This window comes from Streptomyces sp. CA-146814 (assembly GCF_050942385.1).
GTDB lineage: Bacteria > Actinomycetota > Actinomycetes > Streptomycetales > Streptomycetaceae > Streptomyces.
Genome location: NZ_CP192068.1, coordinates 3267501 through 3381415, shown reverse-complemented (window position 1 = coordinate 3381415; position 113915 = coordinate 3267501). Strand labels below are relative to the sequence as shown.

103 protein-coding genes and 1 pseudogene (2 of these 104 cut by a window edge) are annotated in these 113915 nt (G+C 72.3%); 67 read left to right on the top strand and 37 right to left on the bottom strand.

What is annotated here, in order from left to right; all coding sequences use genetic code 11:
• The 17 genes from ACQP09_RS14915 to ACQP09_RS14835 form a co-directional block, all read left to right on the top strand.
• Positions 1-1223 carry the 3' portion of an HSP90 family protein gene (locus ACQP09_RS14915; RefSeq protein WP_433399512.1) on the top strand. The gene continues 625 nt to the left of window position 1, outside the view, so only the last 1223 of its 1848 coding nucleotides appear in the window; its start codon lies off the left edge, out of view; the stop codon is at positions 1221-1223.
• A 2-nt stretch (positions 1224-1225) separates the two neighbouring features.
• Positions 1226-4192 (top strand): hypothetical protein, encoded by a 2967-nt coding sequence (locus ACQP09_RS14910; protein ID WP_433399510.1) that lies wholly within the window; start codon positions 1226-1228, stop codon positions 4190-4192.
• 306 nt (positions 4193-4498) lie between these two features.
• Positions 4499-7231: a BTAD domain-containing putative transcriptional regulator gene (locus ACQP09_RS14905; protein WP_433399508.1), complete on the top strand. Its 2733-nt coding sequence runs from the start codon at positions 4499-4501 to the stop codon at positions 7229-7231.
• Between the two features lie 415 nt (positions 7232-7646).
• Positions 7647-8729, top strand: coding sequence for a LuxR C-terminal-related transcriptional regulator (locus ACQP09_RS14900; RefSeq protein ID WP_433399505.1), 1083 nt, complete (start codon positions 7647-7649; stop codon positions 8727-8729).
• Complete coding sequence (locus ACQP09_RS14895; RefSeq protein WP_433399502.1) at positions 8726-9352, top strand: pyridoxamine 5'-phosphate oxidase family protein; 627 nt, start codon at positions 8726-8728, stop codon at positions 9350-9352. Before ACQP09_RS14900 ends, ACQP09_RS14895 begins: the two co-directional genes overlap by 4 nt.
• A 213-nt stretch (positions 9353-9565) precedes the next feature.
• On the top strand, positions 9566-10438 hold the full coding sequence (locus tag ACQP09_RS14890) for a diiron oxygenase (RefSeq protein WP_432151453.1): 873 nt from the start codon (positions 9566-9568) through the stop codon (positions 10436-10438).
• Positions 10435-11340 carry a hypothetical protein gene (locus tag ACQP09_RS14885; protein ID WP_433399499.1) on the top strand — a complete coding sequence of 302 codons (906 nt, stop codon included), beginning with the start codon at positions 10435-10437 and terminating at the stop codon, positions 11338-11340. Before ACQP09_RS14890 ends, ACQP09_RS14885 begins: the two co-directional genes overlap by 4 nt.
• Positions 11337-11762, top strand: a complete 426-nt coding sequence (locus tag ACQP09_RS14880; protein ID WP_433399496.1) for a holo-ACP synthase — start codon at positions 11337-11339, stop codon at positions 11760-11762. The genes ACQP09_RS14885 and ACQP09_RS14880 overlap by 4 nt, the downstream gene beginning before the upstream one ends.
• Positions 11763-11778: 16 nt before the next feature.
• Positions 11779-12021 carry a phosphopantetheine-binding protein gene (locus ACQP09_RS14875; protein WP_432151456.1) on the top strand — a complete coding sequence of 81 codons (243 nt, stop codon included), beginning with the start codon at positions 11779-11781 and terminating at the stop codon, positions 12019-12021.
• Between the two features lie 39 nt (positions 12022-12060).
• Positions 12061-12885 (top strand): SAM-dependent methyltransferase, encoded by an 825-nt coding sequence (locus tag ACQP09_RS14870; protein WP_433399491.1) that lies wholly within the window; start codon positions 12061-12063, stop codon positions 12883-12885.
• Complete coding sequence (locus ACQP09_RS14865; RefSeq protein WP_433399487.1) at positions 12885-13877, top strand: 3-oxoacyl-[acyl-carrier-protein] synthase III C-terminal domain-containing protein; 993 nt, start codon at positions 12885-12887, stop codon at positions 13875-13877. Before ACQP09_RS14870 ends, ACQP09_RS14865 begins: the two co-directional genes overlap by 1 nt.
• On the top strand, positions 13877-14143 hold the full coding sequence (locus ACQP09_RS14860; RefSeq protein ID WP_433399484.1) for an acyl carrier protein: 267 nt from the start codon (positions 13877-13879) through the stop codon (positions 14141-14143). The genes ACQP09_RS14865 and ACQP09_RS14860 overlap by 1 nt, the downstream gene beginning before the upstream one ends.
• Positions 14140-14949, top strand: a complete 810-nt coding sequence (locus ACQP09_RS14855) for a hypothetical protein (protein ID WP_433399482.1) — start codon at positions 14140-14142, stop codon at positions 14947-14949. The genes ACQP09_RS14860 and ACQP09_RS14855 overlap by 4 nt, the downstream gene beginning before the upstream one ends.
• Before the next feature lie 80 nt (positions 14950-15029).
• Positions 15030-16418 (top strand): condensation domain-containing protein, encoded by a 1389-nt coding sequence (locus ACQP09_RS14850; protein ID WP_433399479.1) that lies wholly within the window; start codon positions 15030-15032, stop codon positions 16416-16418.
• Positions 16415-17461 carry a polysaccharide deacetylase family protein gene (locus tag ACQP09_RS14845; RefSeq protein ID WP_433399476.1) on the top strand — a complete coding sequence of 349 codons (1047 nt, stop codon included), beginning with the start codon at positions 16415-16417 and terminating at the stop codon, positions 17459-17461. Before ACQP09_RS14850 ends, ACQP09_RS14845 begins: the two co-directional genes overlap by 4 nt.
• 49 nt (positions 17462-17510) lie before the next feature.
• Positions 17511-18839 carry an MFS transporter gene (locus ACQP09_RS14840; protein ID WP_433399473.1) on the top strand — a complete coding sequence of 443 codons (1329 nt, stop codon included), beginning with the start codon at positions 17511-17513 and terminating at the stop codon, positions 18837-18839.
• A 47-nt stretch (positions 18840-18886) separates the two neighbouring features.
• On the top strand, positions 18887-19486 hold the full coding sequence (locus ACQP09_RS14835; protein ID WP_433399470.1) for a 4'-phosphopantetheinyl transferase family protein: 600 nt from the start codon (positions 18887-18889) through the stop codon (positions 19484-19486).
• 103 nt (positions 19487-19589) lie between these two features.
• Here the strand turns inward: ACQP09_RS14835 and ACQP09_RS14830 are convergent, their stop codons facing one another.
• The 4 genes from ACQP09_RS14830 to ACQP09_RS14815 form a co-directional block, all read right to left on the bottom strand.
• Positions 19590-19994: a GntR family transcriptional regulator gene (locus ACQP09_RS14830; RefSeq protein WP_433406601.1), complete on the bottom strand. Its 405-nt coding sequence runs from the start codon at positions 19992-19994 to the stop codon at positions 19590-19592.
• Positions 19995-20040: 46 nt separating this feature from the next.
• Positions 20041-21015, bottom strand: coding sequence for an ABC transporter permease (locus ACQP09_RS14825; RefSeq protein WP_433399468.1), 975 nt, complete (start codon positions 21013-21015; stop codon positions 20041-20043).
• Positions 21012-21956, bottom strand: coding sequence for an ABC transporter ATP-binding protein (locus tag ACQP09_RS14820; RefSeq protein ID WP_433399465.1), 945 nt, complete (start codon positions 21954-21956; stop codon positions 21012-21014). Before ACQP09_RS14820 ends, ACQP09_RS14825 begins: the two co-directional genes overlap by 4 nt.
• A 110-nt stretch (positions 21957-22066) precedes the next feature.
• Positions 22067-22750, bottom strand: a complete 684-nt coding sequence (locus ACQP09_RS14815) for a phosphotransferase (RefSeq protein ID WP_433399462.1) — start codon at positions 22748-22750, stop codon at positions 22067-22069.
• 206 nt (positions 22751-22956) lie between these two features.
• Here ACQP09_RS14815 and ACQP09_RS14810 point away from each other — a divergent pair, with 206 nt between their 5' ends.
• Together ACQP09_RS14810 and ACQP09_RS14805 are read left to right on the top strand one after the other, a co-directional pair.
• Positions 22957-24336: a carbohydrate-binding protein gene (locus tag ACQP09_RS14810; RefSeq protein WP_433399459.1), complete on the top strand. Its 1380-nt coding sequence runs from the start codon at positions 22957-22959 to the stop codon at positions 24334-24336.
• Between the two features lie 123 nt (positions 24337-24459).
• Complete coding sequence (locus ACQP09_RS14805) at positions 24460-25338, top strand: carbohydrate-binding protein (RefSeq protein WP_433406599.1); 879 nt, start codon at positions 24460-24462, stop codon at positions 25336-25338.
• Between the two features lie 149 nt (positions 25339-25487).
• Here ACQP09_RS14805 and ACQP09_RS14800 read toward each other — a convergent pair whose 3' ends face one another.
• The gene (locus ACQP09_RS14800; RefSeq protein ID WP_433399456.1) at positions 25488-27155 is read right to left on the bottom strand and encodes a bifunctional 3'-5' exonuclease/DNA polymerase; all 1668 of its coding nucleotides are present in this window, start codon (positions 27153-27155) and stop codon (positions 25488-25490) included.
• 114 nt (positions 27156-27269) lie between these two features.
• Between ACQP09_RS14800 and ACQP09_RS14795 the strand changes: the two genes are divergently transcribed.
• Together ACQP09_RS14795 and ACQP09_RS14790 are read left to right on the top strand one after the other, a co-directional pair.
• Positions 27270-28487 (top strand): DUF2786 domain-containing protein, encoded by a 1218-nt coding sequence (locus tag ACQP09_RS14795; protein ID WP_433399453.1) that lies wholly within the window; start codon positions 27270-27272, stop codon positions 28485-28487.
• Positions 28488-28523: 36 nt separating this feature from the next.
• Positions 28524-30650 carry an FUSC family protein gene (locus ACQP09_RS14790; protein ID WP_433399450.1) on the top strand — a complete coding sequence of 709 codons (2127 nt, stop codon included), beginning with the start codon at positions 28524-28526 and terminating at the stop codon, positions 30648-30650.
• A gap of 12 nt (positions 30651-30662) precedes the next feature.
• Here the strand turns inward: ACQP09_RS14790 and ACQP09_RS14785 are convergent, their stop codons facing one another.
• Positions 30663-31217, bottom strand: coding sequence for a hypothetical protein (locus ACQP09_RS14785; protein ID WP_433399447.1), 555 nt, complete (start codon positions 31215-31217; stop codon positions 30663-30665).
• Positions 31218-31492: 275 nt separating this feature from the next.
• Here ACQP09_RS14785 and ACQP09_RS14780 point away from each other — a divergent pair, with 275 nt between their 5' ends.
• Positions 31493-31729, top strand: coding sequence for a DUF397 domain-containing protein (locus ACQP09_RS14780; protein ID WP_018514287.1), 237 nt, complete (start codon positions 31493-31495; stop codon positions 31727-31729).
• 136 nt (positions 31730-31865) lie between these two features.
• On the opposite strand, the gene ACQP09_RS14775 is transcribed toward ACQP09_RS14780, so the two are convergent.
• Positions 31866-32369 carry an ATP-binding protein gene (locus ACQP09_RS14775; protein ID WP_433399444.1) on the bottom strand — a complete coding sequence of 168 codons (504 nt, stop codon included), beginning with the start codon at positions 32367-32369 and terminating at the stop codon, positions 31866-31868.
• Between the two features lie 350 nt (positions 32370-32719).
• Here ACQP09_RS14775 and ACQP09_RS14770 point away from each other — a divergent pair, with 350 nt between their 5' ends.
• Together ACQP09_RS14770 and ACQP09_RS14765 are read left to right on the top strand one after the other, a co-directional pair.
• The gene (locus ACQP09_RS14770) at positions 32720-33601 is read left to right on the top strand and encodes a helix-turn-helix domain-containing protein (protein WP_432151474.1); all 882 of its coding nucleotides are present in this window, start codon (positions 32720-32722) and stop codon (positions 33599-33601) included.
• 58 nt (positions 33602-33659) lie between these two features.
• Positions 33660-35117, top strand: coding sequence for an aldehyde dehydrogenase family protein (locus tag ACQP09_RS14765; RefSeq protein ID WP_433399440.1), 1458 nt, complete (start codon positions 33660-33662; stop codon positions 35115-35117).
• Positions 35118-35142: 25 nt separating this feature from the next.
• Here the strand turns inward: ACQP09_RS14765 and ACQP09_RS14760 are convergent, their stop codons facing one another.
• Positions 35143-36180 carry a GlxA family transcriptional regulator gene (locus tag ACQP09_RS14760; RefSeq protein WP_433399437.1) on the bottom strand — a complete coding sequence of 346 codons (1038 nt, stop codon included), beginning with the start codon at positions 36178-36180 and terminating at the stop codon, positions 35143-35145.
• 44 nt (positions 36181-36224) lie between these two features.
• Here ACQP09_RS14760 and ACQP09_RS14755 point away from each other — a divergent pair, with 44 nt between their 5' ends.
• The 6 genes from ACQP09_RS14755 (at position 36225) to ACQP09_RS14730 (ending at position 41727) form a co-directional block, all read left to right on the top strand.
• Positions 36225-37514 (top strand): MFS transporter, encoded by a 1290-nt coding sequence (locus tag ACQP09_RS14755; protein ID WP_433399434.1) that lies wholly within the window; start codon positions 36225-36227, stop codon positions 37512-37514.
• A 42-nt stretch (positions 37515-37556) separates the two neighbouring features.
• The gene (locus tag ACQP09_RS14750) at positions 37557-38198 is read left to right on the top strand and encodes a PadR family transcriptional regulator (RefSeq protein ID WP_433399431.1); all 642 of its coding nucleotides are present in this window, start codon (positions 37557-37559) and stop codon (positions 38196-38198) included.
• 89 nt (positions 38199-38287) lie between these two features.
• On the top strand, positions 38288-39289 hold the full coding sequence (locus ACQP09_RS14745) for an ATP-binding cassette domain-containing protein (RefSeq protein ID WP_433399428.1): 1002 nt from the start codon (positions 38288-38290) through the stop codon (positions 39287-39289).
• The gene (locus ACQP09_RS14740; RefSeq protein WP_433399426.1) at positions 39286-40119 is read left to right on the top strand and encodes an ABC transporter permease; all 834 of its coding nucleotides are present in this window, start codon (positions 39286-39288) and stop codon (positions 40117-40119) included. The genes ACQP09_RS14745 and ACQP09_RS14740 overlap by 4 nt, the downstream gene beginning before the upstream one ends.
• 143 nt (positions 40120-40262) lie before the next feature.
• Positions 40263-40517, top strand: coding sequence for a hypothetical protein (locus tag ACQP09_RS14735; protein WP_433399423.1), 255 nt, complete (start codon positions 40263-40265; stop codon positions 40515-40517).
• Positions 40504-41727, top strand: a complete 1224-nt coding sequence (locus tag ACQP09_RS14730; protein ID WP_433399420.1) for a glycosyltransferase — start codon at positions 40504-40506, stop codon at positions 41725-41727. Before ACQP09_RS14735 ends, ACQP09_RS14730 begins: the two co-directional genes overlap by 14 nt.
• A 7-nt stretch (positions 41728-41734) precedes the next feature.
• Here the strand turns inward: ACQP09_RS14730 and ACQP09_RS14725 are convergent, their stop codons facing one another.
• From ACQP09_RS14725 to ACQP09_RS14710, 4 genes are all read right to left on the bottom strand, one after another.
• Complete coding sequence (locus ACQP09_RS14725) at positions 41735-43162, bottom strand: glutamate decarboxylase (protein ID WP_433399417.1); 1428 nt, start codon at positions 43160-43162, stop codon at positions 41735-41737.
• Between the two features lie 72 nt (positions 43163-43234).
• Positions 43235-43858 carry an NAD(P)H:quinone oxidoreductase gene (gene wrbA, locus ACQP09_RS14720; protein ID WP_433399414.1) on the bottom strand — a complete coding sequence of 208 codons (624 nt, stop codon included), beginning with the start codon at positions 43856-43858 and terminating at the stop codon, positions 43235-43237.
• Positions 43859-43982: 124 nt separating this feature from the next.
• A complete protein-coding gene (locus ACQP09_RS14715; RefSeq protein WP_433399411.1) occupies positions 43983-45269 on the bottom strand; it encodes an ion channel protein in 1287 nt (428 codons plus the stop codon).
• A 187-nt stretch (positions 45270-45456) separates the two neighbouring features.
• Positions 45457-45822, bottom strand: coding sequence for a YbjQ family protein (locus ACQP09_RS14710; RefSeq protein WP_018514299.1), 366 nt, complete (start codon positions 45820-45822; stop codon positions 45457-45459).
• Positions 45823-45972: 150 nt separating this feature from the next.
• On the opposite strand from ACQP09_RS14710, the gene ACQP09_RS14705 reads away from it, so the two are divergent.
• Positions 45973-46686 carry a DedA family protein gene (locus tag ACQP09_RS14705; RefSeq protein ID WP_433399408.1) on the top strand — a complete coding sequence of 238 codons (714 nt, stop codon included), beginning with the start codon at positions 45973-45975 and terminating at the stop codon, positions 46684-46686.
• Positions 46687-46786: 100 nt separating this feature from the next.
• On the opposite strand, the gene ACQP09_RS14700 is transcribed toward ACQP09_RS14705, so the two are convergent.
• Positions 46787-48490: a threonine/serine ThrE exporter family protein gene (locus tag ACQP09_RS14700; protein ID WP_433399405.1), complete on the bottom strand. Its 1704-nt coding sequence runs from the start codon at positions 48488-48490 to the stop codon at positions 46787-46789.
• A 176-nt stretch (positions 48491-48666) separates the two neighbouring features.
• Entirely contained in the window at positions 48667-49161 is a 495-nt protein-coding gene (locus ACQP09_RS14695; protein WP_018514302.1) for an inorganic diphosphatase, read from the bottom strand.
• A gap of 86 nt (positions 49162-49247) precedes the next feature.
• On the opposite strand from ACQP09_RS14695, the gene dacB reads away from it, so the two are divergent.
• The 6 genes from dacB (at position 49248) to folE (ending at position 56897) form a co-directional block, all read left to right on the top strand.
• On the top strand, positions 49248-50738 hold the full coding sequence (gene dacB, locus ACQP09_RS14690; RefSeq protein WP_433399402.1) for a D-alanyl-D-alanine carboxypeptidase/D-alanyl-D-alanine endopeptidase: 1491 nt from the start codon (positions 49248-49250) through the stop codon (positions 50736-50738).
• A gap of 81 nt (positions 50739-50819) precedes the next feature.
• On the top strand, positions 50820-51956 hold the full coding sequence (locus tag ACQP09_RS14685; protein ID WP_433399399.1) for a zinc-dependent metalloprotease: 1137 nt from the start codon (positions 50820-50822) through the stop codon (positions 51954-51956).
• A 187-nt stretch (positions 51957-52143) separates the two neighbouring features.
• On the top strand, positions 52144-53244 hold the full coding sequence (gene tilS, locus ACQP09_RS14680; RefSeq protein ID WP_433399397.1) for a tRNA lysidine(34) synthetase TilS: 1101 nt from the start codon (positions 52144-52146) through the stop codon (positions 53242-53244).
• A 98-nt stretch (positions 53245-53342) separates the two neighbouring features.
• A complete protein-coding gene (hpt, locus tag ACQP09_RS14675) occupies positions 53343-53882 on the top strand; it encodes a hypoxanthine phosphoribosyltransferase (RefSeq protein ID WP_380952218.1) in 540 nt (179 codons plus the stop codon).
• Positions 53883-54068: 186 nt separating this feature from the next.
• Positions 54069-56129, top strand: coding sequence for an ATP-dependent zinc metalloprotease FtsH (gene ftsH, locus ACQP09_RS14670; RefSeq protein WP_433399394.1), 2061 nt, complete (start codon positions 54069-54071; stop codon positions 56127-56129).
• A 162-nt stretch (positions 56130-56291) separates the two neighbouring features.
• A complete protein-coding gene (gene folE, locus ACQP09_RS14665; protein ID WP_433406597.1) occupies positions 56292-56897 on the top strand; it encodes a GTP cyclohydrolase I FolE in 606 nt (201 codons plus the stop codon).
• A gap of 43 nt (positions 56898-56940) precedes the next feature.
• On the opposite strand, the gene ACQP09_RS14660 is transcribed toward folE, so the two are convergent.
• From ACQP09_RS14660 to ACQP09_RS14635, 6 genes are all read right to left on the bottom strand, one after another.
• Positions 56941-57429, bottom strand: coding sequence for a DUF3180 domain-containing protein (locus ACQP09_RS14660; RefSeq protein WP_433399391.1), 489 nt, complete (start codon positions 57427-57429; stop codon positions 56941-56943).
• 67 nt (positions 57430-57496) lie between these two features.
• The gene (gene folK, locus ACQP09_RS14655) at positions 57497-58108 is read right to left on the bottom strand and encodes a 2-amino-4-hydroxy-6-hydroxymethyldihydropteridine diphosphokinase (RefSeq protein ID WP_356754409.1); all 612 of its coding nucleotides are present in this window, start codon (positions 58106-58108) and stop codon (positions 57497-57499) included.
• Complete coding sequence (gene folB, locus ACQP09_RS14650) at positions 58105-58464, bottom strand: dihydroneopterin aldolase (RefSeq protein WP_432152138.1); 360 nt, start codon at positions 58462-58464, stop codon at positions 58105-58107. The genes folK and folB overlap by 4 nt, the downstream gene beginning before the upstream one ends.
• Before the next feature lie 213 nt (positions 58465-58677).
• Entirely contained in the window at positions 58678-59151 is a 474-nt protein-coding gene (locus ACQP09_RS14645; protein WP_433399387.1) for a nuclear transport factor 2 family protein, read from the bottom strand.
• Positions 59148-59945: a dihydropteroate synthase gene (gene folP, locus ACQP09_RS14640; RefSeq protein WP_432152143.1), complete on the bottom strand. Its 798-nt coding sequence runs from the start codon at positions 59943-59945 to the stop codon at positions 59148-59150. The genes ACQP09_RS14645 and folP overlap by 4 nt, the downstream gene beginning before the upstream one ends.
• A 93-nt stretch (positions 59946-60038) precedes the next feature.
• Positions 60039-61862 (bottom strand): phosphatidylglycerol lysyltransferase domain-containing protein, encoded by a 1824-nt coding sequence (locus ACQP09_RS14635; protein ID WP_433399384.1) that lies wholly within the window; start codon positions 61860-61862, stop codon positions 60039-60041.
• Positions 61863-62047: 185 nt separating this feature from the next.
• Here ACQP09_RS14635 and ACQP09_RS14630 point away from each other — a divergent pair, with 185 nt between their 5' ends.
• Positions 62048-63169, top strand: a complete 1122-nt coding sequence (locus ACQP09_RS14630; protein ID WP_433399381.1) for an alpha/beta hydrolase — start codon at positions 62048-62050, stop codon at positions 63167-63169.
• A gap of 71 nt (positions 63170-63240) precedes the next feature.
• On the opposite strand, the gene ACQP09_RS14625 is transcribed toward ACQP09_RS14630, so the two are convergent.
• Positions 63241-64413, bottom strand: a complete 1173-nt coding sequence (locus tag ACQP09_RS14625) for an ABC transporter ATP-binding protein (RefSeq protein WP_433399378.1) — start codon at positions 64411-64413, stop codon at positions 63241-63243.
• A gap of 139 nt (positions 64414-64552) precedes the next feature.
• On the opposite strand from ACQP09_RS14625, the gene ACQP09_RS14620 reads away from it, so the two are divergent.
• The 4 genes from ACQP09_RS14620 (at position 64553) to ACQP09_RS14605 (ending at position 68305) form a co-directional block, all read left to right on the top strand.
• The gene (locus tag ACQP09_RS14620; protein WP_433399375.1) at positions 64553-65410 is read left to right on the top strand and encodes an ABC transporter permease; all 858 of its coding nucleotides are present in this window, start codon (positions 64553-64555) and stop codon (positions 65408-65410) included.
• Positions 65411-65413: 3 nt separating this feature from the next.
• The gene (locus ACQP09_RS14615; protein ID WP_432152132.1) at positions 65414-66088 is read left to right on the top strand and encodes an ABC transporter permease; all 675 of its coding nucleotides are present in this window, start codon (positions 65414-65416) and stop codon (positions 66086-66088) included.
• A gap of 67 nt (positions 66089-66155) precedes the next feature.
• Entirely contained in the window at positions 66156-67127 is a 972-nt protein-coding gene (locus ACQP09_RS14610; protein ID WP_404062414.1) for an ABC transporter substrate-binding protein, read from the top strand.
• 155 nt (positions 67128-67282) lie between these two features.
• Complete coding sequence (locus ACQP09_RS14605; RefSeq protein WP_433399370.1) at positions 67283-68305, top strand: hypothetical protein; 1023 nt, start codon at positions 67283-67285, stop codon at positions 68303-68305.
• 57 nt (positions 68306-68362) lie between these two features.
• Here ACQP09_RS14605 and ACQP09_RS14600 read toward each other — a convergent pair whose 3' ends face one another.
• Both ACQP09_RS14600 and ACQP09_RS14595 read right to left on the bottom strand, forming a co-directional pair.
• Positions 68363-69505, bottom strand: coding sequence for an NADH-quinone oxidoreductase subunit D (locus ACQP09_RS14600; protein WP_433399367.1), 1143 nt, complete (start codon positions 69503-69505; stop codon positions 68363-68365).
• A 72-nt stretch (positions 69506-69577) separates the two neighbouring features.
• Positions 69578-70564 (bottom strand): SAM-dependent methyltransferase, encoded by a 987-nt coding sequence (locus tag ACQP09_RS14595; protein WP_433399364.1) that lies wholly within the window; start codon positions 70562-70564, stop codon positions 69578-69580.
• A 96-nt stretch (positions 70565-70660) separates the two neighbouring features.
• Between ACQP09_RS14595 and ACQP09_RS14590 the strand changes: the two genes are divergently transcribed.
• Both ACQP09_RS14590 and ACQP09_RS14585 read left to right on the top strand, forming a co-directional pair.
• A complete protein-coding gene (locus tag ACQP09_RS14590; protein ID WP_433399361.1) occupies positions 70661-71863 on the top strand; it encodes a sensor histidine kinase in 1203 nt (400 codons plus the stop codon).
• A 41-nt stretch (positions 71864-71904) separates the two neighbouring features.
• Positions 71905-72579, top strand: coding sequence for a response regulator transcription factor (locus ACQP09_RS14585; protein WP_161033006.1), 675 nt, complete (start codon positions 71905-71907; stop codon positions 72577-72579).
• Between the two features lie 14 nt (positions 72580-72593).
• Here the strand turns inward: ACQP09_RS14585 and ACQP09_RS14580 are convergent, their stop codons facing one another.
• On the bottom strand, positions 72594-73706 hold the full coding sequence (locus ACQP09_RS14580) for a DUF5937 family protein (RefSeq protein ID WP_433406595.1): 1113 nt from the start codon (positions 73704-73706) through the stop codon (positions 72594-72596).
• Positions 73707-73811: 105 nt separating this feature from the next.
• On the opposite strand from ACQP09_RS14580, the gene ACQP09_RS14575 reads away from it, so the two are divergent.
• The gene (locus ACQP09_RS14575) at positions 73812-73997 is read left to right on the top strand and encodes a hypothetical protein (RefSeq protein WP_433399357.1); all 186 of its coding nucleotides are present in this window, start codon (positions 73812-73814) and stop codon (positions 73995-73997) included.
• 114 nt (positions 73998-74111) lie between these two features.
• Here the strand turns inward: ACQP09_RS14575 and ACQP09_RS14570 are convergent, their stop codons facing one another.
• Positions 74112-75350, bottom strand: coding sequence for a threonine aldolase family protein (locus tag ACQP09_RS14570; RefSeq protein ID WP_433399354.1), 1239 nt, complete (start codon positions 75348-75350; stop codon positions 74112-74114).
• 169 nt (positions 75351-75519) lie between these two features.
• Between ACQP09_RS14570 and ACQP09_RS14565 the strand changes: the two genes are divergently transcribed.
• From ACQP09_RS14565 to ACQP09_RS14520, 10 genes are all read left to right on the top strand, one after another.
• Positions 75520-76461 (top strand): Rossmann-like and DUF2520 domain-containing protein, encoded by a 942-nt coding sequence (locus tag ACQP09_RS14565; protein ID WP_432152124.1) that lies wholly within the window; start codon positions 75520-75522, stop codon positions 76459-76461.
• The gene (gene panC, locus ACQP09_RS14560) at positions 76458-77582 is read left to right on the top strand and encodes a pantoate--beta-alanine ligase (protein WP_433399350.1); all 1125 of its coding nucleotides are present in this window, start codon (positions 76458-76460) and stop codon (positions 77580-77582) included. Before ACQP09_RS14565 ends, panC begins: the two co-directional genes overlap by 4 nt.
• Positions 77579-79273 carry an L-aspartate oxidase gene (locus ACQP09_RS14555; RefSeq protein WP_433399347.1) on the top strand — a complete coding sequence of 565 codons (1695 nt, stop codon included), beginning with the start codon at positions 77579-77581 and terminating at the stop codon, positions 79271-79273. Before panC ends, ACQP09_RS14555 begins: the two co-directional genes overlap by 4 nt.
• 124 nt (positions 79274-79397) lie before the next feature.
• Entirely contained in the window at positions 79398-80462 is a 1065-nt protein-coding gene (gene nadC / locus ACQP09_RS14550) for a carboxylating nicotinate-nucleotide diphosphorylase (protein ID WP_433399344.1), read from the top strand.
• Positions 80462-81259: a type III pantothenate kinase gene (locus ACQP09_RS14545; RefSeq protein WP_432152120.1), complete on the top strand. Its 798-nt coding sequence runs from the start codon at positions 80462-80464 to the stop codon at positions 81257-81259. Before nadC ends, ACQP09_RS14545 begins: the two co-directional genes overlap by 1 nt.
• Positions 81260-81421: 162 nt before the next feature.
• Positions 81422-82018, top strand: coding sequence for a hypothetical protein (locus tag ACQP09_RS14540; protein WP_433406594.1), 597 nt, complete (start codon positions 81422-81424; stop codon positions 82016-82018).
• Between the two features lie 84 nt (positions 82019-82102).
• Entirely contained in the window at positions 82103-82282 is a 180-nt protein-coding gene (locus tag ACQP09_RS14535) for a hypothetical protein (RefSeq protein ID WP_015609335.1), read from the top strand.
• 111 nt (positions 82283-82393) lie between these two features.
• Positions 82394-82864, top strand: coding sequence for a BlaI/MecI/CopY family transcriptional regulator (locus ACQP09_RS14530; protein WP_433399340.1), 471 nt, complete (start codon positions 82394-82396; stop codon positions 82862-82864).
• 9 nt (positions 82865-82873) lie between these two features.
• Positions 82874-83455 carry an amino-acid N-acetyltransferase gene (locus ACQP09_RS14525; protein WP_433399337.1) on the top strand — a complete coding sequence of 194 codons (582 nt, stop codon included), beginning with the start codon at positions 82874-82876 and terminating at the stop codon, positions 83453-83455.
• A 183-nt stretch (positions 83456-83638) separates the two neighbouring features.
• Positions 83639-83974: a histone-like nucleoid-structuring protein Lsr2 gene (locus ACQP09_RS14520; RefSeq protein WP_356754364.1), complete on the top strand. Its 336-nt coding sequence runs from the start codon at positions 83639-83641 to the stop codon at positions 83972-83974.
• On the opposite strand, the gene ACQP09_RS14515 is transcribed toward ACQP09_RS14520, so the two are convergent.
• Positions 83953-84582, bottom strand: a complete 630-nt coding sequence (locus tag ACQP09_RS14515) for an SCO3374 family protein (RefSeq protein WP_433399333.1) — start codon at positions 84580-84582, stop codon at positions 83953-83955. The two genes, ACQP09_RS14520 and ACQP09_RS14515, sit on opposite strands and share 22 nt — an antisense overlap.
• A 451-nt stretch (positions 84583-85033) precedes the next feature.
• Here ACQP09_RS14515 and ACQP09_RS14510 point away from each other — a divergent pair, with 451 nt between their 5' ends.
• Positions 85034-87562, top strand: a complete 2529-nt coding sequence (locus tag ACQP09_RS14510; RefSeq protein ID WP_006125502.1) for an ATP-dependent Clp protease ATP-binding subunit — start codon at positions 85034-85036, stop codon at positions 87560-87562.
• A gap of 83 nt (positions 87563-87645) precedes the next feature.
• Here the strand turns inward: ACQP09_RS14510 and ACQP09_RS14505 are convergent, their stop codons facing one another.
• Complete coding sequence (locus ACQP09_RS14505) at positions 87646-90894, bottom strand: NACHT domain-containing protein (RefSeq protein ID WP_433399329.1); 3249 nt, start codon at positions 90892-90894, stop codon at positions 87646-87648.
• Positions 90891-91253 (bottom strand): trypco2 family protein, encoded by a 363-nt coding sequence (locus tag ACQP09_RS14500; protein WP_433399326.1) that lies wholly within the window; start codon positions 91251-91253, stop codon positions 90891-90893. Before ACQP09_RS14500 ends, ACQP09_RS14505 begins: the two co-directional genes overlap by 4 nt.
• A 458-nt stretch (positions 91254-91711) precedes the next feature.
• On the opposite strand from ACQP09_RS14500, the gene ACQP09_RS14495 reads away from it, so the two are divergent.
• Positions 91712-92425 carry a M23 family metallopeptidase gene (locus ACQP09_RS14495; RefSeq protein ID WP_433399323.1) on the top strand — a complete coding sequence of 238 codons (714 nt, stop codon included), beginning with the start codon at positions 91712-91714 and terminating at the stop codon, positions 92423-92425.
• Between the two features lie 203 nt (positions 92426-92628).
• Here ACQP09_RS14495 and cseC read toward each other — a convergent pair whose 3' ends face one another.
• The 5 genes and pseudogenes from cseC to ACQP09_RS14470 all read right to left on the bottom strand — a co-directional run bounded on the left by cseC (position 92629) and on the right by ACQP09_RS14470 (position 97541).
• The gene (cseC, locus tag ACQP09_RS14490) at positions 92629-93966 is read right to left on the bottom strand and encodes a two-component system sensor histidine kinase CseC (protein WP_433399320.1); all 1338 of its coding nucleotides are present in this window, start codon (positions 93964-93966) and stop codon (positions 92629-92631) included.
• A gap of 58 nt (positions 93967-94024) precedes the next feature.
• Positions 94025-94744: a two-component system response regulator CseB gene (gene cseB, locus ACQP09_RS14485; RefSeq protein WP_433399317.1), complete on the bottom strand. Its 720-nt coding sequence runs from the start codon at positions 94742-94744 to the stop codon at positions 94025-94027.
• Between the two features lie 18 nt (positions 94745-94762).
• Positions 94763-95416: a hypothetical protein gene (locus tag ACQP09_RS14480; RefSeq protein ID WP_433399314.1), complete on the bottom strand. Its 654-nt coding sequence runs from the start codon at positions 95414-95416 to the stop codon at positions 94763-94765.
• Positions 95417-95936: 520 nt separating this feature from the next.
• Positions 95937-96477, bottom strand: a pseudogene (locus ACQP09_RS14475) (SigE family RNA polymerase sigma factor); the annotation flags it as partial.
• Positions 96478-96626: 149 nt separating this feature from the next.
• Complete coding sequence (locus ACQP09_RS14470) at positions 96627-97541, bottom strand: A/G-specific adenine glycosylase (RefSeq protein ID WP_433399311.1); 915 nt, start codon at positions 97539-97541, stop codon at positions 96627-96629.
• A 324-nt stretch (positions 97542-97865) separates the two neighbouring features.
• Between ACQP09_RS14470 and ACQP09_RS14465 the strand changes: the two genes are divergently transcribed.
• Positions 97866-98642, top strand: a complete 777-nt coding sequence (locus tag ACQP09_RS14465) for a hypothetical protein (protein ID WP_433399308.1) — start codon at positions 97866-97868, stop codon at positions 98640-98642.
• Between the two features lie 230 nt (positions 98643-98872).
• On the opposite strand, the gene disA is transcribed toward ACQP09_RS14465, so the two are convergent.
• Both disA and radA read right to left on the bottom strand, forming a co-directional pair.
• Complete coding sequence (gene disA / locus ACQP09_RS14460; RefSeq protein ID WP_003968311.1) at positions 98873-99997, bottom strand: DNA integrity scanning diadenylate cyclase DisA; 1125 nt, start codon at positions 99995-99997, stop codon at positions 98873-98875.
• A gap of 81 nt (positions 99998-100078) precedes the next feature.
• The gene (radA, locus tag ACQP09_RS14455; protein ID WP_432152109.1) at positions 100079-101500 is read right to left on the bottom strand and encodes a DNA repair protein RadA; all 1422 of its coding nucleotides are present in this window, start codon (positions 101498-101500) and stop codon (positions 100079-100081) included.
• Between the two features lie 211 nt (positions 101501-101711).
• On the opposite strand from radA, the gene ACQP09_RS14450 reads away from it, so the two are divergent.
• Positions 101712-103541 carry a BACON domain-containing protein gene (locus ACQP09_RS14450; protein WP_433399304.1) on the top strand — a complete coding sequence of 610 codons (1830 nt, stop codon included), beginning with the start codon at positions 101712-101714 and terminating at the stop codon, positions 103539-103541.
• Positions 103542-103554: 13 nt separating this feature from the next.
• Here the strand turns inward: ACQP09_RS14450 and ACQP09_RS14445 are convergent, their stop codons facing one another.
• A complete protein-coding gene (locus ACQP09_RS14445; RefSeq protein WP_433399301.1) occupies positions 103555-104406 on the bottom strand; it encodes a hypothetical protein in 852 nt (283 codons plus the stop codon).
• 39 nt (positions 104407-104445) lie between these two features.
• Between ACQP09_RS14445 and ACQP09_RS14440 the strand changes: the two genes are divergently transcribed.
• The 4 genes from ACQP09_RS14440 (at position 104446) to ilvD (ending at position 109121) form a co-directional block, all read left to right on the top strand.
• Complete coding sequence (locus ACQP09_RS14440; RefSeq protein ID WP_433399298.1) at positions 104446-105396, top strand: Ppx/GppA family phosphatase; 951 nt, start codon at positions 104446-104448, stop codon at positions 105394-105396.
• A 188-nt stretch (positions 105397-105584) separates the two neighbouring features.
• Positions 105585-106418, top strand: a complete 834-nt coding sequence (locus ACQP09_RS14435) for a sugar phosphate isomerase/epimerase family protein (protein ID WP_355083576.1) — start codon at positions 105585-105587, stop codon at positions 106416-106418.
• Positions 106419-106503: 85 nt separating this feature from the next.
• Positions 106504-107121: a TetR family transcriptional regulator gene (locus ACQP09_RS14430; protein WP_433399295.1), complete on the top strand. Its 618-nt coding sequence runs from the start codon at positions 106504-106506 to the stop codon at positions 107119-107121.
• 149 nt (positions 107122-107270) lie between these two features.
• Positions 107271-109121, top strand: a complete 1851-nt coding sequence (gene ilvD / locus ACQP09_RS14425) for a dihydroxy-acid dehydratase (RefSeq protein ID WP_433399293.1) — start codon at positions 107271-107273, stop codon at positions 109119-109121.
• A gap of 210 nt (positions 109122-109331) precedes the next feature.
• Here ilvD and ACQP09_RS14420 read toward each other — a convergent pair whose 3' ends face one another.
• Positions 109332-111497, bottom strand: coding sequence for a protein kinase domain-containing protein (locus ACQP09_RS14420; protein ID WP_433399289.1), 2166 nt, complete (start codon positions 111495-111497; stop codon positions 109332-109334).
• A gap of 133 nt (positions 111498-111630) precedes the next feature.
• On the opposite strand from ACQP09_RS14420, the gene ACQP09_RS14415 reads away from it, so the two are divergent.
• The 4 genes from ACQP09_RS14415 to ACQP09_RS14400 form a co-directional block, all read left to right on the top strand.
• Positions 111631-111966 carry an SH3 domain-containing protein gene (locus ACQP09_RS14415; RefSeq protein ID WP_433399286.1) on the top strand — a complete coding sequence of 112 codons (336 nt, stop codon included), beginning with the start codon at positions 111631-111633 and terminating at the stop codon, positions 111964-111966.
• 58 nt (positions 111967-112024) lie between these two features.
• Positions 112025-112567 carry a hypothetical protein gene (locus ACQP09_RS14410; RefSeq protein ID WP_433399281.1) on the top strand — a complete coding sequence of 181 codons (543 nt, stop codon included), beginning with the start codon at positions 112025-112027 and terminating at the stop codon, positions 112565-112567.
• 61 nt (positions 112568-112628) lie between these two features.
• Complete coding sequence (locus ACQP09_RS14405; protein WP_433399278.1) at positions 112629-113426, top strand: ABC transporter ATP-binding protein; 798 nt, start codon at positions 112629-112631, stop codon at positions 113424-113426.
• Positions 113423-113915, top strand: the 5' portion of a protein-coding gene (locus tag ACQP09_RS14400) for an ABC transporter permease (RefSeq protein ID WP_433399275.1). Its footprint extends 269 nt past the window's final position; the window shows 493 of its 762 coding nt (coding positions 1-493); the start codon lies at positions 113423-113425; its stop codon lies beyond the right edge, outside the window. The genes ACQP09_RS14405 and ACQP09_RS14400 overlap by 4 nt, the downstream gene beginning before the upstream one ends.

Below are 113915 nucleotides of genomic sequence, written 5' to 3'. Positions count from 1 at the left end.
GCGACGGTACGGCGGGGGCGCCGGCGGTCTCCGTCAATCCCGAACCCGCGCCCTGGGCGTGTACGTTCCCCACCCCGGGCTCCCGGTCGCGCGCGCTCACGGCGTACGGGGAAGAGGTCTTCGGGTTCGCGCCGCTGGACACCATCGAGCTGGACCTGCCGGCCGTCGGGCTGAAGGGCATCGCGTGCGTGCTGCCCGAGGCGGTGCCGGCCGGACGGCGGCACGGGCACCGGGTGCACGTCAAGGGCATGCTGCTCTCCGAGCAGGCCGACGAGATCCTGCCGGAGTGGGCGTTCTTCGTCCGCTGTGTCATCGACGCCGAGAGCCTGCGCCCGACGGCGTCCCGCGAGTCCCTGTACGAGGACGACACGCTCGCCGCCGTACGGGACGCCCTCGCCGAGCGGCTGCGCGCCTGGATCGCCCGGGCCGCCGCCAGCGATCCGGAGCTGCTCGGACGGTTCCTCCGGACGCATCACCTCGCCGTGAAGTCGCTCGCCGTGCACGACGACGAGATCCTGCGGCTGCTGCTGCCCTGGCTGCCGTTCGAGACGACCGACGGCCACACGACACTCGACGAGTTCGCGCGCACCCACCGCACGGTGCTCGTGACGTCGAGCGTGGAGGAGTTCCGGCAGGTCGCGGCGATCGCCTCGGCCGCCGGGCTCGGCGTCGTCAACGGCGGCTACACCTACGACCGCGAACTGGTCCACCGGCTGCCCGAGATCAGGCCCGAGGCGACCGTCTCCGACCTCGACCCGGCCACCCTCACCGCCCACCTCGACCCGGTCGACCGCGCGACCGAACTGGCCGCGTCAACCTACCTCGCCCTGGCCCGGGACGCCCTGGCCGTCTTCGACTGCGATGTCGCGCTGCGTACGTTCCATCCCGCCTCCGCGCCCGCCCTCCTCGTCGACAGCCGCGAGGCCCGGCACGAGCGCACCCGCTCCCAGCTCGCCCGGGAGCAGGAGGGCGGCTTGTGGGGCGACATCCTCGGGGCGCTGCGCCAGGAGGCCCCGCGCGCCCAGCTGATCCTCAACCAGCTCAACCCGCTGGTGCGCACCGCCGTCGCCATCGACGAGCCCGAGCTGGCCCGTACCAGTGCCGAGGCCCTCTACGGGCAGGCCGCGCTGCTCTCCCGGCGCCCGCTCCGGCCCGCCGAGTCGAGCCTGATCAACCGCTCCTTCCTCGACCTCCTCGCCCATGCCCTCCGCAAGGACAGCTGACGATGACCACCGCACCCCACCCGCAGAACACCGACGAGCTGCTGCAGGCGCTCCAGGAGAACCACCGGCTCCCCTACGGCCGCACCCGGACCGTCACCGCCGAGGAACTCGTCGACGCCGCCGAGCGGTTCGCCGAGCCCGTACCGCTCATCCACGCCCTCCTCGAACTCCAGGAGGCGTACACCTACGGCTCCGACCCCCGGAAGTCGCCCGTCGTCTTCGCCCGGCTGCTCACCCTTTTCGACGAGCGGCCCGACGCCTTCGACGAGCGCCTGCGCCACCAGCTGTTCTGGCGGTTCAAGTGGGTGGCCAACGCGCTGCGCGCGCTGCCCGAGATACCGCTGGCCAGCCTGCGCCAGTGGCTGGGGGAGATGCGTGACCGGTACGGGAAGGAGGGGCTCGGGCTTCAGCCGTACTACGGGCAGGCCTACCAGCTCGCCGTCCACGTGGGTGAGGACACCACCCTCGCCTACGAGCTCTGGGCGGCCCGCCGCCGGACCCCGTACAGCGACTGCGAGGCCTGCGAGATCTGCGAGCGCGCCCTGTACCGCCTCGCCGCGGGCGACGACGAGCGCGCGCTGGAGGCCTGGGAGCCGGTCCTGGCCGGAAAGGAGTCCTGCAAGGAGGAGCCGGCCCGCTCCTTCTCGTACGCGCTGCTGCCCCTGCTGCGTACCGGCCGCGCCGACCGGGCCCGGGAGCTGCACCTCGCCGGGTACCGCGCCTGCCGCCGCAATCCGTCGATGGCCGGGGAGGTCGGCCGGCACCTGGAGTTCTGTGCGCTGACCGGCAACGAGGCGCGTGGGCTCGAACTGCTCGCGGAGAACCGGAACCTGTTCGACGAGGTGGAGTCGCCGCTGGACCAGCTCGACTTCCTGACCGGTGTCGAGGTGCTGCTGAGCCGTGTCGAGCGCCTCGGCCACGGTGGGCTGCCCGTGACCGGGTACGCGGGGCGCGCCTGGACCGTGGAAGGGTTGCGTGCCGAGGTACGGGGACGGGGCGACGCTCTTGCCGCGCGCTTCGACACCCGTAACGGAACGAGCGCCCACTCCGGCCGCCGCACGGCCCGACTCGACCGGGCCCCGCTCCTGGACGCGCTGGAACTGGTCCTGCGCAGCCGCGGTCTGGACGAGCTCGCGCCGGGGGACGGTGCTGCGGTCGCTCCCGTTGCCGCGTCCGCCTCGCGTACGGCTGCGGCCGTGCCCGAGGAGTTGCCTGAACTCATCCGCCGAGCACGGGAGTTGGAAGAGGAGGGGCATCCGGGCGCGCGGGCCTGCTGGGCGCGGCTGCGTCACCTCGTCGCCGCCCGCGAGTACAGCCATCCCGAGGACCCGGCCGTCGGCCCGTACGGTCGGCTGTGCGCGGACCTGCTGACCGACGAGGCGTACCGCGCGGCCGAGCGCGGCGATTACGCCTCTGCCGTCGATCTCCACGAGGAGGCCGTCGGGCTGTACGAGGACGCCGGAGTGCCGGATGACGTGGTGCTGGCCCGGGCCTGCGCCCTGCTCGCCGCCGCCGAAGCCTCCGAAGCCTCCGGAGGGGAGGGCGAGGAGGCCGAGGGGAAGGCCGCCGTTCTGGCCGACGCCCATGCCGCCGTGGTCCGGTTGCAGGAGGAGGCGGGCGGTCTGGCCCCGTACATCGAGGGACGCCTGCTGAGGCTGCGGGCGTCCGCGCTCGCTGTGCGCCTCCAGACGTCGGGCGACCAGGCGCACGCCGCCGTCGCCTTCGCCGAGGCGGATCTGCTCCAGGAGTTCGCCACCCGGCACGGCCTCACCACGCAGGTCTCCGGCGCGATGCTGCTGCGGGCCGGTACGTACGCGCTCTCCGGCGAACTGCCGGCCGCGGTCGCCGAGGTCGACACCCTCCGCGACCGGCTGGCGGCGCACGGTCCGGCCTGGCACCTGCCGCGCGCGCTGGGCCTGCGCGGCCGGCTCCAGCTCGGCCTCCGGGACGCGGCAGCCGCGCACGCCGACCTGGCGGAGGGGGTGCGGCTGGCCGTCGCGTGGCCGGCCGACGCGGTCGACACCTCCCGTCTGCACGCTGACCTGGCCCAGGCCTGTATGCACCTCGGCCGCCCCGGCGAGGCGCTGACCCAGCTGACCCGGTCGGCGGAGGTGGATCTGCGGGAGGGAAAGCGGGTGGACGCGTTCTGCACGTACAGCAACGCCGCCCAGCTCTGCCTCGACCTCGGCCGCATCGAGGACTGCATCGCGCTGCTCGACTCGCTGCTCGGTGAACCGGATGTGACCGGAGGCGAGTTGGATGACCGGCTGGTCGCCCAGCTGCGTCTTCTGCGGGCCCGGGCGCTGCACGCGGGCGACGATCTCCAGGCCGCCACGGCGGAGTTCGTCGCGCTCGCTGCCGAGTCGGCCGGCTGGGAGGACGACCCGGGGAGCCACGCCATGATCGCCGCGGAGACGGCGATGATCCTCGGTGAGGCGGGCGAGTTCGACCGGGCCGGTGAGGTCGCGGACCGGGCGCTCGCCGCCCATGCCCTCTCCCCGCGCTACGAGTTGGTCAGCAACTGCCTGCGGGAGCTCGCCCGCCTCCGGGCTCAGCGGCAGGGGCCCGACGGCCTGGCCGCCGCCCTCGCTCACCTGGACGAGGCCGGACGGGTCGCGGACGCGGCCCGGGCCGCCGGGTTCCAGCCCGCGGGGCGCTCTCTGGAGACCGCCCTGGCCTACGAGTACGGGCGGGTCCATGCCTACGTCGGCGCGTACGAGGACGCCCTCGCCGCCTTGGAGAAGGCGCTGGTCCTGCTCGGTGAGCCGGGGCCGGAGGACGAGGCCGGCGCGGGCGAGTGGGCGGAGTGCGTCCGGCTCGCGGGTGCCGTGGAGGGGATCTACCTGGAGCGCACCGCTCCGGCGCTCGCCCGGCTCGACGCGGCGGTCTCCCAGCTGAGGGCGCTCGGTCGCCTGGAGGAGTGCGAGCCGCTGGTCTCCTTGGCGGGGGAGTTGCGCGAGGAGGGGTGACGGGAGCGGGGCGCGGCACCCCCTCGGTGTCGCGCCCTGCCCCGGGCGGGCCTTGCGCCGGGCGGGCCTTGCGCCGCCCCGCCCGTCGGCCCGCCCGCCCGTCGACCCGCCCCGTCCGCCAGGCCCGCCAGGCCCGTCGGCCCCCGCCGGGCGCCCCCTTCCGCCCTCCGGATGCCCCCTTGCCTGTCCCATTGGTCTAGTCCAAACTGATCCGCGACGAAGCCTCCGGAGAGTCGGCCGTGCGCGGCCCGCAGTGGCGCCGTGGGCCGTGATCGGCGGGGGCGGTCATCGGACGAGGGGGATGCCATGTCAGAGCGGATGTCGGCCGAGGTGCTGTCCCCGGGTGGGCCGGTGGGGGAGCAGGGGGCGTTCGGGCATCGGCTTCAGGCGTATCGGCGGCGGGCCGGGCTGAGTCAGGAGGCGGCTGCTTTACGGGCCGGGATCAGTACGCGGGCGCTGCGGGACATCGAGCGGGGGCGGGTACAGCGGCCGCAGGCTCGTACGCTTCAACGGCTCGCCGACGTGCTGGAGTTGAGCGGCGGTGAGCTGGCTGAGCTGCTGGCCGCCACCCGTACCGGGCCACCGCGCGGCGCCGCCCGGCCGCGGCTGCTGATCCTCGGGCCGCTCGCCCTCCAGCGCGGCCGGGCGCCCGTCCCCGTCACCAGTCCGATGCTGCGCCGGCTCCTCGGCCTGCTCGCGCTCAAGCACCCCGAGCCCTCCACCCAGCGCGAGATCACCGACACCCTCTGGCCGGCCGGGCCGCCCAGCTCCCACCAGAGCCTGATCCACACCTACGTCAGCCAGGTCCGCCGCCTCCTGGACCCCGGCGGGCCGCGCACCGCGCCCGCGCCCACCGTCATCCGCACACCCACCGGCTACCTCCTCCAGGCGTCCCGGAGCCAGACCGACCTCGGCCACTTCGACGAGCTGCTGGCCCAGGCGGAGCGCCTCCACCGCGCGCCCGACCCCCAGGCCGCGTACGAGTCGCTCACCCAGGCGCTGCGGTGGTGGCGCGGTCCCGTGCTCGCGGACGCCGATCCGGTGCTGCGCCAGCACCCGGCCGCCGTCGTCGTCAACGAACGGCGGGTCAAGGCCGTGCTGCTGCACGCCGACACCGCGCTGCTGCTGCGCCGGCCCGAGGAGGCCGTCCCCGTGCTCTGGTCCATGGTCAACACCGAGCCCCTCCACGAGGGCCTGCACGCCCGGCTGATCCTCACCCTCGGCAGCTGCGGCGAACAGGCCGCCGCGCTCAACGTCTTCAGCCGGCTGCGCGACCGGCTCGACAAGGAGCTCGGCATCGCCCCCAGCGCCGAGGTCCGCGACGCCCACCTGCGCGTGCTGCGCCAGCAACTGCCCCGCGCCCAGCACCCGGACCGCCCCGCCCCGGCCGGCCGCGCCGCCGCCACCGGACCGCTCCCGGCCCAACTCCCCGCCATGTCCGGCTCGTACGTCGGACGGCTCCGGCAGATGCGCGACCTGGACGCCCTCGTCTCACCCGACCCGGCCAGCCGCTCCCACGTGATGGCCGTGGTCGGCGCGCCCGGCGTCGGCAAGACCGCCCTGGCCAAGCACTGGGCGCACGCCCGGCGCGAACACTTCGCGGACGGACAGCTCTTCGTCGACCTGCGCGGCCACTCCCCGCTGCCGGCCCTGCGCCCCGGTGACGTTCTGGCGCAGTTCCTCCGCGCGCTCGGCGCACCGCCCGGCCGACTGCCCGCCGACGAGGACGAGGCCGCCGCGCTGTACCGTACGCTCCTCGCCGACCGGCAGATGCTCATCGTGCTGGACAACGCGCGCGACGCCGAGCAGGTCAGACCGCTCATCCCGGGTGCCCGGGGCTGTGCGGTGGTGATCACCAGCCGCAGCCGGCTCGCGGGACTCGTCGCGAACGACGGCGCCCGCCAGCTCGCCCTGGACGTCCTCGACCCGGACGAGGCCCGCCGGCTGCTCGGCAGCATCGTCGGCGAGTGCGTCGCCTCCGCCGAGGAGGAGGCGGCCCGCCGGCTCGTGCGCGTCTGCGGCGGTCTGCCGCTGGCCATCCGGATCGCCGGTGCCAACCTGGTCGCCCGCGATACCGGCATCGCCGGCTACTGCGCCGAACTGGCCGGGGACGACATGCTCAGCCGACTGCGCGTCGAAGGCGACCGGCGCTCGACGGTACGGGCCGCCTTCGACCTCTCCTACCTCGCGCTCCCTGCCGAGGCCCGCCGGATGTTCCGCCTCCTGGGCCTCATGCCCGGCCCGGACGTCTCCGCCAACGGTGCCGCGGCCCTGGCCGACACCACCTCCGCCGCGGCCGCCGAACTGCTGGTGACCCTCACCGACGCCCATCTGGTACGGGAACGGGGCGCCGGCCGCTTCGGGCTGCACGACCTCGTACGCTCCTACGCCCGTGAGCTGGCCGGCGCCCAGGAGGCGTACGCGGCCCGGCAGCGGCTCTTCGAGTGGTACCTCTACCACGCCGACGCGGCGGCCCGGCTGCTCTACCCGGCGGAGCCCACCGCCGGTCCGTCCGCCGGAGCGGCGGCCTCGGCCGCGCTGGTCTTCTCGGACCACGGTGAGGCCTCGGAGTGGCTGGACGGCGAGCGCGAGAACCTGGCGGGCGCCGTCCCGCAGGCCGCCGCCGCCGGATTCACCACCCTCGCCTGGCGGCTGGCCGAGAGCCTGCACGGCTTCCTCTCGGTGGGCATGTACATGGGCGAGTGCCTCAAGGTCGCGACCGCCGGGCTGTTCGCCGCGGTGACGGACGGTGAGCCGCGCGCCCAGGCCGCCGCGCAGCTGCGGCGAGCCGAGTGCCTCTGGCTGCTGGCGGACCGGGCGCAGGCCGTGGAGCTGTTCTCCAGCGCGCTGGAGCTCGCGCGGCAGGCGGACTGGGCCGACGGACAGGCGCTGGCGCTGCGCCGGATCGGGGCGGCGCGGCAGGAGGGCGGCACGGTCCGGCCGTCCGGCGAGCGAACCCCGCCGCCTCGCGAACTCACCCGCCACGGCGGTGCGTCGGGGGCGCCCGAGAGTGTGGTCGGGCTCGGGCTGATCTACTGAGGGCCGCGCCGCCTCCGGACCGTACGCCGTGATCATGTCCTGCCTCCCGGGCTCCGGCGGCAGGACAACTACTCCGGCAGTTGGACCAGTTCTGCCGGTTCCTGTGAACCCGTCGGCGGTGCTCGTGGGGAAGTGCAGGTCAGGGTAGGTCTGTTCGGTCCGGGCCGTCCTTCCGGTGCGCTTCTCCGGCTCTGGTCCGGCTGTAGGAGACCGACCAGCCCGTGACCGTACTGTGGCCGAACGCACAGCACCGAACGCACCGCACGCACCGCAAGGCCAGTCCCCGTGCCGACTCATGAGGTGACGCGTTGCCACAGCTCGACGGTGGCCCGCGCCGCCCTCCGTGCGGGGCGCGTTCCGGGCCCCTCTCCTTCGGCCAGGCCACCATCATCCGCGCGCTGAGAATGAGGTAACGATGCAATTCGTGGCACCGGCCCCCGGCCAGGAAGGCTCATGGCGGGAAGGCTTACGGCAGGAAGGCTCATGGCAGGAAGGCTCATGGGCGGACGACATCGACGAGTTCGCCGTCGCGTTCTACGAACGGGCCGTCGGGCGAGGCCCGTTCGACCCGCCGCGGATCGCCGAGGAGCTCGGCGCCCCGCCCGCGTACGCCGAGCGGGCGGTTGCCCTGCTGCGCGAACTGCGGCTGGTCAGAACGGCGGAGGGCCGGGCGGACCGGCTGGTGGCGGTTGCTCCGGAGGCGGCGCAGATGGAGCTGCTGGTCCCGCTGGAGCGGGAGATCCTCGACAGCCGCCACCGACTGGCCGAATTCAAAGGACAGTTGAGCTGCTTCGCGGCGGCGTTCGAAAGACAGTCCCGGACCCGCGCCGAGCCGGTGGTGATCACCGGCGACCAGGACGAGATCGAGCTGCGGCTGCTGGAGGCCGCGCAGAGCTGCACCACCGAGGTCCTCGTCATGCAGCCCTGCGTGGCCCGCGAGACCCGCGAACTGCGCCTCGCCCGACCGCTGGTGCTGGAGGCGCTCCGGCGCGGCGCGCGCGGCCGGATCCTCTACCCGCACACCGCCCGCGGCGACTCCGGCACCCGCGCGCACCTCGGCGAACTCCTGCCCGCCGGCGGCCAGGTGCGCACCACTAAGGAGATGAGCGACCGCTTCCTGGTCTTCGACCGGAAGACCGCCTTCATCCCGTCCGGGACCGACGGTGAGGACGGCGAGATCGCCGTCGTCTACGACAGTACGGTCGCGGCCTTCCTGGCCGGGCTGCACGCCCGCGTCTGGGAGTCCGCCGTCGACTTCGACTCCGGTGCGGCCGGTTACGCCGGGACCATGGAGGAGCTCAAGGCCACGCTGCTCTCGCTGCTGGCCTCCGGCGCCAAGGACGAGGTCATCGCCCGCCGGGTGGGCATGTCCGAGCGGACGTTGCGCCGCCATGTCGCCACGATCATGCAGGACCTGTCCGCCAGCAGCCGCTTCCAGGCCGGCGTGCTGGCCGCCCGTACCGGCCTGGTCGACCTGGCCCTGAGGAGTGCCGTATGAGCCGCTTCAACCAACTCGCGCAGACCACGGCGGTACGGCAGGTCCAGGAGGAGATGGGCAGCGCCTCGGCGGCCGGGCGGCGGCTGCGGGAGCAGGTCGAGGAGCCCGATCCGCTGGACGCGCGGTCGGCCGACTTCATCCGGAGCCTCGACGGCTTCCTCTTCGCCAGCGTGGGCGAGACGGGCTGGCCGTACATCCAGTTCAAGGGCGGGCCGCAGGGGTTCGTCCATGTGCTGGACCCGTACACGCTCGCCTTTCTGGACGTCCGGGGCAACCGGCAGTACGTCACCACCGGCAACGTGCGCGGCGACGACCGGGTGGCGCTCTTCTTCATCGACCACGCCCGGCAGGCCCGCCTCAAGGTGTTCGGCCACGCCACCGCCGTACCCGTCGACGAGGACCTCGCGCTCGCCGAGCGGCTGGAGTCGCCGCGTACCGAGGGCCGGGTCGAGCAGATCATGACCGTCCGGGTCGAGGCGTACGCCTGGAACTGCCCCAACCACATCACGCCGCGCTTCAGTCAGCGCGAGGTCTCCGAGGCGCTGGCCCCGCTCCACGAGCGCCTCGCGCGGCTGGAGGAGGAGAACGCCGCCCTGCGCGCGGAGATCGCCGGCCGACCGTAGCCGCCTCGGCCGTGGCCCCCGCCTTTCGCCCGGCTGTCCGGAAACGGCAGCCGGATCCGGCCATCCAGCACCTCCGCGAGGGAAATCCCTGACCAGAACCGAACGGCCCACTGGCCGAAATCGGCAGCCGGTTCCGGGCATTGAGGAACCCGTGCCGGGATTCCTAATCTGGATTCAGCAAAGAGCCCTCGAAGCGAACGGAGGAATCACTCGATGGTCAGCGAAGTGATCGACCGGAACGACCGGTTTCGGGGAATCCTGGACCGGCTCGCCACCAAGTCGATCGACGACTACTACAACCCGTACCGGCTCTTCGAGTGGCCGGACGAGCTCCCCGAGGACATGTGGTGGATGAGCCCCGAGCTCACCACCACGTACGGCACGGAATGGGCCGAGAAGCTCAGCCCCGAGCAGCTCCACCGGCTGTCCAAGCACGAGAGCATCAATTTCTACAGCCTCAATGTCCACGGCATCCGGGAACTGCTCGTTGAGGTCGTCAACCGCATCCACACCGCCGGTTTCGAAACGCCGTCGGAGTTCTTCCACCATTTCATCGGTGAGGAGAACGAGCACATGTGGTTCTTCGCCGAATTCTGCCTCCGCTACGGCAAGAAGATCTACCGGCAGCCCGCCGGCGGCGCCGAGACGGCCGCGCCCTCGGACAAGGTCCAGAGCCTGCTGGTCTTCGCCCGCATCCTGATCTTCGAGGAGCTGGTCGACCACTTCAACTCGGCGATGGCCGAGGACGAGCGGCTCCACGAGACGATCCGCGGCATCAACCGGATCCACCACCAGGACGAGTCCCGGCACATCGCCTTCGGCCGCGAACTGGTCAACCTGCTCCACCAGGACCTGAAGCGGACCGCCACCGAGCAGGAGCTGGACGAGGTCTCCACGTACCTCCGCCGCTACATGCGGCACAGCTTCGAATCCCTCTACCACCCCCAGGTCTACCGCGACGCCGGCATCGAGCGCCCGCACGAGCTGCGCCGCGCCCTCCTGGAGTCGCCCGCCCGCGCCGAGGCCGAGCAGCGCACCTTCCGTAAGACCGCCAAGTTCCTGGAGAAGACGGGACTCATCCGATGACGGTGACCCGAGCGACCCGATCGACCCGACCGGCCCGATCGGCCCGGCTGACCGGCAGCGGCGGTGAGCAGGCCCTCGCCATCCTCGGCCCGCAGGCCACCGCGCTCGTCAAGGAGCTCGACCGGATCTTCACCGGCTGGGGCCTGGCGGACGGCGCCGAGGAGATCAGCGCCCCGCCGCTCTTCCCGGTGACCGACCTGGAGAAGTTCGACGTCTACACCAACTTCCCCCACCTCGCCTGGGTGGCCGGGTCGCTGGAGCTGACAGGAGATCAGTTCAAGCCGGTTGAGGGGCGGTTCGGGCCCGGGGCCGTGACCGAGGCGCGGTACGGGCTGCCGCACGCCACCTGCTACGGCGCGTACCTCTTCCACGAGGGCGGCCAGGTCGCGGACGACTCGCTGGTGACCCTGGTCAACCGCTGCTTCCGCAACGAGGACCACTACAGCGGGCTGCGCCGGCTCGCCAGCTTCCAGATGCGCGAGATCGTGGCGCTCGGCAGCTTCGACCACACGCAGGAGGTGCTGGCCCGCTTCACCGGACGGATCCAGTCCTTCGCCGCCGCGCTCGGCATCGAGCTGGGCCGGGAGGCGGCCGGCGACCCGTTCTTCCGGAACGACAGCGGGCGGGCGCTGATGCAGAAGCTCAGCCCGGTGAAGTACGAGTTCCAGTACGGCGATCTCGCCATCGCCTCGGTCAACACCCACCGCAACTTCTTCGGCGAGCGGTGCTCGATCCGGCTGGACTCCGGCGAACACGCCTACACCTCCTGTGTGGCGTTCGGGCTGGAGCGCTGGCTCGCCGTGCTGACCGAGCACTTCGACGGGAACCTCGGCGCCGCGCTCGACGCCGTACGCACGGCCGCACAGGGCACGCAGGCACCCGCCGCCGCGCCACCGTCGTGAGCCAGCCCCTGATCGGCGTCGACCTCGTCCCGCTCGCCCGGGTCGGCGAGCTGCTCGACCCCGCCGCCGGGCCGGTGCTCGGCCGGTTCCTCTCCGCCGGTGAGCTGACCGCGTCCCGGACCCCGGACGGGGAGCCGGACCGGGCCGGGATCGCCGGACGGCTGGCCGCCAAGGAAGCCGTCTTCAAGCTCCTCGGCGCGGTCGGACGGCCGGTCCCCTGGCAGGGCATCGAGGTCCTGCGCGGGCCCGGTGGCCGGCCCGGTGTCCGGCTCTCGGGCGTGGCGGCCGAGTTGGCGCAGCACGCCGGACTCGGCCCCATCGACATCAGCATCAGCCACGACGGCGGCTTCGCGATCGCCGTCGCGGCGGCCACCACCTCGCGAACACCACCGCTCGACCACCTCATCCCGCTGGATCACTGACTTCGAAGGGAATGCCATGAGTTCCGCAGGTTCCGCAGGTATCGACAAGGTCCGGGACTGGATCCTCGGCCGCCACCCCGAGCGCACCGAACTCGCCGCCGACGTCGACCTCATCGAGAGCCGGCTGGTCGACTCGCTCGCCTTCGTCGAGCTCGTCTACACCATCGAGGACGCGGCGGGCGTCGAGATCGACTTCGACACCATCGACATCGAGGACTTCCAGACGCTCGCGACCATCGAGAAGGCGTTCTTCGCCTGATCCCGCGGTTTCGCCCGATCCCGAGGAGGGGTCTTCACCATGGATGCAGTCTCGTACACCGCCCAGTGGATGGCCGCGGCCCGCGCACAGGAGTCCGAGCGGGAGGACGCGCTCTTCACCGACCCGCTCGCCCGCGACCTGGCCGCGCCCCGCGGCTTCGAACTGATCGAGCGGTACGTCGGCGGCGGCGTGATCCCGTTCATCTCCATCCGGACCCGGTTCCTGGACGACACCATCAAGGAGGTCGTCGCCGGCAGCGGAATCCAGCAGGTGGTGCTGATCGCCGCCGGTATGGACACGCGGGCGTTCCGGCTCGACTGGCCGGACGGCACCGAGCTCTACGAGGTCGACCACGCCGCGCTGATCGCCGAGAAGCGCCGCCGGCTCGACGCGCTCGGGGCCGAGCCGCGCACCGACCGGCGCGAGGTCTCCGCCGACCTGACCACCGAGTGGCTGCCGGAGCTGGAGGCGGCCGGGTTCGACCGCAACCGGCCGACGCTGTGGGTCGCGGAAGGGCTCACCTTCTTCCTCACCGAAGAGCAGGTCGGCGGGCTGCTGCGGCTGCTCGCCTCCGCCTCGGCCCCCGGCAGCCACCTGGCCTTCGACGTCCTCGGGCGCGCCATGCTGCGGAGCCCGTTCTCCAAGCGCTTCCTGGACGCGCTCGCCGCCGACGGCACGCCGTGGGTCTTCGGCACCGACGAGCCCGAGGAGTTCCTGACCGCGCACGGCTGGAAGACCACCGACCTGCGCGAGCCCGGCCAGACCGGTGCGGGCGAGGGCCGGTGGCCGTACGAGGTGCAGCCGCGGGGCCGCCGGGGCGCCAACCGGCTGTGGCTGATCCGCGCCGAGGTCGTGACGGGCTGATGGCGCACGCGACCACCGACCGGCCCCCGGCCGGGCCACGCCGGATCACGTTGGAGCGGATCGAGTCGTACGTGCCCGAGCGCAGCGTACGGATCGAGGAGCTGGGCGAGCGGCTCGGGCTGCACCGGGCCCAGCTCGGGGTGTTCCGGAAGTTCTACGGCCTGGACACCCTCCGCTTCGACCCCGAACTCCCGCTCCTGGACCTGCTGCGGCCCGCCGCCCGCAGCGCCTTGGCCGCCCTGCCCGAGGGCGGCCGGGTCGACTACCTGGCGTACGCGCACACCACCCAGGCCGTCGCCCCGCCCGACGTGGACATCGCGCAGGTGGTCGGTGAGGACCTCGGGCTGCCCGAGGCGGAGGCCTTCGGCTTCAGCCACCAGGCGTGCGTCAGCAGTCTCGGCGCCATCGAGGTGCTCGGTGAGCTGCTGCGCGCGGAGGGGGAGGAGGGCGGGTACGCCCTCATGGTCACCGGCGAGCAGGCGTACTCACCGATGGTCCAGCACATCCCGAACACCTCGATCATGGCGGACGCCGCCGCCTCCTGCCTGATCACGCTGGACGGCGAAGGCGATGTGGTCCGGTCCTTCGCCATCCGGACGCTCGGCGAGTACGCGCAGTGGCTGGAGCTGACCCCCGAGCAGAACACCGAGTTCGGTGAGCAGTACGGACGGCGGATCGCCGATGTCATCCACGAGGCCCTGGCGGACGCCGAGTTGACGCTCGACGAGGTCGACCTGGTGATCCCGCACAACGTCAACAAGCTGGCCTGGCGGCAGACCATCAAGGAGCTGGAGGTGGCGCCGGAGAAGGTCTTCCTGGACAACGTCCCGCGCTTCAGCCACACCTATGCCTCGGACGTCTTCGTCAACTACACCACGCTGCGGGACGAAGGCCGCCTGGTCGACGGCGCCCACTACCTGCTGGTCTCCGTCGGCCTGGGCGCCACCTTCGGCGCGATGGTGATCACCCACCGTGCGGGAGGTGATACCTGATGGAACGTCAGGAACTGTTGCTGACCATCGAGAAGGCGATCGGGGAGGTGCTGGAGCGGCCGGTGAGCGGGCTGACCGAACAGACCGCGCTCTTCGACGAGCTGCAGCTCACCTCCATCGCCGTCCTCGGGATGCTGATGAGCGTCGAGGAGGCGACCGGGATCTCGGTCGACCCGGAGGGGCTCGACATCGACGACCTGCGGACGCTCGGGTCCTTCGCCGACTACATCGAGGCCGCGATCCGCGCGGAGGGGGAGGCGTCATGAGCGCGCTCACCGTACGGGCCGCCGCCTCGGTGCGGTCGCCGCAGGGCCGGACACCGGAAGGTGTTCCGGCCGCGCTCGACTACTTCCGTGATCTGCTCACGCCGTTCGGCGAGAAGCCGGACGAGGAGCTGCTGAGCCGCGGCCCGCACGTGTACCACCGCGACCTCGTCGACCTGCTCGTCGCCGACGAGGCCGTCGGCCGCAGCCGGCCGGAGCTGGCGATCGTCGCGCACGCGCTGCCGGACGTGGTGCCGTTCACCGCCGTCGCACCGCACCTGACCGAGCAACTCGGCGGCCGGGCCGTGAACTTCGCGATCGGCCAGCAGGGTCTGGCCGCGCCCTTCACCGCGCTGCGGATCGCCTCGGCGTACCACCGCTCGGGCCGGGCGGCGGAGGTGGTGATCGCGGTGCTGGAGCAGACGACCCTGCCGACCCCGTTCCCGCTGCCGCTCCCGCGTGAGACCCCGCTGACCGACTCGGCCGCCGCGCTGGTGCTCGGGTCCGCAGGCGGCGAGGGGCTCGGGTTCGTCCGGGCCCGCTCGGCCGGTTCGGCGGCGGCCGCCCTCGGGCGGGAGCTGGGGGAGGACGGGACGCTGCTGGTCCTCGGGCCCTGGGTCACCGAGGACGTCCCGGCGCACGGCGCGGTGCACCGGGTGGCGCCGGGCGGCTACTGCACCAGCCTCTGGCTGGAGCTGGCCGACCACTGGCAGGAGTGGCAGCGCGCGTACCGGCGGATCGTGCTGTGCGACACGGACCCGCGCTCCGGCCGCAGCCATGTGGCGCTCTTCGCCGCGACCGACGGCTAGGGCGCCCGAAGAGCGCAGAAAGCACTGCGGAAAGAACCACACACATCGGACCGAGCAAGGGAAGGGAAGGCGGGAACACCATGACGACGGCCGAGGACCGGACCATCAGGCTGGACTCCGCGAGAGCCGGGAGCGGCCCGGCGACCTGGGGGCAGCGGGCGATCTGGGGGGTCGTCTCCCGGCTCGGCGACGACGCGCCCCGCTACAACCTGCCCGTCGAACTCGCCGTCTCGCCGCCCCGTCCGGCCGACCGTGTCCTCGCGGACCTCACGGAGCTGCTCCTGCTCCACGACAGCCTGCACACCCGGTTCCTGCCGCACCGCGAGGACGGTGGCGAGGACGGCCTGGAGCAGGTCGTGGACGGCAGCGGCGAGCTTCCGGTGGAGGTGGTCCGTACGGGCACGGCCGCGCAGGCACCGGAGGCCGGCGCCGCCCTGCTGAAGGAGCTGGGCGGCCGCGCCTTCGACCACACGCGGGAGTGGCCGCTGCGGGTCGGCCTGGTGGAGAGCGAGGGCCTGGTCCACCGGCTGGTGCTGGTCGGCGCGCACACCGGGATGGACTACTGGGGCCTCGGCCGGCTCCTCCGCGACCTGGAGTCCGTCCAGGCCGGCGCCACCGCCGCCTCGCTCCGCGCCTCCCGGTCCGCCACCCAGCCGCTGGAGGCCGCCGAGGTCCAGGCCTCTCCGCTCGGCCGCCGCCGGGACGAGGCGGCCCGCCGCTACTGGACCGAGCAGCTGACGGCCGGCCCCCGGCAGATCTTCGGCGACCCCGCCGCGCCGGAGCTCGCCGGCGACCCGGACCGCCGCTTCCCGAACGCGCTGCTGCGCTCGCCCGCGCTGGCGGTGGCCGTCGGACAGGTGGCCGAGGCGCTGGGGGTGAGCGATGCCGTCGTGCTGCTGGGCGCGGTCTCGCACCAGCTGGCCCTGTCGTCCGGGAGCGATGAGGTGCTCTTCCAGGTGGTGGTCGGCAACCGGTTCCAGCCGGCCGCCGCCGCGGCCGTCTCCACGGTGGCGCAGGAGGCGCTGTTCCGGCTCACCGACGCCGGCCGGGACTTCGAGGACGCGGTGCGGCGGACCCGGTCGGTCGCGTTCACTGCGTTCCGCAACGCCGCGTACGACAAGTGGGCACTGGACCGTGAGGTGGCGGCGCTGGTCGAGAAGGAGGCGGCCGCCGACCACTCGTACTGGTGGAACGACACCCGCGACCCGGCCGCCACGCCGTTCGACACGGTGGAGCGGCCGGACGTGCCGCTGAGCGAGCTGACCGGCCGGACCGAGGTGACCTGGCCGACCGAGTTCCTGCCGCGCAGGAACGTCTCGATCGCGGTGGACGCGCTGACCGCGCCGGGCGCGCTGGACCTCGCCATGACCGCCGACCCGGCCGTCATCAGCCGTACCGGCATGGAGGAGTTCCTGCGCGGTGCCGAGCGGCTGATCGTGGACAAGGCGATCGCGCTGGAGGGCCGATGAGCAAGCGGTACGCGGGCATCGCCTGGACGGAGACGGGCTACCGGGTCGAGGTCCTGGACGACGCCGGACGCCAGGTGGTCGGTCCGAGCGGCTGGAGCGGCGGGCAGGTCGCCGAACTCATCGGCTGGCTGCGCGAGTTGGGTGATGGTCAGGAGGCTCCGGCGGTCGTCCTGGACTCCACCAACGGGCTGCTCGACGGCCCGATGACGGCGGCCGGCCTGGAGGTGTACCGCGCGGACCCGTGGCTGCTGCCGCCGCGCCCGGGATTCGGCTCCGTCACCGCCGTACAGCTCGCGGAGCAGGCCAGGACCGCGCCCGGCGCGCTGGCCCGGGTCACCGCGGAGGGCGGCACGCTGACCGGGCGCGCCGAGGAGTTCTTCGCGGGCGTGGAGCGCGGCGAGCCGGCCCGGGCGGCGCTGACGGCGGCCGGAGGCTGCTTCGACCACGGCCGCCGGGACGACCCGCGGGTGGCGCTCACCTTCGACGACGGGCCCGACCCGGTCTTCACCCGCCAGGTGGTGGAGATCCTGGAGCGGTACGGGGCCCGGGCCACGTTCTTCTGCGTCGGCCACCATGTCGCGGCGCTGCCCGACGAGGTGCGCCGGATCGCCGCGGCCGGACACGAGCTCGGCAACCACTCCTGGTCGCACCCGTACCTGCCCGACCTCACACCGGCGGAGCTGCGCGAGCAACTGGACCGTACGGCGGAGGAGTTGGACCGGGTGGGCGGCGCGGCCCCGACGTGGTTCCGGCCGCCGTACGGGGCCCTGACCCCCGAGGTGCTGGCCGCCCTGGACGGCTACCCGACCACGCTGACGATGTGGGACGTCGACGCCCGCGACTGGTCGCGGCCCGGACCCGAGCAGATCGCCGCGACCGTCCTGGAGGGCGCCGGGCCGGGCTCGGTGGTCCTGATGCACGAGGGCGCCGGCGACCGGGCGCAGACCGTGCAGGCGCTTCCGTCGATCGTCGAGGGCCTGCTGGAACGCGGCCTGGAGCTGGTCACGGTCGGGGAGCTGGCGGCGACGCCCGACGCCGCTTGAACACCCCCCCATGAAGTCACCGATCAACGACCGAAGGATCTGAACGGCTATGGAAGAGCGCTTGGCAGAGCACGCCGCGGCGGAATCACCCCCGCCATCGTCGCCGCCACCCCCGCCGAAGGACACCCCGGGCGGGTCCGGCGGCCCGGGCGGGTCCGGCGGCGGCCCGTCGGCGGGAGAGCCGGCGATCTGGTCCCGCAACTTCAAGTTCTACTTCGTCGGCCGCAGCGCGGGGTTGCTCAGCTGGGCCATGCTGCCGGTCGCGGTCGCCGCCGGTCTGCTCATCGACGGGTACGGCCTGGAGACCGCGGGCTACTCGATGGCCTTCCTGGTCGCCCCGTTCGCCGGTCTGGTGCTCTTCGGCGGCGTGCTCGCCGACCGGTTCACCGCCCGCCGGATGATGATCCTCGCCGACCTGGCCAACCTGGTCGCGCACGTCCTGCTGGCCCTGCTCTTCATCCACGGCATCGACCATCTCTGGCAGCTGTACGCGCTGCTGGTGGTCGCCGGTACCGCCAACGCGCTCTTCCAGCCCGGTGCCGCCTCCACCGTCCCGCTGGTCTCCCGGGACGTGCAGGGCGCCAACGGCATCCTGCGCACGTCGGAGGCGATCACCGGTCTCGGCGGCCCGGCGCTGGCCGGAACGCTGGTCGGGTTCGGCTCCACCGGCTGGGTCATGGTGATCTCCGCCATCGCCTACGGCACCAGCGCCATCTGCCTGTTCGCGCTCAAGCTCGGCGTGGTGCCCGCACCGCCGGCCGGTGAGTCCATGTGGCACAACCTGGCCGTCGGCTGGCGGGAGTTCTGGTCCCGCAGCTGGCTGTGGGGCGTCATCGTGATCTGGATGTTCTACGCGGTGCTCGCCTGGGGCCCCCAACTCTCCCTGGCGGCAGGGGTGATCGTGCCGGAGCACGGTGCACGCGCCTTCGGTCTGGTCAATGCCGCGCTCGGCGCCGGGACCATCATCGGCGGGCTGCTCGCCATCCGCTACAAGCCCGAACGGCCGCTCGCCGCGGGCGCGGTGGCGATGATGGCGTACCCGCTCTACCCGCTCGGCATCGTGCTCGGCTGGCCGGTCTGGATGCTCATCGCGGCGCAGGTCGCGGTCGGGACCGGGATCGGCGTCTGGGGCGTCATGTGGTCCACCAGCGTGCAGACCCAGGTGCCGGGCGAGATGCTCAACCGCATCCACGCCTACGAGGTCGCGGGCTCCGTCGGCATGTACCCGATCGGCAGCGCGCTGGCCGGCCCGGCGGTCGGCCTGTTCTCGACGAAGACGGTGCTCGTGGTCGGCGTCGTGGTCTCCTTCCTCACCGCCTCCTCGCTCCTCATCGCCCGCCCGATCCGCGAGCTGCGGCGGGTGCCGGACCGGCTCTGAGTACCGTCGGTTCCGGGCCGCTCCGCCCGCGTACGGCCGCCGACGGCGTGCACTACGTGGTCGGCCGGAGTACGGAGGTGCTGGACGCGCTGCCCGTCGCCGCACGGGACCGGGCGGCCGCGGCGCGGTTGCCGCCGTGGCGCGGAGAGGAGTACGCCGCTGCGCGGACGCTGCTGCGCGCCCTGCTGCGGGAGGTGGGCGAGGACCTGGAGGGCGGACCGGTCGCCGCGGATCCGCGCGGCCGCCCGTACCTGCCGGACCGGCCGGACCTGGGTGTGAGCCTCTCGCACTCCTCCGGCTGGGTCGCGGCGGCGGTCGGCCGGGACCGTGACGTCGGCGTCGACGTGCAGATCCCCTCCTACGCCTCCGGCCGGCTGCTGCGCCTGTGCTGTTCACCGGCCGACGCCGAGGCGCTCGCCGGCCTGCCGGAGGCGCGGCGCCGACGCGAGTTCGCCTGGATCTTCACCGTCCAGGAGGCGTGTGTGAAGGCGGTGGGGCGCGGGCTCTCCGGGCGTCCGTGGAGCGTGCCGGTGGCGGCCGGCCAGCAGGCGGGCGACTGGGGGCCGGTGAGCTGGTGCGCACCACGCGGCGGAGCGCCGGTCCCGGTCGGCTGCGCCTGGAACGTACGTCTGTCGAAGGTCAGTTGAACCGGTCGACCACCGGCCCCGGCCCCGGCCCACGGCAGCGGCCACCGCTGCCACCGCTGCCACCGCGCCTGAGCCGACCGGAGGACAGGGCTGCGGCAGAACCTCAGCCCGCCGCCTCCTCCGGGTACGCCACCTCGAACGCCGAGCGGAACAGGGCCGTCACGTCCTGGCCCGTGAGCCCCTCCGTCCGGGCCTCGTCCAGCCACGCGGCCAGGGACGCGCGGAGCGGGGAGTCGGGGCCGGACTGGGGCTGGGCGAGGGTGCGGGTGATGAACGTGCCGGCTCCCTGGCGCACCTCGGCGAGGCCGGCCCGTTCCAGTTCGCGGTAGGCCTTCAGCGTGGTGTTCGGGTTGACCTTGGTCGTGGCGGCGACCTGCGCGGCGGTGGGCAGCCGGTCACCTTCCTCCAGCGCTCCCATGCGCAGCGCCTGTTCGACCTGGCGGACGATCTGGAGGTACGTCGCCACCCCGCTGCGCCGGTCGATGCGGAACACGACCACCGACTTCACCTTCCGCTCGTTTGCCGACACTTTACGTAGGGGATGTGCACCGCCCCTACAGCGGTCGGCGCGAGACCCGCCACAGGACGAACGCCGTGAGGAGCGCCGTACCGGCGAGCAGGATGCCCGCGCCGGTCCACTGCATCGCCGCCATCTGGTCGTAGTCGAGGTACTCGATGACGTCGTTGACGATGCCGTGCTTCGCGATGCACGCGTTCTGGGCTTCGTCGGTGGCCTCGGCGCAGGTGCCCCAGCCGAAGAGTTCGCCCTTCGCGTTGCCGACCCAGCGGTCCACCTCGTACGACTCGTCGAAGCGGGCCGGGAGTTCGGTGTCCATCGGGTACGTGAACATCTGGGTGGAGCCGAGCCGGAGCCGGATCTCGTCCCAGAGGTACGAGAAGACGGCGGTGAAGGCGAGCGCCACCGCCATGGCGGGCACCAGCCGGCGCAGCAGGACGCCGATGGTGATGCCCGCGGCGGTCATGAACAGCAGCAGCGCGGGCAGGACCGGCCCCGTGTTGTCGAAGATCGGGCCCTCGACCCACTTGGTGAAGAAGAGGGAGCGGTGCGGCTGCCACCACCAGGTGTACGCGGCCGAGAGCAGCAGGCCGCAGACCAGGGCGAGGGTGTAGGCGAAGCCCAGCTTGGAGATCAGCCACTGGCTACGGCTCACGGACTGGGTGGTGACCAGCTGCGCGGTGCCGTTCTCCCGGTCGGCCGCGATCAGCGGGGCGCCGACGAAGACGGCGAGGATCAGCGGGAGGCCCGAGAGGAGGGAGGAGATGTAGCCGTAGCCCCGGCTCTCGTCGACCGAGTACCGGACCTCCTTCTCCGGCCAGCCGCGCGCGTCGAGGAGCTGGACCGTCTCGTACCGCTGGTACACGATCCAGAGCGTGCCGAGTACGGCGATGCCGAGGACGCAGGCCAGCGCGGTGCGGTGCTGGCGTACGACGAGCCAGGGAAGGCCGCGCAACAGGCCGCGGCGGGGCCGGAGTTCGGCGGGGTTCTCGGTGAGGGTGCGGGTGCTCATGCGGCCTGGTCCCCTTCAGCTTCGACGCGGGCGCCCTGGGTGTAGAGCGAGGGTGCGCCGGGCGAGCGCAGATGGGCGAGCAGGACCTCTTCCAGTGAGGGTTCGGCGCTCTCCCAGTCGGCGGGCAGCGGGCCCTTCGGCCGGATCATCGCGTGGAACTGCCGTCCCTGGACGCGGGTTTCGACCACGGTGTGCCGGTCGAGCTCGGACGGCAGCCGGCCGTCCCGGGTCACACCGGTCACCAGCGTGTGGGCCGGTACGAGCGCGTCGGCGTCACCGGCCATCCGGATCCGGCCCTCCGCGACGACCAGCAGGTAGTCGCACATGTCCTCCAGCTCGGTGAGCAGGTGCGAGGACATCACCACCGTGGTCCCGCGCTCGACGGCCTCCGCCATCAGCAGCGTGCTCATCTCGTCGCGGGCCAGCGGGTCCAGGTCCGACATCGGCTCGTCCAGGAGCAGCAGGTCGGGCCGCTTGCCGAAGGCGAGCGCGAAGGCGACCCGGGTGCGCTGGCCGCCGGAGAGCGCGCCGATCTTCGTGTGCATCTCGATGTTGCCGGAGCGGACGATCCGCTCGGCCGCCCAGGCGTCCCACCCCGGGTTGAGTTCGGCGCCCATCCGCAGCGTGTCCGCGACGGAGAACCGCTTGAAGAGCGGCTTGTCCTGGCCGAGGAAGGCGAACCTCGGCATCGCGGCCGGGTCGTCCGCCGGAATGCCGAAGATGCTCAACTCGCCCGTGGTCGGCTGTACCTGACGGGTCGCCAGTCCGAGCAGCGTGCTCTTGCCTGCCCCGTTCGGTCCGACCAGCCCGCAGATGCGTCCGGCCGGGATCCGGAAGGAGCAGTCGCGCAGTGCCCAGCCGCCGAAGTAGCGCTTGCCCAGCCCGCGCGCCTCCAGCGCCCAGCTGCCCGGGGTCCCGTTCGCCGTGCTCGTGTCCGCCACGCGCCTCGCCTCGATTCCATTAGTCAATTAATGGAATCATGGTGTTCTGAGGGAATGCCTGTCAAGCGCACGGCCGGAGCCGCGCGCCGGTCAGGCAGCCGGCGTGTCCGTCAGGGCGCGCAGCCCCGCACCATCTCCACCGCCGCGTCCAGGCAGCCGCGTTCGGGGGCCGTCAGGAACGGGTTCTCGTGCTGGCGGGTCAGGGCGCGGGCCAGGTCGGCGGGGTCGGTGCCGCCGTCGGCGGCCAGTTCCGCGAGGAGCGCGGCCAGCAGCGTACGGGCTTCCGCCTCCGGTGCCGGGAACTCCGGGTCGAGCGCCACCCGGGCCAGCGTCAGCGCCGACATCGCCCGGTCGAAACCGGGCGGGCCCTCCTCGGCGGTGGACCAGTCGATCACCACCGGACCTCGCTCCGTCAGCATCACGTTCTCCGGATGCAGGTCGAGATGGAGGATGCAGTCCCGCGGATCGGCCGAGACCCGGGGCGGGATCGCATGCAGGTCGCGCAGCAGCCGGGCCAGCAGCACGCCTCCCTCGGCGGCGTCCAGGGTCCCGGCCAGCAGGGCCTCGGCCATGGTCGGGCCGGACAGCCGCTGGAGCACCAGGTCGGTCGGGCGGGCCCCGTCGGCGGGCGGGCCGATGCGCGGCACCGGATACCCGAAGGCGCGGACGTACGACATCACGGCCAGCTCCTCCGTGGTGCAGGCGCGGTCGCGGTAGCGGCGAAGGACCCAGGAGCCGTCGAGTTCGTATACGTCGGCGGTGCGTCCCGAGCCCAGAAGTTGCCCTGTGTGCATGGGGCCGAACCTACCCGGGCGTACCGGTGAAGGGGAGACGCCGGGCGGCTTTGCGCGGGGAGGCGCACCAGGCCCCATAACGCGGGAGGAGGGGGCGAACGGGATCTCCTGTGCCCGGTCCGCGCGCGGCTACGGTGTCGGCAATTCCCTGGTCCGGACCAACCCCCCACCGGACCCGGACACCCCCCTGAAACAAGGAGAGTTACGTGGAGAACACCAAGCTCCGCAGACGCGTGCTCGCCACCGCAACCGCCACGGTGGCCGTGGGCGCGCTCGCCCTCGCGGGACTGACCTCAGTGGCGTCCGCCGGCCCGCCGGGCACCACCGCCCCGGCCGTCTCCGCCGACAGCCTCTCACCCGGCCTGCTGGCCGCCATGGAACGCGACCTCGGCCTCGACGCCGATGCTGCCAGGACCCGGATAGCCGGCGAGTACCGCGCCGCCGCCATCGCCGCCGGCCTGGAGAAGTCCCTCGGCACCAGCTTCGCCGGGGCCCGGGTCAGCGGGGACACGGCGGACCTCACCGTCTCCACGACCGACGCCTCCGAGGCCGCCCTCATCACGAAGGCGGGCGCCACGGCCGAGGTCGTCGGCCACAGCCTGGACCGCCTCGAAGCGGCCAAGGACGCACTCGACAAGGCGGCGCTGGCCAAGGCCCCGAAGAACGTGCCCGTCTGGTACGTCGACGTCGCGGCCAACCGGGTCGTCGTGAACGCCGCCGGCACCTCGGCCGCCGAGGCGTTCGTGAAGGCCGCCGGGGTCGGCGACCAGCTGGTCACCGTGGCCCGCTCCACCGAGCGGCCCCGCGCCCTCGCGGACATCCGCGGCGGCGACGCGTACTACATGGGCGGCGGCGGCCGCTGTTCCGTCGGCTTCTCCGTGACGCGCGGCGGTACCCAGAACGGCTTCGTCACCGCCGGCCACTGCGGCCGGGTCGGCACCACCACCAACGGCGTCAACCAGCAGGCCCAGGGCACCTTCCAGGGCTCGACCTTCCCCGGCCGTGACTACGCCTGGGTCGCCACCAACGCCAACTGGGTGCCGAAGCCCCTGGTCAACGGGTACGGCCGCGGCGATGTGACCGTCACCGGCTCCACCCCGTCCGTCGTCGGCGCCTCGGTCTGCCGCTCCGGCTCCACCACCGGCTGGCACTGCGGCACGATCCAGCAGCTCAACACCAGCGTCACCTACCCGGAGGGCACCATCTCCGGCGTGACCCGCACCAGCGTCTGCGCGGAGCCGGGCGACTCCGGCGGCGCGTACATCTCCGGCAGCCAGGCGCAGGGCGTCACCTCCGGTGGCTCCGGCAACTGCCGCTCCGGCGGGACGACGTACTTCCAGCCGCTCCTCCCGGCCCTCCAGGCGTACGGGCTGACGCTCGTCACCAGCGGCTCCACCCCGCCCACCACTCCGCCCACCACCCCGCCGCCCACCGACCAGCCGGGCGGCACCTGGGCCGCCGGTACGACGTACGCCGCCGGCGCCACGGTGACGTACGGCGGAGCCACCTACCGCTGCCTCCAGGCGCACACGGCCCAGGCCGGCTGGACCCCGGCGGCCGTCCCGGCCCTCTGGCAGCGCGTCTGACCCGCCGCCCCGACCGCCAGGGCCCGCGGGCCGAGTCCCGTGGGCCCTGAACCTCCAAGAACCTCCTGAACCTCTCCGCCTCCCCGCACCGAGGACTCCGAGGAAACCGTCATGACCCCACAAATGGACAACGCGACCCCCCAGGAACCGAACGCTTCCGACGAGGCGTCCGCGGACCCGCGGCGGATCAGCCGCAAAGGTCTTCTGAAGGCCGCGATCGTCGCGAGCGCGGCTCCTCTGCTCGCCGGAGGAGGCGTCGCGCTCGCCCGGGACGCCGCATCGTCGGGCGGAGGCGCTCTCCTGGCCCCCACCCCGCAGTGCGACGACGGCGACGACACGACACCGCCGCAGATGGAGGGCCCGTACTTCAAGCCCAACTCCCCGCGGCGCACCAGCCTGGTGACGCCGGGCACTCCGGGCGTCCCGCTCACCGTGAGCGGCTACGTCTTCGGCCGGGCCTGCCGACCGATCTCCGGAGCGCTGCTCGACTTCTGGCAGGCGGACACCAACGGGTCGTACGACATGGCCCAGTACGCCTTCCGGGGGCACCAGTTCACCGGCGCCGACGGGTCGTTCACGCTCACCACCGTCGTGCCGGGGCTCTATCCGGGGCGGACCCGCCACATCCATGTGAAGGCCCAGGCCCCCGGAGGCCGCATCCTCACCACGCAGCTGTACTTCCCGGGCGAGCCGCGCAACAACACCGACGCGCTGTTCGACCCGGAGCTGCTGATGAACGTGCGTACCGTCGGCAACGGGCGCCAGGGCACCTTCGACTTCGTGCTGGACGTCGCCCAGACGCCCGGCCCGACCGACCCGCCCACCGACCCGCCCACCGATCCACCGACCGACCCGCCTGGCTCCACCTGGACGCCCGGCACCTCCTACCGCGCGGGAGACCGCGTCACCTACGGCGGGGTCGCCTACCGCTGCCGGCAGGCACACCGGTCCATGACGGGCTGGGAGCCGCCGAACGTCCCCGCGCTGTGGGAACGCGGGTAGCGACGGCAGCAGCGAAAGGCGCACCACCGCCCCGCGCCCCGTTCACGCCGTCCGGCGCGTGAACGGGGCGCTTTCGGCCGTGGACCCGGCCGTGGACCCAGTCGCGCGCTCGGCCGTGGACCCGGCCGTGTGCTCGGCCGTGGGCCCGGTCACTTCGCGTCCGAGTACCGCTCCACCACCGCCGTGGTGAACGGGAACCGCACCGGCGTCTCCCCGAAGGCGATCCGTCCGGCCAGCTCACCGGCGGCCCGGATCGCCTCGGTCACGGCGGCGGTCTCCTCGGCCGGGCAGTGCACGACCATCTCGTCGTGCTGGAAGAAGACCAGCTCGGCGCGGAGGCCCTGTTCGTGGAGGGTCCGGCGCAGCCCGGCCAGGAGGAGCAGCGCCCAGTCGGCGGCGCTGCCCTGGACCACGAAGTTCCGGGTGAAGCGGCCCCGGGCCCGGGCCAGGCCGCCGTCGGACGCGCTCTCGCCGCCCTCCTGCGGAAGGCCCGCCTCCTCGTCCTGGCCCGCCAGCGCCACCGGCGGACTGGTCCGGCCCAGCCAGGTCCGCACCGTCCGGCCCTCCTCGCCCGCCCGCGCCGCGTCGTCCACATAGGCGACGGCGAGCGGGAAGCGGCGGCGCAGAGCGGCCAGGTTCTTCAGGCCGTCGCCGGAGGTCTGGCCGTAGACCGCGCCGAGCAGCGCCAGCTTCGCGTGCTCGCGGTCGCCGTGGAACGCCTTGTCGGAGAGGGCCTTGTAGAGGTCGCCGTCATGACCGGCCACCTCCATCAGACCCCGGTCGCGGGAGATCGCCGCCAGCACCCGCGGCTCCATCTGGTCGGCGTCCGCGACGACCAGCCGCCACCCCGCGTCGGCGACGACGGCCTGCCGGATGACCTTGGGGATCTGGAGGGCGCCGCCGCCGTTGGTCGTCCAGCGGCCGCTGACCGTGCCGCCCGGCTGGTACTCCGGGCGGAAGCGGCCCTCGCGCACCCAGTCCTGGAGCCAGCTCCAGCCGTGGGCCGTCCAGATCCGGTACAGCTTCTTGTACGCGATCAGCGGCTCGACCGCCGGGTGGTCCAGCTCCGCCAGCTCCCACCGCCGGGTCGACTTCACCGCGATCCCGGCCTGCGCGAACGCCTTCACCACATCGGCCGGCAGGTCCGGGCGGACCCGTCTGCCGAAGGCCGCCGACACCTCCTCCGCCAGCTCGGCGAGTCTGCGGGGCTCGCCGCCGCCCGCGTACCGCTCGCCCAGCAGCCCGTGCAGCACCTCCCGGTGCACATCGGCCCGCCAGGGCAGCCCGGCCCGGTGCATCTCGGCCGCGACGAGCATCCCGGCCGACTCCGACGCGGTCAGCAGCCGCATCCGGTCCGGGTGCTCGGCCGTGCCGTGGCGGCGCACCTGGTCCGCGTAGACCCGCAGCAGCCCCTCGAACGGGACCTCGGGGCCCGACTGCGGCTCGAAGAGCGAGGACTGCGAGCCGGGTTCGGCGGAGCGGGCGGGCGGATCCGGCGGTACGGGGGCGTTCTCCAGCCGGGCCAGCGCGGCCGCCGCGGACCGGGGCTCGCCGAGCCGGCCCGCGTGGCCGAGCAGCAGGAGCTCGGCGCACTCGATGTCGTAACACCGCTCGACGCGGACCCCGGCGGCGAGCAGCCGGGGGTAGAGCTCGGCGGTGGACCGCCAGACCCAGCGCTCCACCTCGGGCCGGGAGCGGACGGCCGCCACCAGATCGGGCTCGGCCAGGACGGGCCCGGCGGCCGCACCGTCCCGCCCGAGCGGAGCGAGCAGCGCCCCGCCCCCGTCCACCGCCGCCACCGCCCACCGTTCGGTCATGGTCCGAGTCTGGCACCCGCCACTGACACCGGCCGCGACCCCGGGCCCACACCGAAACCGCGACCCCGGGCCCACGCCGGAACCACCGCCCCACCACCCGCCTACCCTGGTCGGATGGAACCGGTGATCGACCAGGCATGCGCGGCGGCGCTGTACGCGGAGGGCGACGCGGCCCTGGACACCGGGGCCTCCCTGCTCGCCGCCGCCCCGGACGCGGACGACGACCTGCACCGGCGCGGCGAGGAGTTCGTGACCCGGGCCTGGGGGAGGGGCTGGCACCCCGCCGACCTGGTCCGGTTCGTGCGGCTGGAGCTGGACGAGCGGCGGGCGGTGCTGGCGGCCACGCTGATCGCCGCCGAGACCGCCCGGTACGCGCAGCTGCCGCCCCGCTGGCGCGCCCAGCTCGCCGAACTGCCCGGACCCGTACCCGTACCGCGCAACAAGCCCGACCGCTTCTCGTACGCCTCCGATCTCCTGGAGCTGTACCGGCTGCTGCTCCGGCTCCCTGCCATCGAACCCGTCGGCCCGGCGCCCGGCACCGCCGCCGACCACCTCCACCGCCCGCCCGCCCCCGACGAGCCCCGCATGCTCACCCGGATCCGGGCGCTGCTGGCCAAGGCGGAGGCGACCGGCTTTCCGGAGGAGGCCGAGGCACTGACGGCCAAGGCGCAGGAGCTGATGGCCCGGCACAGCATCGACGAGGCCCTCATCGCCGCCCGCAGCCACAGCACCGAGACGCCCGGAGCCTGCCGGATCGGCGTGGAACCGCCGTACGAGAGCGCGAAGGCGATCCTGCTCGACGCCGTCTCCTCCGCCAACCGCTGCCAGGCCGTGTGGAACGGCGACCTCGGCTTCAGCACGGTCGTCGGTTTCGAACCGGACCTGGACGCCGTGGAACTGCTCTTCACCTCCCTCCTTGTCCAGGGAACGGCCGCGATGACCCGGGCGGAGGCCGGACAGCGGGCCTCCGGCCGTAAGCGGACCAAGACCTTCCGGCAGTCGTTCCTGATGGCGTACGCGCAGCGGCTCGGCTCCCGGCTCGCCGACACCACCGAACGGACCACGGCGGCTGCGGGCATGGATGCTGATACGGAGACGGGCGGGGGCACGGCTGAAGGCGCCTCCGGCCTGCTGCCCGTCCTCGCCGCCCGGGACGTCGCCGTCACCGAGACCGCCGAGCGGATGTTCCCCCGGACCACCACCACCCGCGTCCGGGGCGCCACCGACCTGGACGGCTGGAACCACGGCACCGAGGCCGCCGACCGGGCCCGCGTGAACGGTCCCGGCACAGGCTCCCGCAGCGGCCCGCGTGACGGCGAAATCATGGTGTAAGTCCGATTTGCTCATGATCCGGGCTAGGCTCGGCCCATGAGCTGGCTCCGGGCGCTGAAGGAGACCGCCCGCTCGGGGCTGGAGATCGAGCGGCAGAGACTCGAACCGCTCATCGCCTTCCGCGGAGCGGCCGGTCTCGCCCTCGTCGTCGGCACGAGCCTGGTCCTCTTCGGGCCGGAGATCGCGGCGAGTTCGGCGTTCGGCGCCTTCCAGGCGGCCATCGCCACCTTCCAGCGCAGCTGGCGTCCGCGCCCGGTGCTCGCGCTCGTCTCCGGCGCCAGCCTCGCCGTGTCGACGTTCGTCGGTTACGTCTCCGCCTCGCATCCCGTCCTCTTCCTCTGCCTGCTCGGCGCCTGGACGTTCCTCGCCGGTCTGGCCTGGGCGGCGGGGCCGACCGGCGGGATCATCGCCTCGTCCAACGTCGCGATCATGCTGGTGACGATCACCCTGCCGACCTCCGTGGTGGACGCCGCCGCCCATGCCGGGATGATCCTGGTCGGCGGGGTGGTCCAGGCGGCGCTGATCGTCCTCTTTCCGGTACGGAGATGGGGCGCCCAGCGCGACGCGCTCGCCGACGCCCTGGCCGCCGAGGCCGACTACGCCCGGCGGTTGCGCCACGACCCGGTCGCGCCCTTCGACCCGCTGCCCCTGATGACCGCCCGCAGCGCCGCCGCCGTCACGCCGCGCCAGGCCCGCCGCCGCCCCGCCGAGCTCCACGGCGCCCGGGGCATCGCGGAACGGCTGCGCCCGGTCCTCGCCTCGCTGGCCGACCCGGCGATGGGCGTACCGACCGACGGCCTGGAGCGGGCCTGGGTGAACGAGCTGCTCGGCGCCGCCGGGTCCGTGCTCGACGCCGCCGCGCGGGCCGTCCGGTACGGCGAACCGGTCCACCTCTCCGCCACCGACCTCGGCGTCCTCAAGACCCCCGACAACGACGTGATCCTCGTCGGCCCCGCCCTCCGCGCCGCCGACCGCCTCGCCGCCCTGCTGGACGACGTCCTGGAGATCGCGGAGGGCACCGGCACCGACAGCGGCGTCCCCGAACACCTCGCCCCGGACACCCGCCACCGCCCCACCCTGCTGCGGCTGATCCCGGTCGTCCTCAAGGCGATGCGCCGGGAGCTGCACCCGGGCTCCCCGATCCTGCGCCACGCGATCCGGGTCGCCGTCGTCGCCGTGGCGGGCTACTTCGTGGGCGCCGCCCTGCCGCTCGGGCACGGCTACTGGGCGCCGATGACCGCCGTCATGGTGATGCGCCCGGAGTTCTCGCAGACGTACGGCCGCTCCGTGGCCCGCTTCGGCGGCACCCTGGTCGGCGTCGGGCTCGCCACCGCCATCGTGCAGACCGCGAGCCCCGACGCCCGGCTCTCCGCGCTCCTGGCGGTGGTCTGCGCCGGGCTGATGTACCTGCTGATGCGGACCGGGTACGCGGTCAGCCAGGTCTGCGTCTCCGCCTACGTGGTCTTCCTGCTCGGCATGGCCGGCGACGACTGGTCCCAGACCGTCACCGAACGCATCGTGCTCACGCTGGTCGGCGGGCTCCTCGCGATGGTCGCGTACGCCCTCTACCCGGCCTGGGAGACCCCGCGGCTGCGCAACCGGCTGGCGGAGTGGCTGGTGGCGGACGGGCGGTACGCGGCGACGGTGGTCGACCGGTACGCGGATCCGGCCCACCGCGACCTGGAGGAGGTACGGGACGCCCTGATCGCGACCCGGGAGGCCAGGGTCGCCTGGCAGGAGGCGCTGGCGACCGCCCAGCACGAACCCGTACGCCACCGGGGCATCTCCCGCGCCGCCGCCACCGACGCCCAGCACGCGCTGGCCCAGCTCGGCCGGTCCGCGATGGTGCTGGAGGCCCACCTGCCGGCCCGCTCGGCCGACCCGGTGCCGGGCGCCGCCCAGCTGGCGGAGGCGTTGCGCCGGGCCACGGAGAAGGGCGCCAAGGCGGTACGGGAGCGGCGGCTGCCGGACTGGCAGCCGGTGGTGGACGCGGTGGCCCACTGGGACGTGCCGACGCCGACGGAGGACGGGACGACCCCGGTCGGCGACCCGGTGGTGCGCCGGGGCGCGGCGCTGCTCCTGGAGGCGCTGGAGGAGTTCACCCGGGCCCTGGACGAGCGCGGCGGCTCGACCCGGGTGAGCAGCACCCTCGCGGAGAGATGAGCGGCCCGGGCCTCAGGAGGCCGACGGCAGTGACGGCAGGCCCGAAGGCAGCTCCGTCGGCAGGTCCGAGGGCAGCTCCGTCGGCAGGTCCGAAGGCAGTTCGGTCGGCACGTCCGTCGGCAGATCCGTCGGCAGCTGGCCCGAGGCGGCCTTCGTCAGGGTGTCCTTGACCCCGCCGTCCCAGGAGAGGACCAGCTTCTTGCCGTCGTTGGACTCGATCGCGCCCATGGTGCGGTCGTTGGCCCCGCCGGTGCACTTCAGCGCGAGCATCACCTCGCCCATGTCCTTCACATCGCCCTGGCAGACGGCCTGGTCGGCGACGAGGGCGACCTTGCCGGCGGTGATGGAGACGGTGACGTTCTTGCCGTCGGTCAGCCCCACCCAGGTGCCCTCCAGCGCGGCGGCGTCCGTACCGGCACCGTCCGAACCCTGGCCGTCGCCGGGCGTCGCGCTCGACCCGGCGTCGGAGCCCTTGCCCGCGTCGTCGTCACTGCCGCATGCGGTCAGCGCCAGTGCGGCGGCCAGAGCGGCGACCACGACACCTCCGGTGCGTACGAACCTGGTCACGTGGAGTTCCCCCTCGCTGTATTCCGGTCGAAAGACCGCGCCACGTTACCAAGGTTCTTCCGGCCAACTCCGTTAAGCGGGAGCCAAATAGGCGTGCCGTTCGTCTCTCTTCCAGGGCCTCCTCGAAGATCTCCTCCGAGGTTGTCTTCGGTCAGGAAAGCCTGTAATCAAAGCAACACCCCGCGTGCACGTGCATCTGCTCATGCATCGGCATATGAACAGAGCTATGATCCGATCTAGTTGACACTTGCACTTTGCAACTCGGGGAGCGTCCTGTGCACCACGTGTACAACGGCATGGCGGCCACAGAGCTTCGCGGAGTCGTCTGGCAGAAGAGCAGACACAGCAACTCCCAGGGATCGTGCGTGGAGTTCGCGAAACTGCCCGGAGGTGATGTGGCGATGCGGAACTCGCGCCACCCGGACGGGCCGGCGCTCGTCTATACGCCGGCCGAGATCGAGGCGCTGCTGCTCGGCGTCAAGGACGGCGAGTTCGACCACCTGGCGATCTGAGGCCCCGGGCGGCCGGCGGCTGACGCCACGGGCAGCTCTCTCCCGGACGATCCCTGAGTCTCTGCGGGCAGCTCTCTTCCGGACGATCCCGGAGTCTCTCCCGGATGCCCCCTGGAGAGACCCGCGCGGCCCCGCTCTATTCGTTCTTCGCGCAGTCCGAGAGCCGGAACAGCGCCCAGACCACCTTGCCGTACAAGGGTGTTGAGGGAAACTCGCCCACCGGCGCCGGCGACGGGTGCCAGCCCCAGCTGTCGCTGACGCACTCCACCAGGAACAGACCCCGGCCCGACTCGGCGGAGTCCGCCGCCTCGCCCGCCACCGGGCTCTCCCGGCTGGGATCGCGCACCGCGCAGACCAGTCGTGAGCTCCAGCGCATCAGATGCAGCCGCACCGGCGGGTCCGGGAACTCGCGGGGCGGATCGCTCGGCAGCGCGTGGCGCAGGGCGTTGGTGACGAGCTCGGACACCACCAGGGCGACATCGTCGAAACGGTCGCTCAGCTCCCACCGCTCCAGGGTGGATCTGGTGAACTGCCGTGCTCCGCCGACCGCTTCGTAACGGGCGGGCAGAGCGCAGGAGGCCGAGCCGGCGACCCCTGAGGGGTCGGTCGGGGGAAGCCCCTGCCGTAACGGCTCGAGCATCGTCGATCCATTCGTCCCCATACGAGGCACTCCCGGGATTCGCGGCTGTAGCGGCACTGCCTGTCAGCGGTACTGCGGGGGGTACAGCGGCACAACACGAGCACGCAGGTGCGCAGGGGTCATGCTTCCCAATGCGCACAGCAGATGCAAGGGCAGATGCACGTGCACGCGCCGGACCTGCCCGGTACCGTGGTGATTCCGGCGCATTTCTTCCGTCGGGCAGTTTCGGAGCTTTCCGGACGTCTTCCCATTTCCGTAATCGAATGAGTACGGGCTGAAGCGTTTTGGTGGCAGAATCCGTGGCTTCGGGGTCGAGGGGTTCTGGGGGCGCCCCGAGTGCCCGGTAGGCGATGGGGAGGGTCACACCAGTGTCGGCAGGCGAGTCGAGTGGATCGGTGGTGCGGCGCATCCTGCTGGGCTCTCAGCTCAGAAGGCTGCGGGAGTCGCGCGGCATCACCCGTGAGGCGGCCGGCTACTCCATCCGGGCCTCCGAATCGAAGATCAGCCGCATGGAGTTGGGACGGGTGAGCTTCAAGGCCAGGGACGTCGAGGATCTGCTCACGCTCTACGGTGTCGCGGACGCCGCGGAGCGCGACGCGCTCCTCGGTCTGGCGCGCGAGGCCAATGTGGCGGGCTGGTGGCACAGTTACGGCAATGCGCTGCCCGGCTGGTTCCAGACCTATGTGGGTCTGGAGGGGGCGGCCTCGGTCATCCGTATCTATGAAGTCCAGTTCGTGCACGGCCTGTTGCAGACCGAGGCCTACGCCCACGCCGTGGTCGCGCGCGGTATGCGCGGCGCCTCGGCCGCCGACATCGAGCGCCGGGTCGCGCTGCGTCTGGAGCGCCAGAAGGTCCTCGTCTCCGAGCGGGCCCCGGCCTTCCACGCCGTGCTGGACGAGGCCGCGCTCCGCCGTCCGTACGGCGAACGCGACGTCATGCGCGCCCAATTGCGGCATCTGATCGACATGTCGGAGCAGCCGAACATCACGCTCCAAGTCATGCCCTTCAGCTACGGAGGGCATGCGGGCGAGAGCGGTTCGTTCACCATGCTGCGATTCCCGGAATCCGATCTGTCGGACATTGTCTATTTGGAGCAGCTGACAAGTGCGCTCTATCTGGACAAGCCCGAGGAAGTCGCGCAGTACGAAAAGGCCATGGGATGCCTGCGCAAGGACAGTCCCGGTCCTGAGGAGAGCCGGGATCTCCTGCGCGGACTCCTCCAACTGACTTGATTAGTCGTTACGATGACGTCACATCAGGAGTGTGGAGACGCCTGCAGTAAGGGATTGCATGTCCTTCTTCCATGAACTGGCCCACCAGTACATCGATGGCGAGTGGCGCACGGGCAGCGGCTCATGGGACATCATCGATTTCAATCCCTACAACGGTGAGAAACTCGCCTCCGTCACCGTGGCGACCGCGGTGGAGGTCGACCAGGCCTACCGGGCGGCCGAGCGCGCGCAGCAGGAGTGGGCCGCCACCAATCCGTACGAGCGGCGGGCCGTCCTGGAACGGGCCCTGCGCATCACCGGCGAGCGCACCGAGCAGATCGTCGAGGCGATCATCGACGAGCTGGGCGGCACCCGGCTGCGCGCGGAGTACGAGGTGCGCGGCGTGAGCGAGGTCCTGCGCGAGGCGATCCGGCAGTCGCTGCGGCCCACCGGCCGGCTGCTGCCCGCGGTCTCCGACGGCCGGGAGAACCGCCTCTACCGGCTTCCCGTCGGCGTCGTCGGTGTGATCAGTGCCTTCAACTTCCCTTTCCTGGTGGGCATGAAGTCGGTCGCGCCCGCGCTCGGGCTCGGCAACGCGGTCGTCGTGAAGCCGCACCAGAGCGCGCCCGTCGTCGGCGGCGGACTGATCGCGAAGATATTCGAGGACGCCGGGCTGCCGGCCGGGCTGCTCAACGTCGTGGTCACCGACAGCGCCGAGATCGGCGACGCGTTCATCGAGCATCCGGTGCCGAGGGTGATCTCGTTCAGCGGCTCCGACCGGGTCGGCCGCCACATAGCCGCGACGGCGGCCGGTTTCTTCAAGCGGACCATTCTCGAACTCAGCGGCAACAGCGCCCTGGTGGTGCTGGAGGACGCCGACATCGACTACGCGGTCCGGGCGGCGGTCTTCAGCCGCTTCCTCTACCAGGGCCAGGTCAGCATGGCGGCCAACCGCATCCTGGTGGACCGGTCGGTGGCCGCCGAGTTCACCGAGCGCTTCACCGCCGCCGTGGCCGCGCTGAAGGCCGGCGACCCGCGTGACCCGGAGACCCGGATCGGCCCGGTCGTCAACGCGCTCCAGGCCGACGCGCTGACCGCCCTGGTCGACCGCGCGGTCGCGGACGGCGCGACAGCGCTCGTACGGGGCCGAACCCGCGGCAACGTCGTGGAGCCGACCGTCCTGACGGACCTCCCGCAGGACTCGCCGCTGCCGACGCAGGAGATCCTCGGCCCGGTGGCCCTGCTGATGACGTTCGACGGCGAGGACGAGGCCGTGGCGATCGTCAACGACAGCCCCTACGGGCTGAGCGGCGCCGTGCACACGGGCGACGCGGAGCGCGGTGTGCGGTTCGCGCAGCGGATCGTCAGCGGGATGTTCCACGTCAACGACTCCACCGTCCAGGACGACCCGCTGGTGGCGTTCGGCGGCGAGAAGACGTCCGGCGTGGGGCGGCTGAACGGCGAGGCGGTCGTGGAGGCGTTCACGACGCTGAAGTGGCTGTCGATCCAGCACGGCCGCTCGGTCTTCCCGTTCTGACCCGTCCTGACGGCGCGCCGCCGCCTCACCGGACCGGCGGCCCGCGGAACGTCGTACGGTAGGTGCTCGGCGAGACGCCCAGCGCCTCCTGGAAGTGCCGTCGCAGGTTGGCCGCCGACCCGAGCCCGGTCCGCTCGGCCACCTGCTCGACGGCCAGATCGGACTCCTCCAGCAACTCCCGGGCCAGCTCGACGCGTTGCTGGTTGAGCCAGGTCATCGGAGTGGTGCCGACCTCCTCACGGAAGCGCCGGTTGAAGTTCCGTACGCTCATAGCCTCGCGGGCCGCCAACTGTCCCAGAGTGATGGGGTCCTGGAGCCGCCGCAGGGCCCACGCGCGGGCGGCCGAGGTGCCGGACGCGGCCGAAGGCGGCACGGGCCGCCGGATGTACTGCACCTGCCCGCCCTCGCGATGAGGCGGTACGACGGTCCGCCGCGCCACATCGTTGGTGACGGCCGTCCCGTGGTCGCGCCGGATCATGTGCAGGCACAGGTCGATGCCGGAGGCGCACCCGGCCGAGGTCAGGACATCGCCGCCGTCCGTGTAGAGCACGTCGGGATCGAGCCGGACCCGGGGGAACAGCCGGGCGAAGAGCTCCGTGTACCGCCAGTGCGTGGTCGCGGTGCGGCCGTCGAGCAGTCCGGCGGAGGCCAGCACGAAGGCGCCGGTGCAGATCGAGGCCACCCGGGTGCCGGGCCGGATTCGGGCGAAGGCCTCGGCGAGCGGGGCCGCGAGCGCCGGAGTGTCCTGCACGTAGTCCTCGTACGACGACAGGACGATCACCGTGTCGGCCTCGGCCAGCGCCTCCGGCCCGTGCCGGACCGCCACCGTGAAGTCCCCGTCCGTACGCACGTCACCCGGCCGGAGCGAGCAGGTGACGACCTCGTACAGCGGCTCCCCGTCCGCCGTGGCACCCCTTCTGGCCTGGCCGAAGAGCTGGTGGACGATGCCGAGCTCGATGGGGAGCAGGACGGCACGGGCGAGGACGGCGACGCGGTGCCGCCCGGGGTGGGTGAAGACGTCAGACCTGGAAGGCATGGCCATATTCTTGCGCACCTGGTCCATCTGGACACTCGCAGCGGTGGGCCGCCGGTCGCCAGGCTGGTCCCATGGCCCCTACGACTACGGAACAGACCACCGACCGGACCGCCGCACCGACCCGCCGCCCCCACCGGGCCTGGCTGATCGCCGCCGTCGCGGGCGCGGCCGTCGTCACCGCCGGGGCGTTCACCACCGTGCCCGGACTGCTGGTGGCGCCGCTCCACGAGGAGTTCGCCTGGGAGCGGGGCCAGGTCGCGCTCGCCGCCTCCGTCAACATGGTCCTGTTCGGCCTCACCGCGCCTTTCGCGGCGGCCCTGATGGACCGGGTGGGCGCGCGCCGGGTGGCCGGCGGGGCGCTGCTGCTCGTCGCGGCGGGCGCCGTACTCACCGGCTTCATGACCGAGCCGTGGCAACTAGTTGCCTACTGGGGCGTGTTGACCGGCCTCGGCAGCGGCTGCCTCACCATGACGTTCGCGGCCGCTGTTACTGCCCGCTGGTTCGACCGGCGCCGCGGCCTGGTCACGGGCGCGCTCAGTTCCTCCAGCCATCTGGGCCAGTTGCTCTTCCTGCCGCTGCTCGCCGGGGCCGTGGAGCGGCACGGCTGGCGGCCGCCGGTGGTGACCCTGGCGCTCGTGGCGCTCGCTGTCGCCGCCCTGGTGTTCCTGGCGCTCCGCGACCACCCGGCCGATGTCGGCGTAAGGCCCTACGGGGCAACGGAGTTCGTGCCCGCGCCGCCCCCTTCCCCCGGGGCCGCGACCCGTACGCTGAAGGTTCTCTCCGGAGCTCTGCGTACCCGCCCGTTCTGGCTGCTGGCCGGGATGTTCGTCCTCTGCGGCGCCTCCACCAACGGCATCATGTGGTCCAACTGGGCGCCTGCCGCGCACGATCACGGTATGCGGCCGACAGCCGCGGCCTCGCTGCTCTCGCTGATCGGCGTCTTCTCCGCTCTCGGCGCGCTCCTCTCCGGCTGGCTGACCGACCGCTTCGACCCGCGCCGCCTGCTGACCGTCTGCTTCGCGGTCCGGGCGCTGACCCTGCTCGCTCTGCCCATGGTGTTCTCCTCGGCGGTGACGGCTCCGATGCTCCTCTTCGTGTTCGTCTACGGGCTGGTCGATGTGGCGACCGTGCCGCCGGTGATCGAGCTCTGCCGCCGCGCGTACGGAGAGGACGGCCCCATCGTCTTCGGCTGGACCAACGCCGCCCACCAACTGGGCGCGGGCGCCTCGGCCTTCCTCGGCGCGACGGCACGGGACGTGTTCGGTACGTACGACGTGGTGTGGGCCGCGCTCGGTGCCGGATGCCTGGTCGCGGCGCTGCTGGCGATGACCGTACGGGCTACCCTAGTCAAAGTTGAATAGGAAGCCCGGGATCCGAGCCCCGGGACGGGATGGATGGGTGCCATGTCCGCGATCCGGCTGCTGGTCCTCGGCGCGGTGCGCATGCACGGCCGCGCGCACGGTTACCAGGTCCGCAACGACCTGGAGTACTGGGGCGCCCACGAGTGGTCCAACGCCAAGCCCGGGTCGATCTACCACGCGCTGAAGCAGATGGCGAAGCAGGGGCTGCTCCTCGCGCACGAGACGGCCCCCTCCACCGCCGGCGGCCCGCCGCGTACCGAGTACGAGGTCACGGAGGAGGGGCTCGCGGAGTACCGCGCTCTGCTGCGCGACGCCATCCGCTCGTACGACCAGAACCTCGACGTCCTCTCGGCGGCGATCGGCTTCATCGTCGACCTGCCCCGCGGAGAGGCGGTGGCGCTGCTCAAGGAGCGGGTGGAGGGGATGAAGGAGTGGCGGGACTCGGTCACCGAGTACTACACGCCCGAGGACGGCCCCGAATCGCTCGGCCACATCGGCGAGATCATGAACCTGTGGGTGCACTCGGCCGACGCGGGCGCGGAGTGGACCCGCGGCCTGATCGAGCGGATCGAGGGCGGCGCGTACACCTTCCACGGTGAGGGCGACCCGTTCATCGGGGTGCTGGCGGAGGGTGAGGAGAACCCGTACGCGACGGGCGTCCCGGACCCCGGGGACGACGACTAATCAAGTTTGACGAATGACGGAACCAGGTTGACCTTCGAGCTGCTAGTCAAGTTTGACTACGTGGTGGTGACCGAAGGGTGGCGGGGAACGTGACCGAAGCGATCGTCCTGGACGGCGTGCACAAGCGGTACGGGGAGAAACGCGCCCTCGACGGGCTGGACCTCACGGTCGGAGCCGGCACCGTCCACGCGGTGCTCGGCTCCAACGGGGCCGGCAAGACCACCGCCGTACGGATCATGTCGACGCTGCTGCGCCCCGACGCCGGCCGGGTCACCGTGGCCGGGCTCGACGTCCGCGAACGGGCGTCCGACGTGCGGCGGAGGATCGGGCTGCTCGGCCAGCACGCGGCGGTGGACGAGCAGCTCGGCGGCCGGCAGAACCTGGAGATGTTCGGGCGGCTGTACCACCTGGGCGCACGCCGGGCGGGCAGCCGGGCCGACGAGCTCCTGGAGCGGTTCGGGCTCGCGGACACCGGACGTAAGGCGGTCAAGCAGTACAGCGGCGGGATGCGCAGGCGGCTCGACCTCGCCGCCTCGCTGATCACCGAACCGGCGGTCCTCTTCCTGGACGAGCCCACCACCGGCCTGGACCCGCGCGGCCGGGCCGAGGTCTGGGCCGCCGTACGGTCCCTGGTCGGCGGCGGCACCACCGTCCTGCTGACCACGCAGTATCTGGAGGAGGCGGACCAGCTGGCCGACCGGATCTCGCTGATCGACGAGGGCAGGGCCGCCGCCGAAGGCACCTCCGACCAGCTCAAGGCGCTCGTCGGCGGCGACCGCATCGACATCGTCCTGCGCGACGCGGCCCGGCTGGCGGAGGCGGCCGCGCTGCTGGGCGCCGAGGCGCCGGCGCTCGACCCGGACCGCCGCCTGATCAGCGCCCCGGCCTCGGACCGGATGGCGGCCCTGACGGGAGCGGTCCGGGCGCTTCAGGAGGCGGGCATCGAGGCGGAGGACATCGCGGTGCGCCGCCCGACGCTGGACGAGGTGTTCCTGTCGCTGACGGGAGGCCAGGGAACCGGACGGCCCGCCGAGGCCGGAGCGCCCGCCGGCGACCGGGCGGTACGCGAGACGACGGAGGCGGCGGCATGAGCACGACGACAGCGATCGACGACCTGACCACGGCACCCGGCGGAGGCACCAGGCTCACCTGGGCCCTGACCGACTCCTGGACGATGACCCGCCGCGAACTCGCCCACTGGGCCCGGCAGCCCGTCGCGGTGGTCGTGGGTCTGGCCTTCCCGGTGATGCTGCTCCTGATGTTCACGTACCTGGTCGGCGGCGGCCGGGGCGTGGCGGGCGACCCCACCGAGTACCTGGTCCCCGGGATGCTCGCGCTGACCATGGCCTTCGGCCTGGAGAGCACGATGCTCGCGGTGACCCAGGACCTGAACAAGGGCGTCATCGACCGGTTCCGCTCGCTGCCGATGGTCCCGGGCGCGGTCCTGGTCGGCCGCAGCGCCGCGGACATGCTCCAGTCGACGGCGGCGCTCGCGGTGATGGGCGGGGTCGGTTACGCGGTCGGCTGGCGCTGGCACAACGGGACGACGGCCGCCCTCGGCGCGGTGGGGCTGCTGCTCCTGCTGCGGTTCGCGATGCTCTGGGTCGGCATCCACCTGGCCATGGTGGCGGGGCGGCCCGAGCTGGTGCAGGCGGTCCAGATCCTGGTCTGGCCGGTCGGCTTCCTCTCCAACGTGTTCGCCGCACCGGCGTCGATGCCGGGCTGGCTGGGCGCGGTGGTCGAGTGGAACCCGATGTCCGCGACCGCCACCGCCGTACGGGAGTTGTTCGGCAACCCGGGCGGCGCCACCGGCTCCTGGGCCGCCGAACACGCCCAACTCCTCGCGCTCCTCTGGCCGGTGACGATCATCGCGGTGTTCTTCCCGCTGGCGGTACGGAAGTTCGCGCGGCTCAGCAGGTAGCCGCGGGCGGTGGCGGCGGACCACCCGCCGGGGCGGCGGCCACCCACCGGGGTGGCCGCCCGTGTCGCCTCCGCGTTCTGTCGGGAATATATGCTGTTCTGTCACGGAATGAGCGAACAGTCCGAGTACGGCAGGGCGGAGGCATGAGCATGGCGGAGCGGCCGGTGGCGCGGTTCCGGCCCGTGCACCCGATGTCGCGGGCGCGCAAGGCGGTCGCGTTCCTGCTGGGCGGCGTGGTGTGGGCGGCGGCGGGGGTGATCGCGGTGGTCCTGCTCGGCGGGACCTACATCGTGCGGCACCTGCTCCTGGTCACCGGTGTCTCCTGGCTCGTCTTCGGTGCCGCGCTCGCCTGCGGCATCGTCCTGCGGCACCGGGAGGAACGCCGTGTCCCCGATTGACGTCCTGCTGGTCTTCCTCGCGTTCTACCCCGTGGTCACCGGCGCCGCGTGGATGGTCGGCGGGGTGATGTTCCGCCTCACCGAGGAACGCCCCCGGGCCGTCGACCCGCCGGGCGGCTGGCCGGGGGTGACCGTCCTCGTCCCCGCCTACAACGAGGAGAAGGTGATCGCCGGCTGCGTGGCGGCCCTGCGCATCGTCGACTACCCGGCGCTGGAGATCCTGATCCTCAACGACGGCTCCACCGACGCCACCGTGGCAGCGGCCCGCGCGGCCGCCGAGGGCGACGACCGGATCACCGTGGTCGACGACGGTGTGAACCGCGGCAAGGCCGACCGGCTCAACGACGGCATGCGGCGGGCCCGCCACGACCTGGTCCTCGTCACCGACGCCGACACCCACCTCCACGCCGACGCCGTCACCCACCTGGTCCGCCGGATCCTGCGCTCACCCCGGTACGCCGCCATCGCGGGCTGTCCCCGCGTCACCAACCGGGGCAGCGTGATCGCGACCATGCAGATGCTGGAGACGGCGTCCCTGATCGGCCTCATCCGCCGTACGCACGCGCTCGCGGGCCGGGTCGGCACGGTGGCGGGCGTCCTCGGCCTCTTCCGCCGCGACGCCGTCCTCGCCGTCGGCGGCTACGACCCCAGGATGGCCACCGAGGACATCGAACTGACCTGGCGCCTCCTCCAGGCCGGTCACCTCACCGGCTTCGCCCCCAACGCCCTCGTCGGCATGCAGGTCCCCGAGACGCTCTCCGGCATCTGGGCCCAGCGCACCCGCTGGGCGCGCGGCCAGGGCGAGGTCCTGCGCACCCACGCCCGTACCGTCGCCCGCCCGAAGCACGCCGTGATGTGGCCCATCGCGCTCGAAGCGCTGCTCTCCTACCTCTGGGTCGGCTGCATGCTGATCGCCATGGTCTACGCCTTCGTCCGCTGGGTCGTCGCCCCGGAGGAGGCCCGGTTCGGCGCCATGCTGGCGTGGGGCGTCGGCATCGCCGTGATCGCCATGATCCAGATCGTCATCGCCGTACTGGTCGACCTCCGCCTCGACCCCAGACTCCCGTACGCCTGCCTCCTGCTGCCGCTCTACCCGCTGGCGTACTGGACCATCAACGCCCTGGCCGCCCTCGCCTCGCAGACCCCCGGCCTGCTCCACGGCCCCCGCGACCGCAGGGTCGTCTGGGACCTGCCCCGCAGCGACACCTGAAAGCCTCTCAGTGGTGGAAGGCCGTGGCGGCCGCCCGGTCGTGGCTCGACGGGTGCTTCTGCGACCGCAGTTCGGGGAGCAGCAGCTTCAGGTCCTCGATCAGCAGCGCGGCCAGATCGGAGGAGAATCCGTTGCGGCACACCACCCGCAGCACCGACAGGTCCTGCCGGTTGGCCGGGAAGGTGTAGGCCGGGACCAGCCAGCCGCGCTCCCGCAGCCGGCGGGAGACGTCGAACACGTCGTACGCGTGGACGTCGGCGGTCGTCGTGAAGGCGAAGACCGGCAACTCGTCGCCCCGGGTGAGGAGTCGGAAGTCGCCCAGCTCCTCGACCGACCGGGCCAGCCCGCACGCCACGTCCCGGGAGGCCTGCTGGACCGCGCGGTAGCCGTCGTGGCCCAGGCGCAGGAACGTGTAGTACTGCGCCACCACCTGCGCACCCGGCCGCGAGAAGTTCAGCGCGAACGTCGGCATGTCGCCGCCCAGGTAGTTGACCCGGAACACCAGCTCCTCCGGCAGCTCGTCCGCCGTACGCCACAGCGCCCAGCCGACACCGGGATAGACCAGCCCGTACTTGTGGCCCGAGGTGTTGATCGACGACACCCTCGGCAGCCGGAAGTCCCACACCAGCTCCGGGTCGAGGAAGGGCGCCACCATCGCGCCGGACGCGCCGTCGACATGGACGGGGATATCAAGGCCGGTGCGTTCCTGGAGGGCGTCCAGGGCCGCGCAGAGGTCGGCGACGGGCTCGTAGGAACCGTCGAAGGTGGAGCCGAGGATGCCGACGACGCCGATCGTGTTCTCGTCGCAGAGTTCGGCGGCGGCCTGCGGGTCGAGGTGGAAGCGCTCACCGTCCATCGGGACCTGCCGGGCCTCCACCTCCCAGAAGTTGCAGAACTTCTCCCAGCAGACCTGCACGTTGACGCCCATCACCAGATTGGGCCGGGCGGTCGAGGGATAGCGGTCCGCGTTCCGCTTCGCCCAGCGGCGCTTGAGGGCGAGCCCGGCCAGCATGCACGCCTCGCTCGACCCGGTGGTCGAACACCCCACGGCCGCCGCCGGATCGGGCGCGTTCCACAGGTCGGCGAGCATCGCCACACACCGCCGCTCCAGCTCGGCGGTGCGCGGGTACTCGTCCTTGTCGATCATGTTCTTGTCCCGGCACTCACCCATCAGCACCCCGGCCTGCGGCTCCATCCAGGTGGTGACGAAGGTGGCCAGGTTGAGCCGGGAGTTGCCGTCGAGCATCAGCTCGTCATGGACCAGCCGGTACGCCGTCAGCGGCGGCAGCGGCCCGTCCGGGAGCCGGTGCCGGGGCGGCGCGGTGTTCATCGCCGCCGTCGGATCGGCCTCGCCGTAGAAGGGGTTGAGGGCGAGCCTGCGCTGCTCCTCGGAGGGTTCGTCCTGCTGCGGGTGGGCGCCTCGGTGGAGCGGCATGGGGGAGTCCTCTTCCTCAGCTCTCGGCTTCTGGGGCTGTCGGTGTCCCGGGCTCTGGGGCTCTCGCGTCTCTCAGCTCTCGGCGGACAGCCCGGCCTTCAGCGCCCGGGTGAACTTCACGACCCGCTCGGCCTGCACCCGGGCGGCGGTCAGTGTCACCTCACCGACCGGGAGGTCGCCCTGCCCGGACACGTGAGAGGTGCCGTACGGGTTGCCGTCGACGAACTTCGACGGGTCGGTGTACCCGGGCGCGACGAGGATGCCGCCGAAGTGGTGGATCGTGTTGTAGAGCGCGAGCAGCGTGGACTCCTGGCCGCCGTGGGCGGTGGCGCTGGCGGTGAAGCCGCTGTAGACCTTGTCGGCCAGCTGCCCGGACTGCCAGAGCCCGCCGAGCGTGTCGATGAACTGCTTGAGCTGCGCGGTGACGTTCCCGTACCTGGTCGGCGAACCGAAGATCACCGCGTCCGCCCAGACCATGTCGTCCGGCGAGACCTCGGGGATGTCGGCGGTCGCCTCGATGTTGGCGGCCCACGCCGGGTTGGAGTCGATCGCCGCCTGCGGAGCGAGCTCGGCCGCCCGCCGCAGCCGCACCTGCGCCCCGGCCCGCTCGGCGTCCTCGGCGATGGCCCGGGCGATGGTGGCGATGGTGCCGGTGGACGAGTAGTAGATGACGGCGACGTTGACGGGCGTGGACATGCGGGGACCTCCGTCGGGACAGCGGCAGGCCAAACTGTGGATAGCTGTACGAAAGCGACGATACGGATATCCGCCGCACCCGGCGCGCCGGACGGCCCGACCCCGTACGCCTACCGCCCTCGCCTCACCGCAGCGCCTTGCCCTCCGCGTCCAGCTGCATCTGGGCCCGCCCGGTCACCAGCAGCCAGGCGGGCAGGGTGGCGGCGCAGAGCATCGGCAGTACGGACGCGTCGCCGGCCAGCACCGCCGCCGTGAACAGGCTCAGCCACCCCTGCCGGGAGACGGCGAGCAGCACGCCCAGGACCGCGCAGGAGACCGCGAGCGCCGGCGGCACGGCGTCGACCAGCGCGTGCGCGCAGAGCCCGAGCGCCACGCCCACGAAGACCGCCGGGAAGATCCGCCCGCCCCGGAAGCCGCAGGTCGCCGCCACCACCAGGGCCGCCGCCTTCACCACCGCCATCACCGCGAACTCCCCGGCCGACCACCCGTCCGGGTCGCCGGCGATCTCCTTCACCTCCTCCAGCCCCTTGAAGAGCGTCAGATGGCCGCCCAGCGCCCCGAGCAGCCCCAGCACCAGCCCGCCGGCGGTCAGCGTGAGCACCGGGTGCCGCAACGCGTGGAAGACCCGGTGCGCCACCGGGAACGCGTACACCGCCAGCAGCCCCAGCAGCGCGCCCGCCGAGGCGATCAGAAGGGCGGCGAGCAGGTCGCCCCAGTGCGGTCCGGAGTAGGCGGGGAGCGAGAGGTCGAAGCTGGGCTCCGCGATCAGCGACATGGTCAGCGCGCCGGCGGTACCGGCCGCGAGCGGCGCGAAGAGCCGGTCCCAGAACGCGCCGGGGCCCGGCTGCGAGGCCAGCGTCTCGGAGAGGATCAGCGCGGCGGCGATCGGCGTGCCGAAGAGGGCGCCGATCGTCCCGGCCGCCGCGAGGACCACCCAGAGCTCGGCGGGTGCGCCCGGCGCGGCGCGGCGGCCGAGCCAGTAGGCGAGCGCGATGTTGGCGGCGGTGATCGGGTTCTCCGGCCCGAGGCTCACCCCGCCCGCCAGCGCCAGGACGGTCACCAGGAGGAGTCCCGGGACGACGCCCGGCCGCATCGGCTCGTCCACCAGCCCGGTGGTGGCCGGATCGGGCCCGCCGTGCCCGGGTGCGGCCCGCAGGACCAGGCCCACCGCGAGCCCGGTCGCGGTGAGCATGACGATCATCCAGAGCGAGGAGAACCGCCCCACGCCGAGCGCGTCGGGCAGGGTCTCCCAGAGCACGTCCTGGAACTCTTCCGCCAGGAGGCTGACGCCGAGCAGGATCAGCGCACAGGCGATGCCGACGACGATCGCGGGCACGACGAGCGGCAGGAGCCGGCGGGCGGGAGCGGCCGGGGGGCGGGGATGCGGAGGCGCGGGGGATTCGGGGGCCACCGGCCCACCCTAGGGCGACGAAACGGCTAAACCGCCCTAATTCGGTCCCCAGGGAAACCGTGCCTCGCCACTCCGGCCCCTCAACGGACCGCGCCTTACGACTCCGGCCTTACGACTCCGCCCCCGCTGGCCCGCGCCTCGCCACTCCGCCCCCCGGACCGCGCCTCGCCACTCCGCCCCCCCCGTGTCACACCTTGCTGATCACCGCCGCCGTCCCGTACGCGCAGACCTCCGTCCCCACGTCCGCCGCCTCCGACACGTCGAACCGCATCATCAGGACCGCGTTGGCGCCGCGCGCCCGCGCCTGCTCCACCAGCCGCTCCATCGCCTGGTTGCGGGTCTCGACCAGGGTCTTGGTCAGTCCCTTCAGCTCGCCGCCGATCATCGACTTCAGCCCGGCGCCGATCTGGCTGCCGAGGTGGCGCGACCGCACGGTCAGGCCGAAGACCTCACCGATGACCTGCGTCACCTGATAGCCCGGTACGTCATTGGTGGTGACGACCAGCACGTCCGCCTGGGCCGTCTGGCCGCCGCCGAAATCCTCAATGCCCATGTTTGTGGCACCTCCTGTGGTCAGCCTCACCCTGCTCCGCAGGATGCGCATTCCCGCTGTCCGCCACTGGAACCAAGGGCGTTCACCGGGCGTTGATAGCTTGGGGCGGCCTACAGAGCCGCCATCGCACACATCCTGGAGCCCGGACCCTTGAATACGCTTGCGCTCGGCCCGAGCTGGCTGGACCCGGACTATCTGCTCAATACGTTCGGCCTCCCCGGCCTTCTTCTCATCGTCTTCGCCGAGTCCGGACTCCTGATCGGCTTCTTCCTGCCCGGCGACTCCCTGCTGTTCACCACGGGGCTGCTGGTGACCACAGGACAGCTGAAGTACCCGCTCTGGCTCGTCTGCACGCTGATCGCCGTCGCCGCGATCGTCGGCGACCAGGTCGGCTATCTCTTCGGCCGCAAGGTCGGCCCGGCCCTCTTCAAGCGCCCGGACTCCCGCCTCTTCAAGCAGGAGAACGTCGAGAAGGCCCACGTATTCTTCGAGAAGCACGGACCGAAGTCGCTGGTCCTGGCGCGGTTCGTGCCGATCGTGCGGACGTTCACGCCGATCATCGCGGGCGTCAGCCGGATGAACTACCGCCTGTTCGTCATCTACAACGTCGTCGGCGCGCTCCTGTGGGGCGTGGGTGTCACCGTGCTCGGTGCGATGCTCGGCAAGATCGACTTCGTGCACGAGCACATCGAGAAGATCCTCATCCTGATCGTGCTGCTCTCCGTGCTGCCGATCGTGGTCGAGGTCCTGCGCGCCCGCAGCCAGAGCAAGAAGGCCGCCGCCGAGGCGCTCGGCACCCCCGACGGCCCGTCGGCCCCGCCGGCCCCCCCGGCCACCGGCCGCGGCCGCCACGCCAAGCGCTGACCCCTTCCCGTACGGCTGCCTCCTTCCCGTACGTACGCATACGAGAGCCGCCCCTCCCCGAACCTGCGGGGAGGGGCGGCTCTCGTATGCCGGACAGGATCTAGAACCCCCTGGTCCGCTTCGCCGCCCGGCGGCTCGCTCCGCCGACCGCGCCCGGCGCCCCCATGAACAGCCGCGAGACCTCGCTCCCCAGGTTCACCCCGATCGCGATGGCCAGCGCCGTCGCGACGGCCGTGGACAGCGAGGCGAGCCCGGCGTCCAGCTCGTTCTGCGCCACGCCCAGCAGACCGAAGTACGTCGCCGAACCGGGCAGCAGCGGCCCGATCGCCGCCGTGATGTACGGCAGCGAGGAGGTGAACCGGTAGCGCGAGAACAGCTGGCCGAACAGGCCCACCAGACCGGCCGCCACCGCCGTCGCCGCGACCGGCGAGATGTCTCCGGTCCGGGCCATCGCGCCGAAGATGATCCAGGCCACACCGCCGTTGAGGGTGACCGCCAGCACGGTGTGGCGCTCCTGCTGGAGCAGCACCGCGAAGGCCAGGCTCAGCGCCATCGACGCCAGGATCTGCACCGCCGGCTCGTCGTACGGCGTGAACCGGGCCTCCGGATTGAGCTGCGCCCCCAGCTGCAGCCCCAGGTACAGCACGATCAGCACGCCCGCGACGATCCCGATGAAGAAGTACATGACTTCCAGGAGGCGGGCGGAGGCGGTGATGTAGTAGCCGGTCAGACCGTCCTGCACGCCCGCCACCAGCGCCCGCCCCGGCAGCAGCGCGAAGAGCCCACCGGTGATCACCGCGGACGGGCGGATGTCCGTCGAATGGGTCAGCGTCAGCGCCACCCCCATCGCGGCCGGCGGCATCGCGGCCACCGTGAACTGGTAGAACTCCGGCAGCCCGCGCCCGGCGCAGAGCCACGCCAGCCGGTCGCCGAGCATCGCGCCCGCCGCCGCCACGATGAAGACCAGCACCCCACCGCCGACCAGCACGGAGGCCGAACCGGCGAGCAGCCCGGCGGCCGCCGTCAGGACCCAGCCGGGGTACGGGTGCCGGTTACGCCGGATCTCCGCGAGCCGCCGGTAGGCCTCCTCCAGCGAGACCTCGGTGTCCTCGCTGGTGATGTCGTCGACCAGCCGGAACACGGCCGCCAGCCGGGTGTAGTCGGTGCCCCGGCGGCGTACGGTACGGCTCGCCGTCACCGGGTCGTCGACCAGCGAGGGCTGGTGCGAGATCGACAGCAGCGTGAACGTCACGGTCGGCTCGCTGCGGTCGAGCCCGTACGAACGGGTCACCGCGAACATCGCCGCCTCGACGTCCTCGGCCCCCTCGCCGCCCGCCAGCAGCAGCTCGCCGATACGGAGCGTCAGGTCGAGCACGCGCGGTACGGCGGGACCCGTGTCGTCGTCGGTGCGCTGGACGGACTCCGGGGCCGGGCGCTCGGTCACCGGCATCCGGAGCATCGTGCGCATCCGGTCCTGCCAGGGCGCCTCCTTGGTCAGCTTGACCATCGGAATGCCCTGCGCGGGAGTGAACGCGGGCGGCGCCTGCTGGGCGTTGTACCCGCTCGGCGGAGTGAAAGCGGAACTCAGCGTGTCCGCGTTCGGGCCGCCGGTGAAGCCGCCACCGGAACCACCGGATCCGCTCGCATCCTGGTGCACCCCGGTCGGGATCGCGAACTCCGACGTCGGATGGTCCTCCTCGGGCGGCGACACCGGCTGCATCGTCCCGGCAGGCGGGGCGAAAGCGCTCCGTGCCTCGTCGGACTGGGGCTTCTGGTCCTCCGGACCGCCCGATTCCGCCACCACTCGACCTCGCTCCTCCTCGGCTGATCTTCCGGGCGCACGTCTGCCCAGTATGGCCACCGGCATGACCACCGCATGACGAGACGGTGCGCACAGCGGAACGGGCGGCACACCCGTGAAGGTGTGCCGCCCGTTCCCGTACGGCCGTCCGGCTCACAAGCGGAACCGGAAGAGGGACGTCAGTGCTTGCCGCCCTGCGCCTCAAGACGCTTGTACGAGGCCTCGATCTCGGCCTCCGCCTCGGTACGGCCGACCCAGTCGGCGCCCTCGACGGACTTGCCCGGCTCCAGGTCCTTGTAGACCTCGAAGAAGTGCTGGATCTCCAGGCGGTCGAACTCCGACACGTGGTGGATGTCGCGCAGGTGCTCCACCCGCGGGTCCGACGCCGGGACACACAGCAGCTTGTCGTCGCCGCCGGCCTCGTCCGTCATCCGGAACATGCCGATGGCGCGGCACTTGATGAGGCAGCCGGGGAAGGTCGGCTCGTCCAGGATGACCAGCGCGTCCAGCGGGTCGCCGTCCTCGCCGAGGGTGTTCTCGACGAAGCCGTAGTCGGCCGGGTAGCTGGTCGAGGTGAAGAGTCGACGGTCCAGGCGGATCCGACCGGTCTCGTGGTCCACCTCGTACTTGTTCCGCGAACCCTTCGGGATCTCGATGGTGACGTCGAACTCCACGGGTGGCTCCTCCATGATCAACACATACGACGGGTGATTAAGTGTCCCCCACGCAGAAGAGTGCTCGCGAAAGGGGCTGGTCAACGGTGGCCGAGCCGGTGGAAGAACCGTCGAACCGCCCGTCGGACCCCTGGGGCCGGATCAGGAACCTGAAGAGCAAGAGCAAGCGCAACGGGTCCGACACCTGGCAGGTCGTCGCAGGCTCCGCCGTGCTCGGCCTGGTCGTGGCCACCGGCGCCGTCCTCGCCGCCGGTCCCTGGGACAACGGTCAGCGTAAGGCCGAGCGGCAGCTCGCAGCCGCCGAGCACCCCACAGGTGGCGTACATCACGGCCGCAGGCTCCCCGGCGCCCCCGAACCGGCCCCCAGCGCCCCCGCCGTCCTCGGCGCGCTCGACCCCGTCACCCGTTCCGCCCCGCAGGACCCGGCGAGTCTGCGCACCGCCCTCGCCCCGCTCATCGGCGCACCCGAACTCGGCACCGAGATCGCCGCCTCCGTCGTCGACACCGCCACCGGCAAGCAGTTGTACGGGCAGGACGCGGCCACCCCGATGACCCCGGCCTCCACCGTCAAGATCGCCACCGCCGCCGCCGCGCTCTCCGCCCTCGGCCCCGACCACCGCATCGCCACCACGGTCCGGCTCTCCGAGGACGCCCGCACCCTCACCCTCGTCGGCGGCGGCGACCCCACCCTGACCCCGGCCGCCCTGAAGTCCCTGGCCGCCTCCGCGGCGCGCGCGGTCGAGGAGGCCGACGCCACCGGCGTACGGCTCACGTACGACACCTCCCGCTACACCGGCCCGGAGCGCCACCCCATCGGCAAGAACCCCAACCTCGCGCCCGTCACCGCCCTGATGGTCGACGAGGGCCGGCTCGACGACACCGACCGCGGCCCCGCCACCCGCAGCGAGGACCCGGCGGGCGACGCCGCCCGCGCCTTCGCCGCCCAGCTGGAGAAGGCGGGCACCAAGGTCACCGGCGCGCCCCGCGAGGCCCGCGCGCCCGGCAAGGCCCGTACCGTCGCCACCCACCACTCCGCCCCGCTCGCCGCCCTGGTCGAGCGCACCCTGACCAACAGCGACAACGACATCGCCGAGGCCCTCGCCCGGCAGACCGCCATCGCCAAGGGCGAGAGCGCCGACTTCGCGGGCGCCCGCCGCGCCGTCACCACCGAGCTCAAGAAGCTCCAGGTGCCCACCGCCGGAGCCCGCCTCGCGGACGGCAGCGGACTCGACCGCGAGGGCCGGGTCACCCCGGCCCTCCTCACCACGCTGCTCGCCCGCGCCGCCGACCCCGAGCGCCCCGGGCTGCGGTCCGTCCTCACCGGCCTCCCGGTCGCCGGCTTCACCGGCACCCTCAGCACCCGCTACCAGGACGGCACCGAGACCACCGCCGGCACCGGCCTGATCCGCGCCAAGACCGGCACCCTCAGCGGCGTCAACGCCCTCTCCGGCACCGTCGTCGACCCCCAGGGCCGGCTGCTCGCCTTCGCCTTCCTCGCCGCCGGCTCCACCGCGCCCGCCGACGCCGAAGCCGCCCTCGACGCCCTGGCCGCCGCCCTCACCGGACCGGCCGGCTGAGCCCCGCTCCTTTTAAGGGCCCCACCCGAAGAGCGGTGCAAGACCCCACCACCGGGCGAGCCGCTCACGTACGGTTGACGCATGACGAGCATCGGTGGTGCAGAGATGGTCGACTGGAATCTCGCGGTCGCGACCGCGACCCGACTGGTGCGGCCCGGGCCCGAGATCAGCCGCGAGGAGGCCCGTGCCGTCGTCGCCGAGCTCCGGCGCCACGCCAAGGCCTCCGAGGAACACGTCCGCCGCTTCACCCGGATGATCCCGGAAGGGACCGAGCCGGAGGACACCCCGGTCCTGGTCGTCGACCGGGCCGGCTGGATCAAGGCCAACGTCGCCGGCTTCCGCGAACTGCTCCGCCCGCTGCTCGCCAAGATGGAGGCCCGCCGCTCCGGCGGACCCGGCGGCGCCGTGATCGGCGCGGTCGGCGGCAAGGTCACCGGCGTCGAGCTGGGCATGCTGCTCTCGTTCCTCGCCTCCCGGATCCTCGGCCAGTACGAGACCTTCGCCCCCGCCACCCGCGAGCTGCCCGGCTCCGCCGACGGCGGCGGGCGGCTGCTCCTCGTCGCGCCGAACATCGTCCACGTCGAGCGGGAACTCGACGTCGACCCGCACGACTTCCGGCTCTGGGTCGCGCTCCACGAGGAGACCCACCGCACCCAGTTCACCGGCGTCCCCTGGCTCCGCGACCACCTCCAGGGCGAGATCCAGTCATTCCTGGACGAGACCGACGTCGACCCGATGACCTTCCTGGAACGGCTCCGCGAGGCCGCCCAGTCCCTCTCCGGCGCCGGCCGGCCCGAAGGCGAACGCGGCGACGACAGCGGCCGCAGCCTCGTCGACGTCGTCCAGACCCCGGCCCAGCGCGAGGTCCTCGGCCGCCTCACCGCCGTCATGTCGCTCCTCGAAGGCCACGCGGACTACGTGATGGACGGCGTCGGCCCCGAGGTCGTCGGCTCCGTCGCCGAGATCCGCGAGAAGTTCCAGAAGCGCCGCGCCCAGGGCGCCGGCCGGCTCGACCAGGCGCTGCGCAAACTGCTCGGCCTGGACGCCAAGCTCCGCCAGTACAAGGACGGCGAGAAGTTCGTACGATCGGTCGTCGACGAGGTCGGCATGGACGGCTTCAACCGCGTCTGGACCTCGCCCAACACCCTCCCCACCAAGGCGGAGATCGCCAAACCCGCCGAGTGGGTCGCGCGGGTGCACCGCAAGGCCGAATCGTGACCCTTTTCCGGCCCACCGCCGGGAATCCGCCCTCCAATCACCCATCCGGGGGACCATGAGGGCATGGGAAGGCGTGCAATGCTCGATGAACAGCTTGCCTCTGTCACCATCGACGCACTCTGAGTGACGGGACTCACGCGTTCCGGCGCTCGACGCTCCTCCCGAACCTTCACGAAGGGCACCGGACATGGGTCCCCATCCTGCGGTCGCGGCGATACGCCTGGCGGTCCGCCGCGTACTCCACGACGTCCTCACCGAATTCCACCGGCACGACGGCTCCGGCCGCCCCGCCGAAGAGGCCCGGCGCACCGCGCCCGCCTCCCGCTACGCCGAGGCCGGCACGGCGAGCAGCCCCGCTCTCGCCGAACGGCCCGCCGCCCCGCTCGTCCTCGTCGCCTGCTCCGGCGGCGCCGACTCCATGGCGCTCGCCTCGGCCCTCGCCTTCGAGGCCCGCAAGCTCGACGTCCGGGCCGGCGGCATCACCGTCGACCACAACCTCCAGCCGGGATCCGGCCTCCGCGCCGCCGAGGTCGTCACCCGGCTCGCCGCCATGGACCTCGACCCCGTCGAGGCCGTCGCCGTGCACGTCGGACGCGAGGGCGGCCCCGAAGCCGCTGCCCGCGACGCCCGCTACGCCGCGCTGGACGCCGCCGCCGAACGCCACGGCGCCGCCGCCGTGCTGCTCGGCCACACCCGCGACGACCAGGCCGAGACCGTCCTCCTCGGCCTCGCCCGCGGCTCCGGCATCCGCTCGCTCTCCGGCATGGCCGCCGCCTCCGGACCGGCCGGCCGCTACCGCCGCCCCTTCCTCCAGCTAGACCGCCAGACCGCCCGCAAGGCCTGCCTGGTCCAGTCGATCCCCGTCTGGGACGACCCGCACAACATCGACCCCGCCTACACCCGCTCCCGCCTCCGCCACGAGGGCCTGCCCGCCCTGGAGAAGGCCCTCGGCAAAGGCGTCGTCGAAGCCCTCGCCCGCACCGCCCAGCTCTCCCGCGACGACGCCGACGCGCTGGACACCTGGGCCGCCGAGGCCGAGCTCGCCGTCCGCGACGAGACCGGCCGGCTGGAGTGCGCCAAGCTCTACGCCCTGCCGCCCGCCGTCCGCCGCCGCGTGCTGCGCCGGGCCGTCATCGAGGCCGGGGCGCCGGCCGGCTCCCTCTTCGCCCGCCACCTCGAAGAAGTCGACCGCCTGATCACCGGCTGGCGCGGCCAGGGGGCCATCAACCTGCCCGGCCGCGTCGAGGCCCGACGGCAGGGTGGCAGACTGGTCATTCGGCAGAGCTGACGCGCGAGCGGCCAGCCGCAGGCGAACAGCCGGGCCGGGCCCGGGGCACACCCCCGGGCCCGGCAGGCGAGAAAGAGACGCGGGTGAACGAGAAGGACATGGGCAGCGACCTCCAGTCGGTGCTCCTCACCAAGGAAGAGATCGACGCGAAGCTCGTCGAGCTGGCCGCGAAGATCGACGCGGAGTACGCGGGCAAGGACCTGCTCCTCGTCGGTGTCCTCAAGGGCGCGGTGATGGTCATGGCGGACCTGGCGCGCGCGCTGTCCACCCCCGTCACGATGGACTGGATGGCCGTCTCCTCGTACGGGGCGGGCACCCAGTCCTCCGGTGTCGTACGGATCCTCAAGGACCTGGACACCGACATCAAGGGCAAGCACGTCCTGATCGTCGAGGACATCATCGACTCCGGTCTGACGCTGTCCTGGCTGCTGTCCAACCTGGGCTCCCGGGAGCCGGCCTCGCTGGAGGTCTGCACCCTGCTGCGCAAGCCGGACGCCGCGAAGGTCGCGATCGACGTGAAGTGGATCGGCTTCGACATCCCCAACGAGTTCGTCGTCGGCTACGGCCTGGACTACGCGGAGAAGTACCGCAACCTCCCGTTCGTCGGCACGCTCGCCCCGCACGTCTACGGCGGCTGACCGGCGGGGAACCCTCGCGGCCTTCGGGCCGTTGAAGCTTCGAAAGCGGGTTTATCCGCCGTACGCAGCGGTCGCGGGCCTCCTTGCTGGGGTACCGTCCGAAGAGCACTCTTTTCCAGCAGAGCTTTCACACACAGCAGCATTTACCTACGGGCAGGAGGGACGGGGCGTCTTCGCTCCGTATGGATGGACGTGAAGCGATACTTCCGTGGGCCGGTCATGTGGATCGTGCTGGCCGTCCTCGCCGTGGTCGTGTTGATGCAGGTCGTCGGCTCGTCGGGCGGCTACAAGACGGTGGACACCGCCAAGGTGATCCAGGCGATCAGCAAGGACCAGGTGGAGCAGGCCAAGCTGACCACCGGTGACGAGCAAATTCTCAAGATCGAACTTAAGGACGGCCAGAAGCTTGCCGGCGAGTCCGGCACCAAGTTCCAGGCGAGCTACATCGGCAACCAGGGCGTCCAGCTCGCCGACACGCTCCAGGAGAAGTTCGAGGCGGGTGACATCGAGAAGGGTTACACCGTCTCGCCGTCGAAGCAGTCCCCGTTCGTCTCGATCCTCCTCTCGCTGCTGCCCTTCGTCCTGATCGTCGTCGTCTTCCTGTTTCTGATGAACCAGATGCAGGGCGGCGGCTCCAAGGTCATGCAGTTCGGCAAGTCCAAGGCCAAGCTGATCACCAAGGACACCCCGAAGACGACCTTCGCCGACGTGGCGGGGTCCGACGAGGCGGTCGAGGAGCTCCACGAGATCAAGGAGTTCCTCCAGGAGCCGGCGAAGTTCCAGGCCGTCGGCGCCAAGATCCCCAAGGGCGTCCTGCTCTACGGGCCGCCCGGTACGGGCAAGACGCTGCTCGCACGCGCCGTCGCCGGCGAAGCGGGCGTGCCGTTCTACTCGATCTCCGGGTCCGACTTCGTCGAGATGTTCGTCGGTGTCGGTGCCTCCCGGGTGCGTGACCTCTTCGAGCAGGCCAAGGCGAACGCCCCGGCGATCGTCTTCGTCGACGAGATCGACGCCGTCGGCCGGCACCGCGGTGCCGGTATGGGCGGCGGGCACGACGAGCGCGAGCAGACGCTCAACCAGCTGCTCGTCGAGATGGACGGGTTCGACGTGAAGGGCGGGGTCATCCTGATCGCCGCCACGAACCGCCCGGACATCCTCGACCCGGCGCTCCTGCGCCCGGGACGCTTCGACCGGCAGATCGCGGTCGACCGCCCCGACATGCTGGGACGGCTGGAGATCCTCAAGGTCCACCAGAAGGGCAAGCCCGTCGCGAAGGACGTCGATCTCGGCGCCGTCGCCCGCCGCACGCCCGGCTTCACCGGTGCCGACCTGTCGAACGTGCTGAACGAGGCCGCGCTCCTGACGGCGCGCAGTGACAAGAAGCTGATCGACAACGAGAGTCTCGACGAGGCCATCGACCGCGTCGTGGCGGGTCCGCAGAAGCGGACCCGGATCATGTCCGAGAAGGAGAAGAAGATCACCGCGTACCACGAGGGCGGACACGCCCTGGTCGCGGCGGCCTCTCCTCAGTCGGACCCGGTCCACAAGATCACGATCCTCTCCCGCGGCCGCGCCCTCGGTTACACGATGGTGCTGCCGGAGGAGGACAAGTACTCCACGACGCGCAACGAGATGCTCGACCAGCTGGCATACATGCTGGGCGGGCGCGCGGCCGAGGAGCTGGTCTTCCACGACCCGACCACCGGCGCCGCCAACGACATCGAGAAGGCCACGGCGACGGCCCGCGCGATGGTCACGCAGTACGGCATGACGGAGCGGCTCGGCGCGATCAAGTTCGGCGGCGACAACTCGGAGCCCTTCCTAGGCCGCGAGATGGGCCACCAGCGCGACTACTCGGAAGAGGTCGCGGCACTGGTCGACGAAGAGGTCAAGAAGCTCATCGAGACCGCCCACAACGACGCGTGGGAGATCCTCGTCGAGAACCGCGACATCCTCGACGCCCTCGTGCTCGAACTCCTGGAGAAGGAGACGCTCGGCAAGGACGAGATCGCGGAGATCTTCGCCCCGATCGTCAAGCGTCCCGCCCGCCCGGCGTGGACCGGCTCCGCCCGGCGCACCCCGTCGACGCGGCCTCCGGTGCTCTCTCCCAAGGAGCTGGCCCTCACCAACGGCGCCTCCACCGCCAACGGCTCGGCCACCCCGCCGGAGATCGCCCCGACGACGGACCTCACCAAGGACATCGCCCCCTCCACGGAGGCGATCCCCGGGGACCGTCCCGAGAGCTAGACCCGCACCGCATCCGGTGAGACCTCCGTCACGGGGCGCTCACCAGGTCCGGAATGGAAGCCGCGCCCCCCAGGTTTTAGCCTGTGGGGGCGCGGCTTTCCGTATGCCGGCGATGTCCACGTGCGAACCGCGCACGGGGCAGCCATGAGGAACGAGGCACAGATGACCGACCCGGTGACGCTGGACGGCCAGGGTTCGATCGGCGATTTCGACGAGAAGCGGGCCGAGGCGGCCGTACGCGAACTGCTCATCGCGGTCGGAGAGGACCCGGACCGCGAGGGCCTCAGGGAGACGCCGGGGCGGGTGGCGCGGGCGTACAAGGAGATATTCGCGGGCCTGTACCAGCAGCCCGAGGACGTCCTGACGACCACGTTCGACCTGGGTCACGACGAGATGGTGCTGGTCAAGGACATTGAGGTGTTCTCGACATGTGAGCACCATCTGGTCCCGTTCAGGGGCGTCGCGCACGTCGGCTACATCCCGGCGGCCACCGGCAAGATCACCGGTCTCTCCAAGCTGGCCCGGCTGGTCGACGTCTACGCCCGCCGCCCGCAGGTCCAGGAGCGGCTGACCACCCAGATCGCCGAGTCCCTCATGTCGATCCTGGAGCCGCGCGGAGTCATCGTCGTCGTCGAGTGCGAGCACATGTGCATGTCCATGCGCGGGATCCGGAAGCCCGGCGCGAAGACCCTCACCTCCGCGGTCCGCGGCCAGCTCCGCGACCCCGCGACGCGCGCCGAGGCGATGAGCCTCATCATGGCGAGCTGACACCGCCCGACGACGGACCCCGACGGCACGGGGCCGGCAACCCCTAAGCGGCCGCCGCCCCCGTGCCGTCGTTGTTGTCGCCGTTCTCGGGGAGGCGGCAGACGCGTTCCAGGAAGAAGGCGGCCGCGATGACGCCGATGCCCGCCACCACCGCCGCGCCGGCGTAGATGGCCTGGTCGCGGCGGGGCGGGACGTCGAGGAAGCCGAGCAGGAAGACGCCCGTGCCGCCGTACATCCCGGCGACCAGGGCGGTGACCAGGGCGCTCGCCTGGCCGAAGACGACCGCCCGCGCCGCCATCAGGGGCTCGACGCCCTTGGCGCCGGGGCGGCGTTCCCGCTGGGCGCGGAGGCGGGTGCGGAGGGAGAGGGCGGTGGCCAGGAGGATCACCGCGATCACGGCGAGCACGATGGCGGCGGCCAGCGGGACGCTCGGGAGGGTGCCGACGGAGTCCCAGAGGCGGGCGCCGCCCCAGGAGAGGACGCCGGCGGCGGCGAAGAGGCCCACCAGCACCCCGAGCCGTAGTTGCTTCACCGCGTGAGCCGCCCTTCGTCGCCTGTCCCCAGCTGTTGCTTCAGCTCGTGCCCGTCGAGCCTAACGATTACTCGGGCAGGCGCAGTTCCAGGTCGGCGCGGGGCAGGACGCCCTCGCGGCCGACGCCGGCGAGGAGGTCGGCGACCGGGCCCGCGCCGGGCAGCTGGGCCTCGGGGTCCATGTCGTGCCAGGGGGCGAGGACGAAGGCCCGCTCGTGGGCGCGGGGGTGGGGGAGGGTGAGCACCGGGTCGTCGGAGAGGACGTCGGCGTACGACACGATGTCGACGTCGATCGTGCGCGGGCCCCACCGCTCCTCGCGGACCCGGTCGAAGGCCTCCTCGACGGCCTGGCCGCGCTCCAGCAGGGAGGCGGGCGGCAGCGTGGTCTTCACGAGGATGACCGCGTTGAAGTAGGAGGGCTGGGAGTCGGCCGCGACGCCCCAGGGCTCCGTCTCGTAGACCGGGGAGACGGCCTTGACCCGCAGGCCCGGCGTGTCCTCCAGCGCGTCGACGGCGCCCTGGAGGGTCTCCAGCCGGTTGCCCAGGTTGGAGCCGAGGGCGATCACGGCCATCTTCGGGTTGGAGAGGGTGATGTCGGCGGCGTCCACCTGCTTGACGACGGCGGTGGGCACCGGCTGGACGGTCGGGTCGCTCTGCCCCTCGGTGGAAAAAGCGGTCATGCTCGGCTCCGGGTGATGGTGATGGTCACGTCGTCGAAGGGGACGGTGATCGGCGCGTCCGGCTTGTGCACCACGACCTCGACCTCCTGGACACCTTCGTGCTTCAGGCACTGCTGGGCGATGCGCTCGGCGAGCGTCTCGATCAGGTCGACCGGCTCGCCCGTCACCACCGCGACGACCTCCTCGGCCACCACGCCGTAGTGCACGGTGCGGGCCAGGTCGTCGGTGGCTGCCGCGGGGCGGGTGTCGAGGCCGAGCACCAGGTCGACGATGAAGGTCTGGCCCTCTTCCCGCTCCTTGGGGAAGACGCCGTGGTGCCCACGGGCCTTGAGGCCGCGCAGCGCGACACGATCCACGCGAATCACTCCTGCTGTCGTTGGTCCAAGAGGCACCCGGCCGCGTGCGGGCGGCGAGGTGCCTTCTTTCGAATCTACCTGCGAGCACCGACGGTGCTCGCCCGTGGGGGCCATGGACAGCGCCTCACGGGGCTGGTAGCCGCCCATACCCCGCGGTCGTGGACTCCAACCCCTGCCCGGCTCCTACCCACTCGGGAGGGTGGCCGCGCGTCGTCAGGACGACAGTTCCTCGTCGTCGTCCTCGTCGGTCTCCGCCAGGACCGGCGAGCCGTGGTGGGACCAGAGCTTCCACCCCTCGGGCGTGCGCCGGAACACGTTCGTGGCGACGACCAGCTGGCCCACCAGCGGCCCCAGGTCGCTGCCCTCCTCGGCCGGGCCGCCGCTGAGGATGTTCTCCGTGCAGGTCACCAGCGCGGTGTCGCCGGTCATCGCCACGTTGACGTCGGTGAGGAAGAACTGGATGTACTCGGTGTTCGCCATGATCAGCGCGTAGCTGCGGAGCACGTCGCCGCGGCCCGTGAGCACCGGCCACCCCGGGTGGACGCAGGAGACGGTGAGGTCCTCGCCCGGCAGCCACCCGTCGGAGAGCGCCTCGTGGTCGCCGCGCTCCAGGGCTTCGTAGAAGGCGGTGTTGGCGGCCTCGACCTCCGCGATGTCGGCGGCGGCCGACGCGTGCTCCTCGTTCACGCGGCTCCCTCGACGGCGCGGGCGACCCGTACGGCGTCGGCGGTGGCCCCCACCTCGTGGACCCGGACCGCCCAGGCCCCGGCCCGGGCCGCGAGGGCGGAGACCGCCGCCGTCGCCGCGTCGCGTTCGCGGGCGGGCGGCAGGGTGGCGCCGGGGCCGGCCAGGACGTGACCGAGGAAGCGTTTGCGGGAGGCGGCCACCAGCAGCGGGCGGCCCAGCGCGTGCAGCTCGTCCAGGTGCGCGACGAGGGCCAGGTCGTGCGGGGCCAGCTTCGCGAAGCCGAGGCCGGGGTCGATCACCACGCGTTCCGGGGCCACTCCGCCCGCGATCACCGCGTCCATCCGCTGCCGCAGCTCGCCGAGGACCTCGGCGACCACGTCCTCGTACACCGCCCTGCTGTTCATCGACTCGCTGAAGCCGCGCCAGTGCATCACCACGAACGGCACCTCGGCGGCGGCGACGGCCGGGATCATGTCCGGGTCCGCGAGGCCGCCGCTCACGTCGTTGACCAGGACGGCCCCGGCGGCGACGGCCTTCTCGGCGACGCGGGCGCGCATGGTGTCCACGGAGACGGTGACGCCCTCGGAGGCCAGCCCCTTGACGACCGGGACGACCCGCCGCAGCTCCTCCGACTCGTCCACCCGGCTGGCACCCGGCCGGGTCGACTCACCGCCGACGTCGACCAGGTCGGCGCCTTCGGACACCAGGTCGAGGCCGTGCTTGACGGCGGCCGTGGTGTCGAACCAGCGGCCGCCGTCGGAGAAGGAGTCGGGCGTCACATTGACGACCCCCATGACCGCACAGCGGTCCCACTCCGGCAGTCCTCGGACCGTGCCGCGCACGCGTGACGTACTCATGCTTCCAGCCTAGGCCCGCCACGCCGTCCTCTAAGCCGCGCTCACCTCGCGCTCCGGGGCCGTGCGCGGCGCGTGACCGCACGGCTGTCGGTCGCGGGAGCGGAACGGGCGGGGCAGCGAGACGTTCACGAACCCCTCCGCCCGCATCGCCGCGATCCCGATGCGCGGCAGGTCGCGGCTGGTGCGGAAGACCACGAAGCGCGGCTCCCAGCGCGGCTTGAACTTGGCGTTGAACTTGTACAGCGACTCGATCTGGAACCAGCGCGAGAGGAAGATCAGCAGCCCGCGCCAGCCGCGCAGCACCGGTCCGGCGCCGAGCCGCTCGCCACGGGCCAGCGCCGCGCGGAACATCGCGAAGTTCAGCGAGACCTGCTTGACGCCGAGCTTCCCGGCGGCCTGGAGCGAGGCGACGATCAGCAGCTCGTTCATGCCGGGGTCGGCCGAGCGGTCGCGGCGCATCAGCTCCAGGGACATCCCGTCGCGGCCCCACGGTACGAAGTGGAGGACGGCCTTCAGGTCGCCGTGCGGTCCGTCATCGGTGCCGGGCAGGTGGGCGGTGGCGATCACGCAGTCGCCGTCGGCGGGGTCGCCGATCCGGCCGAGCGCCATGGAGAAGCCGCGCTCGGTGTCGGTGCCGCGCCAGTCGGCGGCGGCGCGGCGGATGCGCTCCAGCTCGGTGGGGCCGATGTCACGTGCTCGCCGGACCCGGGTCTCGTAGCCGTTGCGTTCGATGCGCCCCACCATCTGGCGTACGTTCCGCATGGCCCGCCCGGCGAGGGAGAAATCCGCGACGTCCACCACCGCCTCGTCGCCCAGCTCCAGGGCGGTGAGCCCGGTCTCACGGGTCCAGACCTCGCCGCCGCGCTCGCTGCACCCCATCACGGCCGGCGTCCAGGAGTGCGCCTTCGCCTCGTCCATGAACCGCTCGATGGCGCCCGGCCAGGCCTCCACATCGCCGATCGGGTCGCCGCCGGCCAGCATCACCCCGGAGACGACCCGGTAGCAGACGGCGGCCTTGCCGCTGGGGGAGAAGACGACGGCCTTGTCGCGGCGGAGCGCGAAGTGGCCGAGCGAGTCGCGGCCGCCGTGCGTCGCCAGCAGCGCCCGCAGCCGGCTCTCGTCGTCCTCGGTGAGGCGGGCGGCCGGGTGCTCGGGCCGGAAGGCGAGGTAGATCGTGGTGACGGCGGTCAGCAGGCCGAGCGCGCCGAGCGAGTACGCCACGGTCCAGCTGGTCCGCCCGGCGTAGTCGACCGGCCCCTCCACGCCGAACAGGCCGTACAGCACGTGCTGGAGCCGGTCCGCGATGGACGGGGCGCCGACGACGCGGCCGGGGTGGACGGAGACGATGACCAGGCCGAGCGCCAGCGAAGAGGCCCCGAGCAGGACGAAGTTGGCCAGCGCCCGCCAGCGGCTGCGCGGGTCGGGCAGCGCGCGGAACTGGTCCCGGTGGCGTAGGAGGAGCGCGCAGAGCGTCAGCGAGACCAGCACGCCGACGACCGAGTGGCGGTACGCGAACTGCGCCACGGCCCCCGCCGGGAGCAGCAGCACCGCCGCCCGCCAGGCCCGCCGCTTGTGCCGCTTCAGCCCGTGTGCGAGCAGGAGCAGCAGGATGCCCGCGCTCAGCGAGAGCGCGGCGGCGAACGGGCCGAGCGCTCCGGGCAGCACCTCGGCGAGGCTGTGCATCCGGCTGTGCCGGAAGCGCGGGAAGACCCCGGCGACGACGTCGATCAGGCCGACGACGGTGCAGGCGGTGCCGACGACGGCCGGTACGGCTTCGGGGCGCGGGCCGCGCAGCAGCCGCCGCATCCGCTGCGGAACCGATACCGATTTATCCCCATCTACCGTGACAGACATCGCTTCCGTGGCTCCAGATGAGAGTGCAGGTTCGTGGGTCCGTCGGCGGTCGGCCGTTCCGGACGATGTGCTCCCTCTAGGACGGGGCCCGGGTGGTGAGGGTTCATCCACATTCCGGAAATTTCCCCTCGGAAACGCGGCGGGAACGCGGCGGACAAGTAGCGAAAGACGGAGAAAGCAGACTCATGGGTCTCACCAGCAAGGTAGTTCTGGCGGTCGTGGCGGCCTTCGCCGTGGCACTGTTCGCCGCCACGGTCTGGCTCTGGCCACGGCTGGCCCGGCGGAGCGCCGCCGCCGTGACGGGCCGGGTGGGGCTGCTGCTGGCGACCCAGCTGACGCTGTTCGCCTCGGTCGGCCTGGCGGTGAACAACGCGTTCCTCTTCTACGGTTCCTGGGCCGACCTCTTCGGCCAGAAGCAGGAGTTGGGCGTGGTCACCGACCGCGCGGACGGCGGTCCCAGCTCCCCCAACATGACGCGGATCGGTACGCAGCGCCCGGACGTGCCGGGCGGCGGAGTGCCGTCGGTGGGCGGGCGGATCGACAAGGTGGTGGTCTCCGGGCGGCTCTCGGGCCTCAAGACACCGGCGTACGTCTATCTGCCGCCGGAGTACTTCCGGAGCGCGTACGCGAAGCGGACGTTCCCGGCGGTGGTGGTGCTGACCGGCTACCCGGGGATGGCGGAGGGCCTTCTCACGGGCCTGCGGTATCCGCAGACGGCGCACGAACGCGTGAAGGCGGGCAAGGCGCAGCCGATGATCCTGGTGATGCTGCGGCCGTCGGTGGCGCCGCCGCGCGACACCGAGTGCGTGGACATACCGAAGGGGCCGCAGACGGAGACGTTCTTCGCGAAGGACCTCCCGGAGGCGATCGGACAGTCGTACCGGGTCGGCAAGCAGGCCCGTAACTGGGGCATCATCGGCAACTCGACCGGCGGCTACTGCGCGTTGAAGATCGGCCTGCACCACCCGGACCGGTACGCGGCGAGCGCCGGGCTCTCCGCGTACTACAAGGCCGCCGAGGACCCGACGACCGGCGACCTGTTCCACGGGAAGCAGGAGCTGCGCGACCGGGCCGACCTGATGTGGACGCTGAAGAACCGGCCGCCGTCCGGCGGCTCCTTCCTGGTGACGACCTCACGGCAGGGCGAGAACAACCTGAGGAGCACGATGGAGTTCATCGACCGGGTGAAGGCGCCCGCCCAGGTGTCCTCGATCGTGCTGGACAGCGGCGGGCACAACTTCACGACCTGGCGGCGGGAGATCCCGCCGGCGCTGGAGTGGCTGAGCGGGCGCCTCAGCGCGCAGTGAGGGGCCGGCCCGGCCGCGGGGCCCCGGTTCGGCTACGGACCCCGCAGTGCGCGCCGAGGCCCGCGGCCCGGCTACGCGGTGGCGACCGTCTCCACGGCGACCTCCGCGCGCGGTACGGCTTGCGCGTCGGCGTCGATCGAGCGGCGCAGCGCCTCGTGCAGCCGGGCCGGGGTCAGTACGCCGAGGAAGCGGCCCTCGCTCTCCTTGTCGATGACCGCGATCCAGCCCGCGTCGTGCTGGAGCATGGTGGCGAAGGCCTGCTTGAGCGGCGCGCCGAGCGGGAGCCAGGCCTCCATGCGGCGGGCGTGCTCGCGGACGGTGCCCTTCGCGTCCGGGGCGGCCGCGCTGCCGACGGGGATCCAGCCGTGCAGGTTGTCCCGGCCGTCCAGGACGACCGCCCAGCGCGCGCCCTCGGAGCGGAGCCGTGCGGTGGCCTCGGCGAGCGAGTCGTCCAGGTGGACGACCGGCGGCTGGTCGAGGTCGCTCTCCTCGATCGGGGTCACCGAGAGGCGCTTGAGCCCGCGGTCGGCGCCGACGAAGTCGGCCACGTACGGGGTGGCGGGGGCGCCGAGGACGGTGGCGGGGGAGTCGAACTGCTCGATGCGGCCGTTCCCGTACACCGCGATCCGGTCGCCGAGACGGACGGCTTCCTCGATGTCGTGCGTGACGAACAGCACGGTTTTACGGACCTGGGCCTGGAGTTTCAGGAATTCGTTCTGGAGCCGTTCGCGGACGACCGGGTCGACCGCTCCGAAAGGCTCGTCCATCAGCAGGACGGGCGGGTCGGCGGCCAGCGCGCGGGCGACTCCGACGCGTTGGCGCTGGCCGCCGGACAACTGTTCCGGATAGCGGTCACCGTAAACGGAAGGGTCGAGTCCGACGAGGTCCAGGAGTTCGGCGGCGCGTTCGCGTCCCTTTCCGCGCTTCCAGCCCAGGAGATGGGGGACGGTCGCGGTGTTCTCCAGCACCGTCTTGTGCGGGAAGAGGCCGACCTGCTGGATCACATAGCCGATGCGGCGGCGGAGTTCGACGGGGTCGATGGCGGATATGTCGTCCCCGTCGAGGAATATCGTGCCCTCGGTCGGTTCGATCAGCCGGTTCACCATCTTCATGGTGGTCGTCTTGCCGCAGCCGGAAGGTCCGACGAGCGTGACCAGTTCACCCTCGGCGACCTCGAAGGAAAGGTCGTCGACGGCGGTGGTGCCGTCCGCGTACCGCTTGGTGACGTGCTCGAAACGGATCATGATTCCCCATTGTGGAGGGTGTTCTGTGAAGGGCGTGTTGCCGGAATGCGACAGCCTCCGCGATTGTCAGTGGTCGAGGATAGGCTCGCCGGGCATCAGTTCGACACGGGCGCGACACGGAAACGGGAGGTGGGGCCGGATGGCCGGAGCGGACTGCCTGGCGACGAACGACTGGATCTGCGGCGAGTATCTGCGCACCCGCAGCCAGGAGTTGACCGACGCCACCGTGCAGCACATCGGGATCACGGTGGTCTCGGTGCTCATCGGGCTGGCGGTCGCCTTTCCGCTGGCGCTGCTCGCCCGCCGGGGCCGCGGCTTCGCCGGACCGGTGCTCGGGCTGACGACGATCCTCTACACCGTGCCCTCGCTGGCGATGTTCTCGCTGCTGCTGCCCCTGTTCGGGCTCTCGGCCGCGCTCGTCGTCACGGGCCTGGTGCTCTATTCGCTGACCATCCTCGTACGGAACATCCTGGCCGGCCTCGAAGCCGTCCCCGAGGAGGCCAAGGAGGCCGCCCGGGGCATGGGATACGGGCCGTGGCGGCTGCTGTGGGAGGTGGAGCTCCCGCTGGCGCTGCCCGCGCTGATGGCGGGACTGCGCATAGCCACCGTGTCGACGGTCGCGCTGACGACGGTCGGCTCGCTCGTCGGCAAGGGCGGCCTCGGCAACCTCATCGAGGACGCGCTGCCGAGCTTCTTCAAGGCGCAGGTGCTCGCCGCCTCGGTGCTGTGCGTGCTGCTCGCGGTCACCGCCGACCTGCTGCTGCTGGGGGTTCAGCGGCTGCTGACGCCCTGGACGCGTATCCGGGCGGCGACGGGGGATACGGGTGTGGGTACGGGTACGGACGGTGCGGACGGTCCGAGCGGTTCCCGTGGTGCGGACGGTCCGAGCGGTTCGGGTGGTCCGAGCGGTTCGGGTGGTTCCAGCGGCGCGGTTGGTTCTGGCGGGTCGGGTGGTCCGGCGGGCATGTCCGCCCCGGCGAAGGTGGAGGCGGGCTGACCCGTGGGAGTCATCGGCGAAGCCTGGACCTGGCTCACCACCGGGGCCAACTGGTCGGGCGACGGCGGAGCCGCGCACCGGCTCGGCGAGCATCTGTACGTCAGCGGGGTCGCCCTCGCGGTGGCCTGCGCCATCGCCCTCCCGCTCGCGCTCTACCTGGGCCACATCGGCAAGGGCGGCGCGCTCGCGGTCAACATCTCCAACGTGGGCCGGGCCATCCCGGTCTTCGCGGTGCTGGCCCTCTTCATGGTCACGCCCCTGCGCAACTCCGGCTACTGGCCCACGATCATCGCGCTGGTGCTGTTCGCCGTGCCGCCGCTGCTGACCAACGCCTATGTCGGGATGCGGGAGGTGGACCGGTCCGTGGTGGAGGCCGCCCGGGGCATGGGGATGTCCGGCGGGCAGCTCTTCGTCCGGGTCGAGCTGCCGCTCGCCTACCCGATGATCATGACCGGGCTGCGCTCCGCCGCCGTCCAGGTCGTGGCCACCGCCTCGATCGCCGCCATGGTCGGCCTCGGCGGCCTCGGCCGGATCATCACCGCCGGGTTCAACACCTACGACACCGCGCAGGTCTTCGCGGGCGCGATCCTGGTCGCCGCGCTGGCCCTGCTGGTGGAAGGGGTGCTGGTGGCGCTGGACCGGGTGCTGTCACCGCTGCGCCGCCGCCGGATCGCGTGAGGCACCGGCGGGCCCCTCATCTTTCCTTTAGGTCACCCTTTTTCTTGAGTTCGGACGGAGAACAGACATGAGCAGAACCTCGCGGATAGCCGGAGCGGTCATCGGCATCGTGGCGCTGACCGGGTCGCTCGCGGCCTGCGGCGGCGACAGCCTGGAGCAGGAGAAGGGCGGCTCCGGCTCCTCGGGCGGCGACGGCAAGAAGGGCTCGCTCGTGGTCGGCTCGGCCGCCTTCACCGAGTCCAAGGTGCTCGCCGAGCTGTACGCGCAGATCCTCGGCGACGCCGGGTACAGCACCTCGGTCACCACGGTGAAGAACCGTGAGCTGTACGAGCCCTCGCTGGAGAAGGGCGAGATCGACGTCGTACCCGAATACGCCGCCACCATCACCGAATTCCTCAACGCCAAGGTGAACGGGGCGGAGAAGGCCCAGAACGCGCCCCTCGCCTCCGGTGACGCCGCCGCCACGGTCGCCGCGCTGGAGAAGCTCGCGGAACCGCTGGGCCTCAAGGTGCTCCCGGCCGGGAAGGCCGTCGACCAGAACGCCTTCGCGGTCTCCAAGGAATTCGCCGAGAAGAACAACCTCAAGACCCTTTCCGATCTCGGAAAGTCGAAGCTCAAGGTCAAGATCGCGGCGGGCGACGAGTGCGAGGTGCGGCCCTTCTGCGCACCGGGTCTGAAGAAGACGTACGGCATCGACGTCACCGGTATCGACCCGAAGGGCGTCGGCACCCCGCAGTCCAAGCAGGCCGTCCGCGACGGCAAGGTCGAGCTGGTCCTGACGACCACCACGGACGCGGTGCTGGACGGTCTGGTGTTCCTGGAGGACGACAAGAAGCTCCAGAACGCCGACAACGTCCTGCCGGTGCTCAATGCCAAGGACGCGGGCGCTCCGGAGATCGCCGCCGCGCTCGGAAAGCTCACCGACACCCTCACCACGGAAGATCTCGCCGAGCTGAACCGCAAGGTCGACGCCGAGCGCGCGAAGCCGACCGACGTGGCGAAGGAGTATCTGGAGTCGAAGGGCCTGATCAAGAAGTAGGTCCTGAACAGTAGGTCCTGATCAGGAAGTGAGCCCCGGTCGCGGAGAGTTCTCGATCAAGAACCAGGGGGCTTCGGGGGGCCGTCAGGTAACCGGCGGGGAAAGATTGCCGGGCGGCCCCCCAAGTAGCGCGTACACACGGTAAATTTCAGGCCATGCCACGTGGACGCCACCGCCATTCGCCACCCCTTCACAGAATCCTGCCGCCCTCCGCGGTGGCGGGAGTGTCGGTCGTCGGTGCCACCGGCGCCTGGTTCCTCGCCGAACCGCTCGCGCTGCGCGGCCTGGTGGCCGCCGTGGCCGCCGCCGCCCTGACCGGCGCGTATCTGATGCGCAGCTGGGACCGGGCCGCGGGGCTGCGGGTCGCCGAGCTGGAGCGGGCCCGTACCCGTGACGAGTGGCGGGCCGAGGAGCGCATAGCCGAGCTGGAGCAGGATCTGGAGGAGTCGCGCGAGCTGCGCACCCGTCTGGAGACCAAGCTCCGCCGCAAGCGCGTGGAGCTCGCCGGACTGCGCGGCGAGCACGCGGGCCTGCTCCGCCGGTACGCCAACGCCGAGACCGAGCGGGCCAGTGCGCTGGAGGGCCGCCGGCAGCTCGCCATCGAGGCCGCCGCCTCCCCCGCCGAGCTGCCCGCCGGACGGTCGACGCCGACCCCGGAGGCCTACCGCCGCGCGGACGAGGCCCTGCTGCACCTCACCCGTAACGCCGCACTCCAGGAAGCGCGTCGCGCGGAAGCGACCGCCCGTGCCATCGCCGGTGAGCAGAGCACGGAGGGGGAAGACCCGCAGGGGAAGGACGCGGCGGTCTCCGGGGCCGGCGAGCACCACCAGCACGGCCGCCCGTCGACCACCCCGCCGGCCCCGGTCTCCGCCGCGCCCGTCCACGTACCGCGTACGGTCCCCGCCGCCTCGGCCATCGTGCCGTACGCGGCGGCCCGCCGGCACCTCGTGCCGCAGGGCAACTTCGACTTCTTCGGCACCCAGAACGCCCAGAAGGCCAACGCCGCGATCGAGGCCGTGCAGAACGAGGACCTCGCGGACGTCGTCGGCGAGGAGGCGCTCGCCGTCCACCGCACGGGAGCGGTGCAGAACCGGGCCGTGGGCAAGGTCATCGACCTCACCGCGCACGACGAGACCGAGCAGATCGACGTGGCGGAACTGCGCGGCGCGGTCTCCTAGGAGCCCACGCGGTCTCCTGACAAGCTCACGCGGTCTCCTGACAGCTCACGCGCGCTCCTACTTGTCGATGTCCCCGACGACGAAGAAGAGCGACCCCAGGATCGCCACCATGTCGGAGACCAGCGTCCCCGGCAGCAGTTCGGTGAGCGCCTGGATGTTGTTGAAGGAGGCGGACCGCAGCTTCAGCCGGTACGGGGTCTTCTCGCCCTTGGAGACCAGGTAGTAGCCGTTGAGGCCGAGCGGGTTCTCCGTCCAGGCGTACGTGTGGCCCTCGGGCGCCTTGAGCACCTTGGGCAGCCGCTGGTTGACCGGCCCGGGCTCCAGGCCCGCCATCCGCTCCAGGCCCGCGTCCGCCAGGTCAAGCGAGTTGAGGGTCTGGTCCAGCAGGCACTCGAAGCGGGCCAGGCAGTCGCCCTCGGTCCGGGTGACCACCTTCAGGGTGTCCTGGAGCTCTCCGTACGCGAGGTACGGCTCGTCGCGCCGCAGGTCGAAGTCGACGCCCGAGGCGCGTGCGATCGGCCCCGACACCCCGTACGCGTGCACCGCTTCGGGGGAGAGCACGCCGACACCGCGCGTACGGGCCCGGAAGATCTCGTTGCCGAGGACCAGGTTCTCGTAGATGTCCATGCGGGAGCGGACCGAGGCGACGGCGTCGCGGACCCGGCCCGACCACCCCGCCGGGACGTCCTCCTTGAGGCCGCCGACCCGGTTGAACATGTAGTGCATCCGGCCGCCGGAGACCTCCTCCATCACCGCCTGGAGCTCCTCGCGCTCGCGGAAGGCGTGGAAGACCGGGGTGATGCCGCCGAGTTCGAGCGGATAGGAGCCGAGGAACATCAGGTGGTTGAGGACCCGGTTCAGCTCGGCGAGGAGCGTCCGCGTCCAGACCGCGCGCTCGGGGACCTCCATACCGAGCATCCGCTCGACGGCCATAACGACGCCCAGCTCGTTGGAGAAGGCGGAGAGCCAGTCGTGGCGGTTGGCGAGCATGATGATCTGCCGGTAGTCGCGCGCCTCGAAGAGCTTCTCCGCGCCCCGGTGCATATAGCCGATGACCGGCTCGGCGTGCTGGATGCGCTCCCCGTCCAGGACGATCCGGAGCCGGAGCACGCCGTGCGTGGAGGGGTGCTGCGGGCCGATGTTCAGCACCATGTCGGTGCTCTCCGCCGCGCCGCCGATGCCGATGGTCGTCTCCGTCATGGGGCCAGTATTCCTTGCCGGTCCCTTGCCTGTTCCTGGTCCGCCCTTGCCCGCCCCGTCCTGTACGGGCGGTCACCCCCGGCCCGGCCCCACCCGGTGCAGCAGCCACCCGAAGTCGCCGAGCCCGCCGCGCGCGGTCAGCTCCGCCGCCTCGCCCGCCGAGGACAGGCCCCGTACGTACGCCGCCGGATCGGAGGCCGCCAGGCTCAGCGGCGGCCGCTCCCCGGAGACCCCCAGCCGCCCGAGTGCCGCCCGCTGGTCCGTCAGCTCCGCCGCCCCCCGGCCCACCGCCGCCGCGCACGCGTCCAGCGCCACATGCGCGGTCAGGTCGCACGACCCGTCCGGCACCGGCCGCACCTCCCGCCCGTCCCGGAACCCGGTCAGCGTCCCGAACGGCGGCCGCCCGCCCCGTACATGCGCGTAGTCCACCGCCACCGCCAGCCCGGCGTCCAGCGCCCCCACCGCCCGCGCCCAGGCGAGATCCCGGGGCCGCCCGATCTCCGCCCGCTCACCCGGCGCGGACAGCGGCCACCACCGCTCCAGCCACGCCGCGTCCGCACCCGTCACCGGCGGACCCGGCCGCTCCGCACCGTCCGAGGTCCGCACCTGTACGTACCGGGCGACCCCGTCCCCGTCCACCTCCGCCACCTCCACCGGCACGTTGTCCAGCCACTCGTTGGCGAAGAGCACCCCGCGCACGCCCCGCGGCACCTCGGCGCACCAGACGATCCGCGGATCCAGCTCCGGCGGACGGGCGGCGACCTCCACCCCGTACGGGATCACCTCCAGCCACTCCGGCACGGCCGCGAGCACGCCGGTCAGCAGCTCACCGCGCCCGGCGCCGACGTCGACCAGCGCGACCGTACGGGTGGACAGCTCCCTCGCGGTCGCGGCCAGCAGCCCGGCCACCGCCCGCGCGAACAGGGGCGATGCGTGGACCGACGTACGGAAGTGGCCCGCCGGTCCCAGAGGGCTGCGGACCGGGCTCCGGTAGAAGCCCTCGTCCCCGTACAGAGCGGTCTCCGCCGCCTCCCGCCACCCGCGCCACTCCTCCGTCATGTGGGCCAGTCTCCACCTTGGGGAGTACGGTCCCGGGATCTGGATCGACCCTCCGGTTGACCCGGGCACCTATCCGCTGTCCTTACGCTGGGCTACGTGCAGCGCCTCTACGATTTTCTCCGCAGACACCCGCTGGGCGTCGACGTCTTCTGGGCGGTCGTCCTCCTCGGGCTCTCCGGCATGTCGATGGCGTCGGGCATGTACGACGCCGGGCGGGAGGAGATCCTCGCGATTCCGGTTGCGCTCGGCCTCTCCACGGTCGTGGCGCTGCGCCGACGGCTGCCCGAGAAGATGCTGCTGCTCGCCATCGCGGTCGGCGTGCTTCAGCTGGTCGGCGACGTCCGGCCGGGCATCGGCAACTTCGCGATGCTGGTGATCACCTTCACGGTGGCCACGATCGGGGAGCGCTGGGCATCCCGCCTCGCCCTGGTCTGCAGCCTGAGCGCGGCCGCCCTCTCGCAGGTGCGCTGGGAGGCCGAGCCGGGCGGCTCCTGGCCGCAGCAGATCTTCGTGACGGTGATCATGACGGTGCCGTTCGTGCTGGCCTGGGTGATGGGCGACTCGCTGCGGACCCGGCGGGCCTACTTCAGCCAGCTGGAGGAGCGTGCCGCCCGGCTGGAGCGGGAGCGCGAGGCCCAGTCCAAGGTCGCGGTCGCCGCCGAGCGGGCCCGGATCGCCCGGGAACTGCACGATGTCGTCGCGCACAACGTGTCCGTGATGGTGGTTCAGGCCGACGGCGCCGCGTACGTGATGGACGCGGCGCCGGACCAGGCCCGGCAGGCGCTGGAGACGATCTCCTCCACCGGACGGCAGGCGCTGGCGGAGATGCGGCGGCTGCTCGGGGTGCTGCGGACCGGTGACGCGCCGGAGAGCGGGGAGTACGTTCCGCAGCCCGACGTGGAGCAGATCGAGGACCTGGTCGACCAGGTGCGGCGGACCGGTCTGGCGGTGGACTTCAAGGTGGAGGGCACCGCGCGGCCCCTGCCGAGCGGCGTGGAGCTGACCGCGTACCGCATCGTGCAGGAAGCCCTCACCAACACCCGCAAGCACGGCGGCCCGGACGCCGGTGCCAGCGTCCGGCTGGTCTACTTCGACGACGGCCTCGGGCTGCTGGTCGAGGACGACGGCCGGGGTGCGGCGCACGAGCTGTACGAGGACGGCGGCGCGGACGGCGCCGGACACGGGATGATCGGGATGCGGGAGCGGGTCGGCATGGTCGGCGGCACGCTGGACGCGGGGCCGCGGCCCGGAGGCGGCTTCCGGATCAGTGCGCTGCTGCCGCTGAAGCCCGCCGAGTGACGTTCCGACCCACCACCCAGACAGGACAGGACACACATCCCATGGCCATCCGCGTGATGCTCGTCGACGACCAGGTGCTGCTGCGCACGGGCTTCCGGATGGTTCTGGCCGCCCAGCCCGACATGGAGGTGGTGGCGGAGGCCGGGGACGGCGCGGAGGCGATCGAGATCCTGCGCGCCACGGCGGTGGACGTGGTCCTGATGGACGTCCGCATGCCGCGCCTGGACGGGGTGGAGGCGACCCGCCGGATCTGCGCGCAGCCGAATCCGCCGAAGGTGCTGATCCTGACGACGTTCGACCTGGACGAGTACGCGTTCTCCGGGCTGAAGGCGGGCGCGAGCGGCTTCATGCTCAAGGACGTGCCGCCGGCCGAACTGCTCTCCGCGATCCGCTCGGTGCACAGCGGCGACGCGGTCGTGGCCCCGTCCACCACCCGCCGCCTGCTCGACCGGTTCTCGCCGATGCTGCCGAGCAGCGAGAAGGAGCCGAAGAACAAGCACATCGAGAAGCTCACCGAACGCGAACGCGAGGTGATGCTCCTGGTCGCGCAGGGCCTCTCGAACGGCGAGATCGCCGCCCGCCTCGTCCTCTCCGAGGCCACGGTCAAGACCCACGTCGGCCGCATCCTCACCAAGCTGAGCCTGCGCGACCGGGTCCAGGTCGTCGTCCTCGCCTACGAGACGGGCCTGGTGCGCGCGGGCGGCGGCGCGGGCTGAGCAGCGGGCCCCGGCTACCGCAGCACACCCTCCAGGAAGTCGCTGCCGATGCGGGCGACGACCGTCAGGTCCAGCTGGTGCAGTACGTACCGTCCCCGGCGCCGCGTCGTGATCAGGCCCGCCTTCTTGAGCACCGACAGATGCCGGGAGACCTCGGGCGCGGTGATCCGGTGGGCGTCGGCCAGCTCGCCGGTGGTGTACGCCGAGCGTGCCAGGTTGCGGCACAGGCGCATCCGCATGGGGTGCGCGAGGGCCTCCATCCGGCGCTGGAGCAGCTCCACGGAGGCGGGGGCCGGGAGGTCGGGGAGGCGGACCGGGTACTGGATCACCGGCCGCCAGCCCGGTGCGTACACCACCATCAGGTGCGGCCAGCCGAAGCTGCTGGGCATCAGGGTGAGGCCGGTGCCGACGTCCGGGTCGACGGCGGTGGTCCGGGCCTCGGACAGCTTGTCGACGGAGAGCCTGCCCGCCTTCTCGTCCAGGGTCAGGGCGGCGGAGACCGCGCCGAGCGCCTCCCGGACGCCCTTGTGCCGCAGCACCTCCGTCTTGTACCGGGCGTCGGCGGCCAGCTGGACGGAGACCCGGCGCCAGGTGTCCGCGAAGAACGCCTGGTCGCAGTCCTCGAAGAGGCGCCGTATCCAGCGGCGTACGGGGGCGGGGTCGGTCAGCAGCCGCTGGGTGAACTTCACCTGCCGGGGGCCGCGCGCCGCCGCCAGCTCCAGGGCGCGGCCCCGCATCGCCGGGTCCGACAGCGGGGAGGCGGCGGCGTCCCCGTACAGACCGGCGCAGGTGAACTCCAGCGCCGTCGTCACGAACCGCTCGTCGTCCAGCCGGTCCAGGATGTCCAGGTCCTCGGCGAGGGTCGCCCCGGGCCTGCCGTCGCCCCCGGGGATTCCGGCGAACGGCATGAACACGTCGGAGAAGCTGTGCCGCCAGAGGAACTCCGCCTCCAGTAGTCGGTCGGCGAGATCGGGCTCCAGCGCCGACGAGGTCGCGGTGGCCCAGCCGTGCAGGCCGGGGTGGTGGCCGGGCTCGGAGAGCGCGTGCAGCGCGTCCCCCAGCTCCGCGAGCGGGGAGACCGCGAAAACGATGCGGTCGGCGGGCAGGCCGGCGATGTCGATGTCCACGCTCACGCGTCCTATGGTGCGCGGTACGGGGACGGGGCGTCGCCTCATTTGACAGCGGCCGTCAATCAACGCGCGGACCTGCGGTGACGGGCGGACGCTGAATACATGGACGCCATCCAGCAGCACATGCTCGACACCTACCGCGCGGCCCGCCTGAACGAGCCGGCACCGCCCCCACCGGGCCGCCACGACCGCACGACCCTGCGCGACCTCTACCACCACTGGCTGACGCATCCGCCGACACAGGACAGGGGGAATCCAGCCGTCCGGCGCTTGAGGACCGAACCCTGAAGCCGGAGGGCCCGAGCCCGGCGGATTCCAGCCCGTCCGGTGTTTGAGGACGGAACCCCGAGGACGGAACCCCGAGGGCGGGGACCGTCCACTCGACAAGGCCCCGACAATCCCCTACGCCGGTAGCAACTCCACGAACCCGGCCACCGCACTCCGCACATCCCCCGCCGACCACTCCAGCCCCGCCCCGGACACCGTCACCTCGGTGACCGAAACCCCCGGCGGCAACCCGGCGCCCCCCGCCGCCCCCGACCCCCACCGCCGGAACAACGTCACGCCCGTCTCCTCCGCCTGCCGCACCGACGCCTCGTCCAGCACCTCGACGCCGTACGGCAGCCACACCTGGAACTGATGCGTGTGCGGCGGCTCCGGACGCACCCGGAACCACGGCACCCCCGCCGCCGCGAACCCCTCCGCCATCGCCGAGGCCACCACCTTCGCGTGCGCCACGTACGACGGCAGCCGGGGCAGCTCCTTCTCCAGCCCGATCAGCGCGGAGAGCGCCGCCGGATACTGCTGGAAGAGCTGGCCCCCGTACCGGTGACGCCACACCCGCGCCTCGTCCACCAGCACCGAAGGCCCTGCCAGCGCCGCTCCCGACAGCCCGTCCAGCGACTTGTAGAAGGACACGTACACGCTGTCCGCGAGCGCCGCGATCTCCTGAAGGCCCCGCCCGAAGTGCGTCCCGCACTCCCAGAGCCGCGCCCCGTCCAGATGCACCACCGCGTCCCGCTCCCGGGCCGCCGCCACGGTCGCCTCCAGCTCGTCCCAGGTGGGCAGCGTGAACCCGGCGTCCCGCAACGGCAGCTCCAGCATCAGCGTGCCGAACGGCTCCGGGTGGTCCCGTACCTCCTCGGCGCCCGGCATCCGCGGCTCGGCCGTCAGGTGCACCGTCCGCAGCCCGCTCACCGCCCCGAGCGCACCTTCCTCGTGCAGCTCCGGGTGGGCCAGCGGATGCAGCGCCACCGTGGCGTTGCCCGTACGGCCGGCCCAGCACCGCAGTGCCACCTGCTGAGCCATGGTCCCGGTCGGGAAGAACGCCGCCGCCTCCGTCCCCAGCAGCCCGGCCACCCGCCGCTCCAGCTCCGCGACGACCCCGCCCCCGTACACATCCACCGCATCGTCCGGATCGTGTACGAAACCGGAACCGGAACCGGCGCCGGATCCGGAACCGGCCCCGACCCCGGCCTCAGAACTGCCCCCGGCCTCGATCCCGGCCCCGATCCCGGCCATCAGCGCCGCGAGCCCCTCGCCGACCGTTCCGTCCGTGGACCGGCGGTCCAGCACCCGGTGCGACCCGCGCCAGGCGGCCAGCCGGCGCCGCCGCTGCTCCTGCTCATCCATGGCTGTCATGGGACGATCATCCCCTGGACGACCGGCTCCACGCCCGCACGATTCCGGCCCGCTCCGCAGAGTTATCCACAGGCTGTGGGCGGCGGGCGGGGATCGCCGAAACGCTGGCGTAGCATGCAGAGAAATCGTCCGGTACCCCCCGCGGACTGGAACGGAAGGCCATCGCCGCGTGAATACGACAGTTCCGAAGGAACCCCTCGACGCGAGGGACCGCCCCGCCCGCCTCACCGTCGGCGTCGTGGGAGCGGGCCGCGTCGGTCCCGCACTCGCCGCCGCGCTCCAGCTCGCCGGCCACCGCCCGGTGGCCGTCTCCGGTGTCTCCGACGCCTCCCGCCGCCGCGCGGCCGCCCTGCTCCCCGACGTGCCCGTGGTGACGCCCGCCGAGGTGCTCGCCCGCGCCGAGCTGGTCCTGCTGACCGTTCCGGACGACGCGCTGCCCGGTCTGGTCGAGGGCCTCGCCGAGACCGGTGCCGTACGGCCGGGGCAGCTCCTCGTCCACACCTCCGGGCGGTACGGGGCCCGGGTCCTGGACCCCGCGCTGCGGGCCGGGGCCCTGCCGCTCGCGCTGCACCCGGCGATGACGTTCACCGGCTCCTCCGTCGACGTCCAGCGGCTCGCGGGCTGCTCGTTCGGGGTCACCGCACCCGAGGAGCTGCGGCTGGCCGCCGAGGCGCTGGTCATCGAGATGGGCGGCGAGCCGGAGTGGATCGCCGAGGAGTCCCGCCCGCTCTACCACGCGGCCCTGGCTCTCGGCGCGAACCACCTGGTCACCCTGGTCGCCGAGTCGATGGAGCTGCTGGCCAAGGCCGGGGTCACCGCTCCGGACCGGATGCTCGGCCCGCTGCTGGGTGCCGCCCTGGACAACGCGCTGCGCTCCGGCGACGCCGCGCTGACCGGCCCGGTGGCCCGGGGCGACGCGGGCACGGTCGCCGCGCACGTCGGCGAGCTGCGCGCGCACGCCCCCCAGATGGTCGGCGGCTACCTCGCGATGGCCCGCGCCACGGCCGACCGGGCCCTGGCCCACGGCCTGCTCAAGCCGGAGCTGGCGGAGGACCTCCTCGTCGCCCTGGCCGACCAGGAAAGCCGCCCGGGACCGGGGGAGACGCGATGACGACCAGCAGCCGTACGGGAAACACGGGAAGCACAGGAGACACGGGGAACACAGGGAACACGGGAAACACCGGCACGACAGTCCCCACCCCCACCCCCACCCCCACCCCCACCCCCGCCCCCGCCCTCCTCCGCACCGCCGCCGAGCTCGACGCGCTCCCGCGCCCCGCCGGGGCCGAGCGGGCCGTCGTCATGACCATGGGCGCGCTCCACGACGGCCACGCCACTCTGATCCGTACGGCCCGCGAGGCCGCGGGCCCGGACGGCCAGGTCGTGGTCACGGTCTTCGTCAACCCGCTCCAGTTCGGCGAGGCGGCCGACCTCGACCGCTACCCGCGCACCCTGGACGCCGACCTGGCCATCGCCGCGGCGGCCGGGGCCGACGCGGTGTTCGCCCCCGGCGTGGACGAGGTCTACCCCGGCGGCGAGCCCCAGGTCCGGATCACCGCAGGACCCATGGGCGAGCGCCTCGAAGGCGCCTCCCGGCCCGGCCACTTCGACGGCATGCTCACCGTCGTCGCCAAGCTCCTCCACCTCACCCGTCCCGACGAGGCGTTCTACGGGCAGAAGGACGCCCAGCAGCTCGCCCTGATCACCCGCATGGTCCGCGACCTGAACTTCGGCGTCCGCATCACCGGCGTGCCCACCGTCCGCGATCCCGACGGCCTCGCGCTCTCCAGCCGCAACCGGTTCCTGTCCCCGCAGGAGCGCCACACCGCCCTCGCACTGTCCCGCGCCCTGTTCGCGGCGCAGGACCGGCTCGCCGCCCAGCAGGCCCTGCACGAGCGCGCCAAGGCCACCGCACCCGGCGGCGACCGGGCCGCCGGGCTCAACCGGCTCGGCGAGGCCCGGGCCGCCGCCGACGCCCAGGCCGTGGCGCTGGCCCGCCCGAACGGGGCGCCCGCCGCCGTCCGGGCCACCGCGCGCGCGATCCTGGACGAGGCGGCCGTCCGCGACCGGCACCCGCTGGTCCTGGACTACCTGGCCCTGGTCGACCCGGCGGACTTCACCGAGATCCCCGACGACCGCGAGAGCGGAGAGGCGGTCCTCGCCGTCGCCGCCCGGGTCGGGGAGACCCGCCTCATCGACAACATCCCCCTCACCTTCGGAGCCCTGACGTGACCGGAATACGGCTGACCGCCCCCGCCCCCGGCTGGGCCATCGACGCGGACGTCGTGGTGGTCGGCTCCGGAGTCGCCGGACTCACCACCGCGCTGCGCTGCGCGGCCGCAGGCCTGGACACCGTGGTCGTCACCAAGGCCCGGCTCGACGACGGCTCGACCCGTTGGGCGCAGGGCGGCATCGCCGCCGCGCTCGGCGAGGGCGACACCCCCGAACAGCACCTGGGCGACACCCTGGTCGCGGGCGCGGGCCTCTGCGACGAGGAGGCCGTACGGACCCTGGTCACCGAGGGCCCCGACGCCGTACGCCGCCTGATCACCACCGGCGCCACGTTCGACACCACCGACAGCGGCGACATAGCGCTCACCCGGGAAGGCGGCCACCACCGCCGCCGCATCGCCCACGCCGGCGGCGACGCGACCGGCGCCGAGATCTCCCGGGCCCTGGTCGAAGCGGTCCGCTCGGCCGCCCTGCACACCATCGAGAACGCGCTCGTCCTGGACCTGCTCACCGACGCCGAAGGCCGTACGGCGGGGGTCTCGCTGCACGTCATGGGCGAGGGCCAGCACGACGGCGTCGGCGCGGTCCGGGCCCCTTCGGTCGTCCTCGCGACCGGCGGCATGGGCCAGGTCTTCTCCGCCACCACCAACCCGTCGGTCTCCACCGGCGACGGCGTGGCGCTGGCGCTGCGGGCCGGGGCGGAGGTCTCGGACCTGGAGTTCGTCCAGTTCCACCCGACCGTCCTCTTCCTCGGCGCGGACTCCGAGGGCCAGCAGCCGCTGGTCTCCGAGGCGGTACGCGGCGAAGGCGCCCACCTCGTTGACGCCTCCGGCACCCGCTTCATGCTCGGGCAGCACGAGCTGGCCGAGCTGGCCCCGCGCGACATCGTCGCCAAGGCCATCACCCGGCAGATGCACGAGCACGGCACCGAGCACATGTATCTGGACGCCCGGCACTTCGGCGCCCCGATGTGGGAGCAGCGCTTCCCGACCATCCTGGCCGCCTGCCGCGCCCACGGCATCGACCCGGTCACCGAGCCGATCCCGGTCGCCCCGGCCGCGCACTACGCCTCCGGCGGCATCCGCACCGACCTGCGCGGCCGCACGACCGTCCCCGGCCTGTACGCCTGTGGCGAGGTCGCCTGTACGGGGGTGCACGGCGCCAACCGGCTGGCGTCGAACTCGCTCCTGGAGGGCCTGGTCTTCGCCGAGCGCATCGCCGCCGACATCGCGGAGACCCGCCCGCCGCGCGCCGAACCGGCGGAGGCCGCGGGCGAGGGCGGCGGCGAGCCCGTCGCGCTCCTCGCCCCCGAGACCCGTACGGCGATCCAGCGCATCATGACCAGAGGCGCCGGAGTCCTCCGCTCCGCCGGATCCCTGGCCGCCGCCGCCGAGGAGCTGGAGGCCCTGCACCGCACCGCCGCAGCCGACGCGGACGCCGCCGACCCCAAGGACGCGGTCCCCGGCGTCGACAGCTGGGAGGTCACCAACCTGCTGCTGGTCTCGCGGGTCCTGGTCGCCGCCGCCCGGGAGCGCGAGGAGACCCGCGGCTGCCACTGGCGCGAGGACCGGCCCGACCGCGACGACGCGCACTGGCGCCGCCACCTGGTCGTCCGGATCGCCGCCGACCGCACGCCGGTCGTCCACCGTACGGAGACCGCCGCATTCCCGCCCGTACGCGCCGCGGATTGACCAGACTGCTGAGAGCAGCGGCGCGAGCCGCACCCGCACAGCAGCGCCCGAACAGAGAAGCACCGCACCACCCGCCACCAGAGAAGCACCGCACCACCCGCCACGCCCCCGAGGAGCCGCAACCGTGTCCACGCCCGAAGAGAATCCGCGCCCCACACCGGTGGACGTACCGCTGATCAGCGTCGGCGCGCCCGCACCCGCCGCGTCCTCCGGGGGCTGCGGCGACGACTGCGGCTGCGGTGACGGCTTCGACCCCGACGCTCTGGAGTGCGGCCTCGACCCCGCGCTCGCGCTGCTCCTGGCCGAGGCGGGTCTCGACCCCGTCCAGGTCGAGGACGTCGCCCATGTGGCGATCGAGGAGGACCTGGACGGAGGGGTGGACGTCACGACCGTGGCGACCGTCCCCGAGGACGCCGTGATCACCGGCGACTTCACCGCGCGCGAGGCGGGGGTCGTGGCCGGGCTCCGGGTCGCGGAGGCGGTCCTGTCGATCGTCTGCACCGACGAGTTCGAGGTCGAGCGGCACGTCGAGGACGGCGAACGCGTCGCCCCCGGCCAGAAGCTGCTCACTGTCACCACCCGCACCCGCGACCTGCTGACCGGCGAGCGCAGCGCGCTGAACCTGCTCTGCCGCCTCTCCGGCATCGCCACCGCCACCCGTGCCTGGGCGGACGTCCTGGAGGGCTCCAAGGCCCAGGTCCGCGACACCCGCAAGACGACGGCGGGCCTGCGCGCGCTGGAGAAGTACGCCGTACGGTGCGGCGGCGGCGTCAACCACCGGATGTCGCTCTCCGACGCGGCCCTGGTCAAGGACAACCACGTCATCGCGGCGGGCGGCGTCGCGGAGGCGTTCAAGCGGGTCCGCGCCGAGTTCCCCGACCTGCCCGTCGAGGTGGAGGTCGACACGCTGGAGCAGGTCCGCGAGGTGCTGGACGCGGGCGTCGACCTGATCCTGCTGGACAACTTCACCCCGGCGGAGACCGCCGAGGCGGTGGCCCTGGTCGCCGGCCGCGCGATCCTGGAGTCCTCCGGCCGCCTCACGCTCGACTCGGCCCGCGCCTACGCGGACGCCGGCGTGGACTACCTGGCCGTCGGCGCGCTCACCCACTCCTCGCCGATCCTGGACATCGGCCTGGACTTCCGCGACGCGGACGTAACGGCGGACACCACCGACGGGGCCGACGCCTGATGCTGCTCACCATCGACGTCGGCAACACGCACACGGTCCTCGGACTCTTCGACGGCGAGGAGATCGTCGAGCACTGGCGGATCTCCACCGACGCCCGCCGCACCGCCGACGAGCTGGCCGTCCTCCTCCAGGGCTTGATGGGCATGCACCCGCTGCTCGGCATGGAGCTGGGCGACGGCATCGAGGGCATCGCGATCTGCGCGACCGTCCCGTCCGTCCTGCACGAGCTGCGCGAGGTCACCCGCCGCTACTACGGCGACGTGCCCGCCGTCCTCGTCGAGCCCGGCGTCAAGACCGGCGTCCCGATCCTGATGGACAACCCCAAGGAGGTCGGCGCGGACCGCATCATCAACGCGGTCGCCGCCGTCGAGCTGTACGGGGGCCCGGCGATCGTCGTCGACTTCGGCACCGCCACCACCTTCGACGCGGTCTCCGCACGCGGCGAGTACGCGGGCGGGGTCATCGCCCCCGGCATCGAGATCTCCGTCGAGGCGCTCGGCGTCAGGGGCGCCCAGCTCCGCAAGATCGAGCTGGCCCGGCCGCGCAGCGTGATCGGCAAGAACACCGTCGAGGCCATGCAGTCCGGCATCGTCTACGGCTTCGCGGGCCAGGTCGACGGTGTGGTGGCCCGGATGAAGAAGGAGCTGACCGCCGACCCGGACGACGTCACGGTCATCGCGACCGGCGGCCTTGCTCCGATGGTGTTGGGCGAGTCCTCCGCCATCGACGAGCACGAGCCGTGGCTGACGCTGATCGGGCTGCGCCTGGTGTACGAGCGGAACGTGTCCCGGTCGTAGGGATCCGGCCGCGCGGGCGCGGCGTACCTGCGGGAACGGCGGTGGGCGACGGCCCGGGACACCGTTCGCGGACGCCGCGCCACCGACGACCAGTTAAACGGATTTTGTCCATTTAGCACGTATTGTCGCGTTATGCCCACGCCCTACGGTTCACGAGGCGGCATGGCGTTCAGCGCGGACGAGCTGCGGGTGCTCCGACGTGCCCTCGCCATCGCCCTCCACCCCATGCCCCTGTCCGACGAGGATGTCCAGGACTGCCTGCGGCTCGCGGGCTCCGTGGACGAGGCGGTCGGGGAGGCGGGCCGGCTGCGAGCGTTCCTCCTCGCCGACCTCGCCCGCTACCGCGCCGCCCTCCCCGGCTCCGTCACCGGCTACCTGGAGCTGCTCCAGGACGCCCTGGCGGCCGGTTACGACCCCCGCCCGGACGATCTGGCGGCCCTGCGCGCGCTGCGCGGGAAGCCGCTCGCGGCGGCGCTCCTGGATCGCTGCCAGATCCTCGCCGAGCGCTCCGTACGGGCCCGGCTCGCCGGCCGCTCCGCCGCCGCGTCGGCCCCCGGCCCGCGCTCCAGGCTGCTCGCGCTGCCCGGCGGCCGGGCCGCCGACCGGGAGCCGGACCGCCCGAAGGCTCCGGCAGCCCCCGCCCCCGTCCCCGGCCGCTCACCGGCCCCGGGTACGCGCCCGGCGCCCAAGCCGTCCGAGGTCTTCCCGCCCCGCCGCCCGTCGCCGCCACCGGCGGAGGAGGAGCGCGCCGCCGGCTGACCGGGCTCACATGCAACGGATTGCGGCGGCCTCCACCGGGAGGCCGCCGCAATCCGCCGTACCGGGCTCGCTACTCTGGACGGCATGGACTACGTATCCGCGCTCGTGCCCCCCGTGGTGATGGCCATCTTCTTCATCGGCCTGGTCGTGACGATCGTCAAGAGCCAGGGCGGTCCGAACAAGGCCAAGGAGGACGACGCCGTGGACGCGGCGATCGCCCGCGCGGAATCCGTGAAGCAGACCGCTCGTCCGGAGAATGCCTGACCGCACGGTCCGTCCCTCACATCCCTGGAGCGCACGGCTCATGAGAGCCGTGCGCTCTTTTGGCTCTGTAAATAACCAGCCATTCAGGACATGTGGCACTAAAGTGATCCCGTGCCCCGTCAATTGGGAGAGCTGGAAGACGCCGTGATGACACGCGTCTGGCAAGGGAACCGTCCGGTCACCGTGCGGGAAGTCCTCGAGGACCTCCAGCAGGAACGGTCCATCGCCTACACGACGGTGATGACGGTAATGGACAATCTCCATCAGAAGGGCTGGGTCCGCAGGGAAGTGGACGGCCGGGCATATCGATATACGGCCGTGTCCACCAGGGCCGCCTACTCGGCCGCACTGATGAACGAAGCCTGGTCGCAGAGTGACAACCCGGCCGCCGCACTGGTGGCGTTCTTCGGCATGATGTCGCCGGAGCAGCGCGAAGCACTTCAGGACGCGGTCCGTATGGTTTCTCCCGGTACGGCGGACACACCTGCGGACAATCCGGAGGGCAACCCACCGGAACCGGCCGCCGCGAACACCGAAGGTGCTGACCCGGCCGATGACACGGAGTCCGGAGGCGGGCGATAGCGTCGGCCCATGTCCTCAGAGCAGCCGCAAACCGAACCGGATACCGAACCGGATACCGACTTTCATACCGACCCGTCGGTAAATAAGCCCGCCATCACCGTCCGCCGGGCCAGGACGAGTGATGTGCCATCCGTACGCCGGCTCCTCGACGGCTACGTCTCCGGCGGGATCCTGCTCGACAAAGCGACCGTCACCCTTTACGAGGACATCCAGGAGTTCTGGGTCGCGGAACGCGACGAGGATGCCCGGGTCATCGGCTGCGGCGCTCTCCATGTCATGTGGGAAGACCTCGCGGAAGTCCGGACACTCGCCGTCGACCCCCGCATCAAGGGGGCCGGGGTGGGGCATCACGTACTGGAGAAGCTTCTGCAGACGGCCCGCTGGCTCGGCGTCCGCAAGGTTTTCTGCCTCACCTTCGAAGTCGACTTCTTCGCGAAGCACGGGTTCGTCGAGATCGGAGAGACTCCGGTCGACACGGATGTCTACAGTGAGCTGCTGCGTTCGTACGACGAGGGCGTCGCCGAGTTCCTCGGTCTCGAACGAGTGAAGCCGAACACCTTGGGCAACAGTCGGATGCTTCTGCACCTGTGATGCGCGGATGATGCGCACAAGCCACGGCATCATCATCATCCCCGCATCATCCCGGCATCCCTATGTCCGAATCGCGCACGTTTCCCGTGTTCTCGCGCTCCTGAACCTCTCCCGGGGGTTTGTGTTTTCCCGAGAAAAGCGGTTTCCTTTCCGCGTACTCCATTTTCGATGAAAGGAAATCCCGTGGCACAGAAGGTTCAGGTCCTTCTTGTCGATGACCTCGACGGTGTCGAGGCGGACGAGACCGTGACGTTCGCGCTCGACGGCAAGACGTACGAGATCGACCTCACCACGGCCAATGCGGACAAGCTTCGCGGTCTTCTCGAGCCCTACACCAAGGGCGGCCGCCGCACCGGTGGCCGTGGAGCGACGGGCCGTGGCAAGGGCCGTGCCGTGGCCGGTGGCAACAAGGACACCGCGGAAATCCGCCGGTGGGCGCGGGAGAACGGCCACAACGTGAATGACCGCGGCCGCGTTCCCGCCGAGATCCGTGAGGCTTACGAGAAGGCCAACGGCTGATCTGCCGGACTGCCCTTACGCAGCCCGGCCCGGGCACGCGACAACCGGACCCGATGGCATTCCGTCGCCGCCGCGTCCACCAGTCGTACGAGATCGGGGGCATCCCCACCGCTGCTCCCGAAGCCCGCGAGAGCGGGCAGCGCCGGCCCGGGCGCAAGCCCCGGCTCGGGGGGCCGCAGCCACACGGCGGCCCCCGGCGAGCCCGCACCACCCCGGGGTGACGGGGCCGTGACCCGGCCCCCGGCCCCCACGGCGGTCAGATCCGGCGCGACCGGGCCCCACTCCAGCCAGTCGAGCAGCCCCGGCAGCTCATCGGCGCCGCCCGCGGCGACCAGCAGCCCCATCCGTACACCGCTCAGCAGCACCGGCCCGGTCCGCACGGGGCGGCGCAGCAGGGCGTGACCGGCCTCGGCGGGAAGCTCCAGCACGTCGAAGCGGACCCCGGTGACCAGCCGCACCGGATCGTGCCCCTCGGTCGCCCAGCCGAGCTCCTGCTCGTACCACCGGGCGAGAGCGACGGGGCCGGCACCGACGGGATCCGGGCCGGGACCGACGGGATCCGGACCGGTGCCGGGTGGCGTTCGGGGCGGCGGAACGGTGAAGGCCATGTCCGATGAACCGCTGAACCGACGGCGAAGTTACGCAGGGTTTCCTGATGATCACGCTGGGTCCGGGTTCCGGGGGCGCGCAGGAGCGTGTCGGAGCGCAAGGTTGTTCGCCCGTAGCGGAGGGAACCGGGGCGCGCCGCATGGACTGTCAGTGATTGCGGGTAAGACTTTCCCTAGTGGGAAGGGGCGACACGCTGGCCGAGGCGTCTCACGTTCGCCATCGGCGTACTGGCGAAAGGGGTATCTGCCTGGCCTGCGGGAACATCGTCTCGCACCATCGGGTTGGAGCAGTTGTCAGCTGTTCGGCAGTAAGAATCCCCGCCCGGTGCGGGGTGATCCGGACGGATGTCGGCAGTTGGAATGAGCTGTCCCGTCCTGCGGGACTAGCATGCGGAAGGACTGGGAGGGGACCGACCCCTCACTGACCGACCGCTCTGAGGAGCGATTAACGATGTTCGAGAGGTTCACCGACCGCGCGCGGCGGGTTGTCGTCCTGGCTCAGGAAGAAGCCCGGATGCTCAACCACAACTACATCGGCACCGAGCACATCCTCCTGGGCCTGATCCATGAGGGTGAGGGTGTCGCCGCTAAGGCCCTGGAGAGCCTCGGGATTTCGCTCGAGGCGGTCCGCCAGCAGGTGGAGGAGATCATCGGGCAGGGCCAGCAGGCTCCGTCCGGCCACATCCCCTTCACTCCGCGAGCCAAGAAGGTCCTGGAGCTGTCGCTCCGCGAGGCCCTTCAGCTGGGCCACAACTACATCGGCACCGAGCACATCCTGCTCGGCCTGATCCGCGAGGGCGAGGGCGTCGCCGCCCAGGTCCTCGTGAAGCTGGGCGCCGACCTGAACCGGGTCCGGCAGCAGGTCATCCAGCTGCTTTCGGGCTACTCGGGCGGCAAGGAGACGGCGGCCGCGGGCGGCCCCGCGGAGGGCACGCCCTCCACCTCCCTGGTGCTCGACCAGTTCGGCCGCAACCTCACCCAGGCCGCTCGTGAATCCAAGCTCGACCCGGTCATCGGGCGCGAGAAGGAGATCGAGCGGGTCATGCAGGTGCTGTCCCGCCGGACCAAGAACAACCCGGTCCTCATCGGCGAGCCCGGCGTCGGCAAGACGGCGGTCGTCGAGGGCCTGGCCCAGGCGATCGTCAAGGGCGAGGTGCCCGAGACCCTCAAGGACAAGCACCTCTACACCCTGGACCTCGGCGCCCTGGTCGCCGGTTCGCGGTACCGGGGTGACTTCGAGGAGCGCCTGAAGAAGGTCCTCAAGGAGATTCGCACCCGCGGCGACATCATCCTGTTCATCGACGAGCTCCACACGCTCGTCGGTGCGGGTGCCGCCGAGGGCGCCATCGACGCGGCTTCGATCCTGAAGCCGATGCTGGCCCGCGGTGAGCTCCAGACCATCGGTGCCACCACGCTCGACGAGTACCGCAAGCACCTGGAGAAGGACGCGGCCCTCGAGCGCCGCTTCCAGCCGATCCAGGTCGCGGAGCCGTCGCTGCCGCACACCATCGAGATCCTGAAGGGTCTGCGCGACCGTTACGAGGCCCACCACCGGGTCTCCATCACGGACGAGGCCCTCGTCCAGGCCGCGACCCTGGCCGACCGGTACATCTCGGACCGCTTCCTGCCGGACAAGGCGATCGACCTGATCGACGAGGCCGGTTCCCGGATGCGCATCCGCCGGATGACCGCGCCGCCGGACCTCCGCGAGTTCGACGAGAAGATCGCGGGTGTCCGCCGCGACAAGGAGTCGGCCATCGACTCCCAGGACTTCGAGAAGGCAGCCTCCCTCCGCGACAAGGAGAAGCAGCTGCTGGCGGCGAAGGCCAAGCGGGAGAAGGAGTGGAAGGCCGGCGACATGGACGTCGTCGCCGAGGTCGACGGCGAGCTGATCGCCGAAGTCCTGGCCACGGCCACCGGTATCCCGGTCTTCAAGCTGACGGAGGAGGAGTCCTCCCGTCTGCTGCGCATGGAGGACGAGCTCCACAAGCGCGTCATCGGCCAGAAGGACGCCATCAAGGCCCTCTCGCAGGCGATCCGCCGTACGCGAGCCGGCCTGAAGGACCCGAAGCGCCCCGGTGGCTCGTTCATCTTCGCCGGCCCGTCCGGTGTCGGTAAGACGGAGCTCTCCAAGACGCTCGCCGAATTCCTCTTCGGCGACGAGGACGCGCTGATCTCCCTCGACATGTCGGAGTTCAGCGAGAAGCACACGGTTTCCCGCCTCTTCGGCTCGCCCCCCGGTTACGTGGGGTACGAGGAGGGCGGCCAGCTCACCGAGAAGGTGCGCCGCAAGCCGTTCTCCGTCGTCCTCTTCGACGAGGTCGAGAAGGCCCACCCCGATATCTTCAATTCCCTGCTCCAGATCCTGGAGGACGGTCGCCTGACCGACTCCCAGGGCCGGGTCGTGGACTTCAAGAACACGGTCATCATCATGACGACCAACCTCGGGACCCGGGACATCTCCAAGGGCTTCAACCTGGGCTTCGCCGCCCAGGGCGACGTCAAGACCAACTACGAGCGCATGAAGGTCAAGGTCAACGAAGAGCTCAAGCAGCACTTCCGGCCGGAATTCCTCAACCGTGTCGATGACACGGTGGTCTTCCACCAGCTGACCGAGGAAGACATCATCCAGATCGTCGACCTCATGCTCGCCAAGGTGGACGAGCGGCTCAAGGACCGCGACATGGGCATCGAGCTCAGTGGCGAGGCCAAGACGCTGCTCGCGAAGAAGGGCTACGACCCGGTGATGGGCGCCCGGCCGCTGCGCCGGACGATCCAGCGCCAGATCGAGGACGTCCTCTCCGAGAAGATCCTCTTCGGTGAGCTGCGTCCCGGCCACATCGTGGTCGTGGGCACCGAGGGCGAGGGTGACGACAAGACGTTCACCTTCCGTGGCGAGGAGAAGTCGGCCCTGCCCGACGTCCCCCCGATCGAGCAGGCGGCAGGCGGCGCCGGCCCGAACCTGACGAAGGACGCGTGACACCCGTATAGGGCGTCATTGAAGGGGCTGCCCCGGAATCGGCTTCACGGCCGGGTCCGGGGCAGCCCCTTTTCTCGCGTGCTTCAGCCGGAAGGGGCGTCGAGCCGGTCGCCCAGCTCCTCCGCCCCGATCAGACGCTGCCGGGGCAACCCCGTGACCCGCACCTGCAGGCCCGGCCAGGAGTGCAGCGGCGTGAGATCCAGTACGCGCAGGACGGAGGCGTCCAGGCGGAGATCGGTGACCCCGGGGAAAAGTGGTCGCAGCATCCCGAGGTCACCGGCGTGGTCAGGGGCCGGTATGAGCAGCTCCTCAAGGGTGGGTACGGACACAGCGCGGGTCGGCCGGTGTGCCCAAGGGAAGACGGCGAGGCGGAGAGCGGTGATCCGGGAATGCTCCCGCAGCGCGTCGAGGGCATCGTCGAACGCGGCGAGTTCCGAGACCTCCAGCGCCCTGAGCGACTTCCAGGCACCGAGCCCGTCCAGGGCCAGTGGACGCCGGCCGGTGACCGTCAGGTCGGTGACACCGAGGTTGGCCGCTATCTCGCTCAGCCGGTCCACCTCCAGGTGCCGCAGCTTGAGGCGCGACAGGGCGGGCAGATCCGCCAGCGGCGCCAGGCCGGCCGGGAGCGTCCCCCGCGTGTTCAGAACCAGGGTCCTGAGCTGGTGGAGCCCGGAGAGAGGCGTGAAGTCCCGGAGCGCCGGGCACCATCCGAGGCTCAGTACCGACAGGGAGTCCGCAAAGGTGCTCAGGAACGAGAGCCCGGCGAGCCGTTCGGCCCCCCTCAGGAACAGCCCGTCGACCCGGATGCCCGTCAAGGCCGCATCGATCTCCGCATCGGTCAGATTCAGGTGCAGGGACAGTACCGGAACATGCGGAAGGTGACGCAGCGCCCTCAACTGCCGCCGGTCGCTCACCGCGAGGACCGAGTGCCGGAGGTCGCAGTGCGTCAGTACCTCGGCGGCGTACTCCTCGGGCGGAAAACGTTCCCACGCGACCGCGAAGAATCTGCCCAGCTCCGGGCGCGCCAGCGACCAGGCGCGGGCGTGGGGGATCGCGGAGGCTCCCCCGATGCCGGTGATCAGGTTGGCCACGAGCCGGGCTTCCGGCCCTGCCCCGGGCGTCGTGCGCGGATCGGGCAGAAAGGCCAGCGCTGCCGGTCCGAGCCGGGCCAGGGCGGCCACCTGGTCGTCGCTGACCGGTGGGAAGAGCGCCGCCGTACTCTCCCGGACGCCCGCCCGTACCGCATCGTCCAGCCAGGTCGCATGCTGGGCACACAGGGCGGCCAGAACGTGGACGGTGGTACGCGCCGCCGACTGGTCCCAATGCCGCAGACCCGCGTCGAGCAAACCACGCACGAGCAGGGCGAGTTGCCGCCGCCCGCAGTGCCCCGCCGCCAGCAGGATGACGTCCTGCCAGGTCTCCTCCTCTGCGTGGTGCAGCAGTTCGTTGAGATGGTCGTCCTCGACGAACTCCTTGGCCGCCAGGTAGTCCTGGAAGGTGCGGTGGATGAACTGGTAGGTCTCGTCGGAACGTTCCTGGAGCAGGCCGCTGCGGTTGAGCAGGTGCGTGAGGATCTTCGCGGGTGGGCCCTGGGCGCTCACCCGCTCCATCCCCGCCAGTGCCCGGCCGAGCTGACGCAGCGCCTGCTCACGTGTGAACTCCGACTGGCCCTCGCGGACCAGCCAGACCGCGATGCGCTGGAGGAGCTGGGTGTGCTCCTCGACGCTCAGGTCGATGCCCTCGGGGTCGCCGATCCGGCGGCGGCGGTCGCGGTGACCGAGGAGCATCTCCAGGGCCGAGCGGTACAGCTGCCAGCGGGTCTCCGGCAGGAAGCCGTCTCGGCGGCGGTGAAGGGCGCAGATCACCGCGCAGAGCAGTGGCGTACGGGCCAGGTCACGGAGCGTGGGGTTCTGGTCGAACTGGCGGGAGAGGTCGCGTTCCAGTTCGTCCAGGCGTTCGGCGTCGTCCTGCTCGGAGAGCCGGGCAGCCCGGTGCCAGGAGGCGACGAAGGCCTGGATGTCCTCGTTCCGCATGGGCAGCAGGCGTAACTCCGTGAAGCCCTCCGACCGCAGCCAGTCCGGCTCGACCGCGAGCGGCCGTACGGTCGCCACGCACCGGGTCTCCGGGTAGCGCCGCAACAGCTGCGACAGCCAGTCGTGCGCCTGCTCCCGGTCCTCCGGCGGCACCTCGTCCAGCCCGTCCACCAGCAGCAGGACCCGCCCGGACTCCAGGATCCGGCCCGCCCATCCCTCCGGGGCCGCGTCGACCACCAGGCCTGCCGCGCTCGTCAGCTCCGCCGGGCCCGGGAACGTACCGCCACGAGCCCGCAGGGTGCGCAGCGGTACGACGAAGGGGACCAGGCCGTTCAGCGGGGCCAGGTCGTCGTCCAGGGTGCGGGCCGAGGCGTGGGCGGCCAGCCACCACAGCAGCGTCGTCTTGCCCGCGCCCGCCTCGCCGCGCAGCAGGACCCGGGGGCGGTCGGTGAGGAGGGTGTCGATGCGCTGGGGGAGGGGCGGGGCCGTTGCGGACCGGTCCTGCGCCTGGGCCTCCAGACTGAGGTAGGCCGTGTCCAGGTCCCATTCGGAGTCGTGGCGGCTCAGCTCGTCGAGGCCGAAGACCTTCGTACGGCGGTACGCGACGCCGAGCGCCTGCGCGTACCCCGCCTCGTACCGCAGGTCCCTCGGGAAGTAGCCGTGGACCCGTTCCTCCCGCAGCAGGGTGCCGGTCCTGCGGTAGGCCTGTACGAAGGGCTCCGCCGCCAGGACCGGGCCGAGCGGTACGCACTCGACCCGGCGGCCCTCGCGCTGCTGCGGGACCTGGCGGGCGATGCCCAGGAGGATGTCCCCGGCGAAGAGCGGGCCGCCGGACAGTCCGGACAGGGCCGGCGGCTCGTCGTCAGGGCCGGCGGCGGGCGGGCCGTCCAGGTTGCAGACCAGCAGGTCACGGACCCGGCCCGCCATGGGCAGGACTGTCGCTGTGTAATGGTCCGCCTCCAAGCGTTTGTCCGGGCCGTAGCGCTGCACGCGCGGGAAGCCGGTGATCTCGCACCCGGGGATCGCCTCGCGGGTGTCCAGCACGCCGAGCCGCACCGGGGGGACCGCCCGCACCGGTCCGGCGGCCTCCAGCAGCGCCACGTCCAGCCGGTCATCGATCCAGACAACGGTGGTCCGCACGCGGTCACGGACGGCGGGGTGGGCGACCACGGCGGGCCCTGACCCGACCACATGGGCGCAGGTCAGCACCAGCCGGTCGGTGAGCAGGACCCCGCTGCCCTGGTGGGAGCCGAAGACAGCCACCGTACGGTCGCCGGGATAGGTGGTCGTGAACCTCACGGCCTGACCGCCCCGTCACCGCCGCCGAACCCCGCCGTGGATCCGTCATCCTCCGTCCCGATCGCCCAAGCCTCCCCGGTCACCGCGTTCCGCGGGCTCAGCGTGAACGCCACCTTGTGCGTGCGGCCCGTGGAACGCGACGCGTCCGCGCCCGCCTCGACCACCCACGCCTTCACCTTGCCGCCCGCCTTCGCCTCCTTGCGGAGTTCGAGCGTGAACTCCATCTGGATGTCCCCGACCGCGAAGGCGAGCGGGCGGCCCGTGGCCCGTGAGGCCGCCTCCACCAGCTGGTTGCGGATGGATTCGACGGCATCGGCGAGCTCGATGCCGTCCAGGTCATGGGTGTTCTCGGCCGTCATGGTGGTCCCCCCGGGGCGCGGATCCGCTTTCCCGCCAGCGTAGTGATGGAGCGGGCCGAAGGTCCCGAATCGGACGGACTTAGGTCCCACCGGCGGTGACAAGGCGCACAGGCCGAAACAGGCCTACTACCCGTGCTAGGAGATGGCGCCGAAGCCGGGTGAGGGACCTTCGGCCCGGCGGAGGCAGGTCGGGTCCGCGCGGCGGGCGATACGGCCCGTTCGCGGTGCCATGTCCGGAAAAGTGCCCGCAGAACAGCGTTTGAACCTCATTCGGGTGAGGGATTTCGTCGCCCACCCCGGGCTCCCGAAACGGGACAACCGAGGCGAATTCCCAGCCCCTTCTCTACGGCTTTTCTTCGTAGATGGGGTGTTTGAGCACCGGTGGGGGTGCGGGTTACCAAGGTGGAGCAAGCCCGGACAGCACGCCGGGTCCACTCACCTTCGGAGGACTTCACCGTATGAAGCGCGCAACGAACCAGCACACCATCCGCCCGTCCGCCTCCCGCATCCGTGGCGCCGTTCTGGCCGCCGGCCTGGGAGCGTCCGTGGTGCTGGGTGCAGGCTCGGCGTTCGCGGCCGGCAACGCCGACGCCGCCGCCCCGCTCGCCGCGGGCAGCGCCGCCGAGTCGGTCGCCCAGCAGGCGGCCGTGCAGAGCAAGGCCGCCGAGACGGCCAAGAAGACGGCGGCCAAGAAGGCCTCCGACGCGAAGAAGAAGGCCGAGGACAAGAAGAAGGCGGCCAAGAAGAACGCCGCCTCCTGGAAGGCCCCGGTCAAGAAGTACACGCTGAGCGCCAGCTACGGCACCGGTGGCGCCCGCTGGGCCGCCAAGCACTCCGGCCAGGACTTCGCCGTCCCGGTCGGCACCCCGGTCACCGCCGCCCACACCGGCACCATCGTGAAGGCCGGCCCGAACGGCGGCGGCGACGGTCCTGCGTACGGCAACGCCATCGTGATCAAGCACTCCAACGGCAAGTACTCGCAGTACGCGCACCTGTCGAAGATCAACGTGAAGATCGGCGAGAAGGTCAAGACGGGCGAGAAGATCGCCCTGTCCGGCAACACCGGCAACTCCAGCGGCCCGCACCTGCACTTCGAGATCCGCACCAGCCCGAACTACGGCTCGGCGCTCAACCCGGCCCAGTTCCTCCGCTCGGTGCACGTCTCCATCTGATCCGGCCGGCGTAACCGCGCGGACCTGCCGGAGAGACCCGGCGGCCGCGCAGCACAACCGAAGAGAGTTCAGTGGACCCGTTACACCCCGGTACCCGGGGCGTGCGCCCGGGTCACCCGACCGACGGCGACGTCGAGGACAGCCTCACGGCTCACTCCTCGGGGTCGCCGTCGGTGTTGTACCCGGAGGCTTTTCTCAGAACCTCACCCTTGCGGCTGCCGCTCGTCCGCCGTCCGCAGCATCGGGAAGCTGCCCGTCGCCGTCGGCGCGTGTTCCGGCAGCCACAGCACCGCGATCGCCCCGCCCGTGCCCTCCACCGCACCCACCGGCCCCGCGTTCCGGAAGGTCAGCCGGGCCCCCAGCACCCGCGCCTGGCCCGCCGCGATCGTCAGCCCGAGCCCGTGCCCGTGGCCGGCCCGGTCCATGGAGCCCGTACGGAACCGGCTCGGCCCGTCCCGCAGCAGCTCTTCCGGGAAGCCCGGACCGTGGTCCCGGACCCGTACCACCCGGCCCTCCACCGTGACCTCCACCGGGGTGGAGCCGTGCTTGGCGGCGTTGCCGAGGAGGTTGCCGAGGATGCGCTCCAGGCGGCGCGGGTCCGTGGAGACCCACGACTCGTGCACCACCTGCACGGTCACCTCCGGATCCAGCAGCCCGATCCGCCGGCTCACGAACTCGCCGAGCGGCAGCTCCTGCAGCTCCGCCCGCTCCGAGGCACTGTCCAGCCGGGCCACCTCCAGCACGTCCTCGACCAGCGTCCGCATCGCCTGGGCCCGGTCCCGTACCAGCTCGGTCGGGCGGCCCGGCGGCAGCAGCTCGGCGGCCGTGAGCAGCCCGGTCACCGGCGTACGCAGCTCATGGGCGATGTCCGCGGTGACCCGGCGCTCCGCCTCGATCCGCTCGTTCAGCGCGTCGGTCAGCGCGTCGACCGCCCGCGCCAGCTCGTCCGTCTCGTCCCGGACGACCCCACCGACCGCCTCCCGCACCCGTACGTCGGTGTGGCCCTCGGCGACCCGGCCCGCCGCGGCCGCCGCCTTGCGCAGCCGGCGCGAGAGCTGGCCGCCGATGAGGACGCCGAGCGCGCAGCCGCCGAAGACGACGGAGACCGATCCGATGATCAGCGCCCGGTCCAGGTCGTCCATGATCGTGGCGGAGCGGTCCGCGAACCGGGTGTGCAGCGAGAGCACGTCCCCGTTGGCCAGCGGAACGGCCGCCCAGACGTCGGGCACGCCGTCGGCGGTCTCCGTGACGTGCGTGGCGCGCCGGTTCTTGCGGACCTCGTCGCGCAGGCTCGGCGGGATGGCGGGATCGTTGAGCTTCGCGCCGAACTTCGGCCCGTTCTTCTGCATGCTCGTCGCCTCGTAGAACCGCTGCGCGCCGAGCAGCCGCTCCAGCTGCACCTCGCGGGCGTTCTCGATCATCGAGACGCGGGCCGCGTTGTGGACGACGAGGCTCAGCGCCACCGCGATGAGCGCGCCGACCGCGGCGATGGCGATGCTGATCTTCCAGCGGACACCGGTCCGCAGCGCCAGTCGTTTCATCCGCCTGTCACCGGCCGCTTCCCCTGTAGCCGTCTCATCCGCGCAGCTTGTGGCAATCTCATCCGCGCAACTTGTAGCCGAAGCCGCGGACCGTCTCGATCCGGTCCTGGCCGATCTTGGTGCGCAGCCGCTGGACATGGACGTCCACGACCCGGGTGTCGCCGCCCCAGCCGTAGTCCCAGACCCGCTCCAGGAGCTTGTCGCGGGAGAGTACGGTGCCGGGCGCGGAGGAGAACTCCAGCAGCAGCCGCATCTCGGTCGGCGTCAGCGCCACCTGCTCACCGCCGCGCCGCACCTCCATGCCGTCCGTGTCGACCTCCAGGTCGCCGAAGACCAGCACCCCGCCGAACCCCTCGGCCTCCCCTTCCGTACCGCTCTGGCCCTGGCCGCTGCCCTCCGGCCCGGCCGCGTGGCCGAAGCGGCGCAGTACGGCCCGGATGCGGGCGACCAGGACCGCGCCGTCGAAGGGCTTGGTGACGTAGTCGTCCGCGCCGGCCTCCAGGCCGAGCACCACGTCGATGGAGTCGGCCCGCGCGGAGAGCATGATCACCGGTACGGTCGACTCGTCCCGGATGCGGCGGCACAGGCTCACGCCGTCGAGCCCCGGCACCATCACGTCGAGCAGCGCGATGTCCGGCCGGTCGGCGCGGAAGGCCTCCAGGCCGGAGAGCCCGTCGGGCATCGCGGTGACCGTGAAGCCGACCCGCTCCAGAGCGAGCTGGGTGGCCTCACGGATGACATCGTCGTCCTCGACGAAGAGGACGTGGGTCTCGGCCATGGACGTTGCGTCTCGCTTTCAGTTCCCGCTCGGGTCGGCCGGTTCCACCGGTTCCGCCTGCGTGGGCGCCTCGATGTCGCCGCCGTCGTCGACGGCACGGCTGAAGTCGTTGTGCACCCGGTCGTGCTCGGTGAAGCGCTCGTCGGCCCAACGGTAGGTGACCACCTCGGAGCCGGACGGATAGGCCAGCGGGTCCTTCGAGCCGTAGATCTGCGTGGTCACCACGAGGTCGCCGCGGTCGATGGTTCCGTAGACGGCCGGCACCTCGGCCATGAAGACGTTCTCGTACGAGCCGTCCCCGCGGGCCCGGTAGACGTACGTGCCCATCCCGACCGAGTCGGCGCAGCTCATCACGTTGACCACGACGTCGGCGGACGGGCCGCCGGTCATCCTGCCGTACGAGGTGTCGACCGGGTAGGCCTTGCCGGCGCAGGGTTGGAGCCCTTCCCGGACCCGCTCGCTGACGGTCGGGTCGCCCTTGAGGAGGGCCACGACGTCGACGCGCCGGGTGGGCGGGGCCGTGCCGGAGATGGTGGGCCGGGGGGAGACCTGGGCGACGGGCTGGCTGCCGGCGGGGCCCTCGTCGCGGGTGCCGGTGCCGCCGGTGGTGCAGCCGACGCAGAACAGGCCGAAGGCGGCGAGTCCGGCCAGGGCCGTACCACTCGCCGCCACACCTGCCCGGAACCCGCGGTTCCGGCGGGGTCTCCCGGAGGTGTCCCCGTCGTCGGCACCGGTCCGGCCGCTTCCGCCGTTCCCGCTGCCGCTCCTGCTGCCGTTCCCGCTTCCGCTCCTGCTGCTGTCGTCGCTGCTGCTGGCTGTCAGGCCGCGCACCGCTCCCGCCCCCGCTCGTCGTGACGCCCGTCGCGGAGCGCCGCCGTGTGTCCCCGCGCCGCCGTGACCGAGGTGACCGCCGCCGTGGTGGAGGCGGTGGCCGTCGCGCCGGAGGCGACCGCCGCCGTAGGGGTGGTGGCCCTCGTCCGCTGGGCCGGGACCCGGCCGGTGGCGGCGGGCGCCGCGCTCCGGACGGTTCCGTTCCGCCGCGCGTTCCCGGTCTCCGGGACGCTCCCGGCCCGCCGCTGGTTCCCGGACGTCCGAGCGCTCCCGGCTTCCGGGGCACCCCCGGCAGCCCTGACACTCGCGGCCGCCCTGGCGCTCATGGCCTCCCGCCGGGCCTCGGCCTCTCGGTGGCCACCGGCCTCCCGTCGGCCACCCGTCTCCCGGGCGACCGCCTCGCGGCTCGTCAGCTCCCGGCTCTCCAGCTCCTGCCGCAGCCGCGCCAGCGCCCGGTGCAGGGTGCTCTTGACCGTACCGGCCGACATGCCGAGCGCCGCCGCCGTCTCCTCCGTACTCATCTGCTCCCAGTGTCGCAGCACGACCACGCTGCGCTGCTTCGGAGCCAGGATCCCGAGGATGTCCATCAGCAGGGCCCGGTCCGCGCGCTGCTCACTGCCGTCGTCCACGCTCGCGTCGGGCAGCTGCTCGGTGGGCACCTCGTCCAGCTTGCGCGCCCGCCACCACTCCGTACGGGTGTTGATCATGACGCGGCGCAGGTAGGCGTCGGCGAGGGACTTGTCGGCGATGCCGTCCCAGCGGCCGTACGTCCGCACCAGCGCGGTCTGGAGCAGGTCCTGGGCGTCGACGGGGTCGGGGACCAGGCGCCGTGCGCTGCGCAGCAGCGCCTCCTGCCGTGTGCGTACGTAGTCCTCGAATGCGAGCACCTCGCCCTGCGCCATGACAACCGCCTCCGTCCCCGTGAATCCCCGTGTACTGCTGTCGGAGACGCTACGGAGGCGTTGTCACGAGGTTGTGCGGAGCAGCCGTACGCCGACGCACGGCTGTCCATCGGTTGTGTAACAGCGCCGGGCGAGGTGCCAGGGGCCGCCTACGTCAGCGGCAGCCGGTACCGGCCGTCCGCCAGCGGTTCGACCAGCCCGTCGGCGACCAGCCCGTCCAGTGCCCGGGCCCGCTGCACCGGTTCGTCCCACACCGCGTCCAGAGCGGCCTGGGGTACGGGAGTGAGCGCGTCCCGCAACACCGCGAGCAGCCGGCCCCGCACCTGCCGGTCGGTCCCCGCGTACGTCTGGCCCTTGCGAGGCGGCCCCTCGTGCGCGGGCTTCCCGGCCAGCCGCCACGCGCACTGCGAGGCGATCGGGCAGCGCTCACAGCTCTCGTTGCGCGCGGTGCACACGAGCGCGCCCAGCTCCATCGTGGCCGCCGCCCACCGGGCCGCGCGCTCGTCCTCGTCCGGGAGCAGCGCCCGGGCGAGCTTGCGTTCGGCGGCGGTGGTCGCGTTCGGCGGGTACTGGATGCCGTTCGCGGCGCGAGCGAACACCCGGCGGACGTTCGTGTCGAGCACCGCGTGGCGCTGTCCGTACGCGAACGAGGCCACGGCCGCCGCCGTGTACTCGCCGATCCCGGGCAGCGCCAGCAGCTGGCCGTGTTCGCTCGGTACGTCACCGCCGTGCCGTTCCGTTATCGCCTGCGCGGCCCCGTGCAGGCGCAGCGCGCGGCGCGGGTAGCCGAGCCGGCCCCAGGCGCGGACCGCCTCCCCGGGCGCCTCGGCGGCCAGGTCGGCGGGGCGGGGCCAGCGGGCGAGCCACTGTTCGTACACCGGGAGGACCCGGCTCACCGGGGTCTGCTGCAGCATGAACTCGCTGACCATCACCCCCCAGGCGCCCGCTTCGGGGCGGCGCCAGGGAAGGTCGCGGGCGTGCTGCTCGAACCACCCGATGACGGGGGTGTGGAGGGAGGCGGCGGCGGAGGGCGTCTGGGGGGAAGTCGAAGTCATGGCAGTCATGGCACTGACGATCCTGGCACGGAAGCCGGGAGCGGTGTCGCGTACGCGGGGGTGTCGGGCCGCACGGCGGTCCCGGCGGGTGAGAACGCCACCCGTTCTGTCCCCTGTGACCGGGTCCGCGACCGGCCGCCGTGATGATCATCGGGAAAACTTGATGATGATCGGCAAAACTTGTGACCGGAGCGGCGGGTGGGGCCTGAGACGGCCGCGATCTCTCGTACAGTTTGGCGCGTGGGATCTATGCGCAATCCGGTCGGTCCGCTTCCCTCCAGCATCTACTGGCGCCGAAGGGCGGTAGCGGGACTTCTGGTTGCGCTGCTCGCGGTGTTGATCGCCTGGGCGGTGACCACCGCCGGAGGAGGCGGCACCCAGGACGACGGCAAGCCCGGCGGTTCCGACCCGGTCGAGTCGATCACCCCTGGGCCCGGCAGCTCCGGCCCGGCGATCAGCCAACAGCCGGGCGGCCGCGACGAGTCGGACGACTCGGAGGACTCCGGCGGCGGGAGCGGGTCCGGTGGCTCCGGCGGCTCCGGTGGCTCCGGTGGATCCGGTGGCGACGCGAGTGCGGGCTCCGGCGGCGGTGCGGGATCCGACGGTACGTCAACAGGCGGCGCGGACACGGCCGGTGCGGGCTCAGGTGGCTCGGGCTCCGGCGGCTCCACGACCGGCCAGCAGGTCCCGGCCAACTCCCCGCTCCCCGCATGCAAGCCCGGCGGGCTGGAGTTGACCCTGCGTACGAAGGTCAGTTACGGCCCCGACGACCGGCCCACGTTCGAGATCATCGCCCGCAACACCTCGTCGGCCGCCTGCAAGGCCGACCTCGGGCCGAAGAACGTGGTGCTCACGGTCACCGAGGCGAGCGCGGAGAACGACGACGTGATCTGGTCCTCGAAGGACTGCCCCGCGGCTCCGGGCCCGCTGTTCCTCCAGGTCCCGGCGGGGGCGACGATCGTGCACACGGTGGACTGGGACCGGGTCCGCTCGGCGCCCAACTGCGCCACGCCGCCGCCCGGCAAGGCCGCCCCCGGCACGTACCTCCTGGAGGCGGAGACCACCGGCACGAAGATCCGCCCGGCCTCCTTCGTCCTGAAGAAGGACTAGCCGCCACTTCCGTCCCGTCCGGCGCCACCCCCAGCCCGTCCGGCGTTTGAGGACGGAACCGTCGCCAAGGGGGCCGGGGCCGCAAACCCAGCCCGTCCGGCGTTTGAGGACGGAACCGTTCCCGTGGACGGGCCCCGCCATCACGGCCCAGGGCCAGCCCCATGCGCAGCGCCCACCCCACCCAGGCTTCCGTCCTCAAACGCCGGACGGGCTGGAGTGGTGCGGCCGGCTCAGACGTACCGTTCCAGGATCGACGACTCCGCCAGCCGCGAGAGCCCCTCGCGAACGCTGCGGGCCCGGGCCTCGCCCACCCCGTCCACCGTCTGGAGATCGTCCACGCTCGCGGCAAGAAGCTTCTGCAGGCCCCCGAAGTGCTCCACCAGCCGCTCGATGATCGCCCCAGGAAGCCTCGGCACCTTCGCCAGCAACCGGAATCCTCGCGGCGACACCGCCGAGTCCAGCGTCTCCGGCGAGCCGCTGTACCCCAGCGCCCGCGCCACCACCGGCAGCTCCAGCAGCTCCGTGTGGCTCAGCGCGTCCAGCTCCGTCAGCGCCTCCGCCACCGTGCGCGACCGTTTCGCCGTCGGCTCGGGCACATAGTCCCGGACCACCAGCTCCCGCTCCGGCTCCACGCCCGCGATCAGCTCGTCCAGCTGGAGCGACAGCAGCCGGCCGTCGGTGCCGAGCTCGACCACGTACTCCGCGATCTCCGTCGCGATCCGCCGCACCATCTCCAGCCGCTGCGCCACCGCCGTCACGTCCCGGACGGTGACCAGGTCCTCGATCTCCAGCGCGGAGAGCGTGCCGGCCACCTCGTCCAGGCGGAGCTTGTACCGCTCCAGCGTGGCGAGCGCCTGGTTGGCCCGGGACAGGATCGCGGAGGACTCCTCCAGGACCCGCCGCTCCCCGTCCACGTACAGCGCGATCAGCCGCATGGACTGGGAGACCGAGACGACGGGGAAGCCGCACGCCTTGGAGACCCGGTCCGCCGTACGGTGACGGGTCCCCGTCTCCTCCGTGTGGATCGAGGCGTCCGGCACCAGCTGCACGCCGGCCCGCAGGATCTTGGTCATGTCCTTGTCGAGGATCAGCGCCCCGTCGAGCTTGCACAGTTCGCGCAGCCGGGTCGCGGTGAACTCCACGTCCAGCACGAACCCGCCGGTACACATCGACTCGACGGTCTTGTCCATGCCGAGGACGATCAGCCCGCCGGTGTTGCCCCGGAGAATGCGCTCCAGGCCGTCCCGCAGGGCCATTCCGGGCGCGACCGCGCTCAGCGAGGCGCGCATCAGCGCCTCGTTACCGGTGCCTTGGCCGGACTTTCCGGGCGTTGTCGCCCGGTCGTTGGCTGCCACTGCACTCCTCCGGTCGACAGGTTTGCGGTGCCCCGGCGTCCCCCGTGCCGTGTCCACGGACGGGCGAGACCAGGGCAAAGTCTACCGGCGCGCGTTCTCTTCCTGACGAGGCTGCGGCGCCTCCTGACGAGACCGGCGCGGGAGGACCCGCAGAGCATCCCCCATGTCGGCGACTTCTGTGACCTTCATACCCGAAGGAACCTTTCCCGGGTCGGTCGGTACCAAGGCGTGGGTGAAGCCGAGACGGTGTGCCTCGGCCAGCCTGCGCTGGACGCCGGTGACCCGTCTGACCTCGCCCGCGAGACCCACCTCACCGATCGCGACCAGGTTCTTCGGGAGCGGGGTGTCGCTGGCGGCGCTGGCCAGCGCGAGCGCGATCGCGAGGTCGGCCGCCGGCTCGGTGAGCTTCACACCGCCGACCGTCGCGCTGTAGATGTCCCGCTTGCCGAGCGCGCTGATCCGGCCGCGCTGCTCCAGCACGGCGAGCATCATCGAGACCCGGGAGGTCTCCAGACCGGAGGTGGTGCGCCGGGGCGAAGGGATCTGGGAGTCGACGGTGAGCGCCTGCACCTCGGCGACCAGCGGCCGCTTCCCTTCCAGCGTCACCGTCAGACAGGTGCCCGGCACCGCCACGTCGCGCCGGGTCAGGAAGAGGCCGGAGGGGTCGGCGAGGCCGGTGATGCCCTCGTCGTGCAGCTCGAAGCAGCCGACCTCGTCGGTCGCCCCGTAACGGTTCTTGACGCCGCGCACCAGGCGCAGCCGGGCGTGCCGGTCGCCCTCGAAGGAGAGCACCACGTCGACCAGGTGCTCCAGCAGCCGGGGCCCGGCGATCGCGCCGTCCTTGGTGACGTGGCCGACGAGCAGCGTGGCCATCCCGCGCTCCTTGGAGGCCCGGATCAGCGCCCCGGCCACCTCCCGGACCTGCGCCATCCCGCCGGGCGCGCCGTCGATCTCCGGCGAGGCGACCGTCTGCACCGAGTCCAGGATCAGCAGGGACGGCTTCACCGCGTCCAGGTGGCCGAGCACCGCCGAGAGGTCGGTCTCCGCAGCGAGGTAGAGGTGGTCGTTGATCGCCTTGATCCGGTCGGCCCGCAGCCGGACCTGGCTGGCGGACTCCTCGGCGGTCACATAGAGCGTGCGGTGGTCGTCGCTCGCCGCCTTGGCCGCCACGTCCAGCAGCAGCGTCGACTTGCCGACGCCCGGCTCGCCCGCCAGCAGCACGACGGCCCCCGGCACCAGCCCGCCGCCGAGCACCCGGTCCAGCTCGCCGACGCCGGTCGAGCGCGCGGTGGCCGTACGGCTGTCGACCTGGCCGATCGGCAGCGCGGCGGTGGAGACCCGGCCGGCCGCGGTGGTGCGCACGGCGGGGGCGCCGCCGAACTCCTCGACCGTCCCCCACGCCTGGCACTCGGGGCAACGGCCGAGCCATTTGGCGGTGGTCCAGCCGCATTCGGTGCAGCGGTAGGACGGCCGGTCCTTCGCGGATTTCGTACGGGCAGCCATGGCGTCACCGTATAGGTGGGGTCTGACAACGCCCGCCGCACGGGGGGCGCGAGGCGGTGCCGCCGCACGCAGGGCGCACGGAAGCACTCCGCATGGATTCCGTGATCCCCGGGCCGCGGAACCCATGATTTCGCGGGATACGTTCACCCGTAAGGGTTAAATGTGCTCAAGGGGCGCCAAGCGCACGTACTCCTCTGTCTACGGTCGCCGGGTGACGAGCAGCAGGATGCAGGCCCCCACGCACACCACCGGCGCACACGGGGCGCACCGACGAGCACCGCACGCCTCCACCCAGCGACCGGCCGCGCGTTACGAGCCGCACCTCGACGGCCTCTTCACCTACTGCCTCTCCGTGCTCTGCGACCACGACGCGGCGACCGAGGCGCTCGGTGCCGTCCTGGCGATCGCGGAGCGGCACGGAGCCCGGTGCCCCGAGGCCGAGGAGGAACGTCAATCCTGGCTCTACGCCCTGGCCCGCTGGACCTGCCTGCGCACCCTCACCGAACGCAGACGCGGCCGCCAGGCCCACCGCAGGCCCGCTCCGGCGCCGACCACGAGCGCGCCCGACACGCACGCCCCGGACACCACGCCCGCCACCCCCGAGGACGCCACCACCCCCGCCCCCGCCGAGTCCCCGGCCGCCGAGGCCCGCCGCCGGGAGCTCGCCACGCTCGCCTGGCCCGAAGCCGCCGGCACCACCCCGGAGCAACGCGAAGCGCTCGAACTGGCCGTACGCCACCGGCTCACGCCCCGCGCCGTCGCCTCCGTACTCGGCCTGGAGCCGGTCACCGCGCGGGAGCTGCTGGCGGCGGCGGCCTGCGAGGTCGAGCGCACCCGCGCCGCGCTCGCCGTCGTGGAGACCGCCGGCTGCCCCACCGTCGCCCGCCTCACCGGTGACCACCAGGTGCTCCTCTCCGCCGCACTCCGCCGCGAAATGGTCCGCCACGTCGACGACTGCCCCCGCTGCCGCCGCGCCGCCGAACGGGTCGACGCGGCCGGACCCTGGCCCGGCGCCACCGTCGCCCCGGCCACCGCCCGCCTGCCGCTCGTCGAAGCCCCCCGCCCCTCCGTCCACGTCGCCCTGGCCCAGGCCCGCCGCACCCGCTCGGGCGGCCCCCGCTTCGGCCGCACCGGCTACCCGCTCGACCCCAAGGACCACGCCGCCCGCCGGGACCGGATGCGCGCCCGGGTCGTGACGACGACGGTGGTCGCCACCGTGGTCGCCGCCCCGGTGATCGCGCTGTGGGCCGCGTACCGGGGAGCCCCGCTCACCGGCGAGGGCCACGACGGCTCCAAGGTCACCGCCACCGAGATCGAGGGCGCGGGGGAGCACAGCGACGACCCCGGGACCGCGTACGAGAAGACCGGCAACGCCCGTCCCGGCGACCGGCGCGGCGTCCACTCACCGGACGTCACGGCCGAGGTGGTCAGCACCGGCGGCGACCGCGAGAGCGCGGGCCGCCTGACCGTCACCGCCCGGACCTCCGGCGCGCTCACCACGATCACGCTGACCGCCTCCGCCCGCGGCCCGGTCGACTGGACGGCCGCCACGGAAGCCCGCTGGCTGCGCCTGAACCGGACGGCGGGCACGCTCGCGGCGGGGAAGTCCACCACCGTCACGGTCGCCGTCGACCACGCGGCGGCCCCGCGCGGCCCATGGCGGGCCCTTATCGCGCTGGACCCGTCCGGCTCAGCGGTGATCATCGACGGTCACGGCGCCACCGCCCCGCCCACCGGCAGCACCCCGGACCCGACGCGCCCCGCCCCCGGCACCCCGGACCCCACGGACGGAACCAGCCCACGCCCGACCGACCCGACCCCGACCGATCCGGGCCCGAGCCCGACCGACCCGGCCCCCACGGACCCCGGCCCGACCGATCCGGGCCCGACCCCCACCGACCCGCCCCCCACGGACCCCACCCCCACCGACCCCACCCCCACCGACCCCGCCCCGACCGACCCCACGGACCCGCCCGACCCGGACCCCACGGACCCGCCCCCGACGGACCCCGGCCCCAGCGACCCGGGCCCGACGGAGTGACGGCCTCTGAAAGCTACTGACCGGCCACCGGAGGATCCGCCGGATGCGGCGCCATCGGCAGCAGCGAGGACAGCCGCTCCTCACACAGCTCGACCAGCCGGTCGTACCCCTCCTTGCCCATCAGCTCGATCAGCTCCGGCCGGTAGCTCACGTACACCGGCTCCCCGGCCCCGTGCGCCGAGGTCGCCGAGGTGCACCACCAGTGCAGGTCGTGCCCGCCCGGACCCCAGCCCCGCCGGTCGTACTCGCCGATCGTCACCTGGAGCACCCGGGTGTCGTCGGGCCGGTCGATCCAGTCGTACGTACGCCGTACCGGCAGCTGCCAGCACACGTCCGGCTTGGTCTCCAGCGGCTCCTTGCCCTCGCGCAGCGCCAGGATGTGCAGCGAGCAGCCCGCACCGGCGGCGAACCCCGGCCGGTTCTGGAAGATGCAGGACCCCTCCCAGCGGCGCGTCTGCCGTTCGCCGTCCTCGTCGACGCCGACCCAGCCCGTCTCCGTACCGACATCGTGGAACTGCCACAGCTCAGGGGTGAGCCGCGCCACGTTCTCGGCGACCCGCTTCTCGTCGTCCTCGTCGGAGAAGTGCGCGCCCAGCGTGCAGCAGCCGTCGTCGGCGCGGCCCGCCTGGATGCCCTGGCAGCCGCTGCCGAAGATGCAGGTCCAACGGGAGGTCAGCCAGGTCAGATCGCAGCGGAAGACCTGCTCGTCGTCGGCCGGATCGGGAAACTCCACCCAGGCCCGCGCGAAGTCGAGGCCCTTCTCGTCGGACGGGTCCGGTCCGTTCGCCTCCGGCTGTGACGCCTGCTTGTTCGACTTCGGCTTCTTCGTGGCTTTGTCCTGCTTAGCCTTTTTCGTCTTTGGCACGCGGACAGCGTAAGTCCGATGGCGCAGTAGCGTTCCCCTATGAGACTCGGAGTCCTCGACGTGGGATCGAACACCGTTCACCTGCTGGTGGTCGACGCCCACCCCGGCGCCCGCCCGCTGCCCGCCCACTCGCACAAGGCCGAGCTCCGGCTCGCCGAACTGCTCGACGAGACCGGTGCGATCGGCCCGCTCGGCGTGGACCGGCTGGTGGCGACGATCGCCGGGGCGGTCCAGGCGGCCGAGGACAAGGGGTGCGAGGACGTGCTGCCGTTCGCCACCTCCGCCGTGCGCGAGGCGACCAACGCGGACGAGGTCCTGGAGCGCGTACGGGTCGAGACCGGCGTCGACCTCGCCGTCCTCAGCGGCGCGGAGGAGGCGCGGCTGACCTTCCTGGCCGCCCGCCGCTGGTTCGGCTGGTCGGCCGGGAAGCTGCTGGTCCTCGACATCGGGGGCGGCTCGCTGGAGATCGCCTTCGGGATCGACGAGGAACCGGACATCGCCGTCTCCCTGCCGCTCGGCGCGGGCCGCCTCACCGGCGCCTGGCTGACGGAGGACCCGGCCGACCCGGAGCAGGTCAAGGCGTTGCGCCGGCATGTGCGGGCCAGCATCGCGCGGACGGTCGGCGAGTTCAGCCGGGCCGGGCGGCCGGACCACGTCGTCGCCACCTCCAAGACGTTCAAGCAGCTCGCCCGGATCGCCGGCGCCGCCCGCTCCACCGAGGGCCTCTACGTCCAGCGCTGCCTCAGCCGCAGCGCGCTGGAGGAGTGGGTCCCGAAGCTCGCGTCGATGACCGTCGAGGAGCGCGGCCGGCTGCCCGGCGTCTCCGAGGGCCGGGCCGCGCAGCTGCTCGCCGGAGCGCTGGTGGCGGAGGGCGCGATGGACCTGTTCGGCGTGGAGGAGCTGGAGATCTGCCCGTGGGCGCTGCGCGAGGGCGTCATCCTGCGCCGCCTGGACCACCTGCCGGTGGAACGGGCCGCGCTGCCCGGCTGACGTAAGGCGGTGGACGTACGGCGGTACGGGACGCTCAGCGTCGGCCACGTACGGCAGTGGTCGTACGGCGGTACGGGACGCTCAGCGCCGGTCACGTACGGTCACCGGCCCATGGCCCTGATCACTTTCCGCCAGGGCCCCTCCGCCCCGCGCACCGGTGCCCGTACGCTGTCCAGGTGGCAGAACCAGTGGTGCGCATCCCCGATGCGAAGGTCGCCCTGTCAACGGCCTCGGTCTACCCCGAGTCCACCGCGACGGCCTTCGAGATCGCCGCGCGCCTCGGGTACGACGGCGTCGAGGTCATGGTCTGGACCGACCCCGTCAGCCAGGACATCGAGGCCCTGCGCCGGCTCTCCGACTACCACCAGGTCCCGATCCTGGCGGTCCACGCGCCCTGCCTCCTGATCACCCAGCGCGTCTGGTCCACCGACCCGTGGGTCAAGCTCCAGCGGGCGCGCGCGGCGGCCGAGAAGCTCGGCGCCTCCACGGTCGTGGTGCACCCGCCGTTCCGGTGGCAGCGCAACTACGCCAAGGACTTCGTGACCGGGATCTGGCGGATGGCGGACGAGACGGATGTCCGGTTCGCCGTCGAGAACATGTACCCGTGGCGGTACCGGGACCGCGAGATGCTCGCGTACGCCCCCGACTGGGACGTCACCAACGACGACTACCGGCACTTCACGGTCGACCTCTCGCACACCGCGACCGCCCGCACCGACAGCCTCGCCATGGTGGACCGGATGGGCGACCGGCTCGCGCACGTCCACCTCGCCGACGGCAAGGGCTCGGCCAAGGACGAGCACCTGGTGCCCGGCCGGGGCGACCAGCCGTGCGCGGAGCTGCTGGAGCGCCTCGCCCGTACGTCGTTCGACGGCCATGTCGTCATCGAGGTCAACACCCGGCGCGCGATGTCCTCCGCCGAACGCGAGGCCGACCTCGCCGAGGCCCTGGCCTTCACCCGCCTCCACCTCGCCTCGGCCGCCACCACCACCGACCCGGCCCCCGGGACCAGCCGCCCGTGACCGAGGACCACCGGCACCCGCGCCCCGCCTCCGTGACCGAGGACCACCGGCACCCGCGCCCGGCCTCCCCGCCCCCGGACCGCCCGTGACCGAGGACGCGCCCGCCCCCCGGCGCCGGGGCCGCCCCTCCCGCAAGGCCGCCGCCGAAGGCCCCGACGCCCGTACGCGCATCCTCCAGGCGGCCCGTACCGAGTTCGCCGAGCGCGGCTACGACAAGACCTCCATCCGACAGGTCGCCAAGGCGGCCGGGGTCGACGCGGCCCTCGTCCACCACTACTTCGGTACGAAGGACGAGGTCTTCGCGGCCGCCGTCGAGCTCTCCTTCGAACCGGCCCTGGTCATCACCTCGGTCCTCGGCGGCCCGCCGGAGGGCCTCGGCGAGCGGCTGGCCCGCTACTTCCTCTCCGTATGGGAGAACCCGGCCACCCGCGCCCCGCTCCTCGCCGTCCTGCGCTCGGCGCTCACCCACGAGGCGGCGGCCAAGGTGCTGCGCGGCTTCGTCCTGCGGCGGCTGCTGGAGCGGATCGCCGCGGACCTCGACGTCCCCGACGCCACGTTCCGCGCGGAGCTGGCCGCCTCACACATGATCGGCATCGCGATGCTGCGGTACGTGATCCGGGCCGAGCCGCTCGCCTCGGCGGACCCGGAGGAGATCGTCGCGATGGTGGCGCCGACGCTCCAGCGATACTTGACGGAGAGCTGACGAGCGCGGCGCGTGCCCACGTACCGGCCACCGCATCCCGCATTCCGGACAGCCTGTCCAGATCTTGGATCCGGGGCGTACGCTCGAAGGCAGTCTTTTCTTATCTGTCGGAGTCGGAGGCAGGCCCCCTGCCGAAGGAGCGAGCGACAATGCCCCAGCTGAGGTCCCGCACGGTCACCCACGGACGCAACATGGCGGGCGCGCGCGCCCTTATGCGCGCGTCGGGCGTAGCGAGCGCGGACATCGGCAAGCCGATCATCGCGGTCGCCAACTCGTTCACCGAGTTCGTCCCCGGCCACACCCACCTCGCCCCGGTCGGCCGGATCGTCTCCGAGGCGATCCAGGCGGCGGGCGCGGTCCCGCGCGAGTTCAACACCATCGCGGTGGACGACGGCATCGCGATGGGCCACGGCGGCATGCTCTACAGCCTGCCCTCGCGCGACCTGATCGCCGACTCCGTCGAGTACATGGTCGAGGCGCACTGCGCGGACGCGCTGATCTGCATCTCCAACTGCGACAAGATCACGCCGGGCATGCTGATGGCCGCGATGCGCCTCAACATCCCGACCGTCTTCGTCTCCGGCGGCCCGATGGAGGCCGGCAAGGCGACCCTCGTCGACGGCACGGTGCGAAAACTCGACCTGGTCAACGCGATCAGCGACGCGGTCGACGAGTCGATCTCGGACGAGGACATCCTCCGTATCGAGGAGAACGCCTGCCCGACCTGCGGCAGCTGTTCCGGCATGTTCACCGCCAACTCGATGAACTGCCTGACCGAGGTCCTCGGACTCTCCCTCCCCGGCAACGGCTCGGTCCTCGCCACCCACACCGCCCGCAAGGCGCTGTACGAGGACGCCGGCCGCACGATCGTGGAGATCACCAAGCGGTACTACGAGCAGGACGACGCCACGGTCCTGCCGCGCTCCATCGGCACCCGCGCCGCGTTCGACAACGCCATGGCGCTGGACATCGCGATGGGCGGCTCGACCAACACGATCCTGCACCTGCTGGCCGCCGCGCAGGAGGCCGAGCTGGACTACGACCTGGACGACATCAACGAGGTCTCGCGCCGCGTCCCGTGCCTGTCCAAGGTCGCGCCGAACGTCGCTCCCGGCGGTACGTATTACATGGAGGACGTCCACCGCGCCGGCGGCATCCCCGCCCTCCTCGGCGAGCTGCACCGCGGCGGCCACCTCAACGAGGACGTCCACTCCGTGCACTCCGACACCCTCGCCGAGTGGCTGAAGAACTGGGACGTGCGCGGCGGCTCCCCGTCCCCGGAGGCCGTCGAGCTGTGGCACGCGGCCCCCGGCTGCGTCCGCTCGGCCACCGCCTTCTCCCAGTCCGAGCGGTGGGACACGCTCGACCTGGACGCGGCGGGCGGCTGCATCCGCGACGTCGAGCACGCGTACTCCAAGGACGGCGGCCTCGCCGTCCTCAAGGGCAACCTGGCCGTGGACGGCTGCGTCGTGAAGACGGCCGGCGTCGACGAGTCGATCTGGACCTTCGAGGGCCCGGCGGTCGTCTGCGAGTCGCAGGACGAGGCCGTCGACAAGATCCTCCGCAAGGAGATCAAGGCCGGAGACGTGGTCGTCATCCGTTACGAGGGCCCGCGCGGCGGCCCCGGCATGCAGGAGATGCTCTACCCCACGTCCTTCCTCAAGGGCCGGGGCCTGGGCAAGGTCTGCGCCCTGGTCACCGACGGCCGCTTCTCGGGCGGTACGTCGGGCCTCTCCATCGGTCACGCCTCACCCGAGGCGGCCTCCGGCGGCACGATCGCCCTGGTGGAGGACGGCGACCGCATCCGCATCGACATCCCGAACCGCTCGATCGAGCTGCTGGTCGACGACGCGACCCTGTCCACCCGCCGAGAGGCCCTGAACGGCGTGTACGCCCCGAAGGCCCGCGACCGCAAGGTGTCGGCGGCCCTGCGCGCCTACGCGGCTATGGCCACGAGCGCGGACAGGGGCGCGGTCAGGGACGTCTCAAAGCTGACCTGACAAACTTCAGCCCCTCCGGCGTTTGAGGAGCGGGGTACGGGGCGGAGCCCCGGGTGCACCCGGGGCACAGGCCCTCGGCCCCCCAGTCTCGCTCCCCAGCGTCTCGGGCTGACCTCCCCAGCGCCTCCGGCGCTTGAGGAGCGGGGAGCGGGGCGGAGCCCCGGGAGCACCCGCACAGGCCCCGGGCCCCCACCCCCGCTCAGCCCACCGCTACCAACCCCCCGCCCCCGCCCCGTCCACCGCGAACACCGACCCGTCCGGCGCCGTCCCCACCACCACCCGCCCCGCCGTCACCGGCGCCGGCAGGTCCGACGCGTACCTCAGCTTCCCCCCGCTCAGCCGCGCCCGCGTCTGCCCCACCAGCGCACCCCGCCCCGTGTCGACGGCCAGCAGCCGCCCGTCCGCCGCCGAGAAGTACAGCTGCCCGCCCTCCCCGAGCACCGGCGCGGACGCCCGCCCCACCCCGGTCTCCAGCCGCCACAACTCCGCGTCCCCGCCCGCCGGCGCCCCCGTGTCCACCGCCAGCAGCGACCCGCCCCGCGCCAGCAGGTACGCCGCGTCCCCGCCCATCACCACCTGCGGCTCCTCCAGCCGGAAGGGCAGCGCGATCCGGACGGCCTCCCGCTTCCCGGGCGCGTACCGCACCAGCCCCACCGCCTGCATCTCCGCGTTCATCTCCGTCAGGACCAGCTCCCCGGCCCCGGCGGTGGCGACCGGCGTGAGCACCCCGTCCAGCCGCCGCTGCCACGCCGCCCGGCCGCTGCCCGCGTCCACGGCGGTGACCAGGGTCGAGGCGCCGTCCGCCGCGTGCTCGAAGGCGTACGCGAGACCGGACGCCTCGTCGTACAGCCCGAAGTCGGGCCGTACGTGCTCCGCCAGCGCCCGCTCCCACCGCCCCACCCCGCTCGCGCCGTCCAGCGCCGTGACCGTGCCGCCGTCCGCGACGACCAGCAGCGTGGAGCCGGCGGCGAACGCCGAGCCGGGACTCGCGGAGAGCCCCGTCTCCCGTACGGGAACCCCCTTCACCGGGTCGTACGCGCGCAGCTTCCCGTCCGGACCGGCCGACAGCACGACCCCGCCCGAGACGACCGGCGCCGAGGCCTCGCGGAGCGCGGTGTTCCGGTCCGACCAGAGCACGCGCCCGTCCGCGGGGTCGATCCGCGCGGTCCCGGTCCCGTCCACCGCGCAGTACAGCGCCGCGCCGACCCCGGCGGAGGCACAGACCGGTGTCGCGCTCCCGGAAGCCCGCAACGTGGTGCTCCACGGCGAAAACGCGACGCCCTCCTTCCGCTCCGGCGCCTCCGCGGCCCCACTGCCGCCACCCCCGCCACCACCCCACAACGCGAACCCCCCGGCCCCCACCCCCGCCACCACCAGAAGCAGCGCGGCGGCCACCACCAGCCGCCCCCGCCCCACCCGCCACCGCCGAGCCGCCACGGCCGCTCCGCGCACATGCGTGGCGTCCTCGGCCCCTTCCCGCTCACCGGCACCGGCCCCCACGGCCGACGGCCCCACCCGCCGCTGAGCCGGTATGAACGCGGCCGCCTCGTACGAAGGAGGCCGCAGCTCCGCCATCACCTCGTCCGGCGTCGGCCGCTCCGCCGGATCCTTCGCCAGGCACCGCCCGACCAGCTCCGCGAGATCCTCCGGCACCCCGCTCAGATCCGCCTCGTCATGCACCACCTGGTACGCCACGATGTACGGGCTGCCCGAGTCGAACGGTCCCCGCCCCGTCGCCGCATGGACCAGCACCGCCCCCAGCGCGAACACATCGGCGGCCGGCCCCACCTCACGCGGCCGCTGGAACTGCTCCGGCGCCATGTACGGCGGCGAGCCGATCAGCTTGCCGGTCTCGGTGCGCAGATCACTGTCGTACGGGCGCGAGATCCCGAAGTCGATGACCTTCGGGCCCGCGTCGGAGAGCAGCACGTTGCTCGGCTTCAGGTCGCGGTGGATGACACCGGCCCGGTGGATGTCCCGCAGCGCCTCGGCCAGTCCGGCGGTCAGCCTGCGCAGCTCGGCGGGGGCCAGCGGGCCGTTCCGCTTGACCTGCTCGGCGAGGGTCGGCCCGGGCACGTACAGGGTCGCCATCCACGGCCGTACGGCCTCCGGATCGGCGTCCACGACCGGCGCGGTGAACGCTCCGCTGACCCGCCGGGCGGCCGCCACCTCCTGCCGGAACCGGGCCCTGAACTCGGGGTCCGCCGCGTACGGCCGGTGCACCACCTTCACCGCGAGCTGGAGCCCGGAGGCGGACCGGGCCAGGTGGACGACGCCCATGCCGCCCGAGCCGAGACATGCCTCAAGACGGTAGGTACCCGCGTATTCCGGAAACTCCGCTTCCGGATGCGCTCCGGCCCCTGGCAGCGGCGGCATCGCCCACCCCCGTGTGTTGATGCGCAAGCGCGACGCACGGAGCCTAGTCGATGGTGCGTGCGAGCGGCGTGGGGGTTGTTAGCCTGCGCGTCGTACGGCTTCGTACGCATCGTTCTCAACGGGGGAGGCCCTCATGGGCGTTGACGAGCAGGCCACGGACCAGGCGGCGAAGGCCGCCACGGCGCCGGACGAAACCACCACCACGGCGGCGACCTCGTCGACCCACAAGTACCCGATCGCCCCCGGCTACCGGGTCAACGTCCGCACCGGCCCCGGCACCAGCTACCGGATCGTGCGGACGCTCCCGCTCGGGATGAGCGTCCCGATCTACTGCCAGAAGCCGGGGGAGCGGGTCACCGGCCCGTACGGCACGTCCAACCTCTGGTGCAACATCGCCAACGGCCAGTTCATCTCGGACACCTACGTCTACACGGGCAGCGACGGCTACGTCGCTCCGCGCTGCGACTGACCGGCCCGCCGAGCCGCTCGCTCACGGGACCGGCCCCGGCCCGGGGATAATCGACCCCGTGAGCGAGAACAGCGAAAACAGCCAAGCACCCGGCACCCCCACAGCCTCCGGCACGCCCCAGGCCACCCCGCCCGGCCCGCAGCCCGAGCCCATCCGCTTCTTCGGGACGACCTGGGTCGACCACGACGGCGGCTACGCGCTGCGGCGCGCCGGCGTCGCGGCCGGCTCGCTCGCCACCGCCGTGGCCGCCTGCTTCGTCCTGCGCTTCGCCTTCCAGGGCCTGCAGATCGCGGAGGTCGGCAGCCTGGTCGGGATGCTGGTGATCGCGATGTTCGCGATCTGCAGCGCCGTCGCGTTCCGCAAGACCTGGGAGTCCTTCGGCGCCCGCCCCAAGGACCCGGCCCGCGAGGACGCCCTGCGCGGCCTGAAGTCGATCGGCTTCATCGGCTCGCTCCTCGCCTACTTCGTCCGCTCGCTCATCGAGGCCCCGGGCGAGAAGCTGCGCCGTACGGAGTACGAGACCGCCCGCACGCAGTTCGAGAAGCGCCGCTCGACCCGTACGGGCAACCCGGCGGCCCGCAAGCGCCCCAAGCGCCGCTGACGCAGCCGCCACCCACCGCACCCTCTTGACGAAGGGACCTCCCGGCTCTCTAATTCATCACATGATGAATAACGACGCCGGAAGGAACCGGCCACCCCCCGCCCCAGCCGTGCGGGCCCACGACCTCACCGTCGTACGCGGCACCCGCACGGTCCTGCGCGGCCTCGGCTTCACCCTCGAACCCGGCACCATCACCGGCCTCCTCGGCCCCTCCGGCTGCGGCAAGACCACCCTGATGCGCGCGGTCGCCGGCACCCAGGCCAAGGTGACGGGCACGCTCACCGTCCTCGACCACCCCGCCGGCGCCCCGGCCCTCCGCCCGCGCATCGGGTACGTCACCCAGGCGCCCTCCGTCTACACGGACCTCACCGTCCGCCAGAACCTGGACCACTTCGCCGCCGTCCTCCACCCCGGCCGCGCGAACCGGGCCACCCGCCGGGCCGCGGTCACCCGGGCCATCGCCGAGGTGGACCTCACCACCCACGCCGACGCGCTCGCCGCCACACTCTCCGGCGGCCAGCGCAGCCGCGTCTCCCTGGCGGTGGCCCTGCTCTCCACGCCCGACCTGCTGGTTCTGGACGAACCGACGGTCGGCCTGGATCCCGTACTCCGCCGCGACCTGTGGGACCTCTTCCACCGCCTCGCCGCCGACCGGGGCGCCACGCTCCTCATCTCGTCCCACGTCATGGACGAGGCCGAACGCTGCCACCGCCTCCTTCTCATGCGCGAGGGCCGCATCCTCGCCGAGGACACCCCCGAGGCCCTCCGCACCCGCACCGGCACCGAGACGGTCGAGGCGGCCTTCCTCCACCTGGTCGACGAGGCGGCAGCCACCCGAGCGAAGGAGCCGCAGCCATGACGGCGACCACCACCAGCCCGCTCACCTACTCCCGTACGACAGCCACCGCCGCCCGGGTCCTGCGCCAGCTCCACCACGACCCGCGCACGATCGCACTCCTCCTCATCGTCCCGGTCCTGATGATCACGCTGCTGCGGTACGTCTTCGACGGCGCACCCGGAACGTTCGACTCGATCGGCGCCTCGCTCCTCGGCATCTTCCCGCTGATCACGATGTTCCTGGTGACCTCGATCGCCACCCTGCGCGAACGCACCTCGGGCACCTTGGAGCGCCTCCTCGCCCTCCCGCTCGGCAAGGGCGACCTGATCGCCGGGTACGCCCTCGCGTTCGGCACGGTCGCGGTCGTCCAGTCGGCCCTGGCCACCGCGGTCTCCGTCTGGCTGCTCGGCCTGGACGTCACCGGCTCCCCGTGGCTGCTGCTCCTGGTCGCGCTGCTCGACGCCCTGCTCGGCACGGCGCTCGGCCTCTTCGTCTCGGCGTTCGCCGCCT

What these genes read in the sequence shown, in the direction of transcription:
- ACQP09_RS14755 (WP_433399434.1), top strand. Translation starts at nt 36,225, where the DNA reads ATGGCCCCTACGACTACGGAACAGACCACCGACCGGACCGCCGCACCG.
- panC (WP_433399350.1), top strand. Translation starts at nt 76,458, where the DNA reads ATGACGACCAGCAGCCGTACGGGAAACACGGGAAGCACAGGAGACACG.
- ACQP09_RS14625 (WP_433399378.1), bottom strand. Translation starts at nt 64,413, where the DNA reads ATGATCCGTTTCGAGCACGTCACCAAGCGGTACGCGGACGGCACCACC.
- ACQP09_RS14795 (WP_433399453.1), top strand. Translation starts at nt 27,270, where the DNA reads ATGGAACCGGTGATCGACCAGGCATGCGCGGCGGCGCTGTACGCGGAG.
- ACQP09_RS14440 (WP_433399298.1), top strand. Translation starts at nt 104,446, where the DNA reads ATGAGACTCGGAGTCCTCGACGTGGGATCGAACACCGTTCACCTGCTG.
- ACQP09_RS14910 (WP_433399510.1), top strand. Translation starts at nt 1,226, where the DNA reads ATGACCACCGCACCCCACCCGCAGAACACCGACGAGCTGCTGCAGGCG.
- ACQP09_RS14420 (WP_433399289.1), bottom strand. Translation starts at nt 111,497, where the DNA reads ATGCCGCCGCTGCCAGGGGCCGGAGCGCATCCGGAAGCGGAGTTTCCG.
- ACQP09_RS14825 (WP_433399468.1), bottom strand. Translation starts at nt 21,015, where the DNA reads ATGAGCACCCGCACCCTCACCGAGAACCCCGCCGAACTCCGGCCCCGC.
- ACQP09_RS14540 (WP_433406594.1), top strand. Translation starts at nt 81,422, where the DNA reads ATGGCGTTCAGCGCGGACGAGCTGCGGGTGCTCCGACGTGCCCTCGCC.
- ACQP09_RS14850 (WP_433399479.1), top strand. Translation starts at nt 15,030, where the DNA reads ATGACGACGGCCGAGGACCGGACCATCAGGCTGGACTCCGCGAGAGCC.
- ACQP09_RS14840 (WP_433399473.1), top strand. Translation starts at nt 17,511, where the DNA reads ATGGAAGAGCGCTTGGCAGAGCACGCCGCGGCGGAATCACCCCCGCCA.
- ACQP09_RS14495 (WP_433399323.1), top strand. Translation starts at nt 91,712, where the DNA reads ATGAAGCGCGCAACGAACCAGCACACCATCCGCCCGTCCGCCTCCCGC.
- ACQP09_RS14815 (WP_433399462.1), bottom strand. Translation starts at nt 22,750, where the DNA reads ATGCACACAGGGCAACTTCTGGGCTCGGGACGCACCGCCGACGTATAC.
- ACQP09_RS14760 (WP_433399437.1), bottom strand. Translation starts at nt 36,180, where the DNA reads ATGGACCAGGTGCGCAAGAATATGGCCATGCCTTCCAGGTCTGACGTC.
- folK (WP_356754409.1), bottom strand. Translation starts at nt 58,108, where the DNA reads ATGACCGCTTTTTCCACCGAGGGGCAGAGCGACCCGACCGTCCAGCCG.
- ACQP09_RS14470 (WP_433399311.1), bottom strand. Translation starts at nt 97,541, where the DNA reads ATGACTGCCATGACTTCGACTTCCCCCCAGACGCCCTCCGCCGCCGCC.
- ACQP09_RS14770 (WP_432151474.1), top strand. Translation starts at nt 32,720, where the DNA reads ATGGGGAGGGTCACACCAGTGTCGGCAGGCGAGTCGAGTGGATCGGTG.
- ACQP09_RS14725 (WP_433399417.1), bottom strand. Translation starts at nt 43,162, where the DNA reads ATGCCGCTCCACCGAGGCGCCCACCCGCAGCAGGACGAACCCTCCGAG.
- ACQP09_RS14605 (WP_433399370.1), top strand. Translation starts at nt 67,283, where the DNA reads ATGCCACGTGGACGCCACCGCCATTCGCCACCCCTTCACAGAATCCTG.
- ACQP09_RS14405 (WP_433399278.1), top strand. Translation starts at nt 112,629, where the DNA reads ATGATGAATAACGACGCCGGAAGGAACCGGCCACCCCCCGCCCCAGCC.
- ACQP09_RS14890 (WP_432151453.1), top strand. Translation starts at nt 9,566, where the DNA reads ATGGTCAGCGAAGTGATCGACCGGAACGACCGGTTTCGGGGAATCCTG.
- ACQP09_RS14710 (WP_018514299.1), bottom strand. Translation starts at nt 45,822, where the DNA reads ATGGGCATTGAGGATTTCGGCGGCGGCCAGACGGCCCAGGCGGACGTG.
- ACQP09_RS14805 (WP_433406599.1), top strand. Translation starts at nt 24,460, where the DNA reads ATGGACAACGCGACCCCCCAGGAACCGAACGCTTCCGACGAGGCGTCC.
- ACQP09_RS14735 (WP_433399423.1), top strand. Translation starts at nt 40,263, where the DNA reads ATGAGCATGGCGGAGCGGCCGGTGGCGCGGTTCCGGCCCGTGCACCCG.
- ACQP09_RS14610 (WP_404062414.1), top strand. Translation starts at nt 66,156, where the DNA reads ATGAGCAGAACCTCGCGGATAGCCGGAGCGGTCATCGGCATCGTGGCG.
- ACQP09_RS14865 (WP_433399487.1), top strand. Translation starts at nt 12,885, where the DNA reads ATGGCGCACGCGACCACCGACCGGCCCCCGGCCGGGCCACGCCGGATC.
- tilS (WP_433399397.1), top strand. Translation starts at nt 52,144, where the DNA reads ATGGGTCCCCATCCTGCGGTCGCGGCGATACGCCTGGCGGTCCGCCGC.
- ACQP09_RS14635 (WP_433399384.1), bottom strand. Translation starts at nt 61,862, where the DNA reads ATGTCTGTCACGGTAGATGGGGATAAATCGGTATCGGTTCCGCAGCGG.
- ACQP09_RS14790 (WP_433399450.1), top strand. Translation starts at nt 28,524, where the DNA reads ATGAGCTGGCTCCGGGCGCTGAAGGAGACCGCCCGCTCGGGGCTGGAG.
- ACQP09_RS14870 (WP_433399491.1), top strand. Translation starts at nt 12,061, where the DNA reads ATGGATGCAGTCTCGTACACCGCCCAGTGGATGGCCGCGGCCCGCGCA.
- ACQP09_RS14885 (WP_433399499.1), top strand. Translation starts at nt 10,435, where the DNA reads ATGACGGTGACCCGAGCGACCCGATCGACCCGACCGGCCCGATCGGCC.
- cseC (WP_433399320.1), bottom strand. Translation starts at nt 93,966, where the DNA reads ATGAAACGACTGGCGCTGCGGACCGGTGTCCGCTGGAAGATCAGCATC.
- ACQP09_RS14585 (WP_161033006.1), top strand. Translation starts at nt 71,905, where the DNA reads ATGGCCATCCGCGTGATGCTCGTCGACGACCAGGTGCTGCTGCGCACG.
- ACQP09_RS14570 (WP_433399354.1), bottom strand. Translation starts at nt 75,350, where the DNA reads ATGACAGCCATGGATGAGCAGGAGCAGCGGCGGCGCCGGCTGGCCGCC.
- ACQP09_RS14515 (WP_433399333.1), bottom strand. Translation starts at nt 84,582, where the DNA reads ATGGCCTTCACCGTTCCGCCGCCCCGAACGCCACCCGGCACCGGTCCG.
- ACQP09_RS14620 (WP_433399375.1), top strand. Translation starts at nt 64,553, where the DNA reads ATGGCCGGAGCGGACTGCCTGGCGACGAACGACTGGATCTGCGGCGAG.
- ACQP09_RS14545 (WP_432152120.1), top strand. Translation starts at nt 80,462, where the DNA reads ATGCTGCTCACCATCGACGTCGGCAACACGCACACGGTCCTCGGACTC.
- ACQP09_RS14595 (WP_433399364.1), bottom strand. Translation starts at nt 70,564, where the DNA reads ATGACGGAGGAGTGGCGCGGGTGGCGGGAGGCGGCGGAGACCGCTCTG.
- wrbA (WP_433399414.1), bottom strand. Translation starts at nt 43,858, where the DNA reads ATGTCCACGCCCGTCAACGTCGCCGTCATCTACTACTCGTCCACCGGC.
- ACQP09_RS14750 (WP_433399431.1), top strand. Translation starts at nt 37,557, where the DNA reads ATGTCCGCGATCCGGCTGCTGGTCCTCGGCGCGGTGCGCATGCACGGC.
- ACQP09_RS14630 (WP_433399381.1), top strand. Translation starts at nt 62,048, where the DNA reads ATGGGTCTCACCAGCAAGGTAGTTCTGGCGGTCGTGGCGGCCTTCGCC.
- ACQP09_RS14875 (WP_432151456.1), top strand. Translation starts at nt 11,779, where the DNA reads ATGAGTTCCGCAGGTTCCGCAGGTATCGACAAGGTCCGGGACTGGATC.
- ACQP09_RS14500 (WP_433399326.1), bottom strand. Translation starts at nt 91,253, where the DNA reads ATGACGGCCGAGAACACCCATGACCTGGACGGCATCGAGCTCGCCGAT.
- ACQP09_RS14845 (WP_433399476.1), top strand. Translation starts at nt 16,415, where the DNA reads ATGAGCAAGCGGTACGCGGGCATCGCCTGGACGGAGACGGGCTACCGG.
- ACQP09_RS14895 (WP_433399502.1), top strand. Translation starts at nt 8,726, where the DNA reads ATGAGCCGCTTCAACCAACTCGCGCAGACCACGGCGGTACGGCAGGTC.
- ACQP09_RS14775 (WP_433399444.1), bottom strand. Translation starts at nt 32,369, where the DNA reads ATGCTCGAGCCGTTACGGCAGGGGCTTCCCCCGACCGACCCCTCAGGG.
- folE (WP_433406597.1), top strand. Translation starts at nt 56,292, where the DNA reads ATGACCGACCCGGTGACGCTGGACGGCCAGGGTTCGATCGGCGATTTC.
- cseB (WP_433399317.1), bottom strand. Translation starts at nt 94,744, where the DNA reads ATGGCCGAGACCCACGTCCTCTTCGTCGAGGACGACGATGTCATCCGT.
- ACQP09_RS14740 (WP_433399426.1), top strand. Translation starts at nt 39,286, where the DNA reads ATGAGCACGACGACAGCGATCGACGACCTGACCACGGCACCCGGCGGA.
- ACQP09_RS14855 (WP_433399482.1), top strand. Translation starts at nt 14,140, where the DNA reads ATGAGCGCGCTCACCGTACGGGCCGCCGCCTCGGTGCGGTCGCCGCAG.
- ACQP09_RS14765 (WP_433399440.1), top strand. Translation starts at nt 33,660, where the DNA reads ATGTCCTTCTTCCATGAACTGGCCCACCAGTACATCGATGGCGAGTGG.
- hpt (WP_380952218.1), top strand. Translation starts at nt 53,343, where the DNA reads ATGGGCAGCGACCTCCAGTCGGTGCTCCTCACCAAGGAAGAGATCGAC.
- ACQP09_RS14685 (WP_433399399.1), top strand. Translation starts at nt 50,820, where the DNA reads ATGACGAGCATCGGTGGTGCAGAGATGGTCGACTGGAATCTCGCGGTC.
- ACQP09_RS14575 (WP_433399357.1), top strand. Translation starts at nt 73,812, where the DNA reads ATGGACGCCATCCAGCAGCACATGCTCGACACCTACCGCGCGGCCCGC.
- ACQP09_RS14860 (WP_433399484.1), top strand. Translation starts at nt 13,877, where the DNA reads ATGGAACGTCAGGAACTGTTGCTGACCATCGAGAAGGCGATCGGGGAG.
- ACQP09_RS14525 (WP_433399337.1), top strand. Translation starts at nt 82,874, where the DNA reads ATGTCCTCAGAGCAGCCGCAAACCGAACCGGATACCGAACCGGATACC.
- ilvD (WP_433399293.1), top strand. Translation starts at nt 107,271, where the DNA reads ATGCCCCAGCTGAGGTCCCGCACGGTCACCCACGGACGCAACATGGCG.
- radA (WP_432152109.1), bottom strand. Translation starts at nt 101,500, where the DNA reads ATGGCTGCCCGTACGAAATCCGCGAAGGACCGGCCGTCCTACCGCTGC.
- ACQP09_RS14800 (WP_433399456.1), bottom strand. Translation starts at nt 27,155, where the DNA reads ATGACCGAACGGTGGGCGGTGGCGGCGGTGGACGGGGGCGGGGCGCTG.
- ACQP09_RS14415 (WP_433399286.1), top strand. Translation starts at nt 111,631, where the DNA reads ATGGGCGTTGACGAGCAGGCCACGGACCAGGCGGCGAAGGCCGCCACG.
- ACQP09_RS14900 (WP_433399505.1), top strand. Translation starts at nt 7,647, where the DNA reads ATGCAATTCGTGGCACCGGCCCCCGGCCAGGAAGGCTCATGGCGGGAA.
- ACQP09_RS14535 (WP_015609335.1), top strand. Translation starts at nt 82,103, where the DNA reads ATGGACTACGTATCCGCGCTCGTGCCCCCCGTGGTGATGGCCATCTTC.
- ACQP09_RS14510 (WP_006125502.1), top strand. Translation starts at nt 85,034, where the DNA reads ATGTTCGAGAGGTTCACCGACCGCGCGCGGCGGGTTGTCGTCCTGGCT.
- ftsH (WP_433399394.1), top strand. Translation starts at nt 54,069, where the DNA reads ATGGACGTGAAGCGATACTTCCGTGGGCCGGTCATGTGGATCGTGCTG.
- ACQP09_RS14905 (WP_433399508.1), top strand. Translation starts at nt 4,499, where the DNA reads ATGTCAGAGCGGATGTCGGCCGAGGTGCTGTCCCCGGGTGGGCCGGTG.
- folP (WP_432152143.1), bottom strand. Translation starts at nt 59,945, where the DNA reads ATGGGGGTCGTCAATGTGACGCCCGACTCCTTCTCCGACGGCGGCCGC.
- ACQP09_RS14600 (WP_433399367.1), bottom strand. Translation starts at nt 69,505, where the DNA reads ATGACGGAGACGACCATCGGCATCGGCGGCGCGGCGGAGAGCACCGAC.